103 protein-coding genes, 1 tRNA gene and 2 pseudogenes (2 of these 106 only partly in view) are annotated in these 115343 nt (G+C 41.7%); 83 read left to right on the top strand and 23 right to left on the bottom strand.

Features of this window, described 5'->3' with window-relative positions; translation table 11 throughout:
* Positions 1–249 (bottom strand): annotated as a pseudogene (locus E5S68_RS05225) (ISL3 family transposase) (its annotated part extends 495 nt beyond the left edge of the window); the annotation flags it as partial.
* Between E5S68_RS05225 and E5S68_RS05220 the strand changes: the two are divergent.
* From E5S68_RS05220 to E5S68_RS05175, 9 genes and pseudogenes are all read left to right on the top strand, one after another.
* Positions 250–930: a DeoR/GlpR family DNA-binding transcription regulator gene (locus E5S68_RS05220; protein WP_420879738.1), complete on the top strand. Its 681-nt coding sequence runs from the start codon at positions 250–252 to the stop codon at positions 928–930.
* Between the two features lie 29 nt (positions 931–959).
* Positions 960–1193: pseudogene (locus tag E5S68_RS05215) on the top strand (PfkB family carbohydrate kinase); the annotation flags it as partial.
* A gap of 21 nt (positions 1194–1214) precedes the next feature.
* Positions 1215–2249, top strand: coding sequence for a sensor domain-containing diguanylate cyclase (locus tag E5S68_RS05210; protein WP_135782634.1), 1035 nt, complete (start codon positions 1215–1217; stop codon positions 2247–2249).
* Positions 2246–3310 (top strand): bifunctional glycosyltransferase family 2/GtrA family protein, encoded by a 1065-nt coding sequence (locus E5S68_RS05205; RefSeq protein WP_135782633.1) that lies wholly within the window; start codon positions 2246–2248, stop codon positions 3308–3310. The genes E5S68_RS05210 and E5S68_RS05205 overlap by 4 nt, the downstream gene beginning before the upstream one ends.
* A complete protein-coding gene (locus E5S68_RS05200) occupies positions 3300–5525 on the top strand; it encodes a glycosyltransferase family 2 protein (protein WP_135782632.1) in 2226 nt (741 codons plus the stop codon). The genes E5S68_RS05205 and E5S68_RS05200 overlap by 11 nt, the downstream gene beginning before the upstream one ends.
* Positions 5522–7462: a hypothetical protein gene (locus tag E5S68_RS05195; protein ID WP_135782631.1), complete on the top strand. Its 1941-nt coding sequence runs from the start codon at positions 5522–5524 to the stop codon at positions 7460–7462. Before E5S68_RS05200 ends, E5S68_RS05195 begins: the two co-directional genes overlap by 4 nt.
* A 623-nt stretch (positions 7463–8085) precedes the next feature.
* On the top strand, positions 8086–10431 hold the full coding sequence (locus E5S68_RS05185) for a DNA translocase FtsK (protein ID WP_135782630.1): 2346 nt from the start codon (positions 8086–8088) through the stop codon (positions 10429–10431).
* 100 nt (positions 10432–10531) lie between these two features.
* Complete coding sequence (gloA2, locus tag E5S68_RS05180; RefSeq protein WP_135782629.1) at positions 10532–10918, top strand: SMU1112c/YaeR family gloxylase I-like metalloprotein; 387 nt, start codon at positions 10532–10534, stop codon at positions 10916–10918.
* 84 nt (positions 10919–11002) lie between these two features.
* Positions 11003–13348: an HAD-IC family P-type ATPase gene (locus E5S68_RS05175; protein ID WP_135782628.1), complete on the top strand. Its 2346-nt coding sequence runs from the start codon at positions 11003–11005 to the stop codon at positions 13346–13348.
* Between the two features lie 53 nt (positions 13349–13401).
* Here E5S68_RS05175 and E5S68_RS05170 read toward each other — a convergent pair whose 3' ends face one another.
* Complete coding sequence (locus E5S68_RS05170) at positions 13402–13746, bottom strand: DUF3397 family protein (RefSeq protein ID WP_135782627.1); 345 nt, start codon at positions 13744–13746, stop codon at positions 13402–13404.
* 160 nt (positions 13747–13906) lie between these two features.
* Here E5S68_RS05170 and rplK point away from each other — a divergent pair, with 160 nt between their 5' ends.
* The 7 genes from rplK to E5S68_RS05135 all read left to right on the top strand — a co-directional run bounded on the left by rplK (position 13907) and on the right by E5S68_RS05135 (position 18885).
* Positions 13907–14332, top strand: coding sequence for a 50S ribosomal protein L11 (gene rplK / locus E5S68_RS05165; protein WP_006595850.1), 426 nt, complete (start codon positions 13907–13909; stop codon positions 14330–14332).
* Positions 14333–14429: 97 nt separating this feature from the next.
* A complete protein-coding gene (rplA, locus tag E5S68_RS05160; protein WP_135782626.1) occupies positions 14430–15119 on the top strand; it encodes a 50S ribosomal protein L1 in 690 nt (229 codons plus the stop codon).
* A 181-nt stretch (positions 15120–15300) separates the two neighbouring features.
* Entirely contained in the window at positions 15301–16032 is a 732-nt protein-coding gene (gene pyrH, locus E5S68_RS05155; RefSeq protein WP_135782625.1) for a UMP kinase, read from the top strand.
* 18 nt (positions 16033–16050) lie between these two features.
* The gene (frr, locus tag E5S68_RS05150; protein WP_006595853.1) at positions 16051–16608 is read left to right on the top strand and encodes a ribosome recycling factor; all 558 of its coding nucleotides are present in this window, start codon (positions 16051–16053) and stop codon (positions 16606–16608) included.
* A 106-nt stretch (positions 16609–16714) separates the two neighbouring features.
* Positions 16715–17569 carry an RNA-binding virulence regulatory protein CvfB gene (gene cvfB, locus E5S68_RS05145; RefSeq protein WP_135782624.1) on the top strand — a complete coding sequence of 285 codons (855 nt, stop codon included), beginning with the start codon at positions 16715–16717 and terminating at the stop codon, positions 17567–17569.
* Positions 17570–17579: 10 nt separating this feature from the next.
* Entirely contained in the window at positions 17580–17795 is a 216-nt protein-coding gene (locus E5S68_RS05140) for a YozE family protein (protein ID WP_023023987.1), read from the top strand.
* A 91-nt stretch (positions 17796–17886) separates the two neighbouring features.
* A complete protein-coding gene (locus tag E5S68_RS05135) occupies positions 17887–18885 on the top strand; it encodes a PhoH family protein (RefSeq protein WP_195563249.1) in 999 nt (332 codons plus the stop codon).
* Between the two features lie 475 nt (positions 18886–19360).
* Here the strand turns inward: E5S68_RS05135 and ald are convergent, their stop codons facing one another.
* The gene (ald, locus tag E5S68_RS05130; protein WP_135782622.1) at positions 19361–20473 is read right to left on the bottom strand and encodes an alanine dehydrogenase; all 1113 of its coding nucleotides are present in this window, start codon (positions 20471–20473) and stop codon (positions 19361–19363) included.
* A gap of 208 nt (positions 20474–20681) precedes the next feature.
* Between ald and E5S68_RS05125 the strand changes: the two genes are divergently transcribed.
* The 20 genes from E5S68_RS05125 (at position 20682) to E5S68_RS05025 (ending at position 40022) form a co-directional block, all read left to right on the top strand.
* Positions 20682–21251 carry a GNAT family N-acetyltransferase gene (locus tag E5S68_RS05125; protein WP_135782621.1) on the top strand — a complete coding sequence of 190 codons (570 nt, stop codon included), beginning with the start codon at positions 20682–20684 and terminating at the stop codon, positions 21249–21251.
* A 50-nt stretch (positions 21252–21301) separates the two neighbouring features.
* Positions 21302–21374, top strand: a tRNA-Thr gene (locus tag E5S68_RS05120).
* A 402-nt stretch (positions 21375–21776) separates the two neighbouring features.
* On the top strand, positions 21777–23501 hold the full coding sequence (locus E5S68_RS05110) for an ABC transporter ATP-binding protein (protein WP_135782620.1): 1725 nt from the start codon (positions 21777–21779) through the stop codon (positions 23499–23501).
* Between the two features lies 1 nt (position 23502).
* Positions 23503–25239 carry an ABC transporter ATP-binding protein gene (locus E5S68_RS05105; protein WP_135782619.1) on the top strand — a complete coding sequence of 579 codons (1737 nt, stop codon included), beginning with the start codon at positions 23503–23505 and terminating at the stop codon, positions 25237–25239.
* 91 nt (positions 25240–25330) lie between these two features.
* Entirely contained in the window at positions 25331–25828 is a 498-nt protein-coding gene (ybeY, locus tag E5S68_RS05100; protein WP_135782618.1) for an rRNA maturation RNase YbeY, read from the top strand.
* Positions 25809–26207 carry a diacylglycerol kinase family protein gene (locus E5S68_RS10685; RefSeq protein ID WP_126404638.1) on the top strand — a complete coding sequence of 133 codons (399 nt, stop codon included), beginning with the start codon at positions 25809–25811 and terminating at the stop codon, positions 26205–26207. The genes ybeY and E5S68_RS10685 overlap by 20 nt, the downstream gene beginning before the upstream one ends.
* A 30-nt stretch (positions 26208–26237) precedes the next feature.
* A complete protein-coding gene (gene era, locus E5S68_RS05090) occupies positions 26238–27137 on the top strand; it encodes a GTPase Era (protein WP_135782617.1) in 900 nt (299 codons plus the stop codon).
* A gap of 45 nt (positions 27138–27182) precedes the next feature.
* Positions 27183–28007 (top strand): DNA-formamidopyrimidine glycosylase, encoded by an 825-nt coding sequence (mutM, locus tag E5S68_RS05085; protein WP_135782616.1) that lies wholly within the window; start codon positions 27183–27185, stop codon positions 28005–28007.
* Complete coding sequence (gene coaE / locus E5S68_RS05080; RefSeq protein ID WP_135782615.1) at positions 28008–28604, top strand: dephospho-CoA kinase; 597 nt, start codon at positions 28008–28010, stop codon at positions 28602–28604. It begins immediately after the preceding gene.
* 16 nt (positions 28605–28620) lie between these two features.
* Positions 28621–29820 (top strand): multidrug efflux MFS transporter, encoded by a 1200-nt coding sequence (locus E5S68_RS05075; protein WP_279635620.1) that lies wholly within the window; start codon positions 28621–28623, stop codon positions 29818–29820.
* Positions 29810–29959 (top strand): 50S ribosomal protein L33, encoded by a 150-nt coding sequence (rpmG, locus tag E5S68_RS05070; protein WP_081453577.1) that lies wholly within the window; start codon positions 29810–29812, stop codon positions 29957–29959. Before E5S68_RS05075 ends, rpmG begins: the two co-directional genes overlap by 11 nt.
* Positions 29960–30002: 43 nt before the next feature.
* Positions 30003–30236 carry a preprotein translocase subunit SecG gene (gene secG, locus E5S68_RS05065; protein ID WP_135782613.1) on the top strand — a complete coding sequence of 78 codons (234 nt, stop codon included), beginning with the start codon at positions 30003–30005 and terminating at the stop codon, positions 30234–30236.
* Positions 30237–30362: 126 nt separating this feature from the next.
* The gene (rnr, locus tag E5S68_RS05060) at positions 30363–32720 is read left to right on the top strand and encodes a ribonuclease R (protein WP_135782612.1); all 2358 of its coding nucleotides are present in this window, start codon (positions 30363–30365) and stop codon (positions 32718–32720) included.
* Complete coding sequence (smpB, locus tag E5S68_RS05055) at positions 32683–33150, top strand: SsrA-binding protein SmpB (protein WP_135782611.1); 468 nt, start codon at positions 32683–32685, stop codon at positions 33148–33150. Before rnr ends, smpB begins: the two co-directional genes overlap by 38 nt.
* Positions 33151–33334: 184 nt before the next feature.
* Complete coding sequence (locus tag E5S68_RS05050) at positions 33335–35080, top strand: C69 family dipeptidase (protein ID WP_135782610.1); 1746 nt, start codon at positions 33335–33337, stop codon at positions 35078–35080.
* A gap of 159 nt (positions 35081–35239) precedes the next feature.
* A complete protein-coding gene (tehB, locus tag E5S68_RS05045) occupies positions 35240–36100 on the top strand; it encodes an SAM-dependent methyltransferase TehB (RefSeq protein ID WP_135782609.1) in 861 nt (286 codons plus the stop codon).
* 135 nt (positions 36101–36235) lie between these two features.
* Positions 36236–36607, top strand: coding sequence for a CidA/LrgA family protein (locus tag E5S68_RS05040; RefSeq protein ID WP_135782608.1), 372 nt, complete (start codon positions 36236–36238; stop codon positions 36605–36607).
* Positions 36607–37302, top strand: a complete 696-nt coding sequence (locus tag E5S68_RS05035; protein WP_135783100.1) for an LrgB family protein — start codon at positions 36607–36609, stop codon at positions 37300–37302. The genes E5S68_RS05040 and E5S68_RS05035 overlap by 1 nt, the downstream gene beginning before the upstream one ends.
* 214 nt (positions 37303–37516) lie before the next feature.
* The gene (locus tag E5S68_RS05030; protein ID WP_135782607.1) at positions 37517–39178 is read left to right on the top strand and encodes a C69 family dipeptidase; all 1662 of its coding nucleotides are present in this window, start codon (positions 37517–37519) and stop codon (positions 39176–39178) included.
* A complete protein-coding gene (locus E5S68_RS05025; RefSeq protein ID WP_135782606.1) occupies positions 39171–40022 on the top strand; it encodes a PrsW family intramembrane metalloprotease in 852 nt (283 codons plus the stop codon). The genes E5S68_RS05030 and E5S68_RS05025 overlap by 8 nt, the downstream gene beginning before the upstream one ends.
* Before the next feature lie 86 nt (positions 40023–40108).
* Here E5S68_RS05025 and nt5e read toward each other — a convergent pair whose 3' ends face one another.
* The gene (gene nt5e, locus E5S68_RS05020; RefSeq protein WP_135782605.1) at positions 40109–42319 is read right to left on the bottom strand and encodes a cell surface ecto-5'-nucleotidase Nt5e; all 2211 of its coding nucleotides are present in this window, start codon (positions 42317–42319) and stop codon (positions 40109–40111) included.
* 252 nt (positions 42320–42571) lie between these two features.
* Complete coding sequence (locus tag E5S68_RS05015; protein WP_135782604.1) at positions 42572–43132, bottom strand: TetR/AcrR family transcriptional regulator; 561 nt, start codon at positions 43130–43132, stop codon at positions 42572–42574.
* Positions 43133–43750: 618 nt separating this feature from the next.
* Here E5S68_RS05015 and E5S68_RS05010 point away from each other — a divergent pair.
* The 4 genes from E5S68_RS05010 (at position 43751) to E5S68_RS04995 (ending at position 48700) form a co-directional block, all read left to right on the top strand.
* Positions 43751–44452, top strand: coding sequence for an ABC transporter ATP-binding protein (locus tag E5S68_RS05010; protein ID WP_135782603.1), 702 nt, complete (start codon positions 43751–43753; stop codon positions 44450–44452).
* Positions 44453–44467: 15 nt separating this feature from the next.
* Positions 44468–47191: an ABC transporter permease gene (locus E5S68_RS05005; protein ID WP_135782602.1), complete on the top strand. Its 2724-nt coding sequence runs from the start codon at positions 44468–44470 to the stop codon at positions 47189–47191.
* A 96-nt stretch (positions 47192–47287) separates the two neighbouring features.
* Positions 47288–48130: a metallophosphoesterase family protein gene (locus E5S68_RS05000; protein WP_135782601.1), complete on the top strand. Its 843-nt coding sequence runs from the start codon at positions 47288–47290 to the stop codon at positions 48128–48130.
* Between the two features lie 126 nt (positions 48131–48256).
* Positions 48257–48700, top strand: coding sequence for an Rrf2 family transcriptional regulator (locus tag E5S68_RS04995; protein ID WP_135782600.1), 444 nt, complete (start codon positions 48257–48259; stop codon positions 48698–48700).
* 126 nt (positions 48701–48826) lie between these two features.
* Here E5S68_RS04995 and E5S68_RS04990 read toward each other — a convergent pair whose 3' ends face one another.
* A complete protein-coding gene (locus E5S68_RS04990) occupies positions 48827–49165 on the bottom strand; it encodes a hypothetical protein (protein ID WP_135782599.1) in 339 nt (112 codons plus the stop codon).
* Between the two features lie 21 nt (positions 49166–49186).
* On the bottom strand, positions 49187–50269 hold the full coding sequence (locus tag E5S68_RS04985; protein ID WP_135782598.1) for a M24 family metallopeptidase: 1083 nt from the start codon (positions 50267–50269) through the stop codon (positions 49187–49189).
* A 161-nt stretch (positions 50270–50430) separates the two neighbouring features.
* Here E5S68_RS04985 and ccpA point away from each other — a divergent pair, with 161 nt between their 5' ends.
* The 15 genes from ccpA to ftsY all read left to right on the top strand — a co-directional run bounded on the left by ccpA (position 50431) and on the right by ftsY (position 67951).
* On the top strand, positions 50431–51435 hold the full coding sequence (gene ccpA / locus E5S68_RS04980) for a catabolite control protein A (protein WP_135782597.1): 1005 nt from the start codon (positions 50431–50433) through the stop codon (positions 51433–51435).
* A gap of 98 nt (positions 51436–51533) precedes the next feature.
* Positions 51534–52532, top strand: coding sequence for an LTA glycolipid anchor biosynthesis glycosyltransferase, IagA/BgsA family (locus tag E5S68_RS04975; protein ID WP_135782596.1), 999 nt, complete (start codon positions 51534–51536; stop codon positions 52530–52532).
* A gap of 1 nt (position 52533) precedes the next feature.
* Positions 52534–53856: a glycosyltransferase family 4 protein gene (locus E5S68_RS04970; protein WP_135782595.1), complete on the top strand. Its 1323-nt coding sequence runs from the start codon at positions 52534–52536 to the stop codon at positions 53854–53856.
* 323 nt (positions 53857–54179) lie between these two features.
* Complete coding sequence (locus E5S68_RS04965; RefSeq protein WP_200773477.1) at positions 54180–54350, top strand: nucleoside triphosphate pyrophosphohydrolase family protein; 171 nt, start codon at positions 54180–54182, stop codon at positions 54348–54350.
* An 18-nt stretch (positions 54351–54368) separates the two neighbouring features.
* Complete coding sequence (locus E5S68_RS10680) at positions 54369–54503, top strand: nucleoside triphosphate pyrophosphohydrolase family protein (protein ID WP_234697691.1); 135 nt, start codon at positions 54369–54371, stop codon at positions 54501–54503.
* Positions 54504–54558: 55 nt separating this feature from the next.
* Positions 54559–56502, top strand: coding sequence for a threonine--tRNA ligase (thrS, locus tag E5S68_RS04960; RefSeq protein WP_135782594.1), 1944 nt, complete (start codon positions 54559–54561; stop codon positions 56500–56502).
* A 264-nt stretch (positions 56503–56766) separates the two neighbouring features.
* The gene (yycF, locus tag E5S68_RS04955; protein ID WP_135782593.1) at positions 56767–57468 is read left to right on the top strand and encodes a response regulator YycF; all 702 of its coding nucleotides are present in this window, start codon (positions 56767–56769) and stop codon (positions 57466–57468) included.
* Positions 57461–58807: a cell wall metabolism sensor histidine kinase VicK gene (vicK, locus tag E5S68_RS04950; protein ID WP_135782592.1), complete on the top strand. Its 1347-nt coding sequence runs from the start codon at positions 57461–57463 to the stop codon at positions 58805–58807. The genes yycF and vicK overlap by 8 nt, the downstream gene beginning before the upstream one ends.
* An 8-nt stretch (positions 58808–58815) precedes the next feature.
* Complete coding sequence (locus E5S68_RS04945) at positions 58816–59625, top strand: exodeoxyribonuclease WalJ (protein WP_135782591.1); 810 nt, start codon at positions 58816–58818, stop codon at positions 59623–59625.
* A 211-nt stretch (positions 59626–59836) separates the two neighbouring features.
* Positions 59837–60226: a YbaN family protein gene (locus tag E5S68_RS04935; protein ID WP_398575107.1), complete on the top strand. Its 390-nt coding sequence runs from the start codon at positions 59837–59839 to the stop codon at positions 60224–60226.
* Positions 60227–60384: 158 nt separating this feature from the next.
* Positions 60385–61086, top strand: coding sequence for a ribonuclease III (rnc, locus tag E5S68_RS04930; RefSeq protein ID WP_135783099.1), 702 nt, complete (start codon positions 60385–60387; stop codon positions 61084–61086).
* Positions 61077–64622: a chromosome segregation protein SMC gene (gene smc / locus E5S68_RS04925; protein WP_135782590.1), complete on the top strand. Its 3546-nt coding sequence runs from the start codon at positions 61077–61079 to the stop codon at positions 64620–64622. The genes rnc and smc overlap by 10 nt, the downstream gene beginning before the upstream one ends.
* Entirely contained in the window at positions 64612–65409 is a 798-nt protein-coding gene (locus E5S68_RS04920; RefSeq protein WP_135782589.1) for a Cof-type HAD-IIB family hydrolase, read from the top strand. Before smc ends, E5S68_RS04920 begins: the two co-directional genes overlap by 11 nt.
* Complete coding sequence (locus tag E5S68_RS04915; protein WP_135782588.1) at positions 65406–66227, top strand: Cof-type HAD-IIB family hydrolase; 822 nt, start codon at positions 65406–65408, stop codon at positions 66225–66227. Before E5S68_RS04920 ends, E5S68_RS04915 begins: the two co-directional genes overlap by 4 nt.
* The gene (ftsY, locus tag E5S68_RS04910; RefSeq protein WP_135782587.1) at positions 66227–67951 is read left to right on the top strand and encodes a signal recognition particle-docking protein FtsY; all 1725 of its coding nucleotides are present in this window, start codon (positions 66227–66229) and stop codon (positions 67949–67951) included. Before E5S68_RS04915 ends, ftsY begins: the two co-directional genes overlap by 1 nt.
* Positions 67952–68014: 63 nt before the next feature.
* Here ftsY and zwf read toward each other — a convergent pair whose 3' ends face one another.
* The 4 genes from zwf to E5S68_RS10515 form a co-directional block, all read right to left on the bottom strand.
* Positions 68015–69481 carry a glucose-6-phosphate dehydrogenase gene (zwf, locus tag E5S68_RS04905; RefSeq protein ID WP_135782586.1) on the bottom strand — a complete coding sequence of 489 codons (1467 nt, stop codon included), beginning with the start codon at positions 69479–69481 and terminating at the stop codon, positions 68015–68017.
* Positions 69482–69644: 163 nt separating this feature from the next.
* On the bottom strand, positions 69645–70460 hold the full coding sequence (locus E5S68_RS04900) for a TIGR03943 family putative permease subunit (RefSeq protein ID WP_135782585.1): 816 nt from the start codon (positions 70458–70460) through the stop codon (positions 69645–69647).
* Positions 70457–71362, bottom strand: coding sequence for a permease (locus E5S68_RS04895; RefSeq protein ID WP_135782584.1), 906 nt, complete (start codon positions 71360–71362; stop codon positions 70457–70459). The genes E5S68_RS04900 and E5S68_RS04895 overlap by 4 nt, the downstream gene beginning before the upstream one ends.
* On the bottom strand, positions 71359–71505 hold the full coding sequence (locus tag E5S68_RS10515; protein ID WP_167470831.1) for an SPJ_0845 family protein: 147 nt from the start codon (positions 71503–71505) through the stop codon (positions 71359–71361). The genes E5S68_RS04895 and E5S68_RS10515 overlap by 4 nt, the downstream gene beginning before the upstream one ends.
* A 117-nt stretch (positions 71506–71622) precedes the next feature.
* Between E5S68_RS10515 and E5S68_RS04890 the strand changes: the two genes are divergently transcribed.
* The 7 genes from E5S68_RS04890 to E5S68_RS04855 all read left to right on the top strand — a co-directional run bounded on the left by E5S68_RS04890 (position 71623) and on the right by E5S68_RS04855 (position 77503).
* Positions 71623–73749: a Tex family protein gene (locus E5S68_RS04890; RefSeq protein ID WP_135782583.1), complete on the top strand. Its 2127-nt coding sequence runs from the start codon at positions 71623–71625 to the stop codon at positions 73747–73749.
* A complete protein-coding gene (locus E5S68_RS04885; protein ID WP_135782582.1) occupies positions 73736–74188 on the top strand; it encodes a SprT family protein in 453 nt (150 codons plus the stop codon). The genes E5S68_RS04890 and E5S68_RS04885 overlap by 14 nt, the downstream gene beginning before the upstream one ends.
* A 60-nt stretch (positions 74189–74248) precedes the next feature.
* The gene (locus E5S68_RS04880; protein ID WP_126404577.1) at positions 74249–74524 is read left to right on the top strand and encodes a PspC domain-containing protein; all 276 of its coding nucleotides are present in this window, start codon (positions 74249–74251) and stop codon (positions 74522–74524) included.
* A 386-nt stretch (positions 74525–74910) separates the two neighbouring features.
* Positions 74911–75843, top strand: coding sequence for an HPr(Ser) kinase/phosphatase (gene hprK, locus E5S68_RS04870; protein WP_135782581.1), 933 nt, complete (start codon positions 74911–74913; stop codon positions 75841–75843).
* The gene (gene lgt, locus E5S68_RS04865; RefSeq protein ID WP_135782580.1) at positions 75840–76622 is read left to right on the top strand and encodes a prolipoprotein diacylglyceryl transferase; all 783 of its coding nucleotides are present in this window, start codon (positions 75840–75842) and stop codon (positions 76620–76622) included. Before hprK ends, lgt begins: the two co-directional genes overlap by 4 nt.
* Positions 76623–76633: 11 nt before the next feature.
* Positions 76634–77017 carry a DUF948 domain-containing protein gene (locus E5S68_RS04860; protein ID WP_135782579.1) on the top strand — a complete coding sequence of 128 codons (384 nt, stop codon included), beginning with the start codon at positions 76634–76636 and terminating at the stop codon, positions 77015–77017.
* A gap of 15 nt (positions 77018–77032) precedes the next feature.
* Entirely contained in the window at positions 77033–77503 is a 471-nt protein-coding gene (locus E5S68_RS04855; RefSeq protein WP_135782578.1) for a YtxH domain-containing protein, read from the top strand.
* 102 nt (positions 77504–77605) lie between these two features.
* Here E5S68_RS04855 and E5S68_RS04850 read toward each other — a convergent pair whose 3' ends face one another.
* Positions 77606–77902, bottom strand: a complete 297-nt coding sequence (locus tag E5S68_RS04850) for a DUF3270 family protein (protein ID WP_135782577.1) — start codon at positions 77900–77902, stop codon at positions 77606–77608.
* A 131-nt stretch (positions 77903–78033) separates the two neighbouring features.
* Between E5S68_RS04850 and E5S68_RS04845 the strand changes: the two genes are divergently transcribed.
* Together E5S68_RS04845 and E5S68_RS04840 are read left to right on the top strand one after the other, a co-directional pair.
* Positions 78034–78963 (top strand): peptidase U32 family protein, encoded by a 930-nt coding sequence (locus E5S68_RS04845; RefSeq protein WP_135782576.1) that lies wholly within the window; start codon positions 78034–78036, stop codon positions 78961–78963.
* 163 nt (positions 78964–79126) lie between these two features.
* Positions 79127–80413 (top strand): peptidase U32 family protein, encoded by a 1287-nt coding sequence (locus E5S68_RS04840; RefSeq protein ID WP_135782575.1) that lies wholly within the window; start codon positions 79127–79129, stop codon positions 80411–80413.
* A gap of 48 nt (positions 80414–80461) precedes the next feature.
* On the opposite strand, the gene E5S68_RS04835 is transcribed toward E5S68_RS04840, so the two are convergent.
* Positions 80462–80791, bottom strand: coding sequence for a hypothetical protein (locus tag E5S68_RS04835; protein ID WP_167470830.1), 330 nt, complete (start codon positions 80789–80791; stop codon positions 80462–80464).
* 90 nt (positions 80792–80881) lie between these two features.
* On the opposite strand from E5S68_RS04835, the gene E5S68_RS04830 reads away from it, so the two are divergent.
* Positions 80882–81094, top strand: a complete 213-nt coding sequence (locus tag E5S68_RS04830) for a YdbC family protein (protein ID WP_135782573.1) — start codon at positions 80882–80884, stop codon at positions 81092–81094.
* Between the two features lie 338 nt (positions 81095–81432).
* Positions 81433–82164 (top strand): cyclase family protein, encoded by a 732-nt coding sequence (locus tag E5S68_RS04815; protein ID WP_135782572.1) that lies wholly within the window; start codon positions 81433–81435, stop codon positions 82162–82164.
* 352 nt (positions 82165–82516) lie between these two features.
* On the opposite strand, the gene gorA is transcribed toward E5S68_RS04815, so the two are convergent.
* Positions 82517–83866, bottom strand: a complete 1350-nt coding sequence (gorA, locus tag E5S68_RS04805; RefSeq protein WP_135782571.1) for a glutathione-disulfide reductase — start codon at positions 83864–83866, stop codon at positions 82517–82519.
* Between the two features lie 200 nt (positions 83867–84066).
* Between gorA and E5S68_RS04800 the strand changes: the two genes are divergently transcribed.
* The 4 genes from E5S68_RS04800 to lysS all read left to right on the top strand — a co-directional run bounded on the left by E5S68_RS04800 (position 84067) and on the right by lysS (position 88929).
* Positions 84067–85224 carry an efflux RND transporter periplasmic adaptor subunit gene (locus tag E5S68_RS04800; protein WP_135782570.1) on the top strand — a complete coding sequence of 386 codons (1158 nt, stop codon included), beginning with the start codon at positions 84067–84069 and terminating at the stop codon, positions 85222–85224.
* Positions 85208–85903 (top strand): ABC transporter ATP-binding protein, encoded by a 696-nt coding sequence (locus E5S68_RS04795; RefSeq protein ID WP_135782569.1) that lies wholly within the window; start codon positions 85208–85210, stop codon positions 85901–85903. The genes E5S68_RS04800 and E5S68_RS04795 overlap by 17 nt, the downstream gene beginning before the upstream one ends.
* A complete protein-coding gene (locus E5S68_RS04790) occupies positions 85903–87255 on the top strand; it encodes an ABC transporter permease (RefSeq protein ID WP_135782568.1) in 1353 nt (450 codons plus the stop codon). The genes E5S68_RS04795 and E5S68_RS04790 overlap by 1 nt, the downstream gene beginning before the upstream one ends.
* Positions 87256–87438: 183 nt before the next feature.
* Positions 87439–88929, top strand: a complete 1491-nt coding sequence (lysS, locus tag E5S68_RS04785) for a lysine--tRNA ligase (protein WP_135782567.1) — start codon at positions 87439–87441, stop codon at positions 88927–88929.
* Between the two features lie 36 nt (positions 88930–88965).
* Here the strand turns inward: lysS and E5S68_RS04780 are convergent, their stop codons facing one another.
* From E5S68_RS04780 to E5S68_RS04770, 3 genes are all read right to left on the bottom strand, one after another.
* Positions 88966–89589, bottom strand: a complete 624-nt coding sequence (locus E5S68_RS04780) for a histidine phosphatase family protein (RefSeq protein ID WP_135782566.1) — start codon at positions 89587–89589, stop codon at positions 88966–88968.
* A gap of 14 nt (positions 89590–89603) precedes the next feature.
* Positions 89604–90077 carry an aminoacyl-tRNA deacylase gene (locus E5S68_RS04775; RefSeq protein ID WP_135782565.1) on the bottom strand — a complete coding sequence of 158 codons (474 nt, stop codon included), beginning with the start codon at positions 90075–90077 and terminating at the stop codon, positions 89604–89606.
* A gap of 113 nt (positions 90078–90190) precedes the next feature.
* Positions 90191–91054 carry a GH25 family lysozyme gene (locus E5S68_RS04770; RefSeq protein WP_135782564.1) on the bottom strand — a complete coding sequence of 288 codons (864 nt, stop codon included), beginning with the start codon at positions 91052–91054 and terminating at the stop codon, positions 90191–90193.
* A 289-nt stretch (positions 91055–91343) separates the two neighbouring features.
* Here E5S68_RS04770 and ftsW point away from each other — a divergent pair, with 289 nt between their 5' ends.
* The 4 genes from ftsW (at position 91344) to tpiA (ending at position 97910) form a co-directional block, all read left to right on the top strand.
* Positions 91344–92582 (top strand): cell division peptidoglycan polymerase FtsW, encoded by a 1239-nt coding sequence (gene ftsW, locus E5S68_RS04765; protein ID WP_135782563.1) that lies wholly within the window; start codon positions 91344–91346, stop codon positions 92580–92582.
* Between the two features lie 30 nt (positions 92583–92612).
* Complete coding sequence (gene ppc / locus E5S68_RS04760) at positions 92613–95438, top strand: phosphoenolpyruvate carboxylase (RefSeq protein ID WP_135782562.1); 2826 nt, start codon at positions 92613–92615, stop codon at positions 95436–95438.
* A gap of 327 nt (positions 95439–95765) precedes the next feature.
* The gene (tuf, locus tag E5S68_RS04755) at positions 95766–96962 is read left to right on the top strand and encodes an elongation factor Tu (protein ID WP_135782561.1); all 1197 of its coding nucleotides are present in this window, start codon (positions 95766–95768) and stop codon (positions 96960–96962) included.
* Between the two features lie 189 nt (positions 96963–97151).
* Positions 97152–97910, top strand: a complete 759-nt coding sequence (gene tpiA, locus E5S68_RS04750; protein ID WP_135782560.1) for a triose-phosphate isomerase — start codon at positions 97152–97154, stop codon at positions 97908–97910.
* Positions 97911–98141: 231 nt separating this feature from the next.
* Here tpiA and E5S68_RS04740 read toward each other — a convergent pair whose 3' ends face one another.
* From E5S68_RS04740 to E5S68_RS04725, 4 genes are read right to left on the bottom strand one after another with little or no spacing between them, the layout of a single operon-like run.
* Positions 98142–99377: an aminoacyltransferase gene (locus tag E5S68_RS04740; protein ID WP_135782559.1), complete on the bottom strand. Its 1236-nt coding sequence runs from the start codon at positions 99375–99377 to the stop codon at positions 98142–98144.
* An 8-nt stretch (positions 99378–99385) separates the two neighbouring features.
* Positions 99386–100600, bottom strand: coding sequence for an aminoacyltransferase (locus E5S68_RS04735; protein WP_135782558.1), 1215 nt, complete (start codon positions 100598–100600; stop codon positions 99386–99388).
* Positions 100600–101409, bottom strand: coding sequence for a sugar-phosphatase (gene yidA, locus E5S68_RS04730; RefSeq protein WP_135782557.1), 810 nt, complete (start codon positions 101407–101409; stop codon positions 100600–100602). Before yidA ends, E5S68_RS04735 begins: the two co-directional genes overlap by 1 nt.
* On the bottom strand, positions 101399–102709 hold the full coding sequence (locus tag E5S68_RS04725) for an HD domain-containing protein (RefSeq protein WP_135782556.1): 1311 nt from the start codon (positions 102707–102709) through the stop codon (positions 101399–101401). Before E5S68_RS04725 ends, yidA begins: the two co-directional genes overlap by 11 nt.
* A 110-nt stretch (positions 102710–102819) precedes the next feature.
* On the opposite strand from E5S68_RS04725, the gene E5S68_RS04720 reads away from it, so the two are divergent.
* The 3 genes from E5S68_RS04720 to E5S68_RS04710 all read left to right on the top strand — a co-directional run bounded on the left by E5S68_RS04720 (position 102820) and on the right by E5S68_RS04710 (position 106870).
* The gene (locus tag E5S68_RS04720; protein ID WP_135782555.1) at positions 102820–103203 is read left to right on the top strand and encodes a YwiB family protein; all 384 of its coding nucleotides are present in this window, start codon (positions 102820–102822) and stop codon (positions 103201–103203) included.
* Positions 103204–103396: 193 nt separating this feature from the next.
* A complete protein-coding gene (locus tag E5S68_RS04715) occupies positions 103397–106081 on the top strand; it encodes a calcium-translocating P-type ATPase, PMCA-type (RefSeq protein ID WP_135782554.1) in 2685 nt (894 codons plus the stop codon).
* A 120-nt stretch (positions 106082–106201) separates the two neighbouring features.
* Positions 106202–106870: an MIP/aquaporin family protein gene (locus E5S68_RS04710; RefSeq protein ID WP_135782553.1), complete on the top strand. Its 669-nt coding sequence runs from the start codon at positions 106202–106204 to the stop codon at positions 106868–106870.
* Between the two features lie 55 nt (positions 106871–106925).
* Here the strand turns inward: E5S68_RS04710 and E5S68_RS04705 are convergent, their stop codons facing one another.
* Positions 106926–107783 (bottom strand): metallophosphoesterase, encoded by an 858-nt coding sequence (locus tag E5S68_RS04705; RefSeq protein WP_135782552.1) that lies wholly within the window; start codon positions 107781–107783, stop codon positions 106926–106928.
* Between the two features lie 197 nt (positions 107784–107980).
* Between E5S68_RS04705 and prfB the strand changes: the two genes are divergently transcribed.
* The 3 genes from prfB to ftsX all read left to right on the top strand — a co-directional run bounded on the left by prfB (position 107981) and on the right by ftsX (position 110730).
* A protein-coding gene (gene prfB, locus E5S68_RS04700) for a peptide chain release factor 2 (RefSeq protein WP_129821903.1) occupies positions 107981–109076 on the top strand; the annotation gives its coding sequence in 2 pieces (ribosomal slippage) (positions 107981–108052 and positions 108054–109076; 1095 coding nt in all).
* Positions 109077–109118: 42 nt separating this feature from the next.
* On the top strand, positions 109119–109811 hold the full coding sequence (gene ftsE, locus E5S68_RS04695; RefSeq protein ID WP_006595938.1) for a cell division ATP-binding protein FtsE: 693 nt from the start codon (positions 109119–109121) through the stop codon (positions 109809–109811).
* A complete protein-coding gene (gene ftsX, locus E5S68_RS04690; protein WP_135782551.1) occupies positions 109804–110730 on the top strand; it encodes a permease-like cell division protein FtsX in 927 nt (308 codons plus the stop codon). The genes ftsE and ftsX overlap by 8 nt, the downstream gene beginning before the upstream one ends.
* A 36-nt stretch (positions 110731–110766) precedes the next feature.
* On the opposite strand, the gene E5S68_RS04685 is transcribed toward ftsX, so the two are convergent.
* The gene (locus E5S68_RS04685) at positions 110767–111408 is read right to left on the bottom strand and encodes an MBL fold metallo-hydrolase (protein ID WP_135782550.1); all 642 of its coding nucleotides are present in this window, start codon (positions 111406–111408) and stop codon (positions 110767–110769) included.
* A gap of 169 nt (positions 111409–111577) precedes the next feature.
* Between E5S68_RS04685 and E5S68_RS04680 the strand changes: the two genes are divergently transcribed.
* The 3 genes in view from E5S68_RS04680 to E5S68_RS04670 are tightly spaced (at most 24 nt apart) and all read left to right on the top strand, a layout consistent with a single transcriptional unit that may run on beyond the window.
* Positions 111578–114043 carry a bifunctional DnaQ family exonuclease/ATP-dependent helicase gene (locus E5S68_RS04680; RefSeq protein WP_135782549.1) on the top strand — a complete coding sequence of 822 codons (2466 nt, stop codon included), beginning with the start codon at positions 111578–111580 and terminating at the stop codon, positions 114041–114043.
* Positions 114040–115047, top strand: coding sequence for a YeiH family protein (locus tag E5S68_RS04675; protein ID WP_135782548.1), 1008 nt, complete (start codon positions 114040–114042; stop codon positions 115045–115047). Before E5S68_RS04680 ends, E5S68_RS04675 begins: the two co-directional genes overlap by 4 nt.
* 24 nt (positions 115048–115071) lie before the next feature.
* Positions 115072–115343: the start of an FtsW/RodA/SpoVE family cell cycle protein gene (locus E5S68_RS04670; protein WP_135782547.1), read on the top strand. It continues 973 nt past the right edge of the window; 272 of the gene's 1245 nt are visible here — the first part of the coding sequence; its start codon is at positions 115072–115074; its stop codon lies beyond the right edge, outside the window.

Here is a 115343-nt window from a genome sequence, read left to right as displayed (position 1 = left end):
TTTGCATTGAAATCTTCTCTTCTTCAAACGAATAAGACTAGGAAGTCCACCAATCTCAATAAAAGGAATCTTAGAAGGCTTTTGAAAGTTGTATTTGATTTGTTTTCCTTGACAATGACAACACTTAGGAGGGGTGTAATCAAGCGTAGCTTGCACCTCAATATGTGTCTCGCGTTGAAAAACTTTAGTTAAAGTGATATTTTTGTCTTTAATTCCGATTAATTCTGTAGTATGATAGAGTTGTCTCATATGATTCTTTCTATTTATGGTTTAGTCGCTTTGGAAAACCTGACAGTTTTATTAAGTGATACGTCTGAGTCGACAATTCGTCGTGACTTGGATGAGTTAGCGGCAGATGGCCAACTTAAACGTGTTGATAGTGGTGCTGAAAGGATTCATGGTCTAAAGGAAGAAATTGCCAATAGCCAAAAAGCTATCAGAAATGTTCAAGAAAAGGCTCAATTAGCTGGCTATGCTGCCGATTTGATTAAGGAAGGTGATGTCGTTTTTCTTGAGGCTAGTACAACGAATGAACTTTTGATTCCACATTTGAGCAATCGTCAGGTGACGGTTGTGACTAATTCTATCCATCATGCTGTTAAGCTGGTAGATCTCGGTATTAGTACTAGGATTATTGGTGGTAAGGTTAAACATTCAACAGATGCCTCTATTGGAAGTACAGCTCTGGAACAAATCAGACAACTGAATTTTGATTGTGCTTTCATTGGTGCTAATGGAGTTGATGCCAATTATTTCACAACGCCAGATATGGAAGAGGCGGTCATTAAACGAACAGTGATAGCTAATGCGCAAAAAGCCTATGTTCTAGCTGATGCCTCTAAACTTGGTCAGGTTACCTATGCTAAGGTAGCCGAGGTTGAGAAAGTAACTATAATCACAAATGCTTCGGAACAAGGGCTCCTTAAATAATTAAAAGAGAAAACGAGGGTTATTGAAGTATGATTTATACTGTGACGCTAAACCCATCAATCGACTTCATTGTTCGTATCGACAAGGTAGAGATTGGTGAAGTTAACCGTATAGAGAGTGATGATAAATTCGCTGGCGGTAAGGGTATTAATGTCAGCCGTATTCTACAACGTTTAGGAATTGACAATACTGCTACGGGCTTCATCGGTGGTTTTACAGGACGTTTTGTTACAGACAGTTTGGATGCTGAAGGTATTAAAACTACTTAGATTGGTGAGGCTGTAATGGTATTAGGAAAAGTAAGTGATTTTTTAATCAAGCATCAAAGATTGTTAACGTACTTAAGTATTTTTGCTGCGTTAATGTTATTAATTCGCTTAGTGTATGATGATGTTTTGATTGACCATGATAATCCCATCGTTTTAGCAATCTTTATAGGAATACTAGTTCTTTGGACCCTAGCATCTTACCTTAATCGAAGACAGCATATGCTATCCCACTTTATCTTACAGAGTTCGAAACTTATTAACGTCTATGCTGTAGACTTAAATTATCGTTTTATTGCGGTTAATAAGAATGATATTCGGCTCATGGAAGAAATCTTTTATTTCACTCCCAAAATTGGTGACTTTCCAATGAATTATCTTAATAGTGATGATGCTGCGCGTTTAAAAGCAAATGTTGATCGTGCGAAAAAGGGTGAAACATTTATATTTATGGATGCTATTAAGACAGGCGACAAAACGCTTTACTGGCAAAATATGTATTCTCCCATTTATAACAATCGCCAAAAAGTGATTGGTGTTTTTTGTTTTGTTCTTGATGTTACAGAGCAGAGACTTCATGAACTTGAAATACAGAGGATGGCATACGAAGATGTTTTAACACGGGTTCATAATCGACGATATATTGAGCTTGCTTTTGAGGAATGTCTGACACGTAAAGAAGAACAAATTACGGTTATTATATCTGATTTGGATAAATTCAAGGAAGCAAATGATACTTTTGGACATGCTACGGGAGATAAGATTCTAATTGAATTTGGTGATATTTTAACGAAGATAATGCCTGAAAGTGCTGTAATAGCAAGGTTAGGTGGAGATGAATTTGCGGTTTTACTCCCTGGAGTTTCTGAAAATCAAGCTGAATTTTTAATAAAACTTGTTCAAGCAGAAATGACTCTCAAAGATATGGGGATTACAGCATCTTTAGGTGCTTATACGGACTCTTATCAATCACATAAAAACTTCGTTGATTTTTTTGCAATAGCTGATAAGAAAATGTACGAAAATAAAAGTCAGAAAGGAGAACGTCGATGATGTTTCAAGATGTTGTTATTGTCATTCCTGCCTATGAACCTGATGACCGTTTGTTGGAACTTTTGAAAAATATTCGGGATAAGGAAAATCAAATGTTTGACATTATTCTAGTCGATGACGGTAGTGGAGCTGATTTTGCACCGTTATTTGCAATAGCGCAGAGTAACTATGCTTGTCATTTGCAAAGACATGCTGATAATAAAGGAAAAGGTCGTGCTTTAAAAACGGCTATTTCATATATTTTGGACAATTTTCCTAATGCCAAAGGAATTGTGACGATTGATTCTGATGGTCAACACACCTACGAAGACATGATGAAATGTTTGGCTGAATTTTTGCAACATCCTGATAGTTTGGTGCTGGGTGTTAGAACATTTGAAAAATCTGTTCCTTTACGTAGTAAATTTGGAAATTTATTGACAAGAGACGTCTTGGGGGCTATGACAGGTATGAACGTTTCTGATACGCAAACGGGGCTTCGTGTGATTCCTATGTCATGGTTGCCAAAACTCTTAACCGTGGAGGGTGAACGGTATGAATTTGAGATGAATATGTTACTTGAGGCAAAAGAGGACAATATTCTGATTTGTGAAGTTGGCATTGCAACGATTTATTTGGATGAAAATCAGTCGTCGCATTTTGATGCGATTCGTGACTCGATTAGAATTTACAAGGTTTTCTTCAAGTACATTTTTTCATCATTGTTTTCCTTCTTGGTTGATATTGTTGCTTTTACGATTTTAATTTCTTTGTTTAATGGATTGAGTTTTAGTGCGGTGACGTTAGCTTCGATTTTAGCGCGTGCGATATCATCTTTTGTTAATTTTACCTTGAATCATAAGGTGGTCTTTAAACGAGGTCAATCAAATAGTGCGATAAAATACTTTACTTTGGTGGTAGTACAGATTGTTTTGTCAAGTTTATTGGTAACAGTTCTAGGAAATGCCTTGACGATGCTGCCAATTTCATTGGTGAAGATTTTAGTTGACGGTACACTTTTCTTTGTCAGTTATTTTGTGCAAAAACATTTGATTTTTAGTGGAGGCGAGAATGAAGGCTAATAAGAGGATACTCTATTTCGTTGCATTTGTAACGACTGCCTTTTATTTAACTTGGCGTTTGGTGGCGACTATTCCGTGGCATGATTCATGGTTTGCGCTGATCTTTGGGATTTTATTGTGGGGAAGTGAGGTAGTTTCAGCCATTACAGGCTACATTCTCATTTGGAATAAGCAAAAGGACTTTGAGCTTGAAAAGCCTGAGATTGCTAAGGAGCGTTACCCAGATGTGGATGTTTTGATTGCAACGCATAATGAGGATCCAGAGTTGCTTTATAAGACGATTAATGCCTGTACTTTTATGGAATATCCTGATAAGTCTAAGGTGCATATCTACGTCTGTGATGATACCAATCGTCTAGAAGTTGCCAAATTGGCTGATGAGCTTGGTGTTGGTTATTTTGGTTTGGCAGATAATAAAGATGCCAAATCAGGAAACTACAATAATGCTTTACGTCAGACGTCATCACCTTTGGTGGCGACATTTGATGCGGATATGATTCCTTATCGTGAATTCCTGTTGGAAACTGTGCCTTATTTTGTTGAACAAGTTGAGGCTTATGAAAATGGTGACGATTATGATAAGTCAAAAGTTGGTTTGATTCAAACGCCACAAAGTTTTTACAATGCTGATATTTTCCAATTTAACTTGTTTTCAGAATCAACCTTACCAAACGAACAAGATTTCTTTTCCAAAGAAATTAATGTTTGCAATAATTCGCACGGTGCAGCGGTTTATACGGGGTCTAATACGGTTATTTTCCGCAAGGCGATTGAAGATGTTGGTGGTTTTCCGACAGATACTATTACGGAGGATTTCGAGCTAGGTGTTCGGATGAATGCGGCTGGTTATGTAAATTATTCGACGAAAAGTCCAATGGCTAGCGGGTTAACGCCAACAGATTTGAAGAGTGTCATCAAACAGCGCACGCGCTGGGGACGTGGCGTTATTCGCAGTAGCTACAATATGAATATCTTCTTTAATCCCAAATTGACAAAGGGGCAAAGAATTGTTTATATTAATGGCTATCTTTATTGGTGGTCTTTCTTTAGACGGTTATTGTATATCTTGGCACCGATTTTATATACGGTTTTCCATGTCCGTGTGGTGGTGTCAAATATCTTGCTACTGTTCCTATTCTGGTTGCCAAGTTACGCATTGACACACTTGTCAATGCGAGAAGTCTCAAAACAATACCGAACACAGGTTTGGGGAGAAATTGTGGAAACGATTTTTGCTCCGTATTTGTTTATTCCCATGATGTTGGAGTCCTTTGGCATTAGCAATAAAAAATTTAAGGTGACACGTAAGGGAAATGATACGTCGTGGACGTTGTACCTTTATGCGCTTCCTTATCTTGTTTTATGGGGATTAGCCGTTTATGGTTTGGTGACTTTTAACTATGGAAAATTTGGTTCAGAGCTTTTTTATGGAAGTATTATCAGTTTTTGGTTGATTTATCATATCATCAATTTGACCTTTGCGATTTTCTGTGCGCTTGGTCGTCCGATTTATCGCTCAAGTGAGCGTTTTACTGTTGATGAAGCTATGGTTATTGAGGTTGATGATGATTCTTACCAAGTGAGAGTCTGTGATATTTCAGAAACGGGGATTTCATTCTATACGGATTTACCATTGTATTTGCCGAAAGAAAAAGAACTGACGCTTAATTTGCAATCACGTGATTACCATGCGAGGGTAAAAGGTCATGTTGTTCGTGTTTTTGCGATTGATAATGGTTGGCGCTACGGCGTTCAATTTTCAGAAATTCCTGAAGCTGATAAGCGCGAATTTTATCAGTACATTTATGACCGCATTAATCACAATCTTCCGAAGGAAAAAGACCCTTGGATGACAACATGGGATGATTTATTTGAGAACTTTAGTCAACGTTTCCAAAATAATGAACGTCCTGTTTCAGCCTATGACCAAGTAGCTTTTCCGAAAGTTCGTGTTAATGAAGAGGTTCAGGTTGCTGGAAAAAAATGCCAGCTTAGAAAGACAGATTATTATTACATGACATTTTCTGGAAAATTTACAAATCCTAAAAAAGAACCGAATGTCGCATTTACCTACAAAGATTTGCCAATTCAGTTGACTTTTGTGTCCTATGATATTGATAGAGACGAATCGCTTTATCGAGTTACCAATTTAGCGGATTTGGATAGCTTACCTGCTTTTAAAGCCTTAGCAAATGAATGGAGAGGGAGAGTATGATTAGTATTGCTAGATTACTGTTGTTCTTTGTGATTACCATGGGGTACAATGCCTTTTTCCGTAATACTGTGAAGATGAATCGCAGTCTGACATGGGTGTTTACATTTTCAGTCATTACATTGGTATTGTACCTTGGTAGTTTGTTAGGCTTTATGTTGCAGACCGTGTATGCCATTTCTGTTTTGGGCTGTCTTTTGAGTCTTTATTATCTTTGGGCGGTATGGAAAAAGAAATATCGCTTTAGGAGACTTGATTATATTGCGCTTGGAATGATGGCTTATTTGCTTTTGTTTGGAATAACGCTCTGGCATTCACCGCTTTTACATTATGATAATTTTACGCATTGGGCAACGATTGTAAAATTTTTCCATATCAATAATGCTTTGCCAACACAGCAGGATACGATTATTAGTTATTATACCTATCCTGTTGGAAGTTCACTTTTCATTTATTTTTTCACGACTATCGTAGGCTTTTCAGAAGGTAGTATGTTGGTCGGGCAATTCTTCTTGATTGCTTCCAGTCTTTATGCCATGTTTGCGGCACTTCGTGATGATCGACGTGTCTTAATGGTTAGCATGATTTTTGCTTCGTTTGCTGTTTTTAATACGTTCAACGTTGCTATTCGATTAAATAATTTGCTGGTTGATTTTCTGCTTCCTGCCTTGGCCTTGGCAGCCATAGCAGGTTGTTTTGTCTATCGTAATCGTTTCTGGTTTTTGTCGCTAAATACGGCGGTAATTCTTGGATTATTAAGTATCGTCAAAGTAAGTGGACTTTTCTTTGTCGCTCTCGTTTTAGTAGTTTATGTGGTTTGTATTGTGCGTTTACTTGTTCGTAAAAGAGCACGTTTAAAAGCACTAGTGCTGCTCATAATGACCTTGCTAGTCAGCTGTCTTCCTTTTGTTATTTGGCAAAAGCATGTGACGGATAATTTCCCAAATGCCTCAAGTGCCAAGCATGCGGTGTCCATGTCAGAACTTGGTCAGGTATTGACTGGAAATCTGTCAGGCGACCCACAAAAAATTATCACTCTTTTTGTCAAATCGGTGTTTACGTTTGACAGTTTGGCAAGCAATGGAATTTTGATAATCAATCTGATTATGCTGATTGCCTTTATTGTGATTGGCATTCGTTTGAAATATAAGAAATTTGTCTTGTTGACTTGGGGATTTGTTGATATTTCGATTGTGACTTACTATATTGGCATTTTACTCATGTATCTGACAGCAATGCCGACTGATGAAGCGTTAGAATTAGCAGGATTTGAGCGCTATGCTTCGAGCATCGTTATCTTTGCTTTTGGTTGTTTGACCATGGCTTTAGCATGGGTAATGGACAAGTGTCTGTATGAAAAAATCATTAGTAAACGTAATGCTAGGTCTTACAAGTGCTTATTTAATAAACACTTGTACCAATACGCGAGCCTTGTTTTGACAGTTTATGCCATTGGAATGTTCTTGTCAGAAAATAATAGCATTGTTTACAATAACAATCAGGAAACAAACGAGGTCGTAAAAGAAATTCATCAGTTTACTGGAAGTCAGAGTAATTCGTCAACGGATAGAATTTTGGTTGTAACAGCAGATAAGGAGAATGTAGATAATTATTTTGTCCAATATGCTAGCCGTTATTATCTGTGGGATGTCAATGTTGATGCCAGAGAAAATTTTGTGTCGGCTGACCAAGAATTTTTAGATTTAATGGCATCATACAGCGACAGCGCAACAAGTTATTACCTCGGCAATGAAAATATGGATACTAGAGATGGTTCCAATTTAACAGACAATGACTTTATTGCACTCTTAAAAACGTATGACGAAGTCTTGATTTTAGATGACCATTATACGTTTAATGCCTTGACGAAAAAACTATTTGGTCGGACATATTCCCCAGGATTGTATAAAGTATCAGATATTCTTGCTGGAAAAGGGTAAGTTTTCTAGCTTTATCAAGCATAAGTCTTGATATTTCAAATAAAATATTCTATTATAACAAAAAATATGTAGAAGGAGGCGGAGTTTGTGACTTCGCCTCTTGTGGTGCTCAAAAGACTTTCTTGAACATTGGAGAGGAAGCTAAGATAAGTCCGTTTGAATTATCTGCTCTACTCATCACACAAAGCGAGGTCCTTAAAAGATACAATCCACGTTCCACACACTCAACACTAGCATAGAAAAATCTCATATCTACAAAAGCAATATCAGATTTTGGTTCTCGTGAACAATCAAAATATGATGGACTGAGCAGATAGCGGAGAATGAACTGAGATTTCTCTCTAGTCTTAATTTACTTGCTTGTCATTTGCTTCAAAAGACAATGCTAGACCTACCATAACTGTTTTTCATACAGCTATGGAATGTTTATCTTTTGAAAATCATTTTAGGTCTATTTGCTTCACTCAACACTTTCTCGATCTTCCTTTACCATAAAGACTGAAAAAATAAGGCTAGAACTGGTTTTAAGCCTTATTTTTTCTTCATCCATTGTCCAATTAGGTGAAAAATGATTGCAGGATTTTACTAGAGATGTGTGCTAGAAATATGGTATAATAAAGTTTATGGCAAACAGTAATCAAACAAAAAAAACACGATCTTCACGGAGGCCTACTAAGGCAGAGATCGAGCGTAAAAAAGCAATTCGGCGTATGGTGGTTAGTCTGGTATTGACCTTCATCTTTATTTTCGCTTTTTTCCGTCTAGGAGCACTCGGACTAGTAGCCTACAATCTCGTCCGTCTTCTAGTAGGAAGTTTAGCTTATCTAGCCATGACGGCCGTTATTTTTTATCTCTTCTTTTTTAAATGGGTGGAAAAGCACGAGGGAACTCTATCAGGATTTTTGAGCCTCTTTGCAGGCTTACTTCTGATTTATCAGGCTTATTTTGTGTCTGTCCTAAAACTTGAAGGCTCGTCGATTGGACCGACCCTATCTCGGATTCTTGGGGATTTGCTCCATCTTCGCGTCTCTTCTTTTGCAGGAGGAGGCGTACTAGGGGCGATTCTATACACACCGGTTGCCTTCTTGCTGTCTAACATTGGAACCTACTTCATTGGTGTTCTCTTAATTCTCCTAGGGGTTCTGATCATGAGCTCTTATTCTGTCTATGATTTGTATGAGAAGGCAGTGATGACGTTCCATGCTTTTATGGAGAAGCGAGAAACGCGGAGGCAAGAGCGCTTTGTCGAGCGTGAAGAGAAGAAAGCTCTAAAAGCAGAGGAGGCTACTCGCATCGAGCAACTAGCAGAAGCTAGTCCCATGAGCACAGAGGGCTATCCTGTAAATCTTGAGACAGGTGAGGTCATGGAACCTGTGATCGAAGCAGAAGCGCCTGTAGAGGAGTCCTACCCTCAAATCTATCTACCAAATGAAGAGGAAGGTTATTCGGAAGACTGGCCAGAAGACGATCCAGAGGAGATGGAAGAAGTTCCTGAGGAGGATATGGATGAAGAAGTCACTGTGGACTTCACACCTAAGGAACTCCTTCAGTACAAACTTCCAACGATTGATCTCTTCGCACCTGACAAGCCCAAAAACCAATCCAAAGAGAAGAACATCGTTCGCCAAAATATCCGCATTTTGGAAGAAACCTTTGCAAGCTTTAACATCAAGGCGACAGTGGAACGGGCGGAAATCGGCCCCTCTGTCACCAAGTATGAAGTCAAGCCGGCTGTCGGTGTGCGGGTCAACCGCATCTCCAACCTAGCAGATGATTTGGCCCTAGCCCTAGCAGCCAAGGATGTGCGAATCGAAGCACCGATTCCAGGGAAGTCTCTGGTCGGAATCGAAGTGCCCAACTCAGAGATTGCAACAGTTTCCTTCCGTGAATTGTGGGAGCAGTCCAAAACTGATCCTGCCAAACTCCTTGAGATTCCTCTTGGGAAGGCCGTAGATGGTTCAGCGCGGACCTTTGATTTGGCTCGGATGCCCCACCTCTTGGTAGCAGGGTCTACCGGATCTGGTAAATCGGTTGCGGTTAATGGAATCATTTCGAGTATCTTGATGAAGGCCCGTCCAGATGAAGTCAAATTTATGATGGTCGATCCAAAGATGGTGGAACTTTCTGTTTACAATGATATTCCTCACCTCTTGATTCCAGTGGTGACCAATCCACGCAAGGCCAGTCGAGCCCTACAAAAGGTTGTCGATGAGATGGAAAATCGCTATGAGCTCTTCTCGAAAGTGGGTGCTCGGAATATTGCTGGCTTTAATGCTAAGGTGGCTGAATACAATGCCCAGTCTGAGATGAAGCAAGTACCACTTCCATTGATTGTGGTCATTGTCGATGAGTTGGCAGACTTGATGATGGTCGCAAGTAAAGAAGTGGAAGATGCTATTATTCGCCTGGGACAAAAGGCGCGCGCAGCGGGGATCCACATGATCCTTGCGACCCAACGGCCATCGGTTGATGTTATCTCAGGTTTAATCAAGGCCAATGTGCCTTCCCGTGTCGCTTTTGCGGTATCATCCGGGACCGACTCACGGACCATCTTAGATGAAAATGGAGCAGAGAAGTTGCTCGGTCGGGGAGATATGCTCTTTAAACCGATCGATGAAAACCACCCGATTCGTCTACAGGGATCCTTTATCTCAGATGACGATGTCGAGCGGATTGTCAACTTTGTCAAAGAACAAGCAGAAGCGGATTATGACGATGCCTTTGATCCTGGCGAAGTATCCGAGTCAGACTTTGACGGAGGCATGGGTGGCTCCGACGAGGGTGATCCACTCTTTGAAGAGGCTAAGGCTCTCGTCATTGAAACTCAGAAAGCTAGTGCGTCAATGATCCAACGTCGCCTATCGGTTGGCTTCAACCGGGCGACCCGCCTCATGGAAGACTTGGAAGCGGCGGGTGTCATCGGACCAGCTGAAGGAACCAAGCCAAGAAAGGTCTTGCAGACCAATTAATCTTTCTTTAAATGAAGAAGGAATGAGATATTTGACAATAGCAAAAACCTGCCTGTACAAAGGGCAGGTTTTGTTTACGAATAAAAAGAAAGGATAGCAGATGCATCTCGATACCATTCACCACATTGCCATTATTGGCCACGATTATGACAAAACCAGAGAATTTTATGTAGACAAGTTAGGCTTCGTACCTTTAGACGAACACCATCGACCAGAAAAGCAGGATATTCTCTTTAATATTCGAAAGGGAAATCTGACTTTAGAAATATTTATCAAACCAGATGCCCCAAAGAGACCCTTTCTCCCTCATCCAGAACATACCGGTCTCCGTCATCTGGCTTTTAAAGTGGAAAATGTTCAAGCCTGTCTAGCAGAGTTTGACCAATTGGGAATTCCTCATACAGAGCTACGGGTGGACGATTTTGATGGGCGCAAAATGGCCTTCTTCTTTGATCCAGATGGCTTACCTCTTGAACTTCATGAATAGGTCTACACCATCTTCGGTCTCTAGTCCCAAGCCAGAAGACATTCTTTTTGCTAAACTAGATACAGAAAAAAGAAAGAAGAAAATATGGAAGAGAAGCGATATAGCGGGCTAACGAATGAGCAAGTCCAAAGCAGAGTCAGAGAAGGCAAACAAAATCGAGTAACCATCACGGCAGAAAAGTCGACGAGAGAGATTATTTATTCAAATGTCTTTACTTATTTCAACCTGGTTTTTGGTATTCTAGCTATTTTATTGATACTAGTACGGTCTTGGAACAATATGTTATTTGTTCCCATTGTCGTCGTTAACTCCTTGATTGGGATTGTTCAAGAATTGCGGTCCCGTCGGATTTTGAATAAGATGCGCCTCCTTCAAGTGGAGAAAGCTAGAGTGATTCGTGAAGGAGAACGGCTGGACCTTCCTGTCGACCAGGTGGTAGAGGGGGATGTTGTCTTGTTCCAAGCAGGGGATCAGATCTATGCAGATGCCAAGATTCTAGATGGCTCGATTATGGTCGATGAGTCCCAATTAACAGGTGAAGCAGATGAAATCCCTAAAGGTGAGAATCAACAACTCATGTCAGGTAGTTTTGTCATTTCAGGTCAGGCAGTTGCGGTCTTGGAGCAAGTAGGAGATACGTCTTATATTAATCAGCTGAGTCTCTCCGCCAAGAAAGTCAAGGGACACGAAGAATCGGAAATGGTTCATGCAGTGGACGGCCTTGTCAGAATGATTGGAATGATTCTCCTCCCGATTGGCTTGCTCTTGTTTTTGCAGAGTTATCTAGGAAATCAAGAAACCTTCAAAGTTAGCATCACCTCTATGGTCGGTGCCATCATTGGGATGATCCCAGAGGGACTCTACCTCTTAATGACTCTGGCCTTGGTGCTTGGAGCAACTCGTTTAGCCCTTCAAAAGGTCCTACTCAACAGTATGAAGGGAATTGAAACCCTATCCCGTATAGACGTCCTCTGCCTAGACAAGACGGGGACCATTACCGAACACAGGATGCAGGTGAGTGAGTTCCTCCCTTTGGCGCTAGATGAAAAAGAAGGCAAAGAAATATTAAGTCACTATCTTCAGGCAAGTGAAGATCAGAATGATACCATCACGGCCATTCGCAAGTCTCACTCCGTCCACCAAACCCAAGTATGGCCCGTTCAAGACCGTCTTCCTTTTTCATCTAAGAAGAAATTTGGGGGCCTTCAGTTCCAAGAAGGGATCTACCTATTAGGAGCACCGGATGTTTTGCTCAGAGATGATCTCGATGCTTACCAAGAAGTGTGGCAACGAGAGATTGAACGAGGTGCGCGTGTCCTTATTTTGGGGCATTACCAGGGGGAACAGCTGACGGAAGTATTAGAAGCTCCAGTCCTTCCCCTTCTAGCCCTGGTCTTGGAGAATCCTGTACGGTCGACTGCTCCTGAAACATTTGCCTATTTCCAAAAACAAGGGGTGACTATCAAGGTTATTTCAGGAGATCATCCTGTGACAGTTGCTGCCGTTGCTCAAAAAGCAGGTATTCCAGATGCGGATCGGGTCGTAGATGCGAGTCAGCTCAAGACGCGTGAGGAGGTGGTAGAGGCAGCCAGGACCTACACCGTCTTTGGACGAGTTAGTCCAGAACAAAAGCAAATCCTCGTAGAGAGCTTGCAAGTGGATGGTCATAAGGTTGGGATGACAGGGGATGGGGTCAATGATATCCTAGCTATGAAAAAGGCAGATTGTAGTATTGCCATGAATACGGGACATGATGCGACCAAAAAGGTGGCCCAGGTTGTGCTTTTAGATTCGGACTTTTCTCACATGCCATCGATTGTAGATGAAGGTCGCCGAGTGGTCAACAATATTCAACGTTCGGCGAGTCTCTTTTTGGTCAAGAATATCTTTTCAATTTTATTGGCTATTTTGGCCATTCTCTTTAGTTTCACCTATCCCATCCAGGCTTCTCAGATGTCCTTGATCAGTGGATTTACCATTGGAATCCCCGGTTTCTTGCTGGCCTTGGAGAAGAATCGTGCCCGGATAGAAGGAGACTTTATTGAAACCGTGATAGAGCAAGCTCTTCCAGCTGCCTTGACCAATCTCATATCAGTCCTTTTCCTTGTGGTTCTGGGTCCTTTCCTTGCATTAAGTCAGGGAGAAATTTCGACCATCTCTATCTACTTGCTGGCATTGATTGGCTTTACAAAAGTATACCAACTCAGCCTTCCCTTTAATCATGTAAAATTGGGCATCATCCTTCTGAATATAGCTGGATTTTGCCTGTCGGTTTTTGTATTTTCTTCCATTTTTAATCTCAGCCATCTTCATCTGACTGGCTGGATCATGACCCTTGTCCTAGGACTGGTCATGGAAGGAGTCTTGTGGTTGATGAATCGTCTTATTTATTCCTTAGTGACCCGTCTGCATAAGTCCAGAAACAAATAGAAAAACGGTATGAACTATGATTTTAGTTCATACCGTTTTATTGATGCTTTAGATCAGATGAAGAGACTGATCGTCATAATGAGGTAAAGAAAGAAGGTAATGAGGAAGCCTGCTCGCCAAAAGTATTTAAAAAATTTCGGATAATAAAAGCTATGTCTCTTTTTCAAAAAATAAATGGTTAAGCCAATAGCTAAGAGGGACAAGGCCAATAGCAATTGCGGCAACAAATTATGATAGTAAGCCGCATCTGAAATTAAATAGTATTCTAGCGCGAAAAGAGGAAAAGCCAGGTCGGCAAAATTCCAACCATATCGACGCAGTTTAAAGACTCGAATAATAATCCCACTGAGAATCAGGGTCAAAAAAATAAATACAAGGGAAGCAACTTTTATTAACATACCTCCATTTTATCACAAAAGTAAAAAAAGTGTGATGAAAATGAAATTTTTTCTTGCATTCGGAAGAAAATAGTGTATAATAGAAAGGTATGCGCAGAGCATACTTGTGGGAGGTAAAAATCTGTAATTACCGCCAAAACCACAAAGGAGGATTTAAGAAATGGCTAAAAAAGTCGAAAAACTTGTAAAATTGCAAATCCCTGCTGGTAAAGCTACTCCAGCTCCACCGGTTGGACCAGCACTTGGTCAAGCAGGTATCAACATCATGGGATTCACTAAAGAGTTTAACGCTCGTACAGCTGACCAAGCTGGTATGATTATCCCAGTTGTGATCACTGTTTATGAAGATAAATCATTTGATTTCGTTACAAAAACACCACCAGCTGCTGTTCTTTTGAAAAAAGCTGCAGGTGTTGAAAAAGGATCAGGTACACCTAACAAAACGAAAGTTGCAACAGTTACTCGTGCACAAGTACAAGAAATTGCTGAAACTAAGATGCCAGATTTGAACGCTGCAAACATTGAGTCTGCAATGCGTATGATCGAAGGTACTGCTCGTTCTATGGGATTCACTGTTACTGACTAATTGTAACAATCCTATTTGCCCGCAATACACTTGATCATGAGACGAGTGACGTGGGAGATGAAAATCGATATGACCACATTACAAGGAGAAAGATAAAATGGCTAAAAAAAGCAAACAACTTCGTGCTGCACTTGAAAAAATCGACAGCACAAAAGCATACAGCGTAGAAGAAGCTGTAGCTCTTGCAAAAGAAACTAACTTTGCAAAATTTGATGCAACTGTAGAAGTTGCTTACAACTTGAACATCGACGTGAAAAAAGCTGACCAACAAATCCGTGGAGCAATGGTATTGCCAAACGGAACTGGTAAAACTGCTCGCGTTCTTGTATTTGCACGTGGTGCAAAAGCTGAAGAAGCAAAAGCTGCTGGTGCAGACTTCGTAGGTGAAGATGACCTTGTTGCGAAAATCAACGATGGTTGGTTGGACTTCGACGTTGTTATCGCTACACCTGACATGATGGCTCTTGTTGGACGTCTTGGACGTGTCCTTGGACCACGTAACTTGATGCCAAACCCTAAAACTGGTACTGTAACAATGGATATTGCTAAAGCAGTTGAAGAGTCTAAAGGTGGTAAAATCACTTACCGTGCAGACCGTGCAGGTATCGTTCAAGCGATTATCGGTAAAGTGTCATTTGACGCTGATAAATTGGTTGAAAACTTCAAAGCTTTCAACGATGTTATCCAAAAAGCAAAACCAGCTACAGCTAAAGGTACTTACGTAACTAGCTTGACTTTGACTACAACTCAAGGTCCTGGTATCAAAGTGGATGTTAACTCACTTTAATTAGAATGTAAAGCTACTTTCGGGTAGCTTTTTTGTTTGTTTAGTGTATTTTTTAACAAAATAGTTATAGAAGTTTTAGCAGGAGATAAAAGTTGGAAGGATAAAAATTTTTTGATGGATTTCACTATATAAAAAACGCTTTTTGTGGTAAAATAATACAGATCATAAAAGGAGTGACAAAATGGTAGAACCTAAGTATAAACGTATTTTAATTAAGTTATCAGGTGAAGCGTTAGCCGGTGAACGGGGTGTCGGAATTGATATCAAGACGGTTCAAAAGATGGCCCTTGAAATCAAAGAAGTTCATGACCTTGGAATTGAAATTGCTCTCGTTATCGGTGGAGGAAATCTCTGGCGTGGAGAGCCTGCGGCAGAAGCAGGTATGGATCGCGTTCAAGCAGATTACACTGGAATGCTTGGAACAGTTATGAATGCCTTGGTGATGGCAGATTCCCTTCAACAAGTTGGAGTGGATACGCGCGTTCAAACAGCTATTTCCATGCAACAAGTCGCTGAGCCATATATTCGTGGCCGTGCCCTTCGTCACTTAGAAAAAGAGCGCATCGTCATCTTTGGGGCAGGTATTGGTTCCCCATACTTCTCAACAGATACAACGGCTGCTCTTCGTGCCGCTGAAATTGAAGCAGACGCAATCTTGATGGCCAAGAATGGTGTTGATGGCGTTTATAATGCTGATCCAAAGAAAGACAAGACAGCAGTGAAGTTTGAAGAATTAACTCACCGTGATGTCATCAATAAAGGTCTTCGTATCATGGATTCGACAGCATCGACCATCTCAATGGACAATGATATTGACTTAGTCGTTTTCAACATGAATGAGTCAGGTAACATCAAACGCGTTGTCTTTGGAGAAAATATCGGTACTACCGTTTCTAATAATGTAGAAAAATAAGGAAGTTAGAGGAATAAAATGGCAAATCCAATCGTAGAAAAAGCTAAAGAAAGAATGTCTCAGTCTCACCAAAGTTTGGGACGTGAATTTGGAAGTATCCGGGCAGGTCGTGCAAACGCAAGTCTCTTGGACCGTATCTATGTTCAATATTACGGAGTTGATACTCCATTGAATCAAATCGCATCTATCACGATTCCAGAAGCCCGTGTGATGTTGATCACGCCTTTTGACAAGTCTTCATTGAAAGATATTGAGCACGCTTTGAATGCTTCTGACCTTGGTATTACTCCGGCTAACGATGGTTCGGTCATTCGCTTGGTCATCCCAGCTTTGACAGAAGAAACTCGTCGTGACTTGGCCAAAGAAGTGAAAAAAGTTGGTGAAAATGCTAAGGTAGCGATCCGTAACATCCGTCGTGATGCGATGGATGAAGCTAAGAAACAAGAAAAAGCAAAAGAAATCACTGAAGATGAATTGAAGGGTCTTGAAAAAGAAATCCAAAAAGTAACGGATGATGCTGTGAAACATATCGATGAAATGACAGCTCACAAAGAAAAAGAATTGCTTGAAGTCTAATCATTTCCAGCAGTTTACAGAGGAAATGAACTCAGTTGGCACTGCTGGCTGGGTTTTATTTCCATTAAGGGGCTATTGATCATCATTAGCCAGAAAGAAGGAAGAAATGAATACCAATCTCGCACATGATATCGTGGGCCTTGTTACAGATGAGAATGACCGTTTTTACTTTGTCCAAAAGGATGGGCAAACCTATGCCTTGGACAAGTCTGAAGGAGAGCATGCTCTTGGAGAGTCCGTCAAGGGCTTTGTCTATACGGATATGAAGCAACGTTTGCGCCTGACCACACTTGAAGTTACAGCTCGTCAGGACCAATTTGGTTGGGGGACAGTGACAGAAGTTCGTAAGGACCTGGGTGTTTTTGTCGATACTGGTCTACCAGACAAGGAGATTGTCGTCTCTCTGGATATTCTGCCAGAAATCAAAGATTTGTGGCCTAAAAAAGGGGATAAACTCTTTGTTCGCCTGGAAGTCGATAAAAAAGACCGGATTTGGGGTGTCTTGGCCTATCAAGAAGACTTCCAACGGATTGCTCGTCCAGCCTACAACAATATGCAGAATCAGAACTGGCCGGCTATCGTCTATCGTTTAAAGCTTTCAGGGACCTTTGTTTACTTACCTGAGAACAATATGCTTGGCTTTATCCATCCAAGTGAGCGCTATGCAGAACCCCGCTTGGGACAAGTCCTAGATGCCCGGGTTATTGGTTTCCGAGAGGTGGATCGAACCTTGAATTTATCCTTGAAGCCACGCTCGTTTGAAATGCTGGAAAACGATGCACAGATGATTTTGGCATATTTAGAAAACAACGGAGGCTTTATGACCTTGAATGATAAGTCCTCCCCAGAAGAAATTAAGGCAACCTTTGGCATTTCCAAGGGGCAGTTCAAAAAAGCTCTGGGAGGCTTGATGAAAGCAGGGAAAATCACACAGGATGCCTTTGGTACAGAATTAAAATAAGAGGAGTCCTATGCGAAAATCATTTTATACTTGGTTGATGACAGAGCGCAATCCCAAAAGCAATGCTCCCAAGGCTCTTCTGGCAGATCTGGCCTTTCATGAGACAGCTTTTCCAAAGCATACAGATGATTTTGATGAGGTTAGTCGCTTTCTGGAAGAGCATGCCAGTTTCTCCTTTAATCTAGGAGATTTTGATGCAATTTGGGAAGAATACCTAGGTCATTAAATACAAGAAAATCAAAGTGGGCCGGGGATGGTCAATTCTCGGTCTCTTTGTTATAATAGAGAAAACTTACAGAAATAGAGAGGTTCTTTATTTGAAAGAACATTCAATTGATATTCAATTAAGTCATCCAGATGATCTCTTCCATCTATTTGGGTCCAATGAACGTCACTTGCGTTTGATGGAGCAGGAGTTGGATGTGGTCATCCATGCCCGAACAGAAATTGTCCAGGTCATCGGTCAAGAAGAAGATTGTGAAAAAGCCAGACAAGTTATTGAGGCTTTGCTTATCTTGGTAAATCGTGGCATGACTATCGGGACGCCAGATGTTGTAACAGCTATTCAAATGGTTCGTAATGATGAGCTGGATAAGTTCGTGGCCTTGTATGAAGAAGAAATCATCAAGGATAGCTACGGCAAGCCCATTCGGGTCAAAACGCTAGGTCAAAAGATTTATGTAGATAGTGTCAAGCACCATGATGTGACCTTCGGGATTGGACCAGCAGGGACTGGGAAGACCTTCTTGGCAGTAACTTTGGCCGTGACCGCCCTCAAGCGTGGTCAAGTCAAGCGCATTATTTTGACTCGCCCAGCCGTGGAAGCAGGAGAGAGCCTTGGTTTCCTTCCAGGGGATCTCAAGGAAAAGGTAGACCCTTATCTACGTCCAGTCTATGATGCCCTCTATCAAATCTTGGGCAAGGACCAGACCACTCGGATGATGGAGCGGGAGATTATTGAGATAGCTCCCTTAGCTTATATGCGGGGTCGGACCTTGGATGATGCCTTTGTTATTCTTGATGAAGCGCAAAATACAACCATCATGCAGATGAAGATGTTCTTGACCCGTCTTGGTTTTAACTCCAAGATGATTGTCAATGGAGACACTAGCCAGATTGACCTTCCTCGAAATGTCAAATCCGGCTTGATTGATGCCCAGGAGAAGTTAAAAAATATTTCTCAGATTGATTTTGTGCACTTCTCTGCTAAGGATGTTGTTCGCCATCCTGTTGTAGCAGAAATTATCCGGGCCTACGAGCCCCTCCCAAATCCAGTGCTCAAAGAAAAACTGGATGTGGAAGAAGAAACGGAATAAAAGAAGAGGCAAAGATCTTATAATCTTTGCCTTAAATTGACGATAAAATCATTTTCTAGCCTTTCCTTAGGTGAGAACGGACGTCAGCGAACTTCTTCGAAGTTCCATGACTAAATCAAGATACAAAGGGCGTCTGCGGATAAAGTCAAAATAGGAAGTTTGACGCAGAATCTTTTGATTCTAGAAAAACTTATCTTTTTGACACAATCCGCAGCCCGTGTTCAATTTTTATTAAGCCCCTTCGCTCTTTAATTTCTGGGCTCAGGCTAAAACAGTTTCCCAAACTGTTTTACTCTCAATTATTCCGAGTGCTTGAAACTAAATTGTTTCAGGCACTTTTCTCACAGCGGAAAGTCTCTGAAAATGATTTAAAAAGCTCAAAACAACTTGTTTTTTTCAAAACTTTTTTATTAGTTCATATGAAAAAATAAGTTGCTTATTTTTTTCGATGATAATTCTTTAAATATAAGATAGTTTAAACCAATTCGTCGATTGGAGTGAAGTCGCGTTCTAGACCTTCTGCAACTGGTTGGCTTGTGATATGGCCTTGGTAAGTAGTGACCCCTTGGCGCAAGCCTTCATCAAGTGCGATGGCCTTATGGAAGCCTTTGTCAGCCAAAGCTTCTACATAAGGAAGGGTTACATTGGTAAGGGCGATAGTAGAAGTGCGAGCGACAGCCCCTGGGATATTAGCAACGGCATAGTGGAGCACACCATGTTTTTCGTAAACAGGCTCCGTATGCGTTGTCACACGGTCTGCTGTTTCGATAACACCACCTTGGTCAACTGCAACGTCGACGATAACGGAACCTGGACGCATTTGTTTGACCATATCGTCTGTTACTAATTTAGGAGCTTTAGCCCCAGGAATCAAGACAGCCCCGATGACAACATCGGCATCACGGACACTGGCTTCGATATTAAATGGGTTGGACATGAGTGTTTGGATTTGATGACCGAAGACATCTTCTAGGACAGACAAGCGTTTGGCGCTGATATCCAAGATGGTGACTTGGGCACCGAGTCCAAGAGCGATACGAGCAGCATGGGTTCCAACGACCCCGCCTCCGATGATAGTGACTTTTCCTTTTGGAACACCAGGCACACCACCTAGGAGGACGCCTGAACCTCCTTCTTGTTTGGTCAGGAAGTGAGCCCCGATTTGCACGGCCATCCGTCCAGCGACCTCACTCATTGGGACCAAGAGTGGTAATTGTCCTTCAAGGTCTCGCACTGTTTCGTAAGCTACCCCAGTTGTCTTGGCTGCTACCATAGCATCTGCTAATTCAGGAGCAGCAGCCATGTGCAAGTAGGTGAAGAGCAAAAGGTCTTCACGAAGGAAGTCGTATTCTTCAGCGAGGGGCTCCTTGACTTTGACCACCAATTCAGCGGCCCAAGCCTCTGCAGCAGTAGCCACGATAGTTGCTCCTTGTTTAGCGTAATCTTCATCCACAAAACCAGAACCAAGTCCGGCATTTGTTTCCACCAAAACTTGATGGCCCTTGCCCACTAAGCTGTGGACGCCAGCAGGTGTCAAACCGACACGATTTTCATTGTTTTTAATTTCTTTTGGAATACCGATTAACATGTTTATTTCTCCTTGCTTAGATATAGGTGTAAAAAGGCCATTGGTGTGAGATTGCTCTCCTAACTCAATGACCTTTTCACTCCTCATCCCAATTTTTTTAACCGAATGGTTTTATTTTATATAAAAGCTAATCAAAAATCAAGGAAAAATTTTAGATTGTCTTCCTTTATGTTTTTTGCTAAACTAATCCCTAAAGAAGGAGTGTCAAATGGAAAATTTATATGTGAAGTTAGCGGCTTATCGTGAAATGGAGACAGAGCGTTTACGTTTGCGTCCGGTCACTCTTGAAGATGCACCGGCTATGTTTGAGTATGCTTCTGATGAAGCTGTTACGCGCTATACTTTTACAACCAATCAAAGTCTTGAAGAGACGCGTAATAACATTGCCCTCTTTTATCTAGCTAGCCCACTTGGAAAATGGGGGATCGAGCTCAAAGAAAATGGAAAATTTATTGGGACGATTGATTTACTGGATTTGGATCTTTGTCTGAAGAAGGGGAGTATCGGCTATGTTCTGAATAAAGACTATTGGAACCAAGGTCTTGCGACAGAAGCTACCAAGGCAGTGATTTCCCTAGCATTTGAACAATTAGGGATGAACAAGATCATTGCCGTTCATGACAAGGACAACCCAGCTTCTGGCCGGGTGATGGCCAAATCAGGGATGCAATTTTCCCACGAAGAAACTTATGCGATGCTAGACTTGCATGAAGAAGGGAGAATGGTGACGAGAGTCCATTATGTCCTCACTAAGGAAGAATTTTTGGCAGAAAAATGAGTCAGGATATTGACAAAAGGCCTATCTCCATGATATAGTAGATAGGTACTGCTGGTTTAGCTCAGTCGGTAGAGCGCATCCATGGTAAGGATGAGGTCGCCGGTTCAATCCCGGCAACTAGCATAGTAAAAGAGAGAAGCTTAGAGGGGATCTAGGCTTCTTTTTGTACGCTTTCTTCTAACTGGGAGCCTATTCGTGGAATCTTTTTCAACAATTTTCAAAAAAACGTTGACAAGCACAGAAATCCGTGGTAAAGTTATAGCAACAAAGAGAAAGGAGAAAACCATCATGAACAAAGTAGATGTTTTGATGACACAATTGAATACACAGCTTCTCCAATCTCAGTTGAGTTCAATGTAGACAATGAATGAAACCCAAGATGGAGGAGTCTGTCTTGGGTTTTTTGTATGCATTTTTGCCTGCCTTAACTGAATTGGTGATAGGCATCAGAAGGCCCAAGTGTGGACTGAGCACGTACTCAGCTCCTACTTGGGTTTTTTCTGTGCCATTTTGAAAGGGGAGAATATGATAGGAGCCTTATGGAAGTACATTTGGGAACATAAGTGGCTGTATCTCAGCATCGCTGTGGTCCTAGTGATTTATGATTATACAATTTTAATACCGACACAGGTCATTCAACGACTAGTCGACCAGCTGAGCAAGCAGACCTTGACTCAGTCAAGTTTTGCGAGAGATATTGGTCTCTTGTTGGGAGCTACCATTTTAAATTACATTTCCGCTTACTACTGGCATTTGAAGCTGTTTCAAGCTTCGGTCCATTATAAGGCCAGATTACAGGGGCAAGCTTTTCGTAAGCTCGTAGCCATGCGACGGCCATTTTATGAAAAGTTTCGCTCAGGAGATCTCTTGACTCGTTTTACCACAGATGTAGACGGGATGATGGGGATGGTCGGCTATGGGATGCTCATTGTTCTTTATGGGGGAGGATTGTTCCTCTTTATCATTCCAGCCATGTTCTTGATCTCCTGGCAGTTGAGTTTAATTTCCTTTATTCCTATGAGTTTTTTGGTTTTATCAACCTATCTCCTAGGGAAAAAAGAAGAAATCTATGTGGATGAAAACCGTGATGCGGTGGCCCACTTGAATGATGAGGTCCTAGAATCCATCGAAGGGATTCGGGTTATGCGGGCCTATAGTCGTAAGGAGCGTCAGGTGCGACAATTTCAAGAGCGAACAGAAAGTTTGGCCAAGACGGGGGATAAAATCGCCTCTATTCAAAATGCCTTTGGTCCCTTTGCCCTTTTCTTTATTGGGGTTTCTACTGTCCTTCTTTTGGTCTGTGGGGGCCACTTCTTGAAAACTGGACAGATTAGCTTGGGTCAACTGCTAGGTCTAGAATTGTATCTAGTAGCCTTGATTGAGCCGATGTGGATGTTAGCAGATTTTATCCTTGTCTATCAAACAGCCAAGACCTCCCACAAAAAATTGTCAGAACTAATCGAAGAGGATGATGACTTGGAAACAGATGGTGAAGAATGGCTAGAGGAACTTGATGAAGTAGCTTTTGACAACTATTCTTTTACCTATCCTATGGCGGAGAAGGAGAGTCTTTCACAGATTTCTTTGCAGTTTAACAAAGGGCAAACCATCGGGATTGTGGGTCGGACAGGAGCCGGAAAGACGAGCTTGGTCCGCCAATTCTTACGGCAATACCCACTTGGCCAAGGAATGTTTACCATCAATGGGCAGCCCGTTGCACGCTATGTGAGACGTTCCATTGAGGAAAAAATTGGTTACGTCTCTCAGGAACACATCCTATTCTCGAAGTCTATTCTAGAAAATATTTCCCTTGGTAAGAAGGGGGCTCGTCAAGAGGAAATCATGGATGCTATCGCTCAGGCTGCTTTCGCAGATGATTTGGACCGGATGTCGGATGGTCTGGATACTCTGATTGGAGAAAAGGGAGTATCCGTATCGGGAGGCCAGAAGCAGCGAATTTCTCTGGCACGTGCCTTTTTACGTGATGCCCAGTTGCTCCTCTTGGATGATTCGTTATCCGCAGTAGATGCTAAGACGGAACAGGCCATTATTGAAACTATTCAACAAGAGCGACAAGGAAAGACAACCTTGATTGTCTCTCACCGACTATCAGCTGTCCATCAGGCAGATTGGATCCTTGTTTTAGATCAAGGACGAATTGTGGAAGAAGGAACAGCTAGTGATTTACTGGCTCAAGAAGGTTGGTATTATGAACAATACCAACGGCAACAAAGACATGAAGGAGAATAAGATGGGTATTTTAAAAAGACTATTACAAAAACTATCACTTTTTCCTGGTATTTTTGGGCTTGGTTTCATCTGTCTTTTGCTGGCAACGATTTTGTCAGATCTATCTCCGTTTATTCTGCAAAAGATGATTGATGGTCCCTTGACAGCTTTGAGTCAGGGAGGAGAGTTGGGAGCACTCTATCCTATGGGGGTCCTCTATCTGATTGTTTTGGCAGTGGGGCAGATCATCAGTTATATAGGCAATCGGGTTTTGATTCATGGAGGCAATAAGGTAACTGCGCAGCTACGAGACCAAGCCTTCCTCGTGATGCAACAACTACCAATTTCCTACTTTGATGATAAGCCAGCAGGGAAAATTGCAACCCGCATTGTTAATGATACAGAGACCTTACGGACCCAATTTTATAATTCCTGTATGTATTTGGTGATTCATTTGATGCGTTTCTTCTTTATCATGGGGGTTATCTTTACTATTAATCCTATGATGGGTCTCCTCTTATGCTTGATTTTTCCTATTTTTTACGGGATTCAGTCCTTGTATAAGCATATGACAGACAAGCCTATGAAAGACTTTTTTGACTCCAGAAGTGAGATCAATACCCAGGTTAATGAACTGCTTCATGGGGCTAGTATGATCCAACTCTACGGACAAGAAGAGCGCGTGATTGATGAGTTTGACCAAACGACAGAGAAGATGACCGTGGCCAATGATCGTCTAGTTTTAGCAGACTCCATTGCTTCTTGGAGCCTGACAGAATTCTTGAAATACATCGTCATTGCAGGAATATTAACTATTGCAGGCCTATCCTACCTTGGTGGGGATTTGGGGATGACTGCTGGTTTCTTGTTTATCAATCTCAATTATGTTATTCAGCTCTTTGATCTTATGGCCAATTTGATTCGCCGTCTTCCGGATATCCGACGCTCTCTGGAAACAGGGGAGCGGGTCTTGACTTTCCTAGACGAAAAGGTAGAGGCAGATGCAACAGAAGAGATCAAAATAGACCGGGCAGCTGTGGAGTTTGATCATGTCACTTTTGCCTATGAAGAAGGCAAGCCAGTTCTTAAGGACATTTCCATCCAAGCTCATCCGGGTCAAACCCTTGCCTTGGTTGGCCATACCGGTTCGGGTAAATCCTCTATTATGAACTTGCTTTATCGTTTCTATGATCCGCAGGAGGGAGAAATTCGGATCGACGGCCAGAACATTCGCCATTTCTCTAGAGAGAGTCTTCGGTCCCACATGGGAATTGTCTTACAGGATCCTTATCTGTTCTCAGGGACCATTGCTAGCAATGTGGCCATGAGTCAAACAGATATCGACCGTGATCGCGTCTTGGATGCTCTAAAACAAGTCGGTGCCCTGCCTATGATTCAGAGATTAGAAAAGGGAATTGACCATCCAGTAGTTGAAAAAGGATCGGCCTTTTCAAGTGGAGAGCGTCAACTGATTTCCTTTGCTCGGACCCTCTATATGAATCCAAAAATTCTGATTCTGGACGAAGCGACCTCCCACATTGATACGGAAACAGAGGAGATTATTCAGAAAGCTATGGCAGTCCTACAGAAAGGCCGGACTACCTTTATCATTGCCCACCGCTTATCGACCATTCAAGATGCGGATCAGATCTTGGTTCTATCAGAAGGACGCATTGTCGAACGGGGCCAACATGCAGACTTGATAGCCCATGGTGGTATCTATGCCCAGATGCAAGCCATCCAACAGACGGTTGAATAAAAGGGCATTCTTCAAATAGTAAAAGTAGCGTGTATTCTAGTATATACGCTATTTTTATGCTATAATTGAAATGATAGTGAGGTGATCCAAAATGTATATTGAAATGGTTGATGAGACCGGTCAAGTCTCTGAAGAAATGATCAAACAAACCCAGGAAATTTTAGAATTTGCCGCAAAAAGATTAGGCAAAGAGGACAAGGAAATGGCAGTGACCTTTGTAACCAACGAACGCAGCCATGAATTGAACTTGGAATACCGGGATACGGATCGCCCAACGGATGTGATCAGTCTGGAATACAAACCAGAGATGGACATTGCTTTTTCGGAAGAAGATTTAGAAGACCATCCAGAATTGGCAGAAATGATGGCAGAGTTTGATACCTATATTGGAGAGCTCTTTATTTCTGTAGACAAGGCACGTGAGCAAGCGGCAGAGTATGGTCATAGCTTTGAGCGCGAGATGGGCTTTTTAGCAGTACATGGCTTCCTTCATATCAACGGTTATGATCACTATAGTCCGGAAGAAGAGAAGGAAATGTTTGGCTTACAGGAAGAGATTTTGACGGCCTATGGACTCACAAGACAATAAACGAAAATGGAAAAATCGAGAACTGATTGCCAGTCTTGAATTTGCTTTAACAGGGATTTTCACAGCCTTTAAAGAAGAACGAAATATGCGTAAGCATGCACTTTCAGCTATCTTAGCGATTGTTGCAGGCTTCCTTTTTGGCATTTCAGTCACAGAGTGGCTCTTTCTACTCTTAAGTGTTTCTTTGGTCATTGCCTTTGAAATCATGAATTCTGCTCTTGAAAATGTAGTGGATTTGGCGAGTGATTACCACTTCTCCATGCTAGCCAAAAACGCCAAGGATATGGCGGCGGGAGCGGTTCTCGTTATTTCCGGCTTTGCTTTGGTGACAGGATTGATCATTTTTGTGCCCAAATTGTGGGCCTTGGTATTTGGATAAGAGGGAGTGGTTCCCTCATGAAAGGATATTATGACATTTAAATCAGGCTTTGTAGCCATTTTAGGACGTCCCAATGTTGGGAAGTCAACATTTTTAAATCATGTCATGGGGCAAAAGATTGCCATCATGAGTGACAAGGCGCAGACAACGCGCAACAAGATTATGGGAATCTACACGACCGATAAGGAACAGATTGTCTTTATCGATACCCCAGGGATTCACAAACCCAAGACAGCTCTTGGTGACTTCATGGTAGAGTCGGCCTATAGTACCCTTCGAGAAGTCGATACGGTTCTCTTTATGGTACCAGCAGATGAACCACGGGGCAAGGGTGATGATATGATCATCGAACGCCTCAAGGCAGCCAAGGTGCCCGTCATCCTTGTGGTTAATAAGATCGACAAGGTCCATCCAGACCAACTTTTGGCGCAAATCGATGATTTCCGTAGTCAGATGGACTTCAAGGAAATTGTGCCGATTTCAGCCCTTCAAGGAAACAATGTTTCGCGTTTGATTGATATTTTGAGCGAAAACTTGGAAGAAGGTTTCCAATATTTCCCTGCTGATCAGATTACTGACCATCCAGAGCGTTTCTTGGTCTCTGAAATGATCCGTGAAAAGGTCTTGCACTTGACGCGTGAAGAAATTCCCCACTCTGTTGCCGTAGTGGTGGATTCTATGAAGCGGGATGAAGAAACAGATAAGGTTCATATCCGTGCGACCATCATGGTGGAACGCGATAGCCAAAAAGGGATCATCATCGGAAAAGGTGGCGCCATGCTCAAGAAGATTGGAACCCTTGCGCGTAAGGATATCGAGCTGATGCTAGGGGACAAGGTCTTCCTAGAAACCTGGGTCAAGGTCAAGAAAAATTGGCGAGATAAGAAATTGGACCTTGCCGATTTCGGTTATAACGAAAAAGAATACTAAGAAGAGGTGGGCAGAAGCCTGCTTCTTGTTTTTGAAAGGAGTTCTATGCCTGAATTACCAGAAGTTGAAACCGTAAGACGTGGGCTTGAGAAATTAATTCTTGGGAAGACCATCCAATCAGTTGAAGTAAAGTATCCCAAGATGATTCAGACGGATCTGGATGCTTTTCGTCAAGATCTCCCAGGTCAAGAAATTCGGGCCATGGGGCGCCGCGGGAAATACCTCTTGTTTTATTTGACGGATTTGGTTTTGATCTCGCATTTACGTATGGAAGGCAAGTATTTCTTTTATCCAGACGAAGTCCCTTTTCGCAAGCACGCCCATGTCTTCTTTTATTTTACTGATGGCAGCACCCTTGTCTATGAAGATGTCCGCAAGTTTGGAACCATGGAAGTCTTAGTACCTGAGCTTGTAGACAGCTATTTTTTGGCGAAAAAAATTGGTCCAGAGCCGACAGAAGCGGATTTTAAAGGGCCAGCCTTCCAAACAGCTCTTAGTAAATCAAAGAAACCCATTAAATCAGCTCTTTTGGACCAAAAATTGGTGGCAGGTCTGGGAAATATCTATGTAGATGAGGTCCTCTATCGAGCCAAGGTTCATCCAGATCGTTTGAGTCAAAGCTTGACTGCTAGAGAAGCCAAAGCTATCCGAAAGGAAACAATCGCTGTATTAGCTCAGGCTGTCGAAAAAGGTGGCTCCACTATTCGCTCTTACAGCAATGCTTTTGGAGAGGATGGCACCATGCAAGATCAACACCAAGTCTATGGAAAGACAGGTCAGCCTTGTTTGCGCTGCGGGACACCGATTGAGAAAATCCAGCTGGGAGGACGCGGAACCCATTTTTGCCCGCACTGTCAAAAGGAGAACTAGATGGCAAGAATCATTGGATTAACAGGAGGGATTGCTTCAGGAAAGTCCACTGTCACCTCCTATTTGAAAGAAAAAGGTTATCCTGTCATTGATGCTGATCGAGTGGTCCATGACTTGCAGGCACCAGGTGGAGAACTCTATCGAGCTTTAGTAGAGCATTTTGGAAGGGACATCCTCCTAGATACTGGAGACTTGAATCGTCCTGCTCTGGCTCAACGCATCTTTTCAAGCCAGAAAGAGATTGCCTGGTCCAACCAAGTACAAGGCGAAATGATTCGCAAAGCTCTGGCGCGAGAACGGGATCGCTTAGCTAAAACAGAAGACCTCTTTTTCATGGATATCCCCTTGTTAATCGAGCAGGGATATCTGGATTGGTTTGACCAAGTTTGGCTGGTCTATGTGACGGAAGATACCCAGTTGCAACGTCTAATGGAAAGAAATGCTCTAACGGAGGTACAGGCGCGGGATCGTTTGGTAGCCCAGATGCCTCTAGATGAGAAAAAAGCTTTTGTCAATCTCGTGATCGATAACAATAGCAAGCGTGATCGTCTCTATCAGCAAATTGATCGAGCTTTAGAACAAATAGAAAGAAGATGATCCTATTTCACTGGAAATCAATTGGCGTAAAAATCTTTTTATTGCCTGGATTGGCTGTTTTTTCGTAGGTGCCAGTCTCTCGTTGGTAGTCCCTTTTATGGCTCTATTTGTGGAGGAGTTGGGGGTAAAAGGTCCAGCTGTTCCTTTTTATGCTGGGATTGCAGTCGCCTCCTCCTCTTTGACTTCCGCTCTAATGGCCCCAATCTGGGGGAGTTTGGCGGACCGTTATGGTCGGAAACCTATGATGTTGAGAGCCTCGATTGCCATGACCATGACCATGGGAGGAATTGCTTTTGTCCCTTCCGTCTTTTGGTTGTTGCTCCTACGCTTATTAAATGGTGTCTTTTCGGGCTTTGTTCCTAACAGTACGGCTCTCATTGCCAGTCAGGTGCCAAAGAATCAATCTGGATATGCTCTGGGAACCTTGTCGACCGGAACCGTTGCCGGTACCTTAATGGGGCCTTTATTGGGTGGATTGATTGCGGAGCAATTTGGCATGCGGAACGTCTTTCTCCTCGTTGGTTTTTTCCTCTTTCTCGTCTCTGTCTTGACTTGGTGGGGCATTGAGGAAGACTACCAACAAATATCGAAGGAGGAGCATCTTTCAAGCTGGGATTTACTGGCTTCTATCCAGCATAAGGACATTTTACTGGGTCTTTTTTTGACCAGTATGACCATCCAGATGATAGGCCAATCTATTTCTCCCATTCTTCCACTTTATGTACGGGAGCTTGGTCAGAGTGACAATATTATTTTTGTCTCTGGCTTGATTGTATCAGCTATGGGGATTTCCAGTATCCTGACATCGGGATGGATGGGAAAGCTCGGAGATAAAATTGGCAACCATCGCCTCTTACTTTTAGCCCTTCTCTATAGTGGGATCCTCTATATCTTCTGTGCCCTTGCTCAGACCCCTTTTCAATTAGGCCTTCTTCGTTTCCTATTTGGAATTGGGACAGGAGCCTTAATGCCTGGAGTGACGGCTCTCTTAAACCGCATGACTCCCAAGGAAGGAATTTCTCGGATTTTTAGTTACAACCAACTCTTCTTTTATGTTGGGGGAGTTCTTGGTCCCATGATGGGCTCTAGTATTGCCATGCATGTCAATTACCATTGGGTATTCTATGGGACTGCTATCCTAGCCTTTATAGATTTGGCCTTCCTTTTATTCATCTTTAGAAAGTATTTGAAAGTGAGAGAAATCAGTGCGCATTAAAGTACAACTAACTTGCACGAGTTGTGGCAGTCAGAATTATTTGACAAGTAAAAATATGAAGACCCACCCTGAAAAAATTGAAGTTCTGAAGTATTGTCCTAAAGAAAGAAAAGTGACATTACATCTTGAAACAAAATGATTTTTATGATAAAATAGATAAGATTTTAAGGAGTTTTTTAATTATGACTAAACCGTTGATTACTATTTTATTGGTACTATCTGTATTAATTATTATCGCTATCTTTATGCAACCAACTAAAAATCAATCAAGCAACGTATTTGATGCTAGTTCAAATGATTTGTTCGAACGTTCAAAAGCTCGTGGATTCGAAGCGGTCATGCAACGAATGACAGGGGTTATGATTTTCCTTTGGTTACTCATTGCGATGATTTTAATGGTATTATCCAGTAAATAAGATAGGCTTAGACATTGTCTTTGCCTATTTTTTCATCTATGAGTTGTGTGATAGGGTGATTGTAACTTACAAAGAAATCCCTCTAAAAGAAAGAAAATAAAGGAGGCTGGCTATCCAGCACAAAATATGAAAAGTAGAATTATTGATTATTTAAAACAGGAGGGGAAAGCTCAAGTTGACCAGTTGGCCCAAGCCATTGGGACTACAGACGCCAAAGGTTTTCGTGAACTGATTAAGACCATTTCGCTGATGGAGCGACGTCGTCATTTGACCTTTGAAGAAAATGGCTTTTTATGTCTCCTTGATGCGAAACCAAAAGGGACCATTACTGTGAAAGGCATTTTTCATGCCCATAAAAGTGGCTTCGGTTTTGTTAGTCTCGAAGGAGAAGAAGAGGACCTCTTTATCGGACGAAATGATATCAACCATGCCATTGATGGGGATACAGTTGAGGTTGTCATCACCAAGGTAGCGGATCGTCAAAAGGGAACTGCGGCAGAGGGAAAAATCATTGATGTCTTGGAGCATAGTCTCCAAACGGTCGTTGGTCAAATCGTTCTGGATGAAGAAAAGCCCAAGTATGCTGGCTACATCGTTTCAAAGAATCAAAAGATTAGCCAACGCATTTATGTGAAAAAGCCAGCCCTGCAATTGGAGGGGACAGAAGTTCTCAAGGTTGCTATTGATCAGTATCCGAGTCGGAAGCACAATTACTTTGTGGCCTCTGTACAAGATGTGGTTGGACATGTAACAGACCCTGGAATCGATGTATTGGAAGTCTTAGAGTCTATGGATATTGTCTCAGAATTTCCAGAAGCAGTCCTCAAAGAAGCAGAGAACATTCCAGATCAGCCATCTGAGAAGGATTTTGAAGGACGTTTGGACCTTCGAGATGAAATCATCTTTACGATTGATGGTGCCGATGCCAAGGACTTGGATGATGCGGTTCATATTAAGCGCTTGGAAGGTGGGAATTTCGAACTAGGAGTTCACATAGCCGATGTCTCTTATTATGTAACCGAAGGTTCTGCCTTGGACAAGGAAGCTCTCAACCGTGCGACTTCTGTCTATGTAACCGATCGAGTTGTTCCCATGTTACCAGAGCGGTTATCCAATGGGATTTGTTCCCTAAACCCTCAAGTGGATCGCTTAACTCAATCAGCCATTATGGAGATTGACGAGCGTGGTCGGGTCCTTCGTTATCAGATTACCCAAACGGTCATTAAAACGACTTTCCGTATGACCTATAGTGATGTCAATGAGATCATTGCGGGAGACCAAGAGAAGCGTGAGGAATATCAAGCTATTGTTCCAAGTATCGAAGCCATGGTTGGTCTTCATCAGATCTTAGAAGGAATGCGGGAAAAACGAGGGGCTCTTAACTTTGATACCAGTGAAGCTAAAATCCTAGTCAATCCTCAAGGAAAACCAGTCGACATCGTCTTGCGTCAACGGGGAATTGCAGAACGGATGATTGAATCTTTCATGCTGATTGCCAATGAGACAGTGGCTGAGCACTTTGCCAAACGAAAACTTCCCTTTATTTACCGGATTCACGAAGAACCCAAAGCAGAGAAGGTGCAAAAGTTTATCGATTATGCCGCTAGCTTTGGCCTTCCTATTTATGGGACAGCTAGTTCCATGAGTCAGGAAACCTTGCAGGACATTATGAAGAGAGTAGAAGGGGAACCTTATGCTGATGTCTTGTCCATGATGTTGCTTCGTTCCATGCAGCAAGCGCGTTATTCTGAGCACAACCATGGGCACTATGGGTTAGCAGCTGAGTTCTATACTCACTTTACCAGTCCGATTCGCCGGTATCCAGACTTATTAGTCCACCGCATGGTGCGAGAGTATGGGAAGGATTCTGAAGTAGCTAGTCATTTTGAACAGGTCATTCCAGATATTGCTAGCCAATCCTCTAGTCGGGAACGCCGCGCTATTGATGCGGAGCGAGAAGTAGAAGCCATGAAGAAGGCAGAGTATATGGAAGAGTATGTTGGCGAAGAGTACGATGCTCTGGTGTCCAGTGTCGTCAAGTTTGGTCTCTTTGTTGAATTGCCAAATACCGTAGAAGGTTTGATCCACATCACCACCTTACCGGGTTTTTATCATTTTAATGAGCGTGATTTGACCTTGCGAGGGGAAAAATCAGGTGTCACTTTCCGTGTCGGTCAAGAGATCCGAATCAGGGTTGAAAGAGCGGATAAGATGACTGGCGAGATTGATTTCTCTTATATCCCTAGTGAGCTGGATCTGATTGAAAAAGGCAATAAAGCATCGAGACGTAAAGATCGGAATGGGACCTCTAAGCGCCCTCCTTCCAAGAAAGAAGAGCGAAAGCAAGGAGGCTTTAGAGATACCAAGCGTAAGCATTCTCCAAAAGACAAGAAGAAAAAGAATAAGAAACCATTTTACAAAGAAGTTGCTAAGAAAGGAGCTAAGCATGGCAAAGGGCGAGGGAAAGGTCGTCGCACAAAATAAGAAAGCAAGACACGATTATACGATTGTTGACACCATTGAAGCTGGCATGGTCCTAACGGGGACGGAAATCAAGAGTGTTCGCGCAGCTCGCATTAACCTCAAGGATGGATTTGCCCAAGTCAAGAATGGTGAAGTCTGGCTCAGCAATGTCCATATTGCTCCCTATGAGGAAGGCAATATTTGGAACCAGGATCCGGAACGTCGTCGCAAACTCTTGCTCCATAAGAAGCAGATTCAAAAATTGGAGCAAGAGACAAAGGGAACAGGGATGACCTTAGTTCCCCTCAAGGTTTACCTTAAAGATGGCTATGCTAAACTCTTGCTTGGGTTAGCCAAAGGGAAACATGATTATGATAAACGTGAATCCATTAAACGTCGAGAGCAAAATCGTGATATTGCTCGTGTGATGAAACAGTATAATACGCGTTAAAGAACAAGTAGGGACATCTAGAACAAAAGTGTTTTACCGGTTCCTACTTTTCTTTTTCTTTTTTTGAAACCGCTTGCATTTTTATAAGGTTAAGAGTATACTATAGGTAGCGTTGGTATAGTTGTTTTTCGTCGGCTTGAATATCATTTTCTAGCCTCTTTTGTAGTCAAAAAGGAGATCGACTATGAGAAAATTTCTGGTCAAACTAATGTTTGCACTGATGGTAGTTGCCTTGCTTCCTGTTCAAGTAGCTCAGGCTTGTTCAGCTTTTATCGTAGGGAAAGATCTAACGACCGATGGATCTATGCTCTTTGGTCGGACAGAAGACTATCCTTATGCCCCTGATGGCGGACGCCACAACAAAACCTATGAAGTAGTGCCTGCCAAAGATTATAAAGACGGGGACATGTTAGAGGATGAATCTAACGGTTTTGCTTATCCGCACTTGAGTCATGAAATGAAATATACAGCAACTTATGATGCGGCGCATGGAGATGGTTCTAACGGGAACTTTGGGGCACACGGATTTAACGAAGCTGGTGTTTCCATGACCTCAACAGTATCTGCAACTCCTCATGATAAGATTTTAGAAGCAGATCCGCTAGTGAAAAATGGCTTGGCTGAAGCTGCTATGGTAGACTTGGTTCTCCCACGTGTGAAAACAGCTCGCGAAGGAATTGAGTTGGTTGCCAAGGTTCTCGATGAAAAAGGTTCTGCTGAAGGGAATATTATTGTTGTAGCTGATAAGAATGAATTATGGTACATGGAAATCTTATCTGGGCATCAATATGTAGCTATTAAATTCCCTCAAGATCGTTATGCCATTTTCGCTAATACCTATTATCTTGGTCATGTTGATTTAACAGACAAAGAAAATGTTATCGCTTCTAAAGATGTTGAAAAGATTGCCAAGAAGGCAGACCATTATAAGACAGATAAGGATGGAAAATTCCATATTGCAGATTCTTATGGTCCAGATGAATACACAGAACGCAACCGTTCACGGACCTATGCAGGAATTACCTTGATGGATCCTAAAGCAGACGTCAAATATGATGACAAACACTTTGACCTCTTACGCAAACCAACAGATCCTTCTAAGAAATATAGCCTAGAAGATGTTTTCGCTGAACAACGGAACCGGTTCGAACACCTCAAACAATACACACCAGATGACTTGGTGGAACCAGGTAAAGAAGTCGATACCAATAAATACAAATATGCTTTGGGAAATGAAAACGTCATTAACGCCCACGTATACCAAATTAAGAAGGACTTGCCAACTCCATTTGGTGGTGTCGTTTGGTTGGGACTCGCTCAAAGCCGGAACACGCCTTATGTGCCATTCTATGGTATTGTCAATGATACCTATGGACCATTCAAAGTTCGCTCTGCCAAATACGATCCAACTTCTTGGTATTGGGCTGTTTGGCATATTGACCAAATGGTCATGAAATACCCAGACCTCTTTGGCAACAGCATCCAAGAGAAGTGGAAAGAAATGGAAGAAGGCTGGATCAAGGAACAAGCGGCTTTGGATCAAAAATATAGTGGACTCACTGATGACCAAGCAAAAGCTACTGCGGACGAAGTAACAAGTGACTCTCTTAAACGTGCGGAAACTATCTTCAAACAAATCAAACAAGTTGAAAGTGAGATGGAAGATAAGATTCGTACAGAAAAAGGTTTGGAAGCAGACTTTGTTTATGACGGCTACAACAAGGCCAATCTGGTAGCAGCAGCCCAAGCTGAAAAAGATGCATCGAAAGAAACAGATAAGAAGGAAGAAACAGCTTCTAGTCAATCATCTAGCAAGGCAAGTGATTCAAGTAGCAGTTTATCTGCCGTCTTAGGAGTTTTAGCTCTTGCAGGATTTGGCTTGGCAGGTTTCTACTTTAAAAAATCAAAAAAGAATGAAAATGAAGAATAAGTAGACAGAGACTGTTAGATCAGTTTCCTGTCTCAAATAGATTCTAAAAGAGTGGAATAGAAGTCTTCGCAAAAGAAGCTTGCAATTCCACTCTTTTTATTGTTATTTGCATATAATTTTTGTATGATAAAGATAAATAGAAAGAAGGAGAATAGATGGATGCCTGAAAAATTGATTGCCTATAAGCGGATGCCTTTGTGGACCAAGGATACCATGCCTGAAGCAGTCCAAAGAAAGCACAATACCAAGATAGGAACTTGGGGAAAGATTACTGTCCTTAAAGGAAAACTTAAGTTTATCGAGCTGACAGAAGATGGGGAAGAAGTAGCCAGCCATGTTTTTGAAGCAGGTGCGGATAATCCTATGGCACAACCTCAAGCTTGGCACCGTGTAGAGGCCCTTACAGATGATGTGGAATGGTTCTTGGAATTCTACTGTGAGCCCAAAGATTACTTCCTCAAAAAATATAATTGTAACCCCGTCCATTCGGAAGTGCTAGAAGCCATGGAGTCCCTTTCTCCAGGGAAAGCCTTGGATTTAGGGTGTGGACAAGGACGAAATGCTCTCTTTTTGGCCCAGCATGGCTTTGAAGTGACAGCAGTCGATCAAAATGAATTAGCACTAGAGATTCTACAAAGTATTGTAGAACAAGAAGATTTGGAAATGACTGTGGGGCTCTATGATATTAACTCGGCAGCCCTAACGCAAACCTATGACTTGATTGTCTCAACAGTTGTCCTCATGTTCTTGCAAGCGGACCGCATTCCAGCGATTATTCGAAATATGCAAGACCAGACCAATCCAGGTGGCTATAACTTAATCGTTTGTGCCATGGATACAGAGGACTATCCTTGTCAGGTTCCTTTCTCCTTTACATTTAAGGAAGGCGAGCTAGCTGACTATTACAAGGATTGGGAACTCATTAAATACAATGAGAATCCAGGTCATCTGCACCGACGTGATGAACATGGCAATCGGATTGCCTTACGCTTTGCGACCATGTTAGCAAAGAAAAAATAAATAGCTCTCTAGACAAGGAGACCCTTACAGTCGTCCTTGTTTTTTTATGTCTGAAAACCTTCTGTAAATACTTGATTTTTTACAGAAAAGGAGTAGACTGTTAGTGTATCTTTCAAGAATTTTGAGGAGAAGCGCGTGAAACTCTATGTTCAACTGATGATTATCTTTACCATCTCTTTGATTGGGGAAGGGATATCGACCCTCTTTCATTTGCCAATTCCAGGTAGTATTATTGGTCTACTGATTTTATTTCTGTGCTTGCAGTTGAAATGGCTTCGTATCCGCCATGTGAATCTGGTCGGATCTTTTCTCTTAGCCAATATGACGATTTTATTTTTACCTCCAGCGGTTGGGATTATGGATAAGTTTGATGTCATCCAGCCTCATTTATTGCCCATCGTGTTGATTATTTTAGGGGCTATCATCATCAATGTAACCCTCATTGCTTTAGTCGTCGGTTTTATCAAGACTCGGTATGAGGGGGATTATAAAGGAGGAAAAAAATGATGGAAAGTTTGTGGTCTAATCCTCTCTTTGGGATTTCTCTATCGGTCTTTGCCTATCTGATTGGGATGATGATTTTTCGTCGTTTTCCCCATCCGATCACGACACCCCTCTTAGTTGCGACAGTCTTAGTCATTACCTTCTTGAAGGTGACAGGGATATCCTATAAAGCATACAATATTGGTGGGACCTACCTCAGTAATTTGATTGTGCCCTCAACGGTCGTCCTGGGAATCCCCTTGTACAAGAGTTTCCATTTGATGAAGCACCATGCCAAGAGTATTCTTTTAAGTAGTTTTCTAGCAGTAGTGGTCAATACAGTTTTCACAGCTGTCTTGGCTAAACTTTTTGGGATGAAGTACTTTCTAGCTATTTCCCTATTTCCTAAGTCTGTTACAACGGCCATGGCAGTGGGGATTGCTGAAAAAATGCAGGGAATGACTACCATTACCCTGGTTGTCGTTGTAGCGACAGGTATCCTGACAAGTGTCCTAGGGCCAACCATTCTTAAATTCCTAAAAGTAGAAGATCCTGTTGCCATTGGTTTGGCCCTTGGGGGGACTGGACATGCTGTTGGAACGGGGACAGCTTTCAATTATGGACAAGTCGCAGGCGCAATGGGTGGTTTAGCAATCGGGATTACTGGAGTCATGTATGTCTTTGTTAGTCCCCTTGTGGCGAGTTTGATTCTTTCTTAAAAGAAAAGCGGCGTTAGGGAAAAAGTTTGGAAGAATTTCTAAGCTTTTTTATTGTGCAATTAGATAGAGAAGGTTGGATAATAATTTGAAAGTCAAATAATTATCAGATAGATTACTAATTGATTACAACTAGTGAAAGCGCTTGCCAAAATCTGGTCTAAAAGGGTATACTAAGATAGGTTATACGGTTTACATTTAGTTAAAGGAGTTCAATATGAAGAAACGTTATGCTCGATCAGCCTTGGGCTTGATCACTGCTCTCTTCCTCTTTGCCCAACCGGTAGAGGCCTGTACAGGTTTTATCATCGGAAAAAAATTAACAGCAGATGGGAATGCTTTGTACGGACGTACGGAGGACTTAGAACCGAACCACAATAAGAACTTTGTGGTTAGAGAACGAACCTACAATAAGCAAGGTTCGGTCTTTAAAGATGCCACCAATGGCTTTACTTACAGCCTACCAGAAGTGAGTTATAAATACACAGCAGTACCTGATGTCACACCTGAACAGGGTGTATTTGATGAAGCTGGATTTAATGAACATGGGGTATCCATCTCTGCAACCGTTTCTGCTTCTGCGAATGATAAGATTCAAAAAGTCGATCCTTATGTAGAAGACGGCTTGGCCGAGTCTGCTCTCACTAGTGTTGTTCTTCCGAGTGTCAAAACGGCTCGTGAAGGAGTCGAACTAATTGCAAAAATTGTGGAAGAAAAAGGCGCTGCAGAAGGTAATATTGTAACGATTGCAGACAAGGAAGGCATCTGGTACATGGAAATCCTTTCTGGTCACCAATATGTAGCGATTCTCTTCCCAGAAGATCGCTATGCTGTCTTTCCAAATACCTTCTTCTTAGGACATGTAGATTTTACAAATAAAGAACGGACGATTGCATCCAAGGATGTTGAAAAAGTTGCCCGTGATGCAGGATCCTATAAAGAAATCGATGGCCAATTTCATGTATCTCAATCCTACAATCCCCCTTTGCATGAGGCAGACCGTTCTCGGGTTTGGTCAGGGATTAAGTCTTTAGATCCTAGTGCGGATGTTCAGTATGATGACGACTATTTTGACTTGATGCATACAACGGATCGGAAATTGACACTACGAGATGCGATGAATCTCCAACGCAATCGGTTGGAAGGAACAGACTTCAAACCACAAGATCAAATGGAATTAGATGGAAAAGGGATCCCAGAAAAAGGGAAGTTTGATGAAGTCTATAAATACCCAATTTCGAATCCCAATGTTATGGAAGCCCATATTTTCCAATTAAAGGACAATGTTCCTGATAGTGCTGGTGGGGGAACTATGTGGTTAGCGATGGGAAGTCCACGAAATGCTCCTTATCTTCCATACTATGGAAATATCACCAATACCTACCAAGCCTATCAAGAATTAGGGACAGCATATAATCCCCAGTCTTGGTATTGGACCATGTCTAGAATTAATGATTTAGTTGCCAAATATCCTGATTTGTTTGGAGATGGAGCCATCCGTACCGAAATGGAACGCTTAGAATCTCAATGGATGGCTGAGCAAGAAATCAGTGATCAAGAACAGATTGCCCTCGCATCTCAACCGGCTGAAGCTAGTCTAAAAGCTACGGAAGAGAGCATGAAACGGGCTGAGCAGACTTTCGAACGCCTACAAGAAATTCGAAAAGAGGCAGAAGAGAAGGTAGTCAATGAATATGGAAAAGGGGAACTTCAGGATTTAAATGATGCAGAAGATGCAACCTATGAAGAAAAAATGAATTTAGTTCCGTTTGACTACGATTATCTTTTCGTGATTGGGTTAGTTCTAGTGACCGTCGTGGGAATTGGGGTCTTCCTAGTTCAATCAAAACAAGCAAAGGGAGGAAAGAAGGATGAATAAGTTTCAACGGATATTGTTGTACCTATTTTTGCTTTTAGCGGGGATTGGTATGGAGTTTGAATTGGGCTTTCTCTCCCAACAAGAGTTTAGCCAAGCAAATGGAAGAGACCTTGTTTTAAATGTTGCTGTTTTAGCAGTTATTGTCATTCCTCTCTATCTCTTTATCAAACGTCTTTCAAAAAGACTGGATGTTCCGCTCCTTGTCTTGTGGGCTACCATGTTTGGGGGTGCTTTTATAGCTGGTTGGTTAAGTTTTTCAGGGAATAGCCTAATCGATCATTTAAATAGTCATTTGATTAAGGATGTAAGTACCTTTAATAACTGGACGGATGCTTTAACAGCCCCTTTTGCAGAAGAATTTTTTAAGGCCTTGGTGGCATTTTGGCTCCTCATCATTCTGGGGCGGAAAGATTTGAAATCTATTTTAATTGCAGGCTTTGGATCAGGTCTTGGTTTCCAAATGATTGAGGATCTCGGCTATGTTGCTCGCCAAACACGATCTAGCGACCTTTCGGCTGTTACGGAAGCCATTAATCGTATTTCTGGTGGTTTAGCTTCTCATGCAGTTTATACAGCCGTTGTATCTGTTGGAGCCTTTCTTCTTTTATCTCAGTGCACCAAGCAAAAAGAAAAGCTCTTTGGCCTCTGGTGTGTGGTTTCCACGGTGGCGAATCACTTCTTATGGAACTCCCCATTCTATGAAACAGATCATCGAATTAACATTTTAGTTGGTCTCCTCTTTGCAGTCCAAGTTGGGACCTTTGTAGAAGTTCTTCTCTTTACCAAGAAATCACCTGATTTAAACTTGCTAAAGAAAGGTTCATCAAATAAGGAAAAGGGATAGAAAATCGTCACTACAAGAAAAAAGCTTAGAATCACGTTGGGAAAACGTTGATTCTAAGCTTTTTTATGGTTCTTTAAGACTTTACCTTAGTTTTCTTCTTTTTTCTTCAAGCCGAAGAACCCTAGAAAGGCGGTGAAGATGGCCATCATCAAGAAGGCTGGTGAGTTTTTTGCACCTGTTTCAGGCAATTTAGCTTGTGATGGTGTAAATGTTTTTGAAACAGACACTGGCAAGTGATAAGTAGTGACTGCTACTTCAACTTCTTTAGCACTCTTGTTGGAGCTTGGTTCTGTTTCGGTTGATGGAGCAGTTGATTCCTTATTTGAGTAACTAGGAATATATCTTTGTCCCCCCTGACCAGTTGAGTGACTAGGAATGTAGCTTTGTCCCCATTGACCAGTTGTCTGATCGACTGGCTTACTTGCTTGGTCATTGCTGCCAGGGTATGATTTAGGATTGGCTGGGTCAGTCCCTTTCTTGATTTCCTCAATGTCGGTTACGCCATCACCGTCAGAATCTTTTGTAGCAGATACTGAGATAGTCCGAGAATTAGGGTTAATCTCTGCATAAGTGGTTAAGTCTGCTTTTGCTAGGTAGTCTGCAAAAGCTACATCCATAGAAGGTCCTTCTTCACGAGCTCCACCTAACATGGTATATCCATCTCCTCCAGCGGCTAAGAAGTCGTTTGTTGTCAAATAGTAGTCTTTCGCAAGGTCGAGTGTTTCGTATTTTCCTGTTTCAGGATTCTTAATTTCGATATGGAGAATGCGTTTTTCAGTTGGTAGGGTGGTATCGTAATACACCTTAGCACCAGAAACTTGAAGGAAGCCACCGCTTGGTTCAAGGAGTGGTTGACCATTTTCATCTAAAACAGGTTTGCCATCTTTTTCTTGCAAGATAGATCCTAGAGACTTAGCAAACATATCAGCAATGTTTTGACCAGTTACCTTGATTTGAGAAATCGTATTACCGAATGGAAGAACGGCAATGACATTTCCTTTTGTGATTGGTTTGTCCTTAACAATTGTTTCACGCAAACCACCACCGTTGGTAACAGCAAGGTTTGTCTTGTGGCTAAAGCCAGTTTGACCGTATTCATAGAGGGCATCGGCCACAACATTTCCAAGGTTGGTTTCGCGAACACGGACATTTTCACGTTGTCCGTTTAACTCTACTGGGCTATTTTCGCGAACTACTTTAGCATTTTCAGCTTCGTATGCTTCCTTGATTTTTTGGACCATGGCTGCTACTTTTGCATTTGGTGCAACATTTTTGACACTGGCTGCTGAGATTTGTTGAGGGTCTCCAAGCAATTGGTTGGCCTTATAAGTGACCTTACCAATATTGTTCAAGTAGCTACCCGTTTGGTTATAAGTTACATTGTCGCCATATGTAGTAGATTGAACCGTATGAGAGTGACCGTCAATGACTGTAACTCGTTTTCCTTTTAGTTTAGGATTTTTTGACAGAGCTTCAGCAAGGGATGATCCACGCCATTCTACAGGAGTGGTTGTGTCGACTCCTAAGTGTGCCAAGACCACATAATGTTTGTAGTTCTTACCTTCAGCCGCAGCCCGTGCCTCGATTTCATCGATGACACTTGTGACTTCTTTAATTGGTTCTGTGAAGGTTACCCCTTGGACATTTTTAGGATGAGTTTTAGTTGCTGTTTCAGGAGTGGTAACACCAATGACAACAAATTCATCACCTTCCACATTTTTGTCCTTATCGACAATGGTAGAAGCTTCAAATAAGCGAGCACCATTTATATAGGTATTGGAACTGAGGAGTGGGAACTTCAAAATTTCTTTGTATTTTTTCACTTCATCTAGACCAAAGTCAAACTCATGGTTTCCGACAGCCATGGCGTCGTATGCCATCTCATTTAAGATTTTGGCCCGTTCCTCTCCCTTAGAACTATTGGAAATAGGTAAGCCCTGGAAGGCATCCCCCGCATCTACTACTAAGGTAGCAGGATTTTTAGCTCGTTCTTCTTCGATGACGGCAGCCAATTTAGCGTCCCCAATTACCCCTTTTTCTTCAACGATACGACCGTGAACATCGTTGGTATGGATAATATTAGTTTCAGGTAAATCAGCTTGAAGACTCGTAGCGCTTACTTCGGTAGGGGCGTCAGCTGTTGCAGAGCTAGCAGGGGCATCGTCTCCTTGAGCAGTAGCAGGAGCAACTTCTAGACTAGATTCTGGTGCACTACCTAGTTCATCAGCAGCCACTTGAGAAGCTAAAAAAGCAGGAGCAAGTAGCAAAATTGGCAAAAGAAGGTTTTTCTTTTTCATAAATAATCCTCTGTTTCTTATTTGCTTGATACTATCATTATAGCTAAAAATAGTTAAAATGTGAATCATTTCCAAGAAATCATGCGAATAAGTTCGTTTTGGTAACGTTCTCTGTCTCGTTTTAATTAGTAAAGGAGCGGGTTTAGAGTGGCTAACAGATGGTTGGTTTGCTTAGACCAAAAAAAAAGAGAGGACATGGTCCTCAGGGAGTATGAGCCAATAAGGCCTTTAGTTGGAAAAATCTACCTTAAACTATTTATTCAAAGGTTGGTTCCAATTGGTAAAATCAGAAACACTTAAAATAACAGTTGCGATTTCAATTGGATCTTCTTTTGCACCAGTGGCTAACCATTTTGTCAGGACAGCTTCGATGGTAGCAGTAAATATTTCAATAGCATACTTGTAGGGTACCTGGAAGTCACGGACAATATGTTTTTGGGCATTCGGAGTCTGATCAAGAAGACGCAAGGTAAAATTCTTCATTAAATGGTGAAATTGATTGTAGTCCATCTGCATCAGAGCGTAAATGAAATCGTAATTATCTTGAATGTATTGGAGAGAAGCGAGAAAGTTTGCTTTTTCACTGGGACTCGTCGCAAATAATCCTTCTAATTCTTTTAACAAATCGGATTTCATTTGACGGAACATATCTTGCTTGTCTACGTAGTGGAGGTAAAAAGTTCCTCGGTTGATCCCAGCTTCTTTGGTTAATTGACTAATGGTAATGGTATCAAATGACTGACTAAGAAGCAAACGAGAAAGAGCGGACCGAATTGATTTTTTTGAATTTGTTTGTCTTTTTCTTCTTGTCATGTTTCCTCCTTCATACTTTGATTTTTAAATAGTTTTAATTTTATGACTATCACATTATACAGAAAATTATGAAATCCATCAACGGAATAAAATTATAGTACAATTGTACAATAAAAAACGCTTAAAATCGATAGTTTTGCAAACGTTTTCTCGTTTTTTTATAAAAATTTTTCCCATAAGAAAACTAAAAGGGAATTTTATATAAACGAGATCAAGTTAAGAAAACACTGTATCTATAAGGCTTTATAAAAACTGTTTAACGATGCGGATTTATTAGTAGACAGTCCATTTTCCCATGACATAAGAAATGAGTTGGCAATAGGAAATGAATAACGAACAAAGAAGCATAGATGGGTATCCATAGAAAAGTATCAGTAAAAGAGTAACTAATTGAAGCGAGACGAATTCTTATTCGTTCTTTTTTGTAAGGGGATAAAAATGAGGAGTTTGAGGGAGAGATAAGAATAGAGGAGTTTTTTAAAAATAAATCAGAGGCCCCTTTTACATGATTCTTCATTTAGTCTGTGATTCAAGTGTAAGCAAGTAGAGTTTTGCTTGGTCTTCTTTGTAAAAAGGACTATAATGGGAATAGAAAGTGGAGGCGAAGGAGTAAGAAAGATGGCCTACATAGAAATGAAGAATAGTTCTAAACGCTATCAGACAGGTGATACCGAAATCATTGCCAACAAAGATGTTAGTTTTGAAATTGAAAAGGGAGAATTGGTGATCATTCTTGGTGCATCTGGAGCTGGGAAATCAACGGTCCTAAATATTTTAGGTGGAATGGATACCAATGATGAAGGCCAGGTCTTTATTGATGGGATTGACATTGCTCAATTCAATTCTCATCAGCGCACCAACTATCGAAGGGATGATGTCGGTTTTGTTTTCCAATTCTATAACCTAGTGCCTAACTTGACGGCAAAAGAGAATGTTGAATTGGCTTCTGAAATTGTAGCGGATGCACTCAATCCCGAACAGGTATTAATCGAAGTTGGCTTAGGTAATCGGATGAACAATTTTCCTGCTCAATTGTCTGGAGGTGAACAGCAAAGGGTAGCTATTGCTCGGGCAGTTGCGAAAAATCCAAAGATTTTACTCTGCGATGAACCGACTGGAGCCTTAGATTACCAAACAGGTAAACAGGTCCTTAAGATTCTTCAAGAAATGTCTCACGCTAAAGGAGCAACGGTAATTATTGTAACCCACAATGCTTCCTTAGCTCCCATTGCAGATCGGGTTATTCACATGCATGATGCCGGGGTGAAAGAGATTCGTCTAAACCCTTCTCCTCAAGATATTGATACTTTAGAGTATTAGAGGGAGGTTCTTCTTATGAAGCGAACAGTTTATTGGAAGGATATTGTAAGCTCCTTCACGAGATCAAAGGGGCGCTTTCTATCGATTCTAACCTTGATGATGCTGGGAAGTTTAGCTCTTGTGGGGCTAAAGGTTACACCACCCAATATGACCCGAACAGCCAACCGCTATATGAGCCAACAAAAAATGATGGACCTGGAAGTTTTGGGCGACCTCGGGCTAGATAAAGCGGATCAAAAGGAATTAAAGGAGCTGAAAAACACTCAAGTCGAATTTTCCCATCTAACAGATGTGACGGTGAAAGGCAAGAAAGGAGCTGTCCGTCTTTTTTCTAAGCCTAGTGAGATTTCGCTTTTTAGGTTGACTTCAGGGCGTCTTCCTCAAAAAGAAAACGAGATAGCCCTAGCAAGCCACTGGGCTAAATGGTATAAAATAGGCGAGTCCATTAGCTTTGAAGAAAAATCAGGGGCTCCATCTATTTTAACGAAACATCAATTCACTATTGTTGGCTTTGTCAATTCTTCTGATCTATGGTCTGAGAAAGATTTGGGAACTGCTACTAGCGGGAGTGGCTCTTTAACGGCTTATGGAGTGGTTTCTAAGGATATCTTTGATACGGAAGTATATAGCTTAGCTCGACTTCGGTTTAAGGATTTAGAGAAGGTAGATCCATTTACGTCTACTTACCAAAAGCGATTGGAAGACCATCAGCAGGACTTGGAAAAACAATTGAAAGACAATGGAGAGCAACGTTATCAACGACTAAAAGCAGTTGCTAGCCAAGAGATTCAAAAGGGAGAAAAGGAGCTTGTAAGTGCAAAAAGTAAGATAGGGACAGCTAAGGAAGAAATCCTCCACGCTCAAAGTCAACTGAAACAAGAAAGAGCATCGTTCGAAAAACTATCTGGCCTCCTGCCTCAAAAATTGTTGGGCAAGAGACAAGCTCAACTGGATCAAGCTCAAGAGCAAGTAAATCAGCGGGTGGTAGAGATTCAAAAGGGAGAGAAGGAGCTTTCTGAGAAAGAGGAAGAACTCGTTCAGGCTAAGTTAAATCTAGAGAAGCTTGTGCAGCCGAGCTACCACATCTATGATCGTAAGACCATGCCGGGAGGGCAGGGATATCTCATGTACAGCAATGCGAGTGCTAGTATTGCTGCGGTGGGGAATATTTTTCCAGTGGTGCTCTACGCAGTAGCAGCTATGGTAACCTTTACGACGATGACTCGTTTTGTGGATGAAGAACGAGGGAATGCTGGGATTTTTAAAGCGCTCGGTTATCGAACCAACGATATTTTGTCAAAATTTGTTATTTACGGTTTTGTAGCAGGCACTCTTGGAACTATTATTGGAACTCTACTTGGTCACTATTACTTATCAGGAGTGATGTCAAAAATCATTACTCAAGGAATGGTTGTTGGTAGAAGTAAAGCCTATTTTTATTGGAACTATAGTTTATTAGCCTTAGGACTTTCCTTGATTTCGAGCGTTCTCCCTGCTTATCTAGTGGCTCGTAAAGAATTAAAAGAAGAAGCTAGTGTACTTTTGCTTCCGAAACCGCCAGTCTCAGGTTCCAAGATTCTATTGGAAAATTTAAGGTTTATCTGGAAGCGTCTTAGCTTTACACAAAAGGTGACAGCCCGCAACATTTTTCGCTATAAGCAGCGGATGGTGATGACTATTTTTGGAGTAGCGGGCTCAGTGGCCCTATTATTTGCAGGCCTTGGCATCCAATCATCTGTTAGTGGAGTTTCGGGCCGTCAATTTGATCAGATTTTCAAGTATGAAATTATCCTGTCTAACAAGTCCAATGCCTCCCCTAAGGAGCAGAAGGCTTTAAAGAAACGATTGCATCAGTCAGATATCCAAGATCTTGAAGCGATTTATATCAAGGCTTTTGAAGCCTCTTATAAAGGAACTCGAGGGAAGCAGACCCTAACTCTCATGGTGACGGATCGGGAGACTTTTGCTCCTTTTGTGGACTTACGCTCTGAAGACGATCACGCTAAGTTGACTCTGACCAAAGGAGCTGTGATTACGAGCAAACTTGCCCAACTGGCTAAGGTTAAAATAGGAGATGTATTGCTCCTTGATGGTCACAAAATTAAGGTTGCAGGCATTGCAGAGAATTATGTCGGGCATTATATCTATATGGATAACACGACCTATCAAAGTGTTTTCGGGACAATCCCTTCAAGCAATAGCTACTTGCTTGCATTGAAGGATAGCTCGAAGGAATCCATCCAATCGGTCAGCGAGTCCTTAATGGGTCTTGCCGCAGTGAAAGGAGTGACGCAAAATGCTTCTTTGATTTCACTCTTTAACTCAGTTGCTCAATCTCTGAACAATACCATGATGATTTTGGTAGTCGTTTCGATATTATTGGCCATTGTCATTTTATACAATTTAACCAATATCAATTTAGCAGAACGGATTCGTGAGCTGTCTACCATCAAAGTTCTTGGGTTTCATAATAAAGAAGTGACCCTCTACATTTATCGGGAGACCATTCTCCTATCCATGGTTGGAATAGCGACTGGCTTATTGGGTGGTTTTTATCTTCATCGCTTCTTAATTGCGATGGTAGCTCCAGATTCCATTCTATTTTATCCCAAGGTGAGTCTCGGAGTCTATCTCTATCCGGTTCTTAGTGTGACCACCATTTTGGCTCTACTAGGAGTTTTCGTCAATCATCATCTCCGCAAGGTTGATATGCTGGAAGCATTAAAATCAGTCGAGTAAGAAATGAGGCTCTCTTTCCATGTATCAATCACGAAACTTCTACTCTTGGGTGGAAGTTTTTTAGAGCTTTGGTATAATGAAAGGAGGAGAAAATAGATGACAAAAATTGCTTTGCTTTCAGATATTCATGGAAATACAACAGCTTTAGAGGCTGTGCTCGAAGATGCCAAAAGAGCTAACGTGGAGGAATATTGGCTGTTAGGGGATGTCCTCATGCCGGGGACAGGTAGGCGTTACCTTTTAGAACTTTTAGGAGAGCTCCCCATAACAGTTAAGATTCTTGGAAATTGGGAGGATAGCTTGTGGAGAGCGATGAAGGGATTGTTGGATCCATCAAGGGCTAGCCATCGCTATTTGATACGCCATTGTCAATATATCTTAGAAGAAGTTAGCCCAGAAGAAATAGAGGCCATGAAAAGCCTGCCCATGCAAGTGCATCGAGAAGTTTCAGGGTTAAGAGTTGGGATTACCCATCATTTGCCGGACAAAAACTGGGGACGGGAATTGATTCATGTAGGAGACCAGAAAAATTTTGATCGGCTAGTAACGAATCCCGCTTGTGATATCGCTATCTATGGTCATATCCATCAACAATTTTTTCGATATGGAAGTGGAGGAGAGTTGATAGTGAATCCGGGTTCCATTGGACAACCCTTCTTTTTACAGGCCAATCTTCGAAAAGACCTCCGGGCCATGTATGCCATAATGGAATTTGATGAGAAAGGTCTAAAGAATGTAGATCTGAGACGAGTGGATTACGGTGTGGAAAAAGAACTGAAATTGGCTAGAGACCTGAGGCTTCCCTACTACCAAGTCTACGTTGAAAGTTTAGTTAATGGGATCCACCATACCCATAATCATGAGCTTCTGTATGAAATTGCTGAACGAGAAGGGCACAATGCAGAAGTAGATGCTTGGTTAAGAGATTATTTTAATTAGTGTAACAGTTGACATTACAACAAATAAGGGTATAATAGATTCAATGGAAGAACTGAAATTGTTCGTGATTGATGGATTTCTCATCAGTGGAGGATGGACTATTCTGTAGGAAAGAGAGGAGAATCAATGCAAATTTCAAGCCGTTTTACGATTGGAACCCATGTATTAGTCATGATTGCCTTAAAAGGAGATTGCACTAAAGTGACCAGTGATATGATTGCTGAAAGTGTTGGTGTGAATCCGGTCATTATTCGAAAGACCTTGTCTCAACTAAAAAAGGCTGGATTAATCCATGTGGCGCGGGGAACTGGTGGGGCTGAGATGGCAAAAGAGTTGGAAACTATTACCTTACTAGATGTTTATCGAGCGGTAGAGTGCCTTGGGAAGACAGGTCAATTATTTGGCTTTCACGAGCATCCAAATCCAGCCTGTCCGATTGGAAATAATATTCATGGAGTGCTTGATGGAAAACTCAAAGAGATTCAGTTAGCCATGGAAAAAGAAATGGCACAAATAAGTCTAGAGCAAGTAGTGAAAGAAGCTAAAATGAAGATGGAAGTAGCCTCTTAGTCCAATAAACAGAAGCTATCAATCTCTGGTAAGCAAGAGAAAAAGTTACCGATAGGAACTTGCTGATTCATTGATAGATACGTTAAAATAAAAAATTTCAGTACCTTAGATACTGAAATTTTTTTATTAATTGATGAAGGACACTAATAATGGAATGAGGGATAAACCTAAGAAGATCCAGGTCCAATAGCGATTGGGAATAAACATGAAAGAAGAAGAATCACGGTAAGCAATTCGTTGCCCTGTCTCTTCATCAATAAGATAACGAACTTCATCTGAAACAAATTTTTTTGTTAATAAATAATTTGTAGCTGCTGTAAATAGGCTGAACATGATCCCCATCAGAAAGCCATGAACTCGATTTGTGGCATTAAAATGAAGGACATAAATAGCAAGGTTGGAGACAGCTCCTCCAATAAATAAAGCAAGTACAACGAGTAAACCTTTACCACGCCAAACAATCATAAAACAATCTCCTTTTCTATCTTAATCAAAATATAGCAAATCTTTGCTAGTTTCAGTGAAGAGACCAAAACCGTCTTTTGTCACATAACCACAGTCTTCAATCCGAACTCCTACTTTTCCCGGAATGTAGATACCGGGCTCAACAGAGAAACACATTCCTTCTTCAATAACCAGATCATTTCCTTCCATAATAGATGGGAATTCGTGAACATCCATCCCGATTCCATGACCGAGGCGGTGGTTGAAGTACTCGCCGTAGCCTGCTTTTTCAATGACACTGCGAGCAGCGCGATCGACGTCGTGAGCTGTCACACCAGGTTTGATCATATCCAGGGCAGCCTGTTGAGCTTCTAGAGTTAAGTGGTAGATTTCTTTTTTGAAATCATCTGGTTTTCCAACTGCAACTGTTCGCGTCATGTCTGAAGCATAGCCGTTGACCATACATCCCAAGTCGAAGAGCAAGAGGGCATCCTTTTCAATTTTGTTACTTCCAGGAATACCGTGAGGATTGGCTGCATTGTTACCAGTCAAGACCATAGTTTCAAAGCTCATCTCGTAGCCCAAGCGTTTGATGCCAAAGTCGATTTCTGCGACGATATCAGTCTCGGTTTTGTCTAATGAAATAGCTTGGAAGCCCATATTGACAGCCTTATCTGCATATTGACCGGCAACCAACATCTTTTGAATTTCGTCAGCTGATTTGATCAAGCGCATACGGTTGATCCGAGGGCTAAGATTGATAAATGTTGCTTTTTCAAAGACAGAACGAAGACCATTGTATTTAGTCAAGATGAGATTATCAAATTCAAGAGCGACTTTTTTGGCTTCTGGATTGTTGCTAGCACCTTTGATTTTTTCCCAAGGATTCTCTGAGTCAACATAGCCAACGACAGGGAAGTTCACAACTGCTGTCGCCCGTTCTACCTCAAGAGCAGGAACAAACAGAAGTGGTTCGTGGTTGGGGTAGACGAACAAGAAGAGTTGACGTTCGTGAGGATCGCTATAGAATCCTGTTAAGTAGTTTATCGTAACAGGATCGGAGATAACGGCGATATCTGCATTTTCAGTTTCAAGAAATGCTACAATTTGATCTAATTTAGACATAAGCTACCTTCTTTCTATTGATATTATTTTGGCAAATTTTCCCTAAAAAATCAAGAGTTTGCAAAAAGATGTTAAAAAGCTTGAAAGTGTTTACAAGAAGTGGTAAAATGGTTGTTGTAGGAGACTGAAAACGATATTTTCAAAAAATGAAAGGAAGTATTATGAATACAGACGATACCGTAACCATTTATGATGTCGCGCGTGAAGCAGGGGTCTCAATGGCGACTGTTAGCCGTGTAGTAAACGGAAATAAGAACGTTAAAGAAAATACTCGCAAAAAAGTATTGGAAGTCATTGAACGCTTAGATTATCGTCCGAATGCAGTTGCTCGTGGACTTGCCAGCAAGAAAACAACAACTGTTGGTGTTGTCATCCCGAATATTACCAATAGTTATTTTTCTACTTTGGCAAAAGGGATTGATGATATCGCGGAAATGTATAAATACAATATTGTCCTTGCTAATAGTGACGAAGATGATGACAAGGAAGTTTCTGTTGTAAATACTCTTTTCTCAAAACAAGTGGATGGCATTATCTTTATGGGCTACCATTTGACAGAGAAGATTCGTTCTGAATTCTCACGTTCACGGACCCCTGTTGTTTTGGCGGGGACAGTTGATGTGGAACATCAATTGCCAAGTGTTAACATTGATTACCAACAAGCTACTATTGATGCGGTGACTCATTTGGCAAAACGTAATAAGAAAATTGCTTTTGTCAGTGGTCCCTTGGTGGATGATATCAATGGCAAGATTCGTTTAACGGGATACAAAGAAGCTCTTAAAGCTAAGAAATTATCTTATAGCGAAGGCTTGGTCTTTGAATCCAAATACCGTTATGAAGAAGGATATAATTTAGCAGAACGAATTATTGCTTCAAAAGCAACGGCAGCCTTTGTGACTGGGGATGAATTAGCAGCAGGTTTGCTCAATGGTCTTGCAGATCAAGGAGTGAAGATTCCAGAAGACTTTGAGTTGATTACCAGCGACGATTCTCAAATCACCCGTTACACCCGTCCAAATCTTTCAACAGTTGGACAACCTCTTTATGATTTGGGGGCTATTAGCATGCGTATGTTGACCAAGATTATGCATAAGGAAGAATTGGAAGAAAGAGAAGTTCTTCTTGCTCATACCATCAGTCAATGTGGAACGACAAAAAAATAAGAATTGAAAAGGAAGTTAGGAGCTTCCTTTTTTTCTTTACATCTATGAAATCTGGGTAAAACTTGAAGGGGGTTTCTAAATCAGGTATAATAGATGGTATGAAAGTATTACTGTATTTAGAAGGAAAATCTGTCCTACAAAAGTCAGGGATTGGTCGTGCCCTCCAGCATCAAATGCATGCTTTGGACTTGGCAGGGATTCCATACACAACAGATATTTTAGGAGACTATGATGTCGTTCACATAAATACCTATGGACCTCGGAGTTTGTTGCTCTTACATGCTGCCAAACGCCGTGGAAAAAAGGTCATTATGCATGGGCATTCGACACGAGAGGATTTCCAAAATTCCTTTATTGGGTCCAATTTATTTGCTCCTTTATTTGGAAAATATTTAGCCCATATGTATAAAAAAGCGGACTTTATTATTACACCCTCTGAGTATTCCAAGCAATTGATCCAATCTTATGGGGTGAAAACCCCGATTGTCGCTGTTTCCAATGGGATTGATTTGTCCAAATACAAAAAAGATCCCAAAAAAGAAGAGGTTTTTCGGAAACACTTCAAGATTCAGGAAGGACAGAAGGTCGTACTTTGTGCAGGGCTCTACTTTAGACGAAAAGGGATTGAGGACTTTGTTGAGGTGGCTCGTAGAATGCCAGATGTCCGCTTTATTTGGCTAGGTTCCATCAATAAATGGATTATTCCTCGCAAGATCAGGAGGCTTGTTGAGAAAGATCATCCAAGCAATGTCGAATTTCCAGGCTACTTTAAAGGAGCTGTTTTCCAAGGGGCGATGACAGGAGCGGACGCCTTCTTTTTCCCTTCCTACGAAGAGACAGAAGGGATTGTCGTTTTAGAAGCTTTAGCAGGTCACCAGCATGTTGTTCTGAGAGATATTCCTGTCTATCATGGATGGGTAGATGACCAGTCTGCGGAGCTCTGTCATTCAGTGGATGAATTTGTAGACTCCCTTGAAAAAGTTTTGTCTGGACAAGTGGACAAGAGGGACGCTGGTTACCGAGTAGCTCAAAGTCGATCAATTGATTTGGTCGCTGATCAATTAGTAAAAGCCTACCAGCAAGTATTGGAGATGTAATATGCGTATTGGATTATTTACAGATACATATTTTCCTCAAGTTTCTGGTGTTGCGACCAGTATTCGAACTCTTAAAACAGAGTTAGAGAAATTGGGGCATACTGTTTTTATCTTTACGACAACTGACAAAGATGTTAATCGTTATGAAGATTGGCAGATTATTCGAATTCCAAGTGTTCCCTTTTTTGCTTTTAAGGATCGGCGGATTGCCTATCGTGGATTTACCAAGGCTTTAGCCATTGCCAAGCAATATCAACTGGATATCATTCATACGCAAACAGAGTTTTCCTTAGGGTTACTAGGGGTTTGGATCGCTAAGGAGTTACGGATCCCAGTGATTCATACCTATCATACTCAGTACGAAGATTATGTGCGCTATATTGCCAAAGGGTTGGTCATCCGACCGAGTATGGTCAAATACATCGTTCGTGGTTATATGAATGACTTGGATGGGGTAATCTGCCCGAGTGAAATTGTGTATGACCTCTTGCTGAAATATAAGGTTAAGGCTGAAAAGCGGATTATTCCGACTGGGATTGAACTAGCTAAATTTGAGCGGCCAGAAATTACTAGTGTTGAGACACAAGCACTACGTGAGAAATTGGGGATTCTAGAGGGCGAGATTATGCTTCTAAGTTTGTCTCGAGTTTCCTATGAGAAAAATATCCAAGCGGTCATTGGAGCGTTTCCTGAAGTCTTAGCTGAAAATCCAAAGGTTAAACTGATTGTAGCAGGGGATGGACCTTATTTAGGGGATTTAAAGAACCAGGTGCAAAAATTGGAAATTGAGCAGTCGGTCGTCTTTACAGGAATGATCCCACCAAATGAAACAGCCCTCTACTATAAGGCTGCGGATTTCTTTATCTCAGCTTCGACTAGTGAGACCCAAGGCCTGACCTACTTGGAAAGCATCGCCAGTGGGACGCCATTAATTGCTCATAACAATCCGTATTTAAAAAATGTTATCGATGATCGAATGTTTGGAACCTTGTATAATCATGAAGAGGATTTGGCAGCAGCTATTTTGGATGCGACCTTAGCCACACCAGCAAAGGATGAAAGTAAGTGGGAGAATAAACTATACGAGATCTCCGCTACAAACTTTGGTCGCAGAGTTTATGAATTCTATCTAGACGCCATCATTTCTAAAGATTTTTATAACGAACGTCATCCGGAAGAAAGTCGTACCAAACGGGTAACCAAGTCGATCGTAAAAATCCCACAAAAAGTCATTGCTATGCCTGTGAATGGTTCTGTGAGAATCATGAAAGGATCCTTTAAACAGGTGAAAAAGATTCGCAACATCACCAAATTGTTAGATTAGAGATAACGATAGAATTAAGAGGTCCTTAATAGGGCCTCTTGATGATGGGAGAAGATTTTTCCACTTGCAAAATATTCCAATCGTGCTATAATACTAGTCAGAGACATATCAAATCTAGGAAATCTGATAGAGAGCGCGTGGAGCTGGAAATCGCGTAGAGGATAGATTTGGGACTACTCAAGATACTTTTATGCAAACATAAAACGGTGGCCACGTTAGAGCCAATCAGAGGTGTCCCTCTTTTTTGAGGAACATAAATGAAGGTGGAACCACGTTGCGACGTCCTTTTTGGATGTCGCAATTTTTTTATGAGGAGACTTACTATGGAGTTGCAAGAATTAGTGGAGCGCAGTTGGGCAATCCGACAAGCTTATCACGATCTGGAAGTTAAGCATCATGATTCCAAGTGGACGGTAGAAGAAGACCTCTTGGCTTTATCGAATGATATTGGAAATTTCCAACGATTAGTGATGACCAAGCAAGGACGCTACTAGGATGAAACACCATACACACTGGAACATAAACTTTCAGAAAATATCTGGTGGCTAGTAGAACTTTCTCAACGTTTGGAGATAGACATCCTGACGGAAATGGAAAACTTCCTCTCTGATAAAGAAAAGCAGCTGAACATTCAGACTAGGAAGTAGTCTGCTAATAAAAAGTCAATGCTTAGAAACTATGAAACAATAAAAGGAGAAAATCATGATTCAAATTACTTTCCCAGATGGCGCTGTTCGTGAATTCGAATCTGGCGTTACAACTTTTGAAATTGCTCAATCAATTAGCAATTCTCTAGCTAAAAAAGCTCTTGCTGGTAAATTTAACGGCAAACTCATCGACACTACTCGTGCGATCACTGAAGATGGAAGCATCGAAATCGTGACACCAGATCACGAAGATGCTCTACCAATCTTACGTCACTCCGCAGCACACTTGTTTGCACAAGCAGCTCGTCGCCTTTTCCCAGATATTCACTTGGGTGTAGGTCCAGCTATCGAAGATGGTTTCTACTACGATACGGACAATGAAGCTGGTCAAATCTCTAACGAAGATCTTCCTCGCATCGAAGAAGAAATGAAGAAAATCGTTAAAGAAAACTTCCCATCAATTCGTGAAGAAGTAACCAAAGATGAAGCTCGTGAAATCTTTAAAAATGACCCATACAAATTGGAATTGATCGAAGAGCACTCAGAAGACGAGGGTGGTTTGACCATCTACCGTCAAGGTGAGTACGTTGACCTCTGCCGTGGGCCTCACGTTCCATCAACTGGTCGCATCCAAATCTTCCACCTTCTCAACGTGGCTGGTGCATACTGGCGTGGGAATAGTGATAATGCGATGATGCAACGGATCTATGGTACAGCTTGGTTTGACAAGAAAGATCTGAAAAACTACCTTCAAATGCGAGAAGAAGCCAAAGAACGTGACCACCGTAAACTCGGTAAAGAACTGGATCTCTTCATGATTTCTCAAGAAGTCGGACAAGGTTTGCCTTTCTGGTTGCCAAATGGGGCGACAATCCGTCGTGAATTGGAACGCTACATCGTAGATAAGGAGCTAGCTTCAGGCTACCAACACGTTTACACTCCACCACTTGCTTCTGTAGAACTTTACAAGACTTCTGGTCACTGGGATCATTACCAAGAAGACATGTTCCCTACTATGGATATGGGAGATGGTGAAGAATTCGTCCTTCGTCCAATGAACTGCCCACACCACATCCAGGTCTTCAAACACCATGTTCACTCATACCGTGAATTGCCAATCCGTATTGCGGAAATTGGAATGATGCACCGTTTTGAAAAATCTGGTGCTCTTACAGGGCTTCAACGTGTCCGTGAAATGTCTCTGAATGATGGCCACCTCTTTGTGACTCCAGAACAAATCCAAGAAGAATTCCAACGTGCTCTTCAATTGATTATTGATGTTTACGGAGACTTCAACCTAGACGAGTACCGTTTCCGCCTCTCTCTTCGTGACCCTCAAGATACTCACAAGTACTTTGATAACGATGAAATGTGGGAAAATGCCCAAACGATGCTTCGTGCTGCCCTTGATGAGATGGGCGTGGACTACTTTGAAGCTGAAGGGGAAGCAGCCTTCTACGGACCAAAATTGGATATCCAGGTTAAGACTGCTCTTGGAAAAGAAGAGACCCTCTCTACGATTCAGCTTGACTTCTTGTTGCCAGAACGCTTCGACCTTAAATATATTGGAGCAGATGGTGAAGAGCACCGTCCAGTCATGATTCACCGTGGGGTGATCTCGACTATGGAACGCTTCACAGCTATCTTGATTGAGAACTACAAGGGTGCCTTCCCAACATGGCTTGCGCCACACCAAGTAACTCTCATCCCAGTATCTAACGAAAAACACGTGGACTACGCTTGGGAAGTGGCGAAGAAGCTCCGTGACCGTGGTGTCCGTGCAGAGGTGGATGAACGGAACGAAAAAATGCAATACAAGATTCGTGCATCGCAAACTAGCAAGATTCCTTATCAATTGATTGTTGGTGACAAGGAAATGGAAGATGGAACTGTCAACGTTCGTCGCTATGGACAAAAAGAAACGCAAACTGTATCTGTTAATGAATTTGTTGAAGCGATTCTTGCAGATATTGCTAACAAATCTCGTGTATCAGAATAAATATGATTAAAAGGAAAGCTGAGGATTTTTGTCTCAGCTTTTTGCTTACTTCCTTAGAAAATATAGGAAGACTTGTCCGCAAGTTTCAACTTGAATCAGGTTGTTATTTGCTAGTAAATCTGGGTAATTCTTTCAAATTAGTGCTTTTATCTTTCAAAACAAATTAAGCCAGTACTCCACTTTTTTCTAGAATTTTGCTATAATGAAAAGACAGAGATTTGAAGAAGTAAAAGAACAAAAATAAAAAAAGAAGTAGGTATGGGAATGAAGAAAATCCTTGTCGTAGACGATGAAAAACCAATCTCGGATATTATTAAATTTAACATGGCTAAAGAAGGGTACGAAGTGCTAACAGCCTTTGATGGAAAAGAGGCCTTGGCTGTTTTTGAGGCAGAGAATCCAGATATTTTGATTTTGGATCTCATGTTGCCTGAGATTGATGGTTTAGAAGTAGCTCGTACCATTCGCAAGACCAGTAATGTTCCGATTATTGTCCTTTCTGCGAAAGATACAGAATTTGATAAGGTCATTGGTCTTGAGATAGGTGCGGATGACTATGTAACGAAGCCTTTCTCAAATCGTGAGTTGCAAGCTCGGGTTAAAGCTTTGCTACGTCGGACAGAATTAGTTGTGGAAGTGAAAACAGATTCTAAGTCGGAATCAGAGATCAGTATTGGGGAATTAAAAATTATTCCAGATGCTTTCCTGGCTCAGAAAAAAGGAAAAGAATTAGAATTAACGCATCGGGAATTTGAATTGCTCTACCATCTTGCTACTCATGTGGGACAAGTAATGACCCGTGAGCACTTGCTTGAGACAGTCTGGGGTTACGATTATTTTGGAGATGTTCGGACAGTGGATGTTACCATTCGTCGTTTACGTGAAAAAATTGAGGATATTCCTGGACGTCCAGAGTATATTTTAACGCGCCGTGGTGTTGGCTATTATATGAGAAACAATGACTAATCAATTAAAGGAATTTTTCACCTCCTACAATTTTGTCTTTGTTCTAATCACACTTGGATTTATTATTGTAGTTGCTTTATTAGTTTTAGAGAATCGACGAGACAATCTAAAGCTACGTCTATTGAATGAAAAAATTAAGAGTCTGATTTCGGGTGAATATTCGGATATTATCGATTTGCAAGGAAGTCCAGAACTAACAGAGATTTCTAATAATATCAATGATTTATCCGAAGTCATTCGTTTGACCCATGAAAATTTAGAGCAAGAGACCAAGCGATTGACTAGTATCCTGTCCTATATGACGGATGGAGTTTTGGCTACCAACCGTCGTGGACAAATTATCTTGGTCAACGAGATGGCAGCTAAACAGCTCAATGTGGTTGTCGAAGAGGTTATGAATACCAGTATTCTGGATTTGTTAGGGATTGGGGAAGATTATGAACTACGAGATCTAATTACCAATGTTCCAGAGTTGACCATCGATTCTCTAGATGAGAATGGTGAATACATTTCTTTGAGGGTTCGCTTTGCTTTGATTCGGAGAGAATCTGGTTTCATTTCTGGTTTAGTAGCCGTCTTGCACGATACGACAGAACAAGACAAAGAAGAACGGGAACGTCGCTTGTTTGTTTCGAATGTTAGCCATGAGCTTCGGACTCCTTTGACCAGTGTCAAATCATACTTAGAAGCCTTAGATGATGGGGCCATTTCAGAGCCAGTAGCTCCAGATTTTGTCAAGGTTTCCCTGACGGAAACCAATCGTATGATGCGGATGGTGACGGATTTGTTGAGTCTTTCACGGATTGACAATGAGACCAGTCAGTTAGATATTGAGTTGACCAATTTTACAGCCTTCATTACCTTCATTTTGAACCGTTTTGATAAAATGAAGAGTCAGGCAGGTGAAAAAAAATATGATATCATTCGTGAATATCCTATTTCTCCAATTTGGGTAGAAATTGATACGGATAAGATGACACAGGTCCTTGACAATATCCTGAATAATGCCATTAAGTATTCTCCTGATGGTGGGGAAATTCGAGTAGGGATGAAGACGACAGATGCCCAATTGATTATTTCCATATCTGATGAAGGATTGGGTATTCCTAAGAAAGACCTGCCTCGTATTTTTGATCGCTTTTATCGCGTGGATAAGGCACGTAGTCGCGCCCAGGGTGGGACTGGTTTAGGACTTGCCATTGCGAAGGAAATTATCAAGCAGCACAAAGGATTTATTTGGGCCAAGAGTGAATATGGAAAAGGTTCTACTTTCACGATTGTTCTACCATATGATAAAGATGCTATCCTAGATGATGGATGGGATAATGAGGATGAATAAGAAAACCAATGGATGAAAAAGGATTTAAATACAGTATCCTAGCTTCTGGATCAAGTGGGAATTCCTTCTATCTAGAAACACCTAAGAAAAAAATACTTGTAGATGCAGGTTTATCCGGGAAGAAAATTACAGGTTTGCTTGCAGAGATTGATCGCAAACCTGAAGATCTGGATGCGATTCTTATCACACATGAACATTCGGATCACATCCATGGAATTGGTGTGCTAGCACGCAAATACGGGATGGACCTATACGCCAATGAAGCTACATGGAAGGCTATGGAGGGAAGCAAGTACCTTGGGAAGGTGGATGACTCCCAGAAACATCTTTTTGAGATGGGCAAGACCCTAACCTTTGGAGATCTGGATGTGGAAAGTTTTGGTGTCAGCCACGATGCAGCTGCTCCCCAGTTCTATCGTTTCATGAAAGACGGTAAGAGTTTTGTCATGCTGACGGATACAGGTTATGTCAGTGATCGAATGGCAGGGATTGTTGAAAATGCAGATGGCTATTTGATCGAGTCCAACCACGATGTGGAAATCCTACGAGCTGGCTCTTATGCTTGGCGATTAAAGCAGCGGATTTTATCCGATTTGGGTCACCTCTCTAATGAAGATGGTGCGGATGCCATGATTCGGACCCTAGGCAATAAGACTAAGAAAATTTATCTGGGCCACTTATCCAAGGAAAACAATATCAAGGAATTGGCCCATATGACCATGGTTAATCAACTGGCTCGAGCAGATTTGGCAGTAGGTCATGATTTTGAAGTGTTGGATACATCTCCGGATACAGCGACTCCATTAGTAGATATCTAAATGATTAAAAAGAGAGTGGGACAGAAATCGGTAATTCGTTAGAATTCGATTTCGTCGTCCCACCTCCGCACAGTTGAGTAGGGCTATAAAGCTGATGAAATCAGCGTAGTAGAGCCCACTCAACCACTGCGTCTTGCTCGACAATCCAAAGACAATTGAGAGGCTAGGAGTTTTGTCTCAGCCTCTTTTAGGTCAGTAGTGTAAGCTTGAAATGAGTGGAAGGATAGGAGCAGTTAGTTTGAAATATGTGTATATAACAGTAGGGTTTATTTCCTTAGGATTAGGGATTATTGGGATTCCATTACCTATTTTACCAACGACCCCATTTCTTTTATTAGCTATGGCTTGTTTTGCCAAGAGTTCTCAACGCTTTGAAAAATGGTTGCATGGGACCAAGTTGTACCAAACTTATGTAGCAGATTATCGGGAAACAAAGTCGATCTCTAAGAAGCGGAAAAAACGAATTATTTTACAAATTTATCTTTTGATGGGGATTTCCATTTACCTGGCTCCACTCTGGTTTGTGAAATTAGGTCTAGTGGGATTAACTATTTTTATAAGCTATTATTTGTTCAAAGTGATTCCGGATAAAGAAGAATAAGATAAGGAAAGAAAAGGTCCTAAATCCTATCTTGAAAACAAGGGAAAGGAGTGCGATACGCACTCTTTTTTGGTATAATAGAGGGGTGTATCTTTTGGACAGAATAGGTCACAGGATTCGATCCAGATGCATAAATGAAGAAAGAAAGTAGTAACGTGATGCAAGCCTTATATAACCTCCTTGCTGAGAAATTTCGTCTGACTTTTGACGATACAGAATTGTTGGAAACAGCTTTTACACATACCTCATATGCGAATGAGCATCGCCTCTTAAAAATTTCACATAATGAACGTTTGGAATTTTTAGGAGACGCTGTTCTCCAGTTAGTGATTTCCGAATATTTATTTGCCCTCTACCCAAGTAAGCCAGAGGGTGATTTGTCAAAAATGCGTTCCATGATTGTTCGTGAGGAAAGCCTGGCAGGTTTTTCCCGTGATTGTGGTTTCGATCAATTTATCAAACTTGGCAAGGGAGAGGAAAAATCTGGTGGACGGAACCGCGACACCATCTTAGGAGATTTGTTTGAAGCTTTTCTAGGAGCCTTGCTCTTGGATAAGGGAGTGGAGGCTGTTCGAGAATTCATTCAACAAGTCATGATTCCTAAAGTTGAAGCGGGACAATTTGAACAAGTGATAGACTATAAGACACGCTTACAAGAATTGCTCCAGATTCATGGTGATGTGCTAATTAGCTACGAAGTGACGAGCGAGTCAGGTCCTGCTCATGCTAAAGAATTTGAAGTTCAGGTCACTGTAAATGGAAAAGTAATCGGTGAAGGCCGTGGCCGGTCAAAAAAGGCTGCAGAACAAGAGGCAGCTAAAAAAGCTGTGGAGAATAAGGTGGATCCCTCATGTATTTAAAGGAAATTGAGATTCAAGGATTTAAGTCTTTCGCAGACAAGACTCGAGTCGTCTTTGACCAAGGGGTAACGGCAGTTGTTGGCCCAAATGGATCTGGAAAATCGAATATTACGGAAAGTTTGCGCTGGGCTTTAGGAGAGTCAAGCGTCAAGAGTTTGCGTGGTGGCAAGATGCCTGACGTTATTTTTGCAGGGACTGAAACCCGTAAACCCTTAAACTATGCCTGTGTAACAGTGGTGCTCGATAACCGAGACGCTTTTATCAAACATGCTGCTAAGGAAATTCGAGTGGAGCGCCATATTTATCGCTCGGGTGATAGTGAGTACAAGATTGATGGTAAGAAAGTCCGTTTGAGAGATGTCCATGATCTCTTTATGGATACTGGACTTGGGAGAGATTCTTTCTCTATTATTTCCCAAGGGAAGGTCGAGGAAATCTTCAACTCCAAACCAGAAGAGAGACGGGCTATTTTTGAGGAAGCGGCGGGAGTTCTTAAATTTAAGACTCGTCGCAAGGAAACGGAAGCTAAGTTGGTTCAGACCCAAGATAATTTGGACCGTCTGGAAGACATTATTTTTGAATTAGAAGGGCAAATAAAACCTCTTGAAAAGCAAGCGCTTGTGGCCAAACGTTTCTTAAAATTGGATCAACAACGCCAAATTCTCTATTTGGATGTTTTGATCGCACAAATTGAAGTCAATAAAAAAGACTATGATCAAGCCGTCCAAGAAGAAGCTACCATTCAGGAACAATTAAAGGCTTATTACCAGAAAAGAGAAGAGTATGAAGCAGAAAGCCTCCGCTTGAAACAGAGTCGTCAGGCCCTTCAGCACCAATTATCGGATGATCAAGCTAGTCTCTTAGAATTGACTCGCCTTTTAAGTGATTTGGAAAAACAAATCGAATTGGCACGCTTGGAGTCGCAACAGGTCGCCCGAAGCCGTCAGGAAAATCAAGAGCGGGTCAATAGTCTGGAAGAACGCCTACAAGTTCTTCGGAATCAGTTGGAAGAAAAACAAGCCAATACAAAGAGTCTTCAAGAAGAATTGCAAAAGAGTCAAGAAGCTCTTGAAGGTCTGGAGAAAGAGTTGGCCAGCTTCTCAGAAGATCCAGATCAGGTGATTGATTATTTACGTGAAAAATACGTGGCCTTGATGCAGGATGAAGCGGAGCGGTCAAACGAGTTAACAACCATTGAAAATCAATTGGAAGCCTCAGTTCAATTGTCACAAAGTAAAAAGGAAGATTACAAAAATCAAATCCAAATGGTGACAGAATTGCAGGAAAAAGAGCAGGTTGCTCAAGAAGCTTATCAAGGAGCTCAAGAGCATCTGAAACACTTGCTTGAAACCTATCAGTCAGAGGCAAAATTGTTTGAGGAAGCTCGCCAGGCTTATCAAAGGGCGCAAGCCAAGATGTTTGATTTACTGGATCAAAGTAAGGAAAAACAGGCTCGCATTAACAGTTTAGAGGCGATTCAAAAAAATCATAGCAATTTTTATGCGGGTGTGAAGAGTGTCTTACAAGAAGCGGCTCGCTTAGGTGGGATCGTGGGGGCTGTCAGTGAAAAGCTCTCCTTTTCACCAGAGTATCAGACTGCCTTAGAGATTGCTCTGGGAGCCAGCAGTCAGCATATTATCGTAGAAGACGAAGGAGCAGCAACACGGGCAATCGAACATCTGAAGAAGAATCGCTCGGGTCGGGCAACCTTCCTTCCTTTGACTACTATTAAACCACGCTTCCTTGCAGGAAAGAATCAAGAACTGATTGAAGCCTGTCCAGGATTCCTAGGGATGGCTAGCAGTTTGGTGAACTATGATCCTTCCCTCGAGTCGATTTTCCAAAACCTTTTGGGTGTCACGGCTATTTTTGATACGATTGAGCACGCCAAGGCGGCTGCCCGCAAGGTTGCCTACCAAGTTCGTATTGTAACGCTCGATGGAACTGAGCTTCGCACAGGTGGATCCTATGCAGGGGGTGCGAATCGAACCAATAATTCGATTTTTATCAAGCCAGAACTGGATCGCTTGAACCAAGAATTGGCTTCTCTTCAGAAGAACTTGCGAGAAGTAGAAGGACAAGTGCAAGAGCAACAGGACCAAGTGAGTCAATCGCAAGAAAAACTAGAATCTTTGAAAGGCCAAGGAGAAGGGGCTCGACTAGAAGAGCAACGCCTTCAACTGGTTTTTGAGCAAGCTCACCAGCAACTCTTGGATGCCCAAGAACTGTTAGAAGTTATCCGTACAGAGCTGGATGAAGGTAGCGACCAAGAGCTTCTCCAAAAACGGGATTACTTGCAAGCGCGACTGAAAGAAATTGGGGCGGAAAAAGAGCAAGTCACTGCTGAGATTGAAGAAGTTAAGCTCAATAAAGATGTCGTTGTCGAGAAAATTGAAAATTTACGAGCAGCCATTGCCAAGCTCCAATTACAGAAAACAGAGTTGAAGAGTCGATTGACCTATGACCAGACAGATGCCGAACGCTTGCAGCAAGAGTTGGCTTCTACTGAACGGGAAATCCAGGCTCTCCAATATGCGATTGAGCAGGGAGAAGATCGACATGAGCAAATCGATGTTTCTATCCTTGAAAAACAACTGCAAGCAAGCCTTCAAGAGAAAACCGCTCTGGAACAAGCTGTGATTCGTAAGCAATTTGAATTAGAGGATTTGGAAGGTCAGTCTGAAGATGTGGCGGGTCATATGGAACAAGCCCGTCGTCAAAATGAGGAGTGGATTCGTCTCCAGGCTAAAGCAGAATCCAATCGCGATCGCTTGGCAGATAAGCTAAATAAACTGATGTTAGCTCTGACCGATGAATTCAAGATGAGTTTTGAGGAAGCGTCTAAACAGGCCAATGAGCTAGAAAATCTAGCCCAGTCTGAGCAAGCCTTAAAAGACTTGGAGAAAGCGATTAAAGCCTTAGGACCTGTCAATATTGATGCTATCGAACAATACGATGAGGTCAAGACGCGATTTGATTTCCTTTCCGGACAACGAGAAGATGTCTTGGCAGCCAAAAATCTTCTTCTCGAAACCATTAATGACATGAATGATGAGGTGAAAGAACGCTTTAAATCTACATTCGAAGCGATTCGTGAATCCTTCCGAGTCACCTTTAAACAGATGTTTGGGGGAGGATCAGCTGATCTTATCTTGACGGATGGAGATCTCTTGTCAGCTGGGGTCGAGATTTCTGTCCAACCGCCTGGTAAGAAAATTCAATCCTTGAATTTGATGAGTGGTGGGGAGAAAGCCTTGTCAGCATTGGCGTTACTCTTCTCAATCATTCGTGTCAAGACTATTCCATTTGTCATCTTGGATGAGGTAGAAGCGGCTCTAGACGAAGCCAATGTAAAACGGTTTGGAGATTATCTTAATCGTTTTGATAAGGAAAGTCAGTTTATCGTGGTTACCCACCGTAAGGGAACCATGGCTGCAGCAGATTCCATCTATGGAGTGACCATGCAAGAATCCGGAGTCTCTAAGATTGTATCTGTGAAGCTGAAAGATATAGAAGGAATGGATAATGGAAATTAAATTAGTCGCAACAGACATGGATGGGACCTTTTTGGATGAAAATCATGAATTTGATCAAGCTTTATTCCTAAAGGTACTAAAGAAGTTTCAAGAAAAAGGGACCTACTTTGTGGCAGCAAGTGGTCGGCCTCTCCTCTCTTTGAAGACAATCTTTAAAGAGGTCCAGGATCAGATTATTTTCATAGCTGAAAACGGCAGTGTTGTTGAGTTTCATGGTGAAGATGTCTATGAAGCGACCATGAGTCCAGATTTTTATCAAGCCATGTTTGCTAAGTTGCAGGAAAGTCCCTATTTTGATAAAAATAAGTGCTTATTAACGGGAAAACGCGGGAGCTATGTTTTAAAGACCGTTGATCCAGACTATCTAACTGCTTCGCAAAATTACAATGAAAACATTCAAATGGTGTCAGATTTTTCAGAAATTGATGATCTTGTCTTTAAGATGACCACCAATTTTGACCAAGAAGTATTAGCGGAAGGTGAGGCCTGGGTTACCCAAAATGTTGAGGGTGTTAAGGCCATGACGACGGGTTATGAGTGTATTGATATTGTCTTGGATTATGTGGACAAGGGAGTCGCCATTCAAGCCCTAATGGATAAGTTGGGCATTAGTCGAGACCAAGTCCTAGCTTTTGGAGATAATCTCAATGATCTTCATATGATGCAGGTTGTTGGCCATCCAATTGCACCAGAAAATGCCCGTCCAGAGATTTTGGAATTGGCTGAAACCATATTGCCCCATCATTCGACAGGATCTGTCCTGCGCTATATGGAGGAAGAATTATGAATCAGATTAAGGTTATCGCACTAGACTTGGACGGTACTCTCTTAAATTCAGAAAAGAAAATCTCCCCTCGGAACCTGGCTGCCATTCGTGCAGCTCAAGAAAAAGGGGTCAAGGTGGTTTTGACGACGGGACGTCCTCTCAAGGCCATGGATTTTCTGCTCCAAGAGATTGGAACAGCCGGCTTGTCGGATGAATACACCATTACCTTTAATGGAGGCTTGGTACAAAAGAATACAGGAGAGATCATTGCGAAAACAGTTTTCTCTCGAGATGATGTCGTCCGCATTTATGAAGAGACAGAGGCCCTTGGTTTGCCCCTAGACGCCATTAGTGAGGGGAATGTTTATACACTGGCATCTGATCAAGAATCTCTTTACCCTCTCTATAATCCTTACTTGAACTTTATTCCTGTTTCTATTGAGGATTTGTCCAGTCAGATAGCTTATAATAAGTGTGTGACAGCCTTTCAACAGGACTATTTGGATGGAGCTATTTCAAAGATTTCTCCTGACTTAGGGGAGCGTTTTGAGATTTTTAAATCCAGAGACATGCTCTTGGAATGGTGCCCCAAAGGTGTTCAAAAAGATCGAGGCTTGGAGGCTTTGGTTGCGTATTTAGGAATCGATGCTAGTCAAGTCATGGCTTGTGGTGATGAGGCCAACGATGCCAGCATGTTAAAATGGGCAGGACTAGGAATCGCCATGGCCAATGCGGTGGATGAGGTGAAGAAAATCGCTACCCTTGTTTCGGACTACACCAATGATGAAGATGCAGTCGGAAGAGCGATTGAAGAATATGTATTGAAGGAGGGTCAATAATGGGATTATTTGACCGACTATTTGGAAGAAAAGAAGAAGCAAAACCACAAGCCCAAGATCATACAGAAGAGCTTGTGGAAAGTCCTGAGGAAGCAAGTTCCTTAGTTGAGCCAGAAACAAGTAAGGCTTCACAAAGTGATGATGCTAAGATTTCGGCAATGGAAGCCTACTATGCGGAATTGAAAGAGCGAATGGCTGCCGAATCAGCGCAATCAGCTCAAGAGTCGAAAGCATTTAGTGAAGAAGTACCTACAGAAGAGCCTGTCAAACAGGATACAGCTGTCGAGGAAGAGGCCCCTTCTCAAGTAGAGCAGGATACCTCTCCTGAGGAAGTAGCTGAGCCAGCTCCTGTGACTGAAGACCAGACTTTAGAACTAGAAGCTTCACAAGAAGTGAGTGTGAATGAGGAGCAGCTAGATTCTTCATCAGATCTTGCCCAAGAAACCCTTGAAGAAGAAGTTCTTGAAAGGCCAGATACAGAAGCTGAGACTTCAAGCTCTTCCAAAGAACCTGAGGAGGTAGTTGAAGAAGAGTCTGAAGTTGTGCCAGAATTGGAAGTGGTAAAGGAAGCACCAATTCTTGAAGAAGAAACAGCTGAAAGTTCAGAGGCAGTAACCGAAGAGCTTGAAGTAGAATCACCAGTAGAGGCCCCTACTAACGAATCCGATTTTTCAGAAGGGGTTGAAGCAGAATTGTCAGTAGAGGAACCTACTAGCGAACCTGAAATTTCAGAAGAAGTTGAAGAAGAGTCTGTAGTAGAAGAAACGACAAGTGATCCAGAGATTGCTGAACCAACAGAAACGGTTCAAGAAAAATACAATCGGAGCTTGAAGAAAACTCGGACCGGCTTTGGAGCAGCTCTTAATGCCTTCTTTGCTAACTTCCGTTCTGTCGATGAAGAATTCTTTGAAGAGTTAGAAGAACTCTTGATTATGAGTGACGTCGGAGTCCAGGTCGCTTCGAATCTGACGGAAGAGCTCCGATATGAAGCACGCTTGGAAAATGCCAAAAAACCGGATGCTTTGCGTCGCGTGATTATTGAAAAATTGGTGGATCTCTATGAAAAAGATGGCCAATACAATGAGCAAATCAACTTTAAAGACGGCTTGACCGTCATGCTTTTTGTGGGAGTAAATGGCGTTGGGAAAACAACCTCAATCGGAAAACTGGCTCATAAGTACAAGAAGGAAGGAAAAAAGGTGATGTTGGTCGCAGCAGATACCTTCCGAGCAGGCGCCGTTGCTCAGTTGGCTGAATGGGGACGCCGTGTGGATGTGCCCGTTGTCACAGGTCCTGAAAAATCAGATCCTGCAAGTGTAGTCTTTGATGGAATGGAACGGGCCGTGGCAGAGCAAGTCGATGTTTTGATGATTGATACAGCTGGTCGCCTGCAGAACAAAGACAATCTGATGGCCGAATTAGAAAAAATCGGTCGCATTATCAAACGGGTGGATCCTACGGCCCCTCATGAAACCTTCTTGGCCCTAGATGCTTCCACAGGACAAAATGCACTGGTTCAAGCTAAGGAATTCTCAAAGATTACTCCGATTACCGGTATCGTTCTCACTAAGATTGATGGAACAGCTCGAGGAGGAGTGGTTCTTGCGATTCGAGAAGAATTGGATATTCCAGTGAAATTAATCGGTTTTGGTGAAAAAATCGATGATATCGGTGAATTCAATTCTGAAAACTTTATGCGTGGCTTGTTAGAAGGCTTGATATAAGCAAAAAACTCATCTCTAGAAAGAGATGAGTTTTTTTGTTGCACTTTTAGTCAGTTGAACGATTTATTCTTCAATTGCTGGTTGCCAGACCCATTCCGCATTGTAATCCTTCAATAGGTCGAAGGAAGCTTGAGGTCCCATGGTTCCAGATTTATATTCATGAAGAGGCACTTGATTTTCAGACCACATGTGTTCGATTCGGTCAATTAACTGCCAAGAGGCTCTAACTTCGTTCCAGTGGCTGAAGTTGGTAGAGTCATTGTTCAAGACATCATAGATCAACTTTTCGTAAGGCTCTGGAGAAGCACCGGTCGCTGTCGCATCCGTTTCATAGTCAAAAGATATGGGAGCAATCTGGAATTGTTCGCCGACTTCTTTCCCGTTGACACTGAGTGAGAAACCTTCATTCGGTTGAATGTAGATAGTGAGCACATTTGGTGCAAGTTCTTGACCAAAAATAGAGTCCATCTGTTTGAAAACGACATTGACATGGGTTCCCTTTTTGGTCAGACGTTTTCCGGTACGGAAGAAGAAAGGTACTCCACGGAAGCGATCGCTATCTACAAAGAAAGCCCCAGAAGCAAAAGTCTCGGTCATGGATTCAGGGTTGACATTTGGTTCACTCCGGTAAGAGATGTCCTTTTTCCCTTGAATTTTTCCAGAGCGGTATTGACCTCGGATAAATTGTTTCTTTAATTCCTCTTCAGAAGGGTTGACCAATTGTTCAAAAACCTTGACCTTCTCTTTACGGATGTCTTCTTTGGTGAAGGAAGCTGGTTTGTCCATAGCCAAGAGTGAGAGCAATTGAAGGGTATGGTTTTGCACCATGTCGCGGAGGGCACCAGATTCATCATAGTAGCCACCACGTTCTTCAACTCCTAGCCGTTCTGCGAAAGTGATTTGAACATTGTCGATATAGTCTCGGTTCCAGATGTTTTCAAAGATCAGGTTGGCAAAACGGAGGGCAAAGATGGACTGGATCATTTCTTTCCCAAGATAATGGTCAATCCGGAAAATCTGCTCTTCCTCAAATGTTTCTTCCAGTTCTTTGTTGAGCTGGCTAGCTGTTTCTAAGTCTGTACCAAATGGTTTTTCAACGATCAAACGTTCAAAACCTTTTCCATCCACAATGCCTTCAGACTTCAAATGTTTGGCAATGGTTCCAAAGAATTGAGGTGCCATGGATAGGAAGAAGAGTTTATTATGGTCAGCTTGGTAGGTATCATTGAGCTGATTTTGGAGTTCACGAAGCTTGATGTAATGCTCCGTGTCATTGACATCGTGGCTTTGGTAGTAAAAATGGCTAGCAAATTCTTGCGCCTGTTCAGAACTATCTGCTAAATCCGAAATGGATTCAACGACAACGGATTCAAAGTATTCTTTACTCCAAGGACGACGAGCAGTTCCAATCACTGCAAAATGCTCGGAAAGATTTCCAGCTTTGTAGAGTCTAAAAAGGGAAGGGTAGAGCTTGCGGTGGGCTAAATCTCCACTGGCCCCGAAAATGGTTACAATTACTTTTGAAGACATGTTCATACCTATTTTCTAACTTGATAAACCATATTCTACCATAAAATTCAGAAAATTTCTCTTTGAAAGTAAAAGTATCCTGACTTTCATAGGAAAGAAAAGGAAAGAAAGTACGAAAAAAAGGTTGGACCGAAAGGTCACAACCTGTTGAGTGATAGACTGCCTAGAATACCCGATAAACATAAGGATTGGCGGGTTTTTCTACTGAGTGAGCTTCCTCTATATCTAAGACAGGAAGGCTTTGGCCAAGTTGTTTATGGTACTGGATCTTGAGAGTTCCAGTCGCTTGGACCCAGGTATTGTCTTCATAGGTTTGAGAGGCCCCTTTGGTTAACAAACCATAGACACCCGAGTCGGCGATACAGTGGATAATCCCAAAACGGAAAAGGAACTGGCTACCCGGATCCTGGGGATCCTTATAAATGAAGCCGGTTAAGGTAAAGGTTTTCCCTGCAAATTCATCTGGATAGTCGTAGATGACTTCCATGACTTCCATATAGTTTTCTGTCGTGATCTGGATATGATCCTGCTTGAGGTACTTCTTAGCTGCAGCCCTCATCTCAGATTCATAAGCGGATTTGGTGAAATAACTGCTGGTATCAGGCTTGAGATATTGGTTGGTTGTTCCCTCGTCATTTTGAATATCCTTAGAAGAGCCAGCCGCAATGGGGAAATGATAGCCCTTGGCTGAAACCGTTTGGGAATCTAAGGTCACAGTCGGGAAGCCAATCCCTACAATTAAGGGAATCAGGAGCAGAAGAATACTCATGACTTTAGCTTTTTTACTGGTTAGGTGACTATGAACGGGTAGATTCTTCATCCAGATATAGAGCTGGACGACAGCCAGGATGAAGGAAAGAATCATAGAGATATAGGCTAAATAGGAATAATGCATATTGATGTATTGGTTGAGCTTGCCAGAAAGCTGCAAATACATAGTAATTTCGAAATAGCCTGCTAAAATGAGAAATCGAATCATAGGACCACCCCCACAAACCAAGCATAAACCAAGACAACTAGGCTAACGATGCTAATGAATTGGACAATAAAGCGATTGGTCAGATAATTCTTCATCATCAAGAGGTTCTTGACATCTAGCATAGGTCCGATAACCAAGAAGGCTAGAACAGGAGCCAAGCCAAAACTTGAGAGGAGGGAAGAGCCAATAAAGGCGTCAGCCTCACTACACAAAGAGAGGAGGAAGGAGAGAAGCATAAGGAGAAGAATGGCTAGGAGTGGCGTCGCGGAGATAGAAGTCAGCACGCGAGTTGGCACATAAACCTGAACCACGCTGGCAAATAAACAACCGAAGACCAGATAGCGTCCAGTATCGAAAAACTCATCAATGGCCTGGACAAATACTTGAAAGAAGCGTTGACCGGCGGATAGTTTTGAAAAGTCATGAACATGGACTTCCTTGCGGTTGACCCGTTGAATAGAAGCGGTTTGGAAAAATCCTAGGAAAATCCCCAGAACAGTCGCTACCAGGATCGATCCGATAGCTCGTAGGAGAGCCATTTGAATGGAATTCCCAAAGGCAGAATAAGTAGCAAAGAGCACAATGGGGTTAATAACCGGAGCTGTCACTAGGAAGGGCACAGCTGTATAGCTAGGCACCTTCTTCTCTAAAAAGCGATTGACAATGGGGACGATACCACACTCACAGGAAGGAAAAATAAAGCCAATCAAGGTCCCAAATAGAATTCTCGCCCATTTATTTTTGGGAAGAGCTCGGTAGACTTTTTCGGGGGTGATATAGACATCGATTGCCCCTGAAATGAGACTTCCAATCAAAACAAAAGGAAGGGCTTCAATCATAATTGAAAGAAAAATTGCTCCAGCTTGAAGGACACTGGTTGGCAGCTGTTGGAAGAAACTCATTTGTCAGAATCCTTCTGCTCTTTTTGCCCTTTAGTTGCTTCCTTCTTCTCATCTGGGAAAGTGACTTGAGGGGAATCTGGTAAGATGGCAAATTCCTCAAAGAGTTTATCTAAATCGTCTGTTTTTGAAAATTTAATAGCCATGAATAGGTCTCCTTTTCTTTTTTCTCATTATATCAAATTCTCAGAAAAGAGGGGAAATCAAGTGCAAAACAGGATGGAAGGGCGGAATAGAGGGCTTTCTATGGTATAATAGAAGCTATGGAAAAATATGAAAAAATAGCCCAGGAATTGGGCGTGAGTCTTAAACAAATTGATACCGTTTTGACCTTAACAGCAGAGGGCTCCACCATCCCCTTTATTGCCCGCTATCGAAAAGATGCTACTGGGAATCTAGATGAAGTAGCGATCAAAGCCATTATCGATATGGACAAGTCCTTGACAGCCTTGGCTGATCGGAAAGAAACTGTCCTGGCTAAGATCGAGGAGCTTGGGAAACTCACCCCAGCCCTAAAAGAAGCGATTGAGCAGGCTGAAAAACTGGCAGATGTAGAAGAGTTGTATCTTCCCTACAAGGAAAAACGCCGGACCAAGGCTACCATTGCGCGTGAGGCAGGGCTCTTCCCGCTTGCTCGGATGATTCTTCAAGATCAAAAGGATTTGGAAAGAGTAGCAGAGGAATTTTTATCAGAAGCTTTTCCAACTGTAAAAGATGCCCTTTCTGGAGCAATCGATATTTTAGTCGAAGCGATTGCAGAAGACCCGCAATTGCGCAACCTCACCTACCAGGAAATCCGCAAGCATTCCTTGATAACCTCTAGCTTGAAGGATGAGAGCAAGGACGAGAAGCAAGTCTTCCAAATCTATTATGATTTTTCTGAGAAGATTGCAAATATGCAGGGCTATCGGACCCTTGCCTTAAACCGTGGAGAAAAACTAGGGGTATTGAAGGTTGGATTTGAGCATCCTGTAGACCGTTTGATTCGTCACTTTGAAGCCCGATTTAAATCGAAGAATAGCCACATCGAAGAAGTCATTAACCAGGCTCTGAAAAAGAAGATGCTACCAGCTATGGAGCGTCGAATTCGGACAGAATTGACAGAAGTGGCAGAAGATGGGGCCATTCAACTTTTCTCTGAAAATCTTCGTCACCTCTTGCTGATTGCTCCCCTCAAGGGGCGCGTGGTCTTAGGCTTTGACCCAGCTTTCCGGACAGGAGCCAAATTGGCTGTTGTCGATCAAACAGGAAAGATGTTAACCACTCAGGTGATTTATCCTGTTGCACCGGCTAAAGCAGCACAAATTGAAGCTGCCAAAGAAGAACTGAAACGGTTGATTCGTCAATACAGCGTGGAAATCATTGCGATTGGGAATGGAACGGCAAGTCGAGAAAGCGAAGCCTTTGTTGCGGAAGTCCTCAAGGAAGTTCCAAATGTGAGTTATGTCATTGTGAATGAAAGTGGTGCATCTGTTTATTCAGCTAGTGAATTGGCTCGCCATGAGTTTCCGGAACTGACGGTTGAAAAGCGTTCAGCCATCTCCATTGCACGTCGTTTGCAGGATCCATTGGCTGAGTTGGTAAAGATTGATCCAAAATCAATCGGAGTCGGCCAGTACCAGCACGATGTCAGCCAGAAGAAATTATCTGAAAGCCTTGATTTCGTTGTCGATACCGTAGTAAACCAAGTCGGTGTTAATATAAACACTGCTAGTCCAGCCCTCTTGTCTCACGTGGCTGGTCTCAATAAAACCATTTCTGAGAACATCGTGAAATACCGGGAAGAAGAAGGTGTAATCACCTCTCGGGCGCAAATTAAAAAAGTACCTCGTCTGGGAGCCAAGGCCTTTGAACAAGCAGCTGGTTTCTTACGGATTCCAGAAAGTGAGAATTTCCTTGATCGGACAGGGGTCCATCCAGAAAGTTACCTTGCAGTTAAGAAGCTCTTTACCTTACTAGGGATTAGAGAGATGGATGAAGAAGCCCAAGCCAAATTAAAACAAATTGACATAGTTTCTATGGCCCAGGAGCTTGAAATTGGCCCTGAGACCTTGAAAGATATTGTCGCAGATCTTCTCAAACCTGGTCGTGATTTACGTGATTCTTTTGATGCTCCCGTCCTTCGCCAGGATGTTCTTGATTTGAAGGACTTGAAGATTGGTCAAAAATTAGAAGGGGTTGTCCGCAATGTTGTTGACTTTGGGGCCTTTGTCGATATTGGAATTCATGAAGATGGTTTGATCCACATTTCACAGATGAGCCAGCAATTTATCAAGCATCCAAGTCAAGTTGTTTCAGTTGGCGACCTAGTGACCGTTTGGGTTTACAAGATTGATTTAGAACGGGAAAAAGTAAATCTTTCCCTCTTGGCACCACATGAATCTGACTAAATACGTTCAAGAAGTATCGTTGGAAGATTTTGGCCGCCCCTTTCTTCATCAAGCCATCTGGAATAATCGCCTGCGTTCGACCGGTGGTCGCTTCTTTCCTAAAGATGGTCATCTAGATTTCAATCCTAGAATACTAGAAGAATTTGGCTGGGAAATTTTTCGAAAGATTGTTCGCCATGAATTGTGCCACTATCATCTCTATTACATGAAAAAGGGGTATCGCCATCAGGACCAAGATTTCAAGGCCTTGCTCAAAGAGGTAGATGGCTTGCGTTATGCCCCTTCAGTTGATAAGGAAAACTATAAGATTTATGTTTGTACGAGCTGTGGGCAAGAATTCAGAAGAAAGCGGCAGATTAATCTTCAAAAGTACCGCTGTGGCCAGTGCAGAGGACTACTCAGGTATCAAGGTACAACTAAACTAGGAAATCGGCCTTGAGTCTGATGACAGTGACTTGATTTCGGGATATACTGTTCTAAAATAATAGGAGGTAAGCCCTTGAATCCAACATTTTATAAAGTACGTCGAGGCAGAATCGTTTTTGGAGTATTTGCTGGACTAGCGGATCGATTTGGGCTCGATGCAAACCTATTGCGTTTTCTCTTTGTGCTTTTTAGTATCTTTCATTTTTATGGGCTTGTAGGCTTAGCTATTTATTGCCTGTGTGCCTTCTCTTTGCCTTATAAAGAAGATCTTGAAAGAGAAAAGTACGGCCTCGGACCTCGCAAACGTAAGGATGCTCAAGTGATCAAAGATGACGATCCATTCTTTTAAAAAATTTTCATGAATCGAATAAGAAAGTGAGGCTGGGACAAAAGTCCTAGCCTCTCAATTGTCTTTTGATTATCGAGCAAGACGCAGTGGTTGAGTGAGCTCTACTACGCTTTTTATCAGCTTTTCCAGCCCTACTCAACTGTGCGGAGGTGGGACGACGAAATCGAATTCTAACGAATTACCGATTTCTGTCCCACTCTCATCTTTTTTTCAAAAGAAGAAACGATTGAAAAATGGGAAAAAAGGATAAATAGGGAAATCAAAGGGTACTGGAATGCGTGTGAGAATAATAGCCTCAGTTTCGATACTAAAAAATGATGCTTGAGCAAGTCTTACCAGGGAATAATTTGCTATAATAGAAAGAGAAAAGAAAAAGGGAGAAGCCTATGGCAATAACAGTCCGAGATTTAATTAAAAAGCTTCGTTTGAAGGTTATTTATGGCAATGAAAGTCTCTTTGATAAGGAGATTACAACGGCAGATATTTCACGACCTGGACTTGAAATGACAGGATATTTTGATTACTATACTCCAGAGCGGATTCAATTGGTTGGGATGAAAGAGTGGTCTTACCTCATCAAGATGACCTCCCACAATCGACACCAAGTATTGAGAAAGATGTTTCAGCCGGAAACGCCCGTACTCATTATAGCGCGGGATCTAGAGGTTCCTGAAGAAATGCTCCTAGCTGCAGAGGAAAAGCAAATCGCCATTCTAAGCAGTCGAGTTCCAACTAGTCGCTTGTCGGGTGAACTATCAAGCTACCTAGATTCTCTCCTTGCTGAACGAACCAGTGTCCATGGAGTATTGATGGATATCTATGGAATGGGGGTTCTCATCCAAGGAGATAGCGGAATCGGGAAGAGTGAGACTGGGTTAGAACTCGTCAAACGAGGCCATCGATTGGTGGCGGATGACCGAGTAGATGTCTTTGCTCGTGATGAGATGACCTTGTGGGGTGAGCCTGCTGAAATTCTACGCCATATGTTGGAGATTCGGGGAGTAGGAATCATTGATGTCATGAGTCTCTATGGTGCCAGTGCAGTGAAAGATTCTTCACAGGTTCAAATCGCTGTCTACTTGGAAAACTACACCAAGGAACAAACCTATGATCGTTTAGGAAACAATGGAGAAGAAATTGAGTTCTGTGGAGTGACCATACCAAGAATTCGCATCCCCGTTAAAACAGGTCGCAATATTTCGGTTGTCATTGAAGCAGCGGCTATGAATTATCGTGCTAAGGAAATGGGATATGATGCTACCAAAACCTTTGAAGATCGACTAACCCAGTTGATTGGTCAGAATGAGGTGAAAGAATGAATCCTGTGGCTATTCAATTTGGTCCCTTCAGTATTCGTTGGTACGCAATTTGTATTGTATTTGGCTTAATCCTAGCGGTCATCCTTGCTATGAAAGAAGCCCCTCGTAAAGGGATAGAGTCAGACGATATCATAGATTTCATTCTAATCGCCTTTCCAGTAGCCATTATAGGTGCCCGTCTCTACTATGTTATTTTTCGATGGTCATATTACAGGGAAAATCCAGGAGAGATTTTTGCCGTATGGAACGGTGGGATTGCTATCTATGGTGGACTCCTTGCAGGGGCTCTAGTCCTCTACCTATTTTCACGCAGTCGTTTGATTGACCCGGTTGATTTTTTAGATATCGCTGCACCGAGTGTCATGATTGCTCAAAGTATTGGCCGTTGGGGCAATTTTGTTAACCAAGAGGCTTATGGGGCTATTGTGAAGAATTTAGATTACTTGCCTGCTTTCATTCGAGACCAGATGTATATTGATGGGCATTATCGACAGCCAACATTTTTATACGAATCTAGCTGGAATTTACTTGGCTTTGTGCTCATAATCCTTCTCCGTCGACGTCCATATTTTCTCCGAAAAGGAGAAATCACAGCCTTCTACTTAATCTGGTATGGTTTTGGACGGATGGTCATCGAAGGCATGCGAACGGATAGCCTGATGTTCTTAGGATTTCGAGTCTCTCAATGGCTCTCCCTCTTCCTCATTATGTTGGGTCTTGGGATCATTATTTATCAAAGGAAAAAGAAGGCGTCCTTTTATCAAATTGAAACAAGTTAAGGAGAAAAGAAATGTTTATTGAAATTGCCTATGGAATTTTAGGATTGGCTCTGGTGGCCTTGGTCATCTACTTGATTTTTTTCCTTTCCAAGATTGGAAAGGTTGTGGATGAGACTCAGGTTACGATTAAAACATTGACCTCTGATGTCAATGTAACCTTGCATCATACCAACGAATTATTAGCAAAAGTCAATGTATTGACAGAAGATTTGAATCAAAAGGTTGCAACCATCGATCCGCTCTTTACAGCGGTAGCGGATTTGTCCGTATCGGTATCGGATCTTAATGATCAAGCTCGTCAAATTAGTAAAAAAGCCGTTGTAGCGGGTAAAAAGACCATCAAAACGTCAGTTGGTTTAAAAGCTGCTCGCATGGCTATGAAATTATTTAAATAAGAAAAGAGGTACCCTATGGGACGTTTATCATCATTATTAATCGGAACTATCACAGGGGCATCTGCCGCCTATTTCCTGACAACAAAAAAAGGGAAAGAATGGACTGGTAAAGTCAAAGGATTTGTCAAAGAATACCAGGAACACCCACAAGATGTCCATGAGTCCGTAAAACAAACTGCAGTAGATTTTTCTAAACAAGCTACAGATGCGATTCAGCAAACCAAGGAGAAGGTAGAAAAAGGAGAAATTACAAAAGAAACGGTGATGGAAACCGTTAAAGATAAAACCCAAGAGGTTGTAGACTTCTCCCAAGATGCTATCCAAACGATTAAAGATAAAATTCAACAAAAGACAGGAAGTCAAGTAGCTCCTTTACTTTCTAAATCAGAGTTAGAAAGTGAAGAAATCGTTTTAGATTTAGAAGATAAGCCAGTAGCTTCAGAAGCAATAAAAACGACTGTTGAAGATGATGTAGAAGCCGAATAAACAAGAACCCTCACCACTAGGTGAGGGTTCTTGTTTTAATCTTATAGATTAGAAGTCAGAGAATGCTAAAAAACCTCCCGAAGGAGGCTAAAAAATTCATTCTTAGTCCTTTTTGCGTTTTAGCTTGAAGAAGCGGAAGGCTTGGATACTTCCGAAGCTAGATACAATTGCTAGGGCAAAAGCAAAGAAGGTATTCATCTTCGTTGACAAAAAGATGAAGCTAAACAAAACGGTTAAGATACAGAAGACAGCAATATTAAGGAAAAATAGTAATTCACTTAATTGCGGAGCTGGTTCAGTATCAAGATTAAAATCATAATTAGTTGTTGTATTCTCTTGTTGAAGAGGGACTTCGAGATAGTCGTAATCTTCAAACTTTCGTATTTTTCTTGCGGGCATATTTCTCTCTCCTAACAGTACTCTCTTATTTTAACATGTTTTTGAGCTTATAAATGTTACAAAAATGTTACAATTTTTACAAAATTAAGAAATTTAAATAGCCAAATTATTTTTTTGGTATAATAGTTTTCATGAATAAGATTATTATTACAGCTACAGCTGAGAGTATCGAACAGGTTCAAGCTCTTCTAGAAGCAGGGGTAGACCGTATTTATGTTGGTGAAAAAGAGTACGGATTACGACTTCCCCATACTTTTTCGTATGACGAATTAAGTCGAATTTCTGAGCTGGTTCATGAGGCTGGAAAAGAATTAACAGTAGCCGTCAATGCCTTGATGCACCAAGATATGATGGACAATATCAAACCTTTTTTAGATTTCCTTGCATCCATTGAGGTGGATTATATTACAGTGGGAGATGCCGGTGTCTTTTATGTATTGAAGAGGGATGGCTATACTTTTAAAACAATCTATGATGCTTCTACCATGGTGACAAGTAGTCGTCAAATCAATTTCTGGGGACAAAAAGCAGGTGTTTCTGAAGCTGTTCTTGCTCGAGAAATTCCATCTGCCGAACTCTTCCAGATGCCAGAAATTTTGGAGATTCCTGCAGAGGTTTTGGTTTATGGGGCGAGTGTCATTCACCACTCTAAACGTCCTCTCTTGCAAAATTATTATAATTTTACTCATATTGATGACGAGAAGACGAGAGAACGTGACCTCTTTCTTGCCGAACCTGGAGATCCAGATAGCCATTACTCCATCTTTGAAGACAAACATGGAACTCATATCTTTGCCAATAATGACTTGGATTTGATGACCAAACTACCAGAGCTGGTTGAACATGGTTTTACCCATTGGAAGTTGGAGGGAATTTACACACCTGGTCAAAACTTTGTGGAAATTGCTAAGTGTTTCGTGAAAGCTCGGGAGCTATTGGAAGCTGGGACTTTCACTTCTGATCAAGCCTATCTATTGGATGAACAGATTCACCAATTGCATCCCAAGAATCGTTTCCTTGACACTGGATTTTATGACTATGATCCTGACATGGTTAAATAAAGGAGAAAAGCCTGCCAAAAAGAGCAGGCCTTCCTTTTTGGTAGAGAGTAGACAATAAGAATTTTAAAAACATGCTCAAATCATTGCCTTTCTGCTGAATTTGCTATAAAATATACAAGATTGATAATCTAACTAATATACTTGGAATATACTAGGAGATATGATGACAAAACAATTGAAAAGACCTGAGGTTTTAGCACCAGCTGGAACCTTGGAAAAACTAAAAGTAGCTGTGCGCTATGGTGCAGATGCTGTATTTATTGGTGGTCAGGCCTATGGTCTTCGTAGTCGTGCAGGGAACTTCACATTTGAACAAATGGAAGAAGGGGTTCAATTTGCAGCCCAGTTTGGTGCCAAAGTCTATGTTGCAGCTAACATGGTCATGCACGAAGGAAATGAAGTTGGAGCTGGAGAATGGTTCCGTCGTTTGCGAGATATCGGGATCGCAGCCGTTATCGTGTCAGATCCTGCCTTGATTACTATTGCAGCAACTGAAGCACCAGGATTGGAAATTCACCTATCGACACAAGCCAGTGCCACTAACTATGAAACTCTAGAATTCTGGAAAGACTTGGGCTTGACACGTGTTGTATTAGCTCGTGAAGTCTCTATGGAAGAACTGGCAGAAATCCGTAAGAGGACGGATGTTGAAATCGAGGCTTTTGTTCATGGAGCGATGTGTATTTCCTACTCTGGTCGCTGTACTCTTTCCAATCATATGAGTATGCGGGATGCCAATCGTGGTGGTTGTTCCCAATCCTGTCGCTGGAAGTATGATCTTTACGATATGCCTTTTGGACAAGAACGTAAGAGCTTAAAAGGGGAAATCCCAGAAGAGTTCTCCATGTCAGCTGTGGATATGTCTATGATTGATCATATCCCGGATATGATTGAAAATGGTGTGGACAGCTTGAAAATTGAAGGACGGATGAAGTCCATTCACTATGTCTCTACCGTAGCAAACTGTTACAAGGCAGCTGTTGATGCTTATTTGGAAAGTCCGGAGAAGTTTGAAGCAATCAAGCAAGATTTGATTGATGAGATGTGGAAAGTGGCTCAACGCGAGCTAGCGACCGGTTTTTATTATGGTACTCCTTCCGAAAACGAGCAATTATTTGGGGCTCGTCGCAAGATTCCAGAATACAAGTTTGTTGGAGAAGTCGTTGCTTATGATGCAGATAAGCAAATTGCGACCATCCGTCAACGGAATGTTATCCATGAAGGAGATCAGGTTGAATTTTATGGACCAGGATTCCGCCATTTTGAAACTGTGATTGAGGATCTGCATGACGCTAATGGCAATAAAATTGACCGTGCTCCAAATCCGATGGAGCTACTGACTATCCATATGCCTACTCGTGTAGAACCAGGTGACATGATTCGTGCTTTAAAAGAGGGCTTAATTAACCTCTATAAGGAAGATGGAACGAGCCAAACAGTTCGCGCCTGATTACATTGAACAGAATAAAAACACCGCCTGCTTTTCTTGCTAAAAAGCCTACGGTGTTTTTTGTTGTGCAATTCGAATCGTATGTGGAACTAAACTAATTTTTTGAATATCAGAGATGCGAATAATGGTCGACATACTCTTTTTAAAATTCTTGACAATGAGTTGTTTTCGTTCTTGGTCATATTTCACGATATCGCCTGTAAAACTCTTATTTTGGAAAATGACATGGACCCCTTGTTTTTTGCGGAGAGCCAGTTCAATAATCTGAATTATTTTAGCATCCTCGAGAGGAGCTGGTTGAGAGGTTTTATCGTTGAAAAATTCATTCGCTCGGTCCTTCAGAATCTCGAGAAATCTTTTCATAGCATAATTCTCCATAAGTTGATACAATATATTATAGAAAATTTCATTCATTTTGTAAAATTTTTTACGAATTATTCAGTTGAATAAAAGAAAAAGGAGAAGAAAATGGCAGATTTTACTTTTGAAATCGAAGAACAATTATTAGTCTTATCTGAAAATGAAAAAGGATGGACCAAGGAGTTAAATCGGGTTAGCTTTAATGGAGCGCCTGCTAAGTATGACCTACGAACTTGGAGCCCAGATCATAGTAAGATGGGCAAAGGGATCACTTTGACCAATGAAGAATTCCAAGTTCTGCTAGATGCATTTAAACAGTAGTAGACTGAGTAAGAAAGAGAGTGGGACAGAAATCGGTAATTCGTTAGAATTCGATTTCGTCGTCCCACCTCCGCACAGTTGAGTAGGGCTGTAAAAGCTGATGAAATCAGCGTGGTAGAGCCCACTCAACCACTGCGTCTTACTCGATAATCCAAAGACAATTGAGAGGCTAGGACTTTTGTCCCACTCTCTTTTTTGATGCTTTCAATAACTATAGCTTGAAACTATATCCCATTCAAGAAAACAAGATTAACGCAAATCATTGTGGATGATGAGATGGACTGTTATAATAACCTTATTCGTTTATTTCGTGTAGCCCTTATAGGAAAGGAATCCATATGTCAGATTTACTAAGTATCTATAAAGAATTGCAAGCTAAAAAATGGGTGGACTTGAGTCACCAGATCAATGCAGAAAGTCCTCACTTTCCAGCTCTCCCTGCTTTGCAACAAGAAGACCTTTTCACACTAAAAGATGGCTTCCATGTCCAAAAATTTACAGTGGTTGGTCAATACGGAACGCATATTGATGCTCCGATTCATTTTGTAGAAGGTGGCCGTTGGTTGGATGAGATTGACCTCAAAGATTTTCTCTTGCCACTCTATGTTATCGACAAGTCTAAAGAAGTAGCAGCCAACCCAAACTTTATCTTGAGCAAACAAGATATTTTAGATTTTGAAGCTGAATATGGACAAATTGCAGAAGGGGCCTTTGTCGCCTTCCGTAGTGATTGGTCAAAACGTTGGCCAGATCAAGATGCTATGCGTAACCTAGATGAAAATGGGGTTCAACAAAGTCCAGGATGGAGCCGAGAAGCTTTGGAATTCTTGATTCATGAACGCCATGTCAAGGCTGTGGGTCATGAAACCTTCGATACTGATGCAGGTATTCCAGCAGCAGAGCATGGCTTGGTCAATGAATACTACCTTTTGGAACAAAATATCTACCAAGTTGAAGTCTTGAACCACTTGGATCAAGTACCAGCAGTAGGTGCCTTGATTTCAATTGCCTTCCCTCACTGGGATAAGGCAACTGGTTCACCTGTTCGTGCCATTGCTATCTTGCCATAAACAACAGAGAGAGTGGGACAGAAATCGGTAATTCGTTAGAATTCGATTTCGTCGTCCCACCTTCGCACAGTTGAGTAGGGCTGTAAAAGCTGATGAAATCAGCGTAGTAGAGCCCACTCAACCACTGCGTCTTACTCGACAATCCAAAGACAATTGAGAGGCCGGACTTTTGTCCCAGTCTCTTTTTTTAATATCTTAAGAGAAGCTAGATTTCATTCTTTCGAAGGTTCTTATCTTACAAAAATGTAAGGTAAGAAAGGTAAAATGAAAGATTAGACTATGGAAGCTTCAACGATGATACATTAAAATTTAAACATAAGAAAAAGGCTTGTCGAACAAACCTTTTCTGATATTAGCGCATGGTAACGAATTCTTCGGATCCAGTTGGATGAATAGCGACTGTCGCATCGAAATCAGCTTTTGTGGCTCCCATCTTGATAGCAACGGCAAATCCTTGGATCATTTCATCCACCCCGTATCCAAGACCATGGAGACCGACAACGGTTTCTTCCGGTCCTGCAGTGATGAGTTTAAATTTAGCCAGCTGACGATGTTGGGTCACAGCTGAATACATAGAGGCAAAACTAGAAGTATAGACCTTGATGGCTTCTTTGCCATATTGTTTTTCGGCTTCTTCCTGGGTCAGGCCAACGGTACCGATTGCAGGGTGAGAAAAGACGACGGTCGGAATGGTTGAATAGTCCATTTTAGCATCCGTTTTTCCATTAAAGAGTCGTTCAGATAGAGTGCGCCCAGCTTTAATAGCGACTGGGGTTAATTCTTTTTCACCTGTTACATCTCCCAAGGCATAGATGCCAGGAACAACCGTATTCTGGTATTCATCTACTGCAATGAATCCTTTCTCATTTAAGGTGACGCCTGCAGCTTCTAGATGGAGGTCTTGGACGTTTGGTTTTCGCCCTGTTGCCCAGATGACATGATCAGCGACAAAAGATGTTTGGTCTTCAAAATAAACTCGGATTTGACCATTTTCTTCCTTCGTGAGTCGAACAGGAACCTTTTGAGGATGGAGAGGCAATCCTTGTTTATCCATCTCCTCCATTAAGCCATCGACAATGTAGGAATCAAACTTTCTTAAGGGACGATCATGGCGAACGAAGAGATCCGTCTTAACACCTAGGGCATGGAGGACACCAGCCAGTTCTACCGCAATGTAACCAGCGCCAATAATAGCCACTGATTTTGGTAGTTCTTCCCAAGCAAAGACATCGTCAGAGGTTTCTCCTAGGTCTGCTCCAGGTAGATCTGGGATGTAAGCATGAGCCCCTGTAGCGATCACAATATGTTTAGCTTTGATGGTTTCCCCGTTGACTTCAACCGTATGGGCATCGACAAAGCGAGCGCGACCTTGGATATACTCCACACCATTTCGTTTAAAACTGCCATCAAAAGAAGAACGAGCTCGATCAATATAGGCTTCGCGATTTTTTCTTAATGTCGCAAAATCAAAATTGGTCTGTTCAAAAGTAAACCCATAATCTGGACCGTAATCACGAATGGCTTCTGCAATTTGAGCGCCATACCACATAATTTTTTTAGGGACACATCCTTTGTTGACACAGGTCCCCCCTAATTGTTTTTCTTCAATAACAGCGGCGCGGGCTCCATGTTCTCCAGCACGGTTCATGGTGGCAATCCCTCCGCTACCTCCACCAATGGAGATAATATCAAATTCTTTCATGGTTAGTACTCCTTTGTTGATTTACACTTTCATTGTAACAATATAGGTTACAAAAATCAAGGAATTGCCATCGTTGAATAGGAGGAGGAAACAAGATAGCAAAAAAAACGTGCAAAACAGATGATTCTGAATTGAAAAATGAGGAAATATGATATACTAAACTTATAATTTGAAACGCTCTCGAATACTGGAGGAAAGAAATGAAGAAATTTAAAAAATGGCAAATTATTACAGCGACAGGTGCTGCACTAGCAGTTGTAGGAATGGGGAGCTGGCTTGCTTTTGGAACATCAAGCGCTGGCCCTGAAGAAATGGTCGATATGACGCCTATGGTGCAAACGGTGAAAGAAGGGTCGATTGCTTCCTCTGTCTTATTGACAGGTAAAGTCACGGCCAATCAAGAACAATATATTTACTTTGACGGAACCAAGGGAGATTTGCAATCTATCTTAGTGAACGTCGGGGATCAAGTGACTGCTGGGCAAGCTATTGTCCAATATAGTAGTACAGAGGCACAATCTGCCTATGACGCGGCGGTACGTGCGGTCAATAAGGCAGATCGTCAATTGAACGATCTCATGACCAATGGAGTGACCATTGATACAACAGGGGATGAGGAAGCAGATAGCAAATCAGCCTCTCAAGCCCAACGCTCTTTGGACACACAAGTGGGTGATTTACGCGATGCCCGTGCGGATGCTGTAGCCAATATGGAAAAAGCTAAAGCTTTGTTGGATGCTACAACCGTAAAAAGTAGTACAGATGGAACGGTTGTAGAAGTTAATAAAGATGTTTCAAAATCAACAACCGGAACCAATCAAACCCTTGTTCATATCGTCAGCAATGGTAACCTTCAAGTAAAAGGTGAGTTGTCTGAATACAATCTAGCCAACATTTCAGTTGGTCAAGAAGTGACTTTAACCTCTAAGGTCTATCCTGGGAAAAAATGGACTGGAAAAATTAGCTACGTTGCCAACTATCCGACCGATGCAGGTCAGGCAGGTGCAAGTGCTGCAGGTTCTGGCCAAGGAACAGGGGGAGCTAAATATCCATTTACGGTAGATATTACCAGTGAGATTGGTGATTTGAAGCAAGGTTTCTCTGTTAATATTGAAGTGAAAAGTTCAACTATCCATCCTTTAGTTCCTGTGACAAGTGTCTTATCAGATGGTGATCAAAGCTATGTTTGGACCATTGAAGCTGGCAAGGCTAAAAAAGTCAATGTTACCTTAGGAAATGCAGATGCAGAAAACCAAGAAGTCTTATCTGGCTTGAAGAAAGATGCGCAAGTGATCATCAACCCTTCTGGAGATTTGGAAGATGGGAAAGAGGTCGGAAAATATGACAAAATTGATTGAGCTGAAAAATATCAATAAAAGTTATAAAAATGGCGATCAAACCTTGCAGGTATTAAAGGATATCCATTTAGAAGTAGAAGAGGGAGAATTTCTAGCCATTATGGGACCTTCTGGTTCTGGGAAATCGACCCTAATGAATATCATTGGACTTCTCGATCGTCCGACCAGTGGTGAGTACAGACTAGAAGGGGAAGAGGTTGGGAACCTCAGTGAGAAGAAGTTAGCCCAAGTTCGCAATGAGCAAATTGGCTTTGTCTTCCAACAATTCTTTCTCCTATCAAAACTCAATGCCTTTCAAAACGTCGAGCTTCCCTTGATTTATGCAGGAGTGAATCCTTCTAAACGAAAGGAATTAGCTGAACAATTTTTAAAGAAAGTTGAACTAGATACGCGGATGCACCACCTTCCTTCGGAATTGTCTGGAGGGCAAAAACAACGGGTGGCCATTGCGCGTGCTTTGGTCAATCATCCTTCTATTATCTTAGCGGATGAACCAACTGGAGCTCTCGACTCCAAAACTGGCGATCAAATTATGGAGCTCTTGACAGCACTCAATCAAGAAGGGAAAACCATCATCATGGTAACCCACGAAACGGAGATTGCCGCTTATGCCAAACGGCAGATTGTCATTCGAGATGGGGTTATATCCTCGGATAGCCGCAATGAAAGGAGGGTCTGATGCAGAACTGGAAATTCGCCATTAGTTCCATTTTGGGACATAAAATGAGATCGTTCTTAACCATGGTAGGGATTATCATCGGGGTTGCCTCGGTCGTTGTCATCATGGCTCTCGGAGATGGGATGAAAGCTGGAGTGACTAAGACCTTTACCAAGGATCAGCAATATGTTCAGATTTCGTACTCCGCCCGTAAGAGTGGCTACATGACTGGTTTTAATCTTGGCCCAGAACCTGTCTCAGAAGAAGGTGGCGCTGAAGGTGGTGGGGAAGGCGGTGTTGCAAGTGAAGAAGACCAAGGAATGTCACCGCCAGCTGGCTATGGAGAGGAAAGTAGCGAAGATGTTGACAACCCAATCCTTGAAACACCACCCGTCGTTCAAGAAGAATGGGTCAAGGAACTGACCAAGATTCCTGGCATTGATGGCTACTATGTTGGTAATACAGCCAATGCCACTATCTCCTTTCAGAAGAAAAAATCTGAAGGGGTGAATATCATGGGGGTCAATGATACCTATTTCTCTGTCAGAAAATTTGAATTGGTTTCAGGAAGAAAACTAAATGCTTCAGACTATCAGAGTTTCTCACGGGTCATCATGTTGGATGAAGGTTTAGCTTCGACCTTGTTTGGGACAGAAAGTGCCCTCAACCAAGTGGTTGCTGTCGGAGACAATAACTATCGGGTGGTAGGAATCTTCAAGGATCCAAATGCTGGATCTGCTTTGTATGGAGTTTCTTCTGGAGGGAGTGCCTTGATGGCTAATACCCAAGTCGCTTCAGAATTTGGAACAGAAGAAATTTCTACTATTGTGGTGCATATCCCGGATGTCAAACAGATTAAACCAACTGGAATTGAAGCAGCGAAAAAATTAACCGAGTTATCGGGAGTTCGCCAAGGAGAGTTCCAAATCTTTAACATGGATAGTATCTTGGAGCAGACCAATCAAATGCTCGGAATTATGACAACAGTCATCGGTGCGATTGCAGGAATCTCCCTTCTCGTTGGTGGGATTGGGGTCATGAATATCATGTTGGTTTCTGTGACTGAGCGGACACGTGAAATCGGTCTGAGAAAAGCCCTCGGAGCTACTCGTGGAAAAATCTTGATTCAATTCCTCATCGAATCCATGGTCTTGACCATGATGGGAGGAATTCTCGGGCTGGGATTGGCCTATGGTGTCAATGCCCTCATCGCCACAGCAGCTGCAGGTGCTCTAGAAGGACCTCCAGTCGTCTCCATGTCGGTGGCTATTGGAAGTATCATCTTTTCAGCTTGTGTCGGAATTGTCTTTGGTATCTTACCAGCAAGCAAGGCATCAAAACTCGATCCGATTGAAGCTCTTCGCTATGAATAAGGATGAATGACCTACATAGTTGATTCGGATGAAGTAAAATTTGATCATGAATGAATGGAATGTGATGGAAAAGGGAGAAGGAACCCTTTCCTTCCATTCCTTTTTTCATTTTTCCTGCTCAAGAATAGTGTATTTCCCCGTCAAATATGATAAAATAGGGGAGAATAACTTAGGAGGTTCCAAATGACTACTGAACATATGGAAGAATTAAATGACCAGCAGATTGTCCGTCGTGAGAAAATGGCGGCCCTTCGTGAACAAGGAATCGACCCATTTGGAAAGCGATTCGAACGTACTGCAGATTCTGGTCAATTGAAAGAAAAATATTCAGAATTAGATAAAGAACAACTTCATGACTTGAACGAAACAGCCATTATTGCGGGTCGTCTTGTGACCAAACGTGGAAAAGGAAAGGTTGGTTTTGCCCACCTTCAAGACCGTGAAGGTCAAATCCAAATTTACGTTCGTAAAGACGCAGTTGGTGAAGAAAATTATGAAATTTTCAAAAAGGCAGACCTTGGAGATTTCCTTGGGGTAGAAGGAGAAGTGATGCGGACAGACATGGGTGAGCTTTCAATCAAAGCTACTCACATCACACACTTGTCTAAAGCTCTTCGTCCCTTGCCTGAAAAATTCCACGGACTTTCAGATGTGGAAACCATCTACCGCAAACGTTACTTGGATTTGATTTCTAACCGTGAAAGTTTCGAGCGCTTTGTAACTCGTTCAAAAATCATCTCAGAAATCCGTCGTTACTTGGATGGTCAAGGCTTCCTTGAAGTAGAAACTCCTGTCCTTCACAACGAGGCTGGTGGAGCATCTGCGCGTCCGTTTATCACTCACCACAATGCCCAAAACATTGACATGGTCCTTCGTATTGCGACCGAACTTCACTTGAAACGCCTGATCGTTGGTGGAATGGAGCGCGTTTATGAAATCGGACGTATCTTCCGTAATGAAGGAATGGATGCTACTCACAACCCTGAATTCACATCCATCGAAGTCTACCAAGCCTATGCTGACTACCAAGATATTATGGACTTGACGGAAGGCATTATCCAACACGCTGCGAAAGCCATCCATGGGGATGGTCCAGTTGACTACCAAGGAACTGAAATCAAGATCAATGAACCATTCAAGCGTGTTCATATGGTGGATGCAATCAAGGAAATTGCTGGTGTTGACTTCTGGCAAGACATGAGCTTTGAAGAAGCAGTAGCCCTTGCCAAAGAAAAACATGTGCCAGTTGAAAAACACTACACTGAAGTGGGTCATATCATTAATGCCTTCTTCGAAGAATATGTGGAAGAAACCTTGACACAACCAACCTTTGTCTATGGCCACCCTGTAGCTGTATCACCATTGGCTAAGAAGAATGACGAGGATCCTCGTTTCACGGATCGTTTTGAGCTCTTCATCATGACCAAGGAATATGCCAATGCCTTTACAGAATTGAACGACCCAATCGACCAATTGGAACGCTTCGAAGCACAAGCACGTGCTAAAGAATTGGGAGACGACGAAGCAACTGGTATTGACTACGATTATGTAGAAGCTCTTGAGTATGGTATGCCACCAACAGGAGGACTGGGAATCGGTATCGACCGTCTCTGCATGCTCCTTACTGATACGACTACTATTCGTGATGTTCTTCTCTTCCCAACTATGAAATAAGCTAAAAGAAAACACTGATCTTGCGATCAGTGTTTTTTAGTCCTCTATATAAGAGGTATCATTCCATTTTTCTAAGTGATAGTGCTCAAAATCATCTGTTGTCAAAATGGTCACACTTGCATTGTCTAAGCCCCCATTTTTACGAAGTTCCTCTGGTTTATAGCCAAGTAGAGTCCGAATAGAAGCTGTTAAATTAGCCCCATGTCCAACGATAAGAACGGTATCGAGTTCTTTTCCTTTCAAGCTTTTTACAAAATCACAGGTCCGCTTGGTCGTATCAGAAAGAGATTCCGCATCGAATAGATTGTGATGGAATTGTGATAAATTGTGTCGGAAAGCCCTCATTTCCTCTGGGTAGAGAGCTTTCAGCTCCATAATTTTTCTACCTTCTAGCCTACCAAGTCGCCATTCCCGGAGAGCAGGAACCTCTTGAAGGGTGATGGGATGCTGATTTTGTTTGAGGAGGATTTGAGCAGTATGGACGGCTCTTGGCAAGTCGCTTGAATAAGCTGCGTCAAAGTATGTTTGAGATAGATGCTGGCCCAAGGCTTCCAACTGCTGGATGGAAGATTCTAACAGCGGGGAGTCGCCATTTGCCCCTTGGATACGGCCCTCCTCATTCCATTCAGTACGTCCGTGACGGACAAAATATAATTTCATATTGGTTTTATCCTTTACTCGACTATGTCCTCGAAGCTAGCCTTGACAAAATCAGCTAAATCTTGCGCTTTGATTTGAATACTGTGACCAACTTCACCTGCAGAGACAATCATCTGATCTAGTTCCAGGGCGGATTGATCAATGAAAATAGGGTAGTTGTGTTTTTGTCGAATCCCAACAGGATTATTAGCCCCGTGGACATAGCCCGTCGTCTTTTCTAAATCTTTTTGCGGAATCATACTAACTTTTTTATTGCCAGATAGTTTGGCTAATTTTTTCTCTGACAAATGGGCAGAGATGGGAACAATACCAATAACTGGTCCGGTTTTGTCACCAGCTAATGCAAGGGTTTTATAGATCTGTTCTTGAGCGATGCTTTCGGGAATGTTTCCTTCTAAGGCATTGATCTGGATGCCTTGGTGGTCGATTTTAGCCTTGGTCAAAATTTGTTCCACTAATGTTTTTTTAATCTTTTGTTTCTTTGCCATAGCGATGAGATACTTTCTTCTTTTTTCATATTATATCATACGCTCTTCTTTTCCGAAAATATTCTAAGCAGAGGGCTCGTTGAAACAAAAAAGAAGCCTTGAGGCTTCTTATCTTATTCGTCTTTTGGAACTGTAAACAATTTTCGATAAATCGTTTCTTGGTCTTGTACAGTCGAAATTTGATTTAAATCCAAATAATGGCTGAAACCATTTAACTGTCCTTGGGAAGTGTACTGGTGTAAATCATATTCTGAATCGGTGAGAGGAGCAGCATTATAGTAACCGTCATCGTAGCCGTATGTTGGAATCCAAAGAGCCGTAAATTTATCAGTGGAAATACTGTGTTCTTCCATGAAGTAAGTTCCGATGTAGATCCCAATATTCTTAACCCCCAATGAGGCAAGCTTAGCGCGAAAGGCTTCGACTCCGGCATTCATGTCCTTCATGGTCTTTTCTTCTACATCTAACCAGTAGTATGTCGGTTTATATTTTTTAGCTGCCTTATAGAATTCTTCTGCCTCTTTTTCCATTTCCTTTTTATCTTTTGCAGCCACATAAGCATAGACTGCAACAGGAATATCACGTTTTTTGAACTCCTTGATATGGGTTTCAAATGACTTATCAATCCCATTCAAATAAGTGGCAGCATTTTCCTTTTTGGCTTGAGCCCCACTGTGAACACGAACAATAACTCCAGACACGTTTTGTGCCAAGACGTCGTAATCAATTTCACTTGGTAGTTGCCAACCGGAAATGTCGATTATCGGGCGATTCAAAAAATATTGGTCTAGCTCGGGCTCTTCCTCTGTGGATGAGGAGGAAGCACGAGATTTAGTTGTTTTTCTTGGCTCTTGTATGGTCTTGGATTGTGCAAGTTGACTTTTATGAATATCAGCTATTGTTTTTGAAATCAATAAGAATGAAAAGACACTTGCGAAAAAGACTAAGAGCACGATTGGTTTAATCCTTTTTCTCATACAGAATCATTTTACCTTAATTCATGGAAAAAGGCAAAAGAAAGCGATTGACTGAAGTGGGAAATCCGAATTTTTAGACCAGAAAAGGATAAAATCGGAACAATGAATTTTTATCATCCATTTAAATTGAAGCTTTAAGAAAAGAGGAGAAGTGAGAATTGGTATGGTTGACAAGTAGGTTAGATGAAAGCGCTCCATCTTGAAAATCCGAATCTTATTGGTTCTTTTCTTTTTTTTACTATTGAAAGGTGATATAATGAAATTTGAAAATTAAAGGTATGGGTGTTCCATGAAATTAGATAAACGTCATTTTTTAAACTATTCTATTCTAATTCCTTATTTACTTTTATCCGTTTTAGGATTGATTGTTGTTTACTCCACAACAAGCGCGCTTGCCATTCAAAAAGGGATTAGTCCATTTGGGATGATTCGAAGCCAAGGTATTTTTTTTGTTCTGAGTCTCTTATCTATTCTTTTTATTTATAAGGTAAAACTCAATATTCTAAAGAAAAAGGGATTTATTGGAATCTTTATTATTATAGAGACCATTCTCCTCTTGCTATCCCGTTTCACCACTGATACAGTTAATGGGGCTCACGGTTGGCTGAATTTTGGAGGGTTCTCCATTCAGCCAGCAGAGTATTTGAAAATCATCTTAGTTTGGTATTTATCCTTGGTGTTTTCAAAAAAACAGGAAGAAATCAAACAATATGATTATCAAGCTCTTACTCGTAATGAATGGATTCCTCGTGACCTCTCGGACTGGCGTTGGATGGTTCTTTTTCTGATTGCGATTGTCGTGATCATGCCAGACTTGGGAAATGCGACTATTCTTGCATTGACGACCATAATCTTAATTACTGCAAGTGGGATTGGTTATCGTTGGTTTACCAGTATCTTAGGACTTTTGGTTGGTGGATCTACTTTTATCCTTTACTCGATTAAATTAATCGGGGTAGAACGAGTATCTAAAATCCCTGTTTTTGGCTATGTCGCTAAGCGTTTTAGTGCATTTTTTAATCCCTTTGCTGATTTATCTGATGCGGGTCACCAATTAGCTAATTCCTACTATGCTATGAGTAATGGAGGTTGGTTTGGTTTAGGATTAGGAAATTCAATTGAAAAGCAAGGTTATTTACCAGAGGCCCACACAGACTTTGTCTTCTCTATTGTTATTGAAGAACTGGGCTTTGTAGGAGCTAGTCTTATCTTAGCCATGTTGTTCTTCTTGATTTTACGAATCATTTTGGTAGGAATCCGAGCGAGAGATCCATTTAATTCTATGATGGCTATCGGTATTGGAGGAATGCTACTAACACAAACCTTTATCAATATCGGAGGGATTTCTGGTTTGATTCCGTCAACAGGAGTCACCTTTCCCTTCCTTTCTCAAGGAGGAAATAGCCTATGGGTACTGTCGATTGCGATTGCTCTCGTTCTAAATATTGATGCTAGTGAGAAACGGGCCCTGGCTTATGAAGAAGAACCGGCCTATGAACGGCCTCACAAGATTCAGACTTACTACTAAGAGTTTGCTGAGCATAGAAAAGGAGAAATCATGACCTTACAGAAACTTGAAAACTACACTAATAAAGATATTATTAAAGAAGAGGCTGAAATTTTAACGACAATATTGGAAGATATTGCGAAAAACTTGGTCAGTTCTGAAACCTTTGAAAAAATTCTGGAGTTGAAAAATCTCTCGGTTTCTAAAGATTACCAAAAATTGGATGAGATTGTAAAAGACCTCACCAATGAAGAGATGATAGTTATCTCACGCTATTTTGCCATCCTACCTTTGTTGATTAATATCTCAGAGGACGTGGACTTAGCTTTTGAAATTAACCGTCAAAATAACCGAGGAGAGGACTATCTCGGGAAGTTATCTTCGACCATTCGCCAAGTAGCCCAAAAAGAAAATGCACATGAGATTCTTGAAAACTTGAATGTAGTTCCGGTTTTAACAGCTCATCCAACTCAAGTACAACGGAAAACGATGTTGGATTTAACGACCCATATTCATAGTTTGTTGCGCCAGCATCGGGATGTGAAATCTGGTCTGATGAATGAGACCAAATGGTATAATAATTTGCGTCGCAATATCGAAATTATGATGCAAACTGACATGATTCGTGAAAAGAAACTCAAGGTTACTAATGAGATTACCAACGTCATGGAGTATTATAATAGCTCCTTCCTTCAGGCTGTTCCAAATCTGATGTTAGAGTATAAACGTTTAGCAAAGGAACAAGGAATTGAGTTGAAGAAACCAAAACCAATTACCATGGGAATGTGGATTGGTGGAGACCGAGACGGGAATCCATTTGTAACTGCTGAAACCCTCAAGCGTTCAGCCACTATTCAAAGTGAAGTAATCTTAAATTATTATATTAGTAAGATCTCCAGTCTCTATCGTAATTTCTCACTCTCAACCAATCTTTCGAAAACCAGTCAAGCTGTAGAAGAGATGGCCGCACGTTCTGGTGATACTTCTGTCTTTCGTGAAAAAGAACCTTATCGTCGGGCCTTCCATTATATTCAATCCAAATTGGTCCAAACCTTATTAAATATCAAGGAATGGTCTGTAGTTGGCTCAACAGTAGATGACCGTCATCCGGTTGAGCGTCTCCTCGGTGCTCACACCCATCAACAAGGGGTGGTTTCTGATTATATTGGTAACCGCATCAGTGGAGCTATCCAAGAGTTAGCAGAAGACCGTCCTCCTTATTACGAAACAGTTGAAGAATTTAAACAGGATTTGATCCTAATTCAAGAGTCATTGATTGAAAATAAGGCAGAGGCTTTAATCTCAGGAGAGTTTGCTGAGTTATTAGAAGCAGTAGAAGTCTTTGGATTCTTCTTGGCTTCAATCGATATGCGTCAAGATTCGAGTGTCCATGAAGCCTGTGTTGCGGAACTTCTCAAAGAAGCTGGAATCAATGACCATTACAGTGATTTGTCAGAAGACGAAAAGTGCGAGTTGCTTTTACAAGAGTTGTTAGAAGATCCTCGGATTTTATCTGCTACCCATGCAGAAAAATCAGAATTGCTTGAAAAAGAATTAGCTATTTTCCGAACAGCGCGTGAATTAAAAGACCGCTTAGGAGAAGATGTCATTCGCCAAACCATTATTTCTCACGCAACCAGTGTATCGGATATGCTTGAGTTGGCTATCATGTTGAAAGAAGTGGGACTGATTGACAAGGAAAGCGCACGTGTGCAAATTGTTCCCCTCTTTGAGACGATCGAAGACTTGGATCAATCTGAAGATACAATGAGAAAGTATCTATCACTTCCAATTGCTAAGCGCTGGATTGCTTCTAAGAATAACTACCAAGAAATTATGCTTGGTTATTCAGATAGTAACAAAGACGGTGGTTATCTATCTTCTTGTTGGACTCTTTATAAGGCCCAGCAACAATTAACAGCGATTGGCGACGAGTTTGGTGTCAAAATTACCTTTTTCCATGGCCGTGGGGGAACGGTTGGTCGTGGGGGCGGTCCAACCTATGAAGCCATTACCTCACAACCATTGAGATCCATTAATGACCGCATTCGTTTGACGGAGCAAGGTGAGGTCATTGGCAATAAATATGGGAACAAGGATGCAGCTTATTACAACTTGGAAATGTTGGTATCTGCAACGATTAACCGGATGATTGCTAAGCAGAAGAGTGAAAAGAGCATGTCCGATCAGTACAATGAGATAATGGACCAGATTGTCAATCGTAGCTACGATATTTATCGTGAACTGGTGTTTGGTAATGAGCATTTCTATGATTACTTCTTCGAATCCAGTCCCATTAAGGCTATTTCTAGTTTCAATATTGGTTCCCGTCCAGCAGCCCGTAAAACCATCAAAGAAATTGGTGGCCTGCGTGCCATTCCTTGGGTCTTCTCATGGTCACAAAGTCGTGTGATGTTCCCTGGTTGGTACGGTGTTGGTTCTAGCTTTAAGGAATTTATCGATGCAGATCCAGAAAATATCAAAACCTTACACTACATGTATAAAAACTGGCCTTTCTTTAGATCCTTACTTTCTAATGTAGACATGGTCCTATCGAAAGCTAACATGAATATTGCCTTTGAGTACGCCAAACTTTGTGAAGAAGAAGAGGTTCGGAATATTTTCAATATCATTTTGGATGAGTGGCAATTGACTAAAGAAGTCATCCTTGAGATTGAAGAACATGAGGAACTTTTGGCGGAAAACCCTTATCTTAAAGATAGTTTGGATTATCGAATGCCTTATTTTAACGTTCTCAATTATATTCAATTGGAATTGATCAAGCGCCAACGTAGAGGAGAACTTCCAGCCGATCAAGATAAGTTGATTCATATTACTATTAATGGGGTGGCGACAGGGTTGCGTAACTCTGGTTAAGCTTCGGATTCTATACTTTTTTAAAGATTCAAAGCCATCTCATGGCTTTGGATCTTTTTAGCTTACTAGAAACATTGGCTCTGAGAAAGGTCCTACACAGATGAACGAATAAATAATCAAAATTGAATGCTTTTTTAGGCAGGAAAAATACGTGGTTCAAGGATCAAACTGATATTTAATAAAAATCTTTGAAGTAAAAAAGAAATAAGAAAAAAGCTAGTAAAACACTTGCAATTTAGTCGAAATTTGATAAAATAGTAAGGAAAGTTAGACTGTATTGCCTACTGTCTATCTATAAAATATATTTTATTGGAGGCTTTTACTCAAATGGCAAAAGAAAAATACGATCGTAGTAAACCACACGTTAACATTGGTACTATCGGACACGTTGACCACGGTAAAACTACCCTAACTGCAGCTATCACAACTGTTTTGGCACGTCGCTTGCCTTCATCAGTTAACCAACCTAAAGACTATGCGTCTATCGATGCTGCTCCAGAAGAACGCGAACGCGGTATCACCATCAACACTGCACACGTTGAGTATGAAACTGAAAAACGTCACTACGCTCACATCGATGCGCCAGGACACGCGGACTACGTTAAAAACATGATCACTGGTGCTGCCCAAATGGACGGAGCTATCCTTGTAGTAGCTTCTACAGATGGACCAATGCCACAAACTCGTGAGCACATCCTTCTTTCACGTCAGGTTGGTGTTAAACACTTGATCGTCTTCATGAACAAAGTTGACTTGGTTGACGATGAAGAATTGCTTGAATTGGTTGAAATGGAAATCCGTGACCTTCTTTCAGAATACGATTTCCCAGGTGATGACCTTCCAGTTATCCAAGGTTCAGCTCTTAAAGCTCTTGAAGGTGACTCTAAATACGAAGACATCATCATGGACTTGATGAACACTGTTGATGAGTACATCCCAGAACCAGAACGCGATACTGACAAACCATTGCTTCTTCCAGTCGAAGACGTATTCTCAATCACTGGACGTGGTACTGTAGCATCAGGACGTATCGACCGTGGTATCGTTAAAGTCAACGACGAAATCGAAATCGTTGGTATTAAAGAAGAAATCCAAAAAGCGGTTGTTACTGGTGTTGAAATGTTCCGTAAACAACTTGACGAAGGTCTTGCAGGGGACAACGTTGGTGTGCTTCTTCGTGGTATCCAACGTGATGAAATTGAACGTGGACAAGTTATTGCTAAACCAGGTTCAATCAACCCACACACTAAATTTAAAGGTGAAGTTTATATCCTTACTAAAGAGGAAGGTGGACGTCATACTCCATTCTTCAACAACTACCGTCCACAGTTCTACTTCCGTACAACTGACGTAACTGGATCTATTGAACTTCCTGCTGGAACTGAAATGGTAATGCCTGGTGATAACGTGACTATCGACGTTGAGTTGATTCACCCAATCGCCGTTGAAAAAGGTACTACATTCTCTATCCGTGAAGGTGGACGTACTGTTGGTTCAGGTATGGTTACTGAAATCGAAGCTTAATTCGATCTAGTTCCCAGATTAACAATTATAAAGACAGACAGAAAACCCCGTGAAGACGGGGTTTTTTCTTATTTATTAAAGAGAAGTTCAGAAATTAGAAAATGAAAATAGAAGCTTGTGTAAACTTTCATTATTTTGAAAATTGTGATAAAATAGGTAATATCAATAAAGAAAAACGAGGTGTGTGAAATGTCACGTAAACCATTTATTGCTGGTAACTGGAAAATGAACAAAAACCCAGAGGAAGCAAAAGCATTTGTTGAAGCAGTAGCATCAAAACTTCCATCAGCTGAACTTGTTGAAGCTGGGATTGCAGCTCCTGCTCTTGATTTAACTACTGTTCTTGCAGCAGCAAAAGGAACAAATCTTAAAGTTGCAGCTCAAAACTGCTACTTTGAAAATGCAGGTGCCTTCACTGGTGAAACTAGCCCACAAGTTTTGAAAGAAATCGGTACTGACTATGTGGTAATTGGTCACTCAGAACGTCGTGACTACTTCCATGAAACAGATGAAGATATTAACAAGAAGGCAAAAGCAATCTTTGCCAATGGTTTGCTTCCAATCATCTGTTGTGGTGAGTCCCTAGAAACTTATGAAGCTGGTAAAGCGGCAGAATTCGTAGGTGCTCAAGTTTCAGCTGCTTTGGCTGGTTTGACTGCTGAGCAAGTGGCTGCATCTGTCATCGCTTATGAGCCAATTTGGGCGATCGGTACAGGTAAATCAGCTTCACAAGACGACGCACAAAAAATGTGTAAAGTGGTTCGTGACGTTGTTGCTGCTGACTTCGGTCAAGAAGTGGCTGACAAAGTACGTGTTCAATACGGTGGTTCAGTGAAACCTGAAAACGTTGCTGAATACATGGCTTGTCCAGACGTTGATGGAGCTCTTGTTGGTGGTGCATCCCTTGATCCAGAAAGCTTCTTGGCATTGTTGAACTTCGTAAACTAATGCAGAACAAAAAAGGCGAGAGACTTCTCGTCTTTTTTCTGTCTTAAAAGAGAGTAGGACAGAAATCGGTAATTCGTTAGAATTCGATTTCGTTGTCCAACCTCCGCACAGTTGAGTAGGGCTGTAAAAGTGGATGAAATCAGCGTATATAGCCCACTCAACCACTGCGTCTTGCTCGACAATCCAAAGACAATTGAGAGGCTAGGACTTTTGTCCCAGCCTCTTTGTTTGTTATGAGCGTCCTAAGAGTCGTTTAATCAAGGACAAGGCTTTAAATTTCAGAGGATTTGGATAATAGCGGAAGGTTCCCATCTTACGGACGATATAGCCGTTGAAGTTTTGTTTGAAACGAAGAACACCGTCTGATCCGTCAAAGAGTCCGGTGATGCCCAAGAAATTATAGTGGTAAATACCACGGTGTAGAGATTCCTTCATGACATGTTCTTGTAGAAGGGTTGGCGCATAAAATTTATTAAATTCAGGATAAGAGCCACTAAAGAGGTAGGTTGTTTCCTGAGGAAAGTAGAGGAAAAGACTTCCAGCAAGGACCACATCCTGATCTCCATAGCGTTTGATAAAGTCATGAGCCTCAGTTTTTCGAGTTTCAAAGGTTTCAAATTGGCTTGACAATTCGCGTAATTGATTTTGTTTCTTTTCAGATTGAGGCTGAGCCAGGAGCTCTTTTTCTAATCTTGTTATTTTGAACTGTAATTTTTCTTGGTCTTGATCAAGATGACGGAGGTAATCTTGAAAATTGAGGGTTGCAATCATAAATTCAGCTTGCTCACCAAAGCTATCATAGAGATCTTGATAATAGTCTAGACTTTTATCACTGTATTCTCTTCGATCAGAAGTAGCAGAAGTGATTTCCTTAAAGATGCTTAGTTCATCTCGGTTTAACTTTTTTAATTGAATGCCGAAAGTGTTGGCTTTTTTGACGAGGGGTTTTCCTTTTTTACTGAAGGAAGATAGAAGGGTTTGAGGTGTGAGCCCTGACAAGTCCTTGACATAGTGCCAATCAGGCTCTCCACCAGGATATCCCGTTTGCAAACCGTCAAAGGAATAGCCAATATGGGCCAATTCGTTAATATAGTCTTGACGAGCCTCTGAACGTGGATTCCCATCACTATCGAAGGTTTGATAAGTGTCGTAGGGCTTGATAATTAATTCAAGCGCCCCTTGATTCTTAGCATAATCTTGCAAAGACTGATAGAAGTCCTGAAGATGAGAACGATCAGTAATAACAGGACCGCAATTAACTTCCAAGTGAAGGCCCCCCGTCATAGGCATTGAATACAGGAGGGCAGAGATGGTAATTTGAGTTCCTGTTTTCCAACCGACATACTGGGTCTTAAAACCTCTTTTCTCAAGAAGGCTGGCCATTTCAAGTGTCTGCATAAAGGAACGATAGGAGGCGCTATTAGCATGGCTAGCGAACTCTTCTTTGGTTAGAATAGCGAAAGTCATCGGTTACCTCATTGTTTATTTCTTAATTTTTTTCGTAATTGATAGGCCTTGTTGACGAGGGGATAAAGAAGACTGGTTGGAAGGTTAAACTCACCAACAAACTCTTCAATCATTGGATTAAACTTGGATTTAAAGTGGTAGAGGCCCCCATCCAAATCGTTTTCAATCCCCCCCATATTTTGCCAATCGGCTCCTCTATCAAAGGCATGCTGGGCTGTTTCGTACCAAGTCAAAATGGCTGGTTGATAACGACGAAAATTTTCGTCCATTCCTGCATAGACATTTTCAGAAGTACCCCCATATTCGAGGGTTAAGGTTCCAGATAGAGATACGGTTTCTTTGCCTGCATCCAATGCCTGCTTGAGAAATTGAATTTCTTCCTCCAAGCGTTCTTTTTCTTGGCGGTTGTTGTCAATTTTACCTGGTTTTGTTTTCTCATTAAAGCGACTTACTTCAAGTAGATTCTTTTCTAGTTGGTTTTCTAGTGAAGTGAGGCGCTGGGATAGATTAATTCTTGATAGAGTGATGTATGATTGCCCAGCATAGGTTGTGAGGAGTTTTTCGTAATAGTCTTTGCCACGAAGGTGGATGCCCTTGCGAGCTTCTGTTTTCTTCATCAAAGCAGCAAATTCATCCAAGAGTTCTGGGCCACCAAAGACGACTTCGACCCCTTTGTTTCGAGCAGTACGAATGGCCTGTTTGGTGGATTTAGACAGTTGCTCTTCTGTGAAATATTCTTTATAGATATTCGCTTGGAAGCGTGGTTGAATCGTTTCCCCCATATCTTTGGTCCGCCCAACCCATTCAACTCCGAATTTTTCTAAGAATTGAATAATCGCTACACTGACTTCTTGATCTTCTACTTCTTGGCCGATTAATCCTTTTCTTAGGAAAAGAGAGGGATCAAACTTAGCGAAGACAGCACGCTTACTCTTGGCGAAAGTTTTTATGGATTGGAGCATATAGGCTACTAGGTCCTTGTTTTGGTAGTCCATAATCGGTCCACGTGGAATATAGAGCATGGTAAAACCAAGTGGAAGGGGTTGAATTAAAATACTTGCGACAGCAACGAGCTCTTGATCCTTGTAGACACCTAGACGTTCATTCCCCCAGTTATCTTTGATCTTTGCCCAATCAGAGCTTTGAAGCAGATTGGTTTGAGAGCTCTTTTTCACAAATTCATCATGTTCTTCGGAAGAGATACCGATTTTATAACTATACATTAACGGAGTACCCACTTTCTAAGGGCGTAGGCTACGCCCGAGTCATCGTTGGATCGTGTAATCTTTTTTGCAAAATGTTTTAATTCAGGGCTGGCGTTTTCCATTGCAACTGGAAGACCGGCAACTTCCAACATAGCCTGGTCGTTTTCTTGATCGCCAACTGCCATGACTTGATCTGGACTTAAGTTCAATTTAGAAGCTAATTGTAAGAGGGCAAAGCCTTTATTAACAGTCTTAGGAAGTAACTCCAGATAAAAAGGAGCTGAACGTACTATCGTAAAGCGTTCGTAAAAGTCTGCTGGGATGGCAGGGAGAAGTTCTTCTAATCTCTCTGGCTCATCCACATACATGCATTTGAGAATGGTATGCTGTTCCATCTCTTCAGGAGTGCGATAAAAGAGATCCGACTGAACCAATTTAGCTTCATGGATAGTGTACTTTCCAATGTTGCGGTTGGCTGTATAGATCCCAGTTTTAGTAATCGCATGCATGGGAACTAGTAATTTTCGAGAAAGATATTCAATGTCCAAGTAGTCCTCATAAGATAATTGTTCTTCATAGAGGGTCTCCCCTGTATGCACATCTTGAATCAGTCCACCATTGAATGTAATCACCAAGTCACCTGGTTGATCCAACTGTAGTTCCTTTAATAAATGAAGAACGCCAGAACGAGGACGACCAGTCGCTAAAACGACATGAACACCTTGTGCTTTGGCTTCTTGAATGGCCTCGAAAACTTCAGGTGTCACCCGACCATCAGAGGTCAAGAGAGTTCCATCAATATCGAGGGCAACGAGCTTAATAGTCATGCATCTCTCCTGTAAAGCTATCATTAACAATATAAGACTGGAATCGCTGTAATTGTGGTGCAAATAAACTGTTTTCCAACAACATTTCTTTAGGGAAATAGAAGCGGTTGTCTCCTTGACGACTGCCTGCAAGTGAAGCCACAATAGGAGACAGTAGGGAAAGTTCAGCTAGCTTCCCATCCTTTTGGATAATCTCAATCTGAGTCCTTGGTTTTTCTGAATCTGGTCGATAAATATCGTAAGGGAGATCAAAGTTCCGATGGATGGCTGTGTAATAGTTTGGATCAAAGCCAACCTCTTGAATGAGCTGACTAAGGATTGGTAGTTTATTTTCGTCCTTATCTTGGAAGAGGATAGACTTGAACACCTTACGATTGATAAAGCGTTGAGCCAGGTCCGAAAGAATAGTGTCAGAACTTTCCATCCAGGATTGGAAATAGGTATTCATAACCCCATCATCGAGAGCAAGGTAATCGGATAAAGTAACCTCATGCTCAAAAAAAGGAAGTAGTTTTGGAGAGGTCGCTTGGAAAAATTCCTTTTGTTTCGAATAAAGAAGGCGTGCTCGTTTAAGTAGATTTTGCAAGAGGACTTCCATGGCTCGAGTAGCAGGATGGAAGTAGACCTGCATATACATTTGGTAGCGGGAGACGACATAATCTTCAACCGCGTGCATGCCATTTCTCTGGAAAGCAATTCCATTTGGTATGGGGCGGATAACACGGAGAATGCGAGTTAAATCAAAATTTCCATAAGAAGCTCCAGTAAAGTAGGCATCTCGAAGAAGATAGTCCATCCGATCAACATCAATCTGGCTAGAAATTAACTGTACTACCTGTTTATTAGGATAAGTATGGTCGATAACACTAGCTACCTTTTGAGGGAAGTCGGGAGCAACTTGCACTAATATCTGATAGATTTCTGTCTCTGGACAGGTGATGATGGCCTGGGTCATTTCTTCGTGGTCCGTATCAAATAACCCTTCAAAGGTATGAGAGTAGGCTCCGTGTCCGATATCATGTAAGAGGGCGGCCACCATGGTTAAGAGAGAGTCTTTCGAATCCCAAAGATCAGCATATTTCTCATCAAAGATAGACAGAATGCGACGAGCAATCTCATAGGCTCCAAGACAGTGTGAAAAACGACTATGCTCGCCCCCATGAAAGGTAAACCCTGAGGTCCCCAATTGTTTGATGCGACGTAGTCGTTGAAATTCTTTTGTATTGATTAATTGATATATTACGGGATGATCTACGTGAATATAGTTGTGAACGGGATCGCGAAATACTTTTTCATTCATGTCCCTATTATAGCAGAAATCGCCTTAAATTGGTATTGAGAGATGGTTGTGAAGGGAAAAAGAAGGAAGTTTTTGGTAAAATAAAAGAAAGAAGGAAAGGAACTTATCTTTTGAAAATTAGAATACGAAATCAAATCCGTTTCGGTGATCAAATCGAAGTTGTAGATCAGTTCTATGAGGGAGATTGGAAAGAAAAAGGGGGATTTCAATATCTCCTCTATGTCAATGAAGAGGGAGAAAAAGTGGCTTTAAAGTTTCATGACCGAGAATTGACCATGACCCGCTTCTCTTCTCCAAAATCCATTATGAAATTTATGGCTTCAGAGAAAAGTCAAGCCCTCATTCCGACTCCTATGGGGATGCAGCAGTTTGTTATTAATACAGTCGACTACCTCCTTGAAGAGCAATCTCTCAGCTTGTCTTATCAATTATTAACAGTGGATGGAAGTCAACAGTTTGCGACCTACCGTTTAGAATTGACTTGGGAAGACTAATTTATCTATAGTTTTTCTTGATTTTTTTACGAGTTGTGGTATAATGAAACCACTCAAGGGAGTAGCTGGCGGGAAACCGCGATAGTGTCGTCATTCCGAATTATTTCCGGCACTATATTAAACAGCGAGACTTGTTTTTTTAAAAAACAGGTCTCTTTTTTTGTAAAAAGAGGCCAAAAAGGAGGAGACTATTTTGTCAAAAGAACAAAATAAAGACTTGTTTTACACACAGACCTCAGAAGAAGTCCTAAAGAATTTGGACTCATCTATCGAGGGTTTGTCAACTGCTCAAGCCCAAGAACGCTTAGCGACTTATGGTCGTAATGAGTTGGAAGAGGGAGAGAAACGTAGCCTACTAGCTAAATTCCTTGATCAATTTAAGGATTTGATGATTATCATCTTGCTTGCGGCAGCGGCACTTTCTGTGATTACAGAAGGAATGGACGGTCTAACGGATGCCATGATCATCTTGGCCGTTGTTGTCTTGAATGCTGCCTTTGGGGTTTACCAAGAAGGGCAAGCAGAAGCAGCCATTGAAGCTCTAAAAAATATGTCTAGCCCGATGGCTCGTGTTCGTCGTGATGGTCATGTGATTGAGATTGACTCAAAAGAATTGGTACCTGGTGACATCGTCTTGCTTGAAGCGGGAGATGTCGTGCCTGCAGATATGCGCTTGTTTGAAGCAGCTTCTCTAAAAATAGAAGAAGCAGCTCTTACAGGGGAGTCTGTGCCAGTTGAAAAAGATGTGACAGGACTTGTTGAAGCAGACGCTGGTATCGGGGATCGTGTTAACATGGGTTACCAAAACTCAAACGTAACATACGGTCGTGGTATTGGTGTCGTAACCAACACTGGTATGTACACAGAAGTTGGTAAGATTGCGGATATGTTAGCCAACGCAGACGAAACAGAAACGCCGTTGAAGCAAAGCTTGGAACAATTATCTAAGGCCTTGACTTACTTGATTGTTGTGATTGCCGTTATTACTTTCTTGGTTGGTGTCTTCGTTCGTGGGGAACATCCGTTGGAAGGCTTGATGGTTGCGGTTGCTCTTGCGGTTGCTGCGATTCCAGAAGGTCTCCCTGCCATTGTAACCATCGTTCTCTCTTTGGGAACGACAACCCTTGCTAAACGCAATTCAATCGTTCGTAAACTACCAGCGGTTGAAACTCTTGGTTCAACAGAAATCATCGCATCTGATAAAACAGGTACTTTGACCATGAACCAAATGACGGTTGAAAAAGTATATACAAACGGTCAATTGCAAAGCTCTGCAGCTGATATTGTTGCTAGCAACAATACCCTTCGTATCATGAACTTTGCCAATGACACTAAAGTGGACCCATCTGGCAAGCTGATTGGTGATCCAACGGAGACAGCTCTTGTACAGTTTGGCTTGGACCACAACTTTGACGTTCGTGAAGTCTTGAAGGATGAGCCTCGTGTGGCTGAATTGCCATTTGACTCAGACCGTAAGCTCATGTCTACCATTCATAAGGAAGCTGACGGTTCTTACTTTATCGCTGTCAAGGGGGCACCTGACCAATTGCTCAAACGTGTGACGCGTATTGAAGTCAATGGAGAAGTTCGCCCTATCACAGAAGAAGACAAACAAGCTATCCTTGCTACCAACAAAGACTTGGCCAAACAAGCCCTTCGTGTCTTGATGATGGCTTATAAGACAAGCAACGAAATTCCAACCTTGGAATCTGAAATCGTTGAGTCTGACCTCATCTTCTCAGGTTTGGTCGGCATGATTGACCCTGAGCGTCCAGAAGCAGCTGAAGCTGTTCGTATCGCTAAAGAAGCAGGTATCCGTCCAATCATGATCACGGGTGACCACCAAGATACAGCAGAAGCTATTGCTAAACGTCTTGGAATCATTGATCCAAATGATACCGAAGACCATGTCTTCACTGGAGCTGAGTTGAACGAACTTTCTGATGAAGAATTCCAAAAAGTCTTCAAGCAGTACTCTGTTTACGCTCGTGTATCACCAGAACACAAGGTTCGGATCGTGAAAGCCTGGCAAAAAGAAGGAAAGGTCGTTGCCATGACTGGTGACGGGGTTAATGATGCGCCATCACTTAAGACAGCTGATATCGGTATCGGTATGGGGATTACTGGTACGGAGGTTTCTAAGGGTGCCTCTGACATGGTCCTTGCCGATGATAACTTCGCCACTATTATCGTAGCGGTAGAAGAAGGACGTAAGGTCTTCTCCAATATCCAAAAATCCATCCAATACCTCTTGTCTGCCAATATGGCTGAGGTCTTTACCATCTTCTTTGCAACCCTCTTTGGTTGGGACGTTCTTCAACCAGTGCATCTATTATGGATTAACTTGGTAACGGACACTCTCCCAGCTATCGCTCTTGGCGTTGAACCAGCTGAACCAGGTGTCATGACCCACAAACCTCGTGGACGCAAGTCCAACTTCTTTGACGGTGGGGTCTTTGGAGCTATCCTTTATCAAGGAATCTTCCAAACTATCTTGGTACTTGGCGTTTACGGATGGGCGATTCTCTTCCCAGAGCACCGAGGTCATGCTGAAATTCATGCAGATGCTCTGACTATGGCCTTTGCGACTCTCGGTTTGATCCAATTACTCCATGCTTTTAACGTGAAATCAGTTTACCAATCGATCTTTAAAGTGGGACTTTTCAAGAACAAGACCTTTAACTGGTCTATTCCAGTTGCCTTTATTCTTTTAATGGCGACCATTATGGTACCTGGATTTAACAAGCTATTCCATGTTTCAAATTTGAGTTTGACGCAATGGTTGGTGGTTGCTGTAGGTGCAATTATGATTGTGGTCCTTGTTGAGATTGTCAAAGCTGTTCAACGTGCGCTTGGTAAAGATAAAAACGCGATTTAAGCATAAAAAGTCATCTTCGGATGGCTTTTTTATCTGACAGAAAATGACTAGGCATATTTCTTGAGGCAAGAGTTGATTTTTGATAAACTAGACAACAGTTTTAAGAAAGGAAACTTGATTATGAAAAAGTTTTTTGCTGAAGTAATCGGCACATTTATGCTTGTCTTTATCGGGACTGGCGCTGTTGTTTTTGGAAATGGAACTGAAGGACTTGGGCATTTAGGAATTGCCTTGGCATTCGGTTTGTCAATTGTTGCAGCTGCATACTCTATCGGGACTGTTTCTGGTGCTCACTTGAATCCTGCTGTTTCCATTGCTATGTTTGTCAACAAACGCTTGTCTTCAAAAGACTTGGTCAACTACATTGTAGCGCAAGTAGTAGGAGCTTTCCTTGCAACTGCTTCTGTCTTCTTCCTTTTGTCCAATTCCGGTATGTCAACCGCTAGTCTTGGTGAAAATGCCTTGGCTAAAGGAGTGACTCCATTTGGCGGTTTCTTGTTTGAAGTGATTGCTTCCTTTATCTTTATCTTGGTTATCATGACAGTGACATCAGCTTCAAAAGGAAACGGGAAGATCGCTGGTCTTGTGATCGGTTTGAGCTTGACCTTGATCATTCTTGTTGGTTTGAACATTACAGGTCTTTCTGTTAACCCAGCTCGTAGCTTGGCTCCTGCTCTCTTTGTAGGTGGTGCAGCCCTTCAACAAATTTGGATCTTTATCCTTGCTCCAATCGTTGGTGGTGTCTTTGCAGCCCTTGTTGCAAAGAATCTCCTTGAAACAGAAGCATAAGCAATTTTAACGAAAAAAGATTTCGATTCCCTATGGGGTCGAAATCTTTTTCTTTTTAGCAATCAAGGATGGTTAAAGCCTGACGAAATTCACTTGCTAAATGTTGTCTTTTGTATTGATGAAATTCAGCTAAGTCTTTCACTGCATTGTAGCGTTTATGAAGACGATACATGTGAGGAATCTTGTATTGAGGAAAGTCCTTGAAAAAGTCTTCCGTCAGTTGCCATTCTCGAATATAGCCAAGAGGCCGTATGTGATAGTGGATGCCATCGATGATTCTAGAAGGATGGCGATGATGTAAGTGTCCGAAAACGACATCTGCTACCTCATGCTTCACAAAGAGATTATGAAAAGCCTGACTACCTAAGAAGGCGTTAAATCTCTGAAAGTAGGGGTGGCTAACGAGGAAGTCCTTGTGGGGGACAAAGTGAAGAGCGACGATGATTCTACCATCTAAAGAAGCGAGGAGCTGATCTAATCGGAAGAGAACTTCTTGCGTGATGGTTGGATCATCTAAAGGACGTTCCAATCTTCGATCAAACCAGAAAGTATTCTTGGTACGTAGGTGGGCCTCCTTGCTCTTTTCAGGAACAAAGCTATAATCGTACCATCCAGCAAGAGATACTAAATGGTTATCCCCAAAGGTCTGGACCTGAAAATCGTACTGTTTGATTTCTTCTTCTGAAAGAAATAGCATATCGTGATTGCCCAGGTTAAAGGAGACAGGAAGCTGTCTTTGGAGGTCCTGAATGAAGGGAAGGCTTATCTGTTTAAAGTCATTGGAAATGTCACCAGCTAGATGAAGGTGATCAATCTGTTCTTCTTGTAGGACCTGCAGGAGTTGCATGCGTTCGGCCTCGCCAAACTGATTGGAATCCAGGTGCAGGTCACTCATAAAACCAATACGTGTCATATCACTAGTGTATCATAAGTTGATGAGAAAGAGAAAGGTAACCAACATGTAACAAATCTAACAATTATGTAACAAGGGAGGTGACAACGACCTGGTTTTATGCGATTTTTGTAGGGTAAGCCATTCTTACTATCTCTTACTATGTGCAAATGACGGGGTTTGTGGTATAATAGACTGATACTTAGAAAGAGGTACTTATGGATATTTCAGAAATCCGTCAGAAAATTGACGCGAATCGTGAAAAATTAGCTTCTTTCAGGGGGTCTCTTTGACTTAGAGGGTCTGGAAGAAGAAATTGCCATTTTGGAAAACAAAATGACAGAACCTGATTTTTGGGATGATAATATTGCGGCGCAAAAAACGTCCCAGGAATTAAATGAGTTGAAACAAACCTATGAGAATTTCCATCAAATGACAGACTTGTTTGATGAATCCGAAATCCTTCTTGAGTTTCTCTCAGAAGATGAATCCGTTCACGAAGAGCTAGAAGAGAAGTTGACAGAGTTGGATAAGATGATGACCAGTTATGAGATGACGCTTCTCTTATCAGAACCCTATGATAATAATAATGCAATCTTGGAAATCCATCCGGGATCTGGTGGTACTGAGGCTCAGGACTGGGGAGATATGCTTCTTCGGATGTATACCCGCTTCGGAAATGCTCATGGCTTCAAGGTGGAAGTCTTGGACTACCAGGCAGGAGACGAGGCTGGGATTAAATCCGTTACCTTGTCTTTCGAAGGACCACATGCCTATGGCTTGTTGAAATCTGAAATGGGCGTTCACCGTTTGGTACGGATCTCGCCATTCGACTCAGCTAAACGTCGCCATACATCCTTCACATCAGTTGAAGTCATGCCAGAATTGGATGATACCATTGAAGTGGAAGTCCGAGATGATGATATCAAGATGGATACCTTCCGTTCGGGTGGAGCTGGTGGACAAAATGTCAACAAGGTTTCTACAGGTGTTCGTTTGACTCACATCCCAACAGGGATTGTAGTTGCTTCGACGGTTGACCGGACTCAGTACGGAAACCGTGACCGTGCAATGAAAATGTTGCAGGCGAAACTTTATCAATTGGAGCAAGAAAAGAAGGCAGCTGAAGTGGATTCCTTAAAAGGTGATAAAAAAGAAATCACCTGGGGAAGTCAGATTCGCTCCTACGTCTTTACACCATATACCATGGTGAAGGATCACCGTACAAGCTATGAAGTAGCCCAAGTTGATAAAGTAATGGACGGAGATATTGATGGCTTTATTGATGCCTATTTAAAATGGCGTCTCAATTAAAGTCCTCCTTCTATATAAAATGTGGAAAGGAATTTTCAATACATGTCAATGATTGAAATGAAAGATGTTGTCAAAAAGTATGACAACGGAACGACAGCTCTTCGAGGAGTGACCGTTCATATTGAACCAGGAGAATTTGCCTATATTGTAGGACCTTCTGGTGCAGGTAAATCAACCTTTATTCGCTTGCTTTACCGTGAGGTGAAGCATGATAAAGGTAGCTTGAAAGTTGCTGGTTTTGATTTAGATAAAATCAAAAAACGCGATATTCCGATGTTGCGTCGGAACGTTGGGGTAGTCTTCCAAGACTACAAATTGCTTCCTAAAAAGACCGTTTATGAAAATATTGCCTACGCAATGGAAGTAATCGGAGAGCGTCGTCGTAACATTAAAAAACGCGTAATGGAAGTTTTAGACCTTGTTGGTTTGAAACACAAGGTTCGTTCATTCCCAAATGAGCTTTCAGGTGGTGAGCAACAACGGATCGCTATCGCGCGTGCCATCGTCAACAATCCTAAAGTATTGATTGCGGACGAACCAACAGGGAACTTGGACCCAGATAACTCTTGGGAAATTATGAACCTCTTAGAGCGAATTAATTTGCAAGGTACCACTGTTTTGATGGCGACCCATAATAGCCAAATTGTAAATACACTTCGTCACCGTGTTATCGCCATTGAAAATGGCCGTGTTGTACGGGATGAAGCGGAAGGAGAGTACGGATACGATGATTAGAAGATTTTTCCGCCATCTCATTGAATCATTTAAAAGTTTAAAACGGAATGGCTGGATGACCATTGCTGCGGTTAGTTCGGTGATGATTACACTTGGACTTGTAGCGATTTTTGCCTCAGTTATTGCGAATACGATCAAGCTATCAGATGATATTCAAAACAGTGTACGGATTGTTGTCTATATGCGCAAGGATATCCAAGATCAAAGCCAGCAGATCGAAAAAGAAGGCCAGATGGTTGATAATGAGGACTACAAGAAAGTCTACAATGCGTTGACAGCCATGAAGAATGTTGATAAAGTTGAGTTCTCCAGCAAGGAAGAACAGTATGAAAACTTGATCAAGACTGCCGGTAATAACTGGAAAATTTTTGACGGGGATGCTAATCCTCTCTATGATGCTTATTTTGTAGAGACAACGGCTCCTAAATATGTGAAAGAGGTTTCTAAAGCCGCTAAGAAAATTGAAGGGGTGTCTGAAGTCAAAGATGGGGGAGTTGATACTCAACGTCTCTTTGCTCTTGGGAATTTCATTCGGATCTGGGGCTTAATCGGAGCTGCCTTGCTTGTGTTTATTGCAGTCTTCTTGATTTCTAATACAATTCGGATTACCATTATTTCACGAAGTAGAGAAATTAAGATTATGCGTCTGGTAGGTGCGAAGAGTGGCTATATTCGTGCACCATTCCTTTTGGAAGGTGCCTGGATTGGTTTGATTGGTGCAATTCCACCAGCTCTCTTGCTTTATTATGTCTATAATATTGTCTACAAATCCATGTACAATACCCTACAAGATCAGAAATTGTTCTTATACAGTCCAAACCTTCTTGTTCCAGTGATGATTGGTGGACTCTTTGCGCTTGGAATATTGATCGGGTCTATTGGCTCTTCCATTTCCATGAGACGCTTCTTGAAGATTTAAGAGTATAAAAAAAGGAAGTTCGCTGGAACTCCTTTTTTAATGCTTTTGGAAAAAGGGATTAAACATTTTTTCGTGCCCGATCGTTGTTTCTCCACCGTGTCCTGGATAGACAACATAGGAAGATGGAAGAGGGAACAGCTGGGTCTCGATACTTTCTAAAAGTTGAGGAGCGCTTCCTGTTGGAAGGTCTGTCCGACCAATAGTCTCACGAAAGAGGGCATCACCAGTTAAAACGAAATGATCATCTGGAAAAACGATAGAGACGCCCCCAATCGAATGACCCGGAGTATGAAGGACATAGAAGTGGAAATTATCTAGATTATATTCTTGCTGATAATCAAAGTGTTGTTCAGCTGGTTGACAAATAACATTCAATAAATCAGAATGACGATCCAAACCGGACAGGTTGTCTACGGGACTTTGAAGCCAATCTGCTTCATGGGCATCTACATAAACAGGAGGATGACCGTAAGTTTCTCGAACTCTTTCTAAACTCAGGATATGATCATAATGGGTGTGAGTTAAGAGAATGGCCGATACGGGCTTAGCAATCTGATCAATTCTGTTTTGAATTTGAGACCAGGCACTACCTGGATCAATGACGAGAAGATGCTGGTCATTTTCAATAAGATAAGTATTTTCATAAGCAATAGGATTCACAATACGTTGGATTTTCATAAGAGCTCCTTTCATTATAAGTCTATCAAAAATAGAATAAAATAGCTGACTTGAGCTCTTGCTTCTCTTTCGCTTTGCATCATTTATGGGAAAATAAGACGTAGGAATCGATTCTCCCTTATAAAAATGCGAGCAAAGCAAGTCAGAAAGTGATATAATTTTAAGTGCTATGACGACGAATGTTAAAAGAAAATATGCTGTCGTTGACCTGGAAGCAACCAGTGCAAGCAGCAATGCAAAAATTATTCAAATTGGGATAGTCATTATCGAGGATGGACAGATTGTAGAGACTTATGAGACGGATGTGAATCCTCATGAGGAGTTAGACCATCACATTTGCCAGCTGACTGGGATTACAGACCGCCAATTAAGAAAGGCTCCTGATTTTTCACAAGTTGCTAGAGAGGTCTATGAACTAGTGGAAGATGCTGTTTTTGTGGCCCATAATGTTAAATTTGATGCCAACCTTCTTGCTGAATCCTTGTTCTGGGAAGGGTTTGAGTTGACGACGCCAAGGATTGATACGGTAGAGTTAGCTCAGGTCTTTTTCCCGACACTAGAACGGTACAATTTAAGTAGTCTGTGTGAAGAATTGGCGATTCCTTTAGATCATGCCCATTCTGCCATCTCAGATGCCCAAGCAACGGCTCAACTCTTTCTTACACTACGGGAGAAGATTGCTTCCTTACCAACTGAATTGGTAGAAACCCTTCTGGCCTTATCGGATAATTTAATCTACGAATCCCGAATCCTCATCGAAGATGCCTTTGAAGATACTTCGAATTATTCAGATCCAGATGTGAACTCATGTCACGGAATATTTCTTCGTCAAACAAGTGGAGTAGGAAAAAGCAAGAGTCTGTCTAAACAATTCGCGATTAATTTGCAATTGATGGAGATGGAGCCTCGGCCCCATCAGTTAGAATTTGCGCAGTTTATTGAACGGAGTTTGGAAGCTCCTCTGGATGTGACGACTTTTATCGAGGCTCCGACAGGCATTGGGAAAACATTTGGTTACTTGCTCCCCTTGTTGGCACAGACTCAGGATAAAATTGTGGTGAGTGTTCCTACCAAGGTCTTGCAAGACCAAATTATGGAAAAAGAAGCCCAACTCATTAAAGAAACCTTTCAGATTTCTTTTCATAGTCTGAAAAGTCCTCAAAATTATCTAAAATTAGATGCCTTTTATCAGACCTTACATGAACTAGAAGAAAATCGTTTGCTCAACCGTTTCAAGATGCAGCTTTTGGTTTGGTTAACCCAAACGCAAACAGGGGACTTGAATGAAGTGGGCCAACTCCATCGATATGCTAATTTTGTTCATCGCATTCGTCATGATGGGAACCTATCTAAAAAGTCCTTATTTTATAGGGAGGACTTTTGGAGAAAAGGGCAAGAATATGCAAAATCGAGTCGAGTTTTGCTAACCAACCATGCCTACCTATTAACACGGTTAGAGGATGATCCGTCGCTCGTTGAAAATCGAGTCTTGGTTGTGGATGAAGCGCAAAAATTGTATTTTTCTTTAGAACAATTTTCGAGAGCTTCTCTATCCATGGCGGATTGTATGGTTGAGCTCCAGCGTGAGATTGAGACAGAAAAATCATTACTGAAGCGTCGTATTTTAGAAAGTCTTCAGTTTGAACTAAATGCTTTGGTCAAGAGGCTCGATGATGGTGGAAGAAAGTTAGAATTAGATGGAGAACAAGTGCAAAAGATTCGACAGGATTTATTCGAATTAGATGTTCCTAAACTGTCATCATTAAAGGAGCTCTTTCATTCTCGCTATCAGGTTTTCTGGCTGGATCGAATTCAAGAAGAGAGTCACCAAGTTTTGCGACTCCATTCTGGCAGGGACACCTTGGTTTCCATCCAAGATTTTATACCTGAGAGTACTCGGGTCTTGATGGTCTCAGCTACCTTAGCAATTAGTCGCAAGGTCAACCTAGCTGCCATTTTAGGCGTGACAAATTATCAATTTTTAGGGACAGAAATCAATTTTCATCAAGGTCAAACGATTTTCATTGATAGGGAATTTCCTGATCTAACGAATCTCAGTCAAGAGGAATTAGCTAGTGAATTAGCCTCATATATAGATGACTTGGCCTCTTTTGATTTGCCTGTGTTTATCTTGTTCACTTCTAAGGAATTATTATTAGAGACCTCTCAGCAGATGCTAGTTCCTCATCTAGCTCAATATAAAAATGGAGATGCAACCAATATCAAACGCCGTTTTGATAGAGGAGAAACGAGTGTTATATTGGGATCAGGAAGTTTTTGGGAAGGAGTAGATTTTGCCCAGCAATGCCAGCTCATCCAAGTCATTCCTCGGATCCCTTTCGACAATCCCAGTGATTTTCTAGTACAAAAGATTAACCAAAGAATACGCTTAGAAGGTAAAAATCCATTTTATGATTACAGTCTGCCTTTGGCAATTTTACGAATGAAACAAGCTCTGGGGCGCTCCAATCGGTTTGCCGAACAAGAGTCAATAGTGATCTTATTAGACCAACGATTGCTAAACCGACAATATGGCCCTCAAATTCAGACGAGTCTGAAAAAAATAGCTCCTTTAACGATTGTGAGCAGGGACGAAGTGATGGAGACGCTAGATCAGTTTAGGAGGAGAGAATGAGTCAAAAACAACAGATGAATAAGTTTAGTAAAGGGTTAATGCTTGCAGCAATTGGTGCGGGAGTCTCTATTTTATTAGGGAAGGCCTTTCCTTTACTCGGATCTAGTTTGTTTGCTATTTTATGTGGCATCGTTTTAAATGCTAGTCAGCGATTACCTCAAAGTAGCCGGCCGGGCTTGTCTTATTCGGGAAAGAATCTCTTACAGTATTCCATTATTTTGATGGGGTTTACTCTGTCCTTTCAAAAAGTTACACAGTTAGGTTTGTCTTCCTTACTGATCAGTTTACCAACCATTAGTGTTGCTTTCCTATCAGCTTTTGCGATGGGCTATCTCTTAAAAGCACCGAAGATTCTGACTGCCTTAGTAGGAATGGGGACAGCCATCTGTGGTGGTTCTGCTATTGCAGCAGCTTCTCCAATTTTAGAAGCTGATGAAGAGGATATGGCCTTGTCACTTTCGACAATTTTTTTCTTCAATATCCTAGCAGTCTTTATCTTCCCCTTCTTTGGGCACCTATTATCAATGACTGATAATCAGTTTGGAGTTTGGGCAGGTACTGCAATTAATGATACTTCCTCAGTAGTTGCAGCAGCGTTTTCGTATAGCAAAGTAGCAGGAGAAATTGCAACAGTAGTGAAACTTACCAGAGCTTTGATGATTATCCCTATCTGTTTTGGTATGATGGGTTTGAAGCTTTTAAAACATTCAAAAGAAGATAAAAACGGGAAAAAAGTAAATCTTGCCAAAGTAGTACCTTGGTTTATCCTTTATTTTATGCTGGCTTCCTTACTCGCTTCATTGGGGTGGGTTCCAGCCTTCCTTCTTCCCATCTGCAAGTTTTTGTCACAGTTTTTGATGGCCATGGCTTTGGTGGGGATTGGAAGTCAAGTTTCAGTAGATGCCTTTCGTAAACAAGGAGTGGCCCCTCTCCTCATTGGAGTAGTTGCTTGGGGCTGTGTATCAGTGGCGAGCTTGCTGATTCAATACTTTTTAGGAATTTAAATGATATCAACAAAGGGGGATGGAATGAAGAGACGTCAGTCTTTCAAACTTAGAGGAGATATTCCCCTGATTATCACAGTGTTTTTACTATTGGTGATTGGGGTTCTTGCAGTTTATAGTGCTGTCTACCATGACTATCCGGATTTAGTCTGGCCCATTTTAGGGCAACAGATTGCCTGGATTGTTCTGGGCTGTATGATCAGCTTTATTGTCATGCTATTTAACACGGAGTTTTTATGGAAAACAACTCCTTATTTATATGTGCTAGGCCTGATTTTAATGGTCTTACCACTTTA

Source organism: Streptococcus rubneri (assembly GCF_004785935.1).
Lineage (GTDB): Bacteria > Bacillota > Bacilli > Lactobacillales > Streptococcaceae > Streptococcus > Streptococcus rubneri.
Note: the sequence above shows the minus strand (reverse complement) of the source record. Positions and strands in the feature narration are given on the sequence as shown.

Excerpts from the sequence above, each read along its gene's own strand:
- E5S68_RS05220 (WP_420879738.1), top strand. The coding sequence starts at position 250 with ATGATTCTTTCTATTTATGGTTTAGTCGCTTTGGAAAACCTGACAGTT.
- E5S68_RS05210 (WP_135782634.1), top strand. The coding sequence starts at position 1,215 with ATGGTATTAGGAAAAGTAAGTGATTTTTTAATCAAGCATCAAAGATTG.
- E5S68_RS05205 (WP_135782633.1), top strand. The coding sequence starts at position 2,246 with ATGATGTTTCAAGATGTTGTTATTGTCATTCCTGCCTATGAACCTGAT.
- E5S68_RS05200 (WP_135782632.1), top strand. The coding sequence starts at position 3,300 with ATGAAGGCTAATAAGAGGATACTCTATTTCGTTGCATTTGTAACGACT.
- E5S68_RS05195 (WP_135782631.1), top strand. The coding sequence starts at position 5,522 with ATGATTAGTATTGCTAGATTACTGTTGTTCTTTGTGATTACCATGGGG.
- E5S68_RS05185 (WP_135782630.1), top strand. The coding sequence starts at position 8,086 with ATGGCAAACAGTAATCAAACAAAAAAAACACGATCTTCACGGAGGCCT.
- gloA2 (WP_135782629.1), top strand. The coding sequence starts at position 10,532 with ATGCATCTCGATACCATTCACCACATTGCCATTATTGGCCACGATTAT.
- E5S68_RS05175 (WP_135782628.1), top strand. The coding sequence starts at position 11,003 with ATGGAAGAGAAGCGATATAGCGGGCTAACGAATGAGCAAGTCCAAAGC.
- E5S68_RS05170 (WP_135782627.1), bottom strand. The coding sequence starts at position 13,746 with ATGTTAATAAAAGTTGCTTCCCTTGTATTTATTTTTTTGACCCTGATT.
- rplK (WP_006595850.1), top strand. The coding sequence starts at position 13,907 with ATGGCTAAAAAAGTCGAAAAACTTGTAAAATTGCAAATCCCTGCTGGT.
- rplA (WP_135782626.1), top strand. The coding sequence starts at position 14,430 with ATGGCTAAAAAAAGCAAACAACTTCGTGCTGCACTTGAAAAAATCGAC.
- pyrH (WP_135782625.1), top strand. The coding sequence starts at position 15,301 with ATGGTAGAACCTAAGTATAAACGTATTTTAATTAAGTTATCAGGTGAA.
- frr (WP_006595853.1), top strand. The coding sequence starts at position 16,051 with ATGGCAAATCCAATCGTAGAAAAAGCTAAAGAAAGAATGTCTCAGTCT.
- cvfB (WP_135782624.1), top strand. The coding sequence starts at position 16,715 with ATGAATACCAATCTCGCACATGATATCGTGGGCCTTGTTACAGATGAG.
- E5S68_RS05140 (WP_023023987.1), top strand. The coding sequence starts at position 17,580 with ATGCGAAAATCATTTTATACTTGGTTGATGACAGAGCGCAATCCCAAA.
- ald (WP_135782622.1), bottom strand. The coding sequence starts at position 20,473 with ATGTTAATCGGTATTCCAAAAGAAATTAAAAACAATGAAAATCGTGTC.
- E5S68_RS05125 (WP_135782621.1), top strand. The coding sequence starts at position 20,682 with ATGGAAAATTTATATGTGAAGTTAGCGGCTTATCGTGAAATGGAGACA.
- E5S68_RS05110 (WP_135782620.1), top strand. The coding sequence starts at position 21,777 with ATGATAGGAGCCTTATGGAAGTACATTTGGGAACATAAGTGGCTGTAT.
- E5S68_RS05105 (WP_135782619.1), top strand. The coding sequence starts at position 23,503 with ATGGGTATTTTAAAAAGACTATTACAAAAACTATCACTTTTTCCTGGT.
- ybeY (WP_135782618.1), top strand. The coding sequence starts at position 25,331 with ATGTATATTGAAATGGTTGATGAGACCGGTCAAGTCTCTGAAGAAATG.
- E5S68_RS10685 (WP_126404638.1), top strand. The coding sequence starts at position 25,809 with ATGGACTCACAAGACAATAAACGAAAATGGAAAAATCGAGAACTGATT.
- era (WP_135782617.1), top strand. The coding sequence starts at position 26,238 with ATGACATTTAAATCAGGCTTTGTAGCCATTTTAGGACGTCCCAATGTT.
- mutM (WP_135782616.1), top strand. The coding sequence starts at position 27,183 with ATGCCTGAATTACCAGAAGTTGAAACCGTAAGACGTGGGCTTGAGAAA.
- coaE (WP_135782615.1), top strand. The coding sequence starts at position 28,008 with ATGGCAAGAATCATTGGATTAACAGGAGGGATTGCTTCAGGAAAGTCC.
- secG (WP_135782613.1), top strand. The coding sequence starts at position 30,003 with ATGACTAAACCGTTGATTACTATTTTATTGGTACTATCTGTATTAATT.
- rnr (WP_135782612.1), top strand. The coding sequence starts at position 30,363 with ATGAAAAGTAGAATTATTGATTATTTAAAACAGGAGGGGAAAGCTCAA.
- smpB (WP_135782611.1), top strand. The coding sequence starts at position 32,683 with ATGGCAAAGGGCGAGGGAAAGGTCGTCGCACAAAATAAGAAAGCAAGA.
- E5S68_RS05050 (WP_135782610.1), top strand. The coding sequence starts at position 33,335 with ATGAGAAAATTTCTGGTCAAACTAATGTTTGCACTGATGGTAGTTGCC.
- tehB (WP_135782609.1), top strand. The coding sequence starts at position 35,240 with ATGCCTGAAAAATTGATTGCCTATAAGCGGATGCCTTTGTGGACCAAG.
- E5S68_RS05035 (WP_135783100.1), top strand. The coding sequence starts at position 36,607 with ATGGAAAGTTTGTGGTCTAATCCTCTCTTTGGGATTTCTCTATCGGTC.
- E5S68_RS05030 (WP_135782607.1), top strand. The coding sequence starts at position 37,517 with ATGAAGAAACGTTATGCTCGATCAGCCTTGGGCTTGATCACTGCTCTC.
- E5S68_RS05025 (WP_135782606.1), top strand. The coding sequence starts at position 39,171 with ATGAATAAGTTTCAACGGATATTGTTGTACCTATTTTTGCTTTTAGCG.
- nt5e (WP_135782605.1), bottom strand. The coding sequence starts at position 42,319 with ATGAAAAAGAAAAACCTTCTTTTGCCAATTTTGCTACTTGCTCCTGCT.
- E5S68_RS05015 (WP_135782604.1), bottom strand. The coding sequence starts at position 43,132 with ATGACAAGAAGAAAAAGACAAACAAATTCAAAAAAATCAATTCGGTCC.
- E5S68_RS05010 (WP_135782603.1), top strand. The coding sequence starts at position 43,751 with ATGGCCTACATAGAAATGAAGAATAGTTCTAAACGCTATCAGACAGGT.
- E5S68_RS05005 (WP_135782602.1), top strand. The coding sequence starts at position 44,468 with ATGAAGCGAACAGTTTATTGGAAGGATATTGTAAGCTCCTTCACGAGA.
- E5S68_RS05000 (WP_135782601.1), top strand. The coding sequence starts at position 47,288 with ATGACAAAAATTGCTTTGCTTTCAGATATTCATGGAAATACAACAGCT.
- E5S68_RS04995 (WP_135782600.1), top strand. The coding sequence starts at position 48,257 with ATGCAAATTTCAAGCCGTTTTACGATTGGAACCCATGTATTAGTCATG.
- E5S68_RS04990 (WP_135782599.1), bottom strand. The coding sequence starts at position 49,165 with ATGATTGTTTGGCGTGGTAAAGGTTTACTCGTTGTACTTGCTTTATTT.
- E5S68_RS04985 (WP_135782598.1), bottom strand. The coding sequence starts at position 50,269 with ATGTCTAAATTAGATCAAATTGTAGCATTTCTTGAAACTGAAAATGCA.
- ccpA (WP_135782597.1), top strand. The coding sequence starts at position 50,431 with ATGAATACAGACGATACCGTAACCATTTATGATGTCGCGCGTGAAGCA.
- E5S68_RS04975 (WP_135782596.1), top strand. The coding sequence starts at position 51,534 with ATGAAAGTATTACTGTATTTAGAAGGAAAATCTGTCCTACAAAAGTCA.
- E5S68_RS04970 (WP_135782595.1), top strand. The coding sequence starts at position 52,534 with ATGCGTATTGGATTATTTACAGATACATATTTTCCTCAAGTTTCTGGT.
- E5S68_RS04965 (WP_200773477.1), top strand. The coding sequence starts at position 54,180 with ATGGAGTTGCAAGAATTAGTGGAGCGCAGTTGGGCAATCCGACAAGCT.
- thrS (WP_135782594.1), top strand. The coding sequence starts at position 54,559 with ATGATTCAAATTACTTTCCCAGATGGCGCTGTTCGTGAATTCGAATCT.
- yycF (WP_135782593.1), top strand. The coding sequence starts at position 56,767 with ATGAAGAAAATCCTTGTCGTAGACGATGAAAAACCAATCTCGGATATT.
- vicK (WP_135782592.1), top strand. The coding sequence starts at position 57,461 with ATGACTAATCAATTAAAGGAATTTTTCACCTCCTACAATTTTGTCTTT.
- E5S68_RS04945 (WP_135782591.1), top strand. The coding sequence starts at position 58,816 with ATGGATGAAAAAGGATTTAAATACAGTATCCTAGCTTCTGGATCAAGT.
- E5S68_RS04935 (WP_398575107.1), top strand. The coding sequence starts at position 59,837 with ATGAGTGGAAGGATAGGAGCAGTTAGTTTGAAATATGTGTATATAACA.
- rnc (WP_135783099.1), top strand. The coding sequence starts at position 60,385 with ATGCAAGCCTTATATAACCTCCTTGCTGAGAAATTTCGTCTGACTTTT.
- smc (WP_135782590.1), top strand. The coding sequence starts at position 61,077 with ATGTATTTAAAGGAAATTGAGATTCAAGGATTTAAGTCTTTCGCAGAC.
- E5S68_RS04920 (WP_135782589.1), top strand. The coding sequence starts at position 64,612 with ATGGAAATTAAATTAGTCGCAACAGACATGGATGGGACCTTTTTGGAT.
- E5S68_RS04915 (WP_135782588.1), top strand. The coding sequence starts at position 65,406 with ATGAATCAGATTAAGGTTATCGCACTAGACTTGGACGGTACTCTCTTA.
- ftsY (WP_135782587.1), top strand. The coding sequence starts at position 66,227 with ATGGGATTATTTGACCGACTATTTGGAAGAAAAGAAGAAGCAAAACCA.
- zwf (WP_135782586.1), bottom strand. The coding sequence starts at position 69,481 with ATGTCTTCAAAAGTAATTGTAACCATTTTCGGGGCCAGTGGAGATTTA.
- E5S68_RS04900 (WP_135782585.1), bottom strand. The coding sequence starts at position 70,460 with ATGATTCGATTTCTCATTTTAGCAGGCTATTTCGAAATTACTATGTAT.
- E5S68_RS04895 (WP_135782584.1), bottom strand. The coding sequence starts at position 71,362 with ATGAGTTTCTTCCAACAGCTGCCAACCAGTGTCCTTCAAGCTGGAGCA.
- E5S68_RS10515 (WP_167470831.1), bottom strand. The coding sequence starts at position 71,505 with ATGGCTATTAAATTTTCAAAAACAGACGATTTAGATAAACTCTTTGAG.
- E5S68_RS04890 (WP_135782583.1), top strand. The coding sequence starts at position 71,623 with ATGGAAAAATATGAAAAAATAGCCCAGGAATTGGGCGTGAGTCTTAAA.
- E5S68_RS04885 (WP_135782582.1), top strand. The coding sequence starts at position 73,736 with ATGAATCTGACTAAATACGTTCAAGAAGTATCGTTGGAAGATTTTGGC.
- hprK (WP_135782581.1), top strand. The coding sequence starts at position 74,911 with ATGGCAATAACAGTCCGAGATTTAATTAAAAAGCTTCGTTTGAAGGTT.
- lgt (WP_135782580.1), top strand. The coding sequence starts at position 75,840 with ATGAATCCTGTGGCTATTCAATTTGGTCCCTTCAGTATTCGTTGGTAC.
- E5S68_RS04860 (WP_135782579.1), top strand. The coding sequence starts at position 76,634 with ATGTTTATTGAAATTGCCTATGGAATTTTAGGATTGGCTCTGGTGGCC.
- E5S68_RS04855 (WP_135782578.1), top strand. The coding sequence starts at position 77,033 with ATGGGACGTTTATCATCATTATTAATCGGAACTATCACAGGGGCATCT.
- E5S68_RS04850 (WP_135782577.1), bottom strand. The coding sequence starts at position 77,902 with ATGCCCGCAAGAAAAATACGAAAGTTTGAAGATTACGACTATCTCGAA.
- E5S68_RS04845 (WP_135782576.1), top strand. The coding sequence starts at position 78,034 with ATGAATAAGATTATTATTACAGCTACAGCTGAGAGTATCGAACAGGTT.
- E5S68_RS04840 (WP_135782575.1), top strand. The coding sequence starts at position 79,127 with ATGACAAAACAATTGAAAAGACCTGAGGTTTTAGCACCAGCTGGAACC.
- E5S68_RS04835 (WP_167470830.1), bottom strand. The coding sequence starts at position 80,791 with ATGGAGAATTATGCTATGAAAAGATTTCTCGAGATTCTGAAGGACCGA.
- E5S68_RS04830 (WP_135782573.1), top strand. The coding sequence starts at position 80,882 with ATGGCAGATTTTACTTTTGAAATCGAAGAACAATTATTAGTCTTATCT.
- E5S68_RS04815 (WP_135782572.1), top strand. The coding sequence starts at position 81,433 with ATGTCAGATTTACTAAGTATCTATAAAGAATTGCAAGCTAAAAAATGG.
- gorA (WP_135782571.1), bottom strand. The coding sequence starts at position 83,866 with ATGAAAGAATTTGATATTATCTCCATTGGTGGAGGTAGCGGAGGGATT.
- E5S68_RS04800 (WP_135782570.1), top strand. The coding sequence starts at position 84,067 with ATGAAGAAATTTAAAAAATGGCAAATTATTACAGCGACAGGTGCTGCA.
- E5S68_RS04795 (WP_135782569.1), top strand. The coding sequence starts at position 85,208 with ATGACAAAATTGATTGAGCTGAAAAATATCAATAAAAGTTATAAAAAT.
- E5S68_RS04790 (WP_135782568.1), top strand. The coding sequence starts at position 85,903 with ATGCAGAACTGGAAATTCGCCATTAGTTCCATTTTGGGACATAAAATG.
- lysS (WP_135782567.1), top strand. The coding sequence starts at position 87,439 with ATGACTACTGAACATATGGAAGAATTAAATGACCAGCAGATTGTCCGT.
- E5S68_RS04780 (WP_135782566.1), bottom strand. The coding sequence starts at position 89,589 with ATGAAATTATATTTTGTCCGTCACGGACGTACTGAATGGAATGAGGAG.
- E5S68_RS04775 (WP_135782565.1), bottom strand. The coding sequence starts at position 90,077 with ATGGCAAAGAAACAAAAGATTAAAAAAACATTAGTGGAACAAATTTTG.
- E5S68_RS04770 (WP_135782564.1), bottom strand. The coding sequence starts at position 91,054 with ATGAGAAAAAGGATTAAACCAATCGTGCTCTTAGTCTTTTTCGCAAGT.
- ftsW (WP_135782563.1), top strand. The coding sequence starts at position 91,344 with ATGAAATTAGATAAACGTCATTTTTTAAACTATTCTATTCTAATTCCT.
- ppc (WP_135782562.1), top strand. The coding sequence starts at position 92,613 with ATGACCTTACAGAAACTTGAAAACTACACTAATAAAGATATTATTAAA.
- tuf (WP_135782561.1), top strand. The coding sequence starts at position 95,766 with ATGGCAAAAGAAAAATACGATCGTAGTAAACCACACGTTAACATTGGT.
- tpiA (WP_135782560.1), top strand. The coding sequence starts at position 97,152 with ATGTCACGTAAACCATTTATTGCTGGTAACTGGAAAATGAACAAAAAC.
- E5S68_RS04740 (WP_135782559.1), bottom strand. The coding sequence starts at position 99,377 with ATGACTTTCGCTATTCTAACCAAAGAAGAGTTCGCTAGCCATGCTAAT.
- E5S68_RS04735 (WP_135782558.1), bottom strand. The coding sequence starts at position 100,600 with ATGTATAGTTATAAAATCGGTATCTCTTCCGAAGAACATGATGAATTT.
- yidA (WP_135782557.1), bottom strand. The coding sequence starts at position 101,409 with ATGACTATTAAGCTCGTTGCCCTCGATATTGATGGAACTCTCTTGACC.
- E5S68_RS04725 (WP_135782556.1), bottom strand. The coding sequence starts at position 102,709 with ATGAATGAAAAAGTATTTCGCGATCCCGTTCACAACTATATTCACGTA.
- E5S68_RS04710 (WP_135782553.1), top strand. The coding sequence starts at position 106,202 with ATGAAAAAGTTTTTTGCTGAAGTAATCGGCACATTTATGCTTGTCTTT.
- E5S68_RS04705 (WP_135782552.1), bottom strand. The coding sequence starts at position 107,783 with ATGACACGTATTGGTTTTATGAGTGACCTGCACCTGGATTCCAATCAG.
- ftsE (WP_006595938.1), top strand. The coding sequence starts at position 109,119 with ATGTCAATGATTGAAATGAAAGATGTTGTCAAAAAGTATGACAACGGA.
- ftsX (WP_135782551.1), top strand. The coding sequence starts at position 109,804 with ATGATTAGAAGATTTTTCCGCCATCTCATTGAATCATTTAAAAGTTTA.
- E5S68_RS04685 (WP_135782550.1), bottom strand. The coding sequence starts at position 111,408 with ATGAAAATCCAACGTATTGTGAATCCTATTGCTTATGAAAATACTTAT.
- E5S68_RS04680 (WP_135782549.1), top strand. The coding sequence starts at position 111,578 with ATGACGACGAATGTTAAAAGAAAATATGCTGTCGTTGACCTGGAAGCA.
- E5S68_RS04675 (WP_135782548.1), top strand. The coding sequence starts at position 114,040 with ATGAGTCAAAAACAACAGATGAATAAGTTTAGTAAAGGGTTAATGCTT.